Below are 107,831 nucleotides of genomic sequence, written 5' to 3'. Positions count from 1 at the left end.
TCGGCATTAAACTCTCCTACACGTACAGGTGCTGTAGGATTGGTAATATCATAAATTTCTACCGTGTCATTGCCAAAATTTGCTACATACAGCGTGGTCCCTGTAATCGCCAATCCGAAAGGGGCATTTAAATTTCCGGCATTAAACTCTCCGACTCGTACAGGTGCTATAGGATTGGTAATATCATAAATTTCTACTGTGTCATCGCCACTGTTTGCAACATAAAGAAAACGAGGTTTGCGAATTCCCATTTATATCACCCCCTTTCCATTGGGAACACTTAAGAAAGGACTTGAAATTATCCAGTCCCAATAATTTATTAGGTGATTCTTTTAAATGCTTCATTCTCATTGATTTATAATGCTCGGGTACATTGTCTCTTTATCTCCTGCAAAGATGATATGAGAATTTACAAAGAATGAATATGCTTTAGCATTATTACCCTCTATAACGCTCTCTGCTTACTTTCTAAGCTTACTTCACCCATGCTGCACCAACAATAATTAACAGAATAAACAACACAACGATTAACGCAAAGCCTTCACCATATCCGCTTCCGCCATATCCGTAGCTCATTATAATTCCTCCCTCAATAAATTAGTAATCAAGAGCTTACTTACTATTAAGTTATTCTCGCTAAATAAAAATGATTGAGACAATCATATTAAGTGTCTTGTGGAAATTTGAAACGGGATGTGTCAATAAACTCGTGCTACCCTCGTGAAGGTGGAAAGAGCCTGATTGGCTTTATTTTTACCTCTTCGCTGAGATCACTCTACCACGAGTAAAACAGGGTCAAGGATGGTGAAATTAAGCATTCACTGGTGATTGTAGTTCAGAAATGGCGTGACCAGGAAGCGTTCCAGCGCATCTTCATTTGGAAATCTCCTCCATTTTTGGAAGGTGTGTGTGCTGGCTGGAGGCACAGGGACTATCTCCCGCATAGCGTCACTAAATATAGTTAATGGGACATTCTGTAAGTGCAAAATATCGGTTAAAACAGGTGCAAAATAACTCCTAAAGTGACAACAGGGTCTTACCGAACTTATTAAACCGAGAATTTAAGCAAGAGATACCAGGGAAAGTATTACTCACGGATATCACTTATTTATACTATGGAAAAGGACAAAAAGCCTATTTATCCACCATTAAAGATGGGTCAACTAATGAGATTTTGGCCTACCATGTGCTGGACCGAATTACGTTAGATTTAGCCACTGATACATTAGTAAAACTAAGAAGAAACAAAAAAGAGGATGCTTTTATTCACTCTGATCAAGGAGGACACTACACTAGTCCTACTTTCCAGAAGCACGTCAAGAAGTTAGGATTAGGTCAATCCATGTCAAGAAGAGGAAACTGTTGGGATAACGCCCCACAAGAGTCATTCTTTGGGCATTTTAAGGATGAGGCTCACATTAAACCATGTGCAACTTTAGAAGAACTTAAAAGGGAGATAAAGAGTTATATGACCTATTACAACAACTATAGGTACCAATGGGATTTAAAAAGGATGACCCCTGCACAATACAGAGATCATCTTCATAACGTTGCCTAGTCTTTTTTTAAATGTCCTTGACAAAGGGTACAGTTTATATTCTAGGAGCTTTCTTTTTCTTTAGATGATGATTTACCTTGATAGTTGTTTTCTTGTATAGCGGCTGGAATGTTGTAATGAGTGGCCTACCTTTTCCAAAATCTGTTCAATGGAATTTTCCTGCTTGATCAAGTCATAATCAGAGATATTTATTCGTAAAATTGGACAAGCATTAAAATTATCAATCCAATTGTTGTAACGTTTGTACATTTCTTCCCAATAGCTTACGGGAGTATCTTTTTCCATTTGGCGTCCACGCACCTGAATTCTGCTTATAACTTCATCGAAAGATCCATCTAAATAAATAAGGAGATCTGGATGGGGAAAGTATGGAGTCATGACCATTGCATCAAACAGGTTTTTGTATGTTTCATAATCAGTTGGTGACATCGTTCCTTTGTCATAATGCATTTTTGCAAAAATCCCTGTATCTTCATAGATCGATCGGTCTTGTATAAATCCACCACCATATTCAAATATCCTCTTTTGTTCTTTAAATCGTTCTGCAAGGAAGTAAACCTGAAGATGAAAGCTCCAACGTTCAAAATCATCATAGAATTTTTCGAGATATGGATTTGTGTCCACTTTCTCAAAAGAGGTTTTAAAGTTTAAAGAAGTTGCCAAGGCCTTCGTCATCGTTGATTTACCAACCCCAACAGTACCAGCAATGGTTATTACACTGTCGTTTCGGATATGGTACTTTTCTCTTAAGTTCATATATGGTTCCCCTTTGTTATCTTTTAATCACTGCATCGGTTAAATCATGATTTACCATTTCAATAATCTGATCAAGGTCATCTTGGTAATGTACAAAGTCCGTTTCGTCTCCATTAATCCGAATGACCGGTATTTCCGGGTGTAACAATTCAAATTCATTCATAAAATTTTCATAATCGCTTGCAAGCTGTTCCAAATAGGAATGCTTGATGTTTTGCTCAATATCCCTGCCACGCAAACGTATTCGTTCCAAAATGGTATCTAGATTTGCATTTAGGTATATCAGCATATTAGGTAAAGGCATATCCTTTGTAAGAATCTGATATATTTGCTCATATTTTTCAAACTTATCCTCTTGCAATGTACGTTTGGCGAAAATCATATTCTTTGATATATGGTAATCAGCAATTACTGCTTTGTTAGATTTTAGGTATTTCTTCTCAATATCCTCCAATTGCTTGTATCGGTTACATAAAAAAAACATTTCCGTCTGGAAACTCCATTCATCGATATCATCATAAAATTTGCCAAGGAATGGATTTTCCTCAACAATTTCTTTTAGTAAATGAAAATCAAAATGACTGGATAGCTTCTTAGCGAGGGATGTTTTACCAATGCCAATTGGACCTTCAATTGCAATGAACGGCACTTCTGTCATCGCTATTCCTCCAATCACTGCTACATAGACAGATGTGCTTATTTTATCACATATTGCTTTCTTCTACTATAAGAATAAAGAATTTACTTTCCAATCTAGTTAATTTTTAGTATAATGGTATTTGTTCTCTAAAAATAAGGCCTCGTAGCTCAGGGGATAGAGCATTGGTTTCCTAAACCATGTGCCGCAGGTTCGAATCCTGCCGGGGCCATAGCTTTACAGCACTTCAAAATTAGGATAGGTCACGGAATGGTCACAACGGCTTTTCAAAGCGAATCCTTGTTCTTATTTTTACCCTCTTTTTCAAATGCTAATTCTAATGATTTTGCAACAGCTTCCTGCATGTTTGGATTCATATGCGAATACGTATCTAAGGTTACTTGTACGGAGGAATGTCCTAAACGCTCTTGTACTATTTTAGGATGTGTACCAAGCGTAAATAGCATAGAAGCATGTGTATGCCGTAAATCATGAAAGCGAATCTTATCTATTTTAGTTTCTTTTAAACAACGTCGATATGCTCTGCCGAGATTGGATGGTAGCAAAAATGTACCTATCGATGTAGCAATCACTAAATTACTATCCTCATATCCTTCACCAGCAAGCATCTTTTCTTCATTCTGCTTTCTCTTATGCTGCTTTAATTCCCTCACATCACTATCAGATATTGTTATGGACCGATAACTCGCATTGTTTTTCAAATCTGCAATAATATATTTCCCTTCATCCAATTTTAATGCTCGCCTTACATAGATGATCTTATTATCAAAATCCACACTATCCCATTTTAGACCAAGTATTTCTCCCTGGCGCATTCCGGTAAATCCAGCAATGTACCAAGCAATATAAAACCGTTCTTCTTTCGTAGCTTCTAAAAACTTCGATAATATTTCCATGGGCCAGTATTTCATTTCTTTTTTTCGGACTGTTGCCGGTTCAGCTGCCTTTGCTACATTCTTTTGTATATCTCCTAGCTTGGCTCCATAGTCCAGCGCGTTTGATAATATCCGGTGTACGTGATGGATAGATCGCTCGGATAATTCCCCTACATCTAATAATGAATCATAAAACCGTTGTACATGTCTGGCATTCAATTCAAATACCTTAATTTCACCCAACGCAGGTTTAATATGATTATTAATATAGCTCTTATAATGTAAATAGGTGCTATGCGCTACACGTTTTTCTTTGTGCTTAAGCCAATTATCCAAGTATGTTCCTAAAGACTCTGTAGACGGCTCTATATAGCCGCCTTTATTTAATTCTGCAATCATTTCTGTCATGGCTTTTCTGGCTTTTTTGTCACTTGTAAAACCGGATACACGTTTCTGTTTCCGTTTTTTCGTTACCGGATCTCTTCCTATATCAATTACATAGGAGTATTTATTTCCACGTTTAATTATAGATCCTCGCATCATACATCTTCCTTTCATACATTTCTAAGCGATTCATCGCAAATTCATATTCCACATTGAATAGATCCATGACTTCATAGACTGTAGGATTCTTTATTTCTTCTAACATGAAAGTCGGAACACAGAAATGATAAGCAAATGCATTCGCCTGCCATTCCTGTAGTTCTAGAAACATATAAAACATTTTCATTTGGTTTCCTTCATGTCCGAGATAATGACCAACTTCATGCCCGAATGATTGCCACTCTCTCTGCTTGCTTGAATTACGGAGAACAATAACGTTACCCATTCTTAAGCTGAAAGATGAGTAATGTATTTTCAATTGTAAATGGTTAGCAATTTGAGTTATCTCTAACTGATGTGGTTTATTGATTCGCATTGTCTTGTATAATGCATTGATGCAATCTTCCAAATGCGTGTAATTAATTGCCATCACCTCTTTAAACAGAATGTATGTTCCCTTTTAATGTACAAAATATGGTGTACAAGTTAATGCACACCTATATTGAATTTATTTTGAAACGGTTTCTTCAAGTTCAATTCTTTTCATATCACCATCAGTTACATTGTCGCCTTCGAGGTTCTCTCCCATTTCCCCATATTTTTCTATGACTTCTTTTGGTTGCTCGACAGTTGTACCAAGTATAGTTTGAAATGCTAACCAAACATTAATATCGCCTTCTGGCCAATCGCTTATATCTATTTCAGTATGATAATCTCCATCAATTACTTCAATTTCTCCAGTGGAATATTTTTCAAAGTCATCTAAATGAGATACTTCGTATGTTAATAGTGTGCCGTTTGGGAGATTTGTTTCGCCACTTACAGTTAATGTACTTTCGATTGCTTCTGTCTCCATTGTTAAATCAACTTCTGCGGAGTTATCTTCACTGCCACAAGCACTTATTACGAAAATTGTGGTGATCGTCAATAGAAAAAATATAATTCGCTTCATCTAATTCCCCTTTTTATCTTTATATAATATGTACTTAATCATGGTGAGAGCTTCCTGACGTTGCTCTTCATTCATGTTTTTCCAATCTTTAAACATGAGGTTTGTTTGTGGATCGTTGATGATTCTTTCTATTTCTTCATTATCAATATCCTTATTAGGATTGTCTGATCTACCTATTAAATAGTCAGTATCAATCTTATGATAATCCGCTAATTTTCTTATCAAATCTATATCAGGTTCAACGTGATTGTTTTCATAGTGCGAATACCTCGCTCGAGAAATGCCTAATGCGGTAGCGACATCTTCTTGACTTTCTCCTTTTTTATTACGTAATAATTTCAATCTTTTACCGAAAATTTCGTTCTTATTTTCCAATGTAATCACCTCTATCACCTCCATTATAATCTAAATGTGATAACTTTTTTATCTATGATAAAATATTTTTCAAAAAAGTGTTGACGATAAAAAACTTATCATGTATATTGTAGATAGTGATAAAAAACTTATCAAAAAGAGGTGACAAAATGAAACGTGAATTACTCTTACAACTTAGAAACAAACGCCGATTGACACAACAACAACTAGCTGAAGAATTAGATATATCAACTGTTTACGTTCGTAAGCTAGAGAAGGGCGTTGTAAACCCAGGCAGGGAAACAATGTTAAAATATGAGCGGTTTTTTGAAAAAGACATGCGCAAATTGTTCCCAGATCTTTTTTTTAGTATCAATGATAAAAAACTTATCAAAAATGCATAGGAGGTATGTAAATGTCATTCGAAGAAACCATCCGCCAAATCATCCGTGAAGAAAATGAAAAGCACCTGGAGGATATCAAGTGCTTATTAAATTCAAACGGACATCAAGAAATACCAAAGATGTTAACAGTCGAACAAGCAGCAAAAATACTAGATTTTGGCTTAAACAAGACTTATGAGCTGATTCATCAGGCAGAACATACAAGATTCCCATTCATCCGTGATGGGCGAAAAATCAGAATACCATATTCAGCATTAATGAATTGGATAGATCAGCAAGCTAAACAAGCAATTTAACCTTGAGGGAGGTCGGTAGCTCTATTATAAGTCTATCAATCTAGTAATTGGGTTCGGAAATAGAACAGGTTGATAGATTCCTTAAAATGTTCTGATTCGGAACATAAAGGAAGGGGGTGTAAGCAGTGGAATTTGGGGCAGTCTTACGACGGATGAGAAAAGGAGCTGGGAAATCACAACTTGAACTATCAGAAGAACTCCATATAGCGAGAAGCAATGTATCAAAATTGGAAAGCGACAAAATGAAATTGACTTTAGAAGATGCTATCAAGTGGGCCAAACAAACAGATTCTCAGGACATGCTAGTCGCTTTGATAATAAACGTAGATGTTGCGACTGTGGCCGACATGCTAACGCAATTGACAGACGTAGCAACGATATTTTTAGGAGGCATCTTATGAGTAAAGCAAACGATGAATATTTAGTTTTGTTAGGAGCAGTACCGTTGTTATTTATCATTATTAATCATTTATAGGAGGGATATCATGACAGATTTTTTACTAGCAGATAAAGAAAGAGCAGAAAAAGAAATAGATTGCTTTGAATGTTGCACAGAACAGGCAGACAGTAACTTTGAAATTGGTAATTACGCAGTAGCCGCAGCCTATTACGAAAATGCTACTCGCTCATTGAAAGAACTCGCCCGTATGCAGGAAGAAAAGAAATTATACGATAAAGCTTGGTTTTTGCTCAAGCAGATTGAAGGGCAACAACAGGTTAATAAGACCATTGCTGCCATGAGGTTAGGGATATGAGTAACAGATTCGTAAATTGGTTTTATCGCATTGCTTTTGCTGGGTCACTTGGATTTCTTTATACCGCAATGGTTTATGCATTAACAAACAGTTAAGGAGGATTTGGGATGAAGCGAATTAAACATTGGTTTGATTGCAGATTTAGAAATATTCATCGGTATAGCTATTATACAAACAAATGCATTGTTTGTGGTAAGGAAACTCGAAAGGAGGGATAACATGAGAGCAAAAATAAACCTTTGGGGAAATGAGTACGTTGTTAGTTCTATTGATTGGTACCAAAAAAGCAACAGAATATCTCACGTTTCTTTTGAAGATGAAAATGGAGATTTTAACACCATTCACGGGAAAATTTCTTCTAATGATCTGATGGCGGAGACAAATCGTTATTCTGAAAGTTCGTTATGCGCTGATTTTAGTAAAGTTATCATCTGGAAGGAAGATTAAAATGAACCATCCAATGAATGGAAAAAAATCCATAAAAATAGACCCTCAGGAAAGGGCCATTGTCGAAACGGATTCTTTTAAACTATCACGTACTCCCATTATAAGAGATTCCTCTATAAAACACAAGGAGGCTACTATGAATAGATTTGTTAAATATTACGTTGATGCTAGGACAGTTGATTCTAACCCATTAAACAGACAGTTACTCTTTGCATCAGTAGCTCAAACGATTGCTTCAAATGGAACAATAAATGATTTACAAGCTTTAGTGAACTACTACCAAAATGAAATGGAGGAAATGAGATATGAAACAGCTTAAATTAATAAACCTTGAACTAAATCGGTTTAAAGGTGTTGGGAAATTTGAATTAAATGCTGCGGGTGAAAATGTTCAGGTATTTGGTGATAACGCTACAGGAAAGACAACCTTGTTCGATGCATTTGTATGGCTCTTATTCGATAAAGATAGCCAGAACAAAAAGGATTTCCAGATTAAGACACTGCAAAATGGAAAGGTGCTCCACAAGTTGGACCATGAAGTGGAAGCAACACTGGAAATAGATAACACTCCATTAACACTGAAAAAAGTCTACAAGGAAAAATGGACAAAGAAGCGTGGATCCGTAACTTCAAATTTTTCAGGGCACACTACCGATTACTTTGTAGACGGTGTACCAAGTAAGAGAAAGGAATTCGAAGAAAAGGTTGCTTCCATTGTAGATGAAAACATATTCAAACTCTTAACTAATCCATCCTTTTTTAATGAACAGTTAGGGAAAAATGAACGTCGGGATCTATTGCTAGAAATTGCCGGAGATATTACAGCCGAAGATGTTATAACATCTAATCCGGATTTGAAGAAATTAATTGATGTATTGGGAAAACGTAGCATCGAGGACCACAAAAAGGTTATTGCTGCTAAGAGAAAAGAAATTAATCAGGAGCTTGATAGAATACCAATTCGGATTGATGAATTATCAAGGGGATTACCTGATATAAACGGACTTAATAAATCGCAGGTTATCAGTCACATGAAAACAGCTTCTGATGAAATGGACGCAAAGCTTGAACAAATTAACAACATTCGTAACGGCGGCGAGGTCAATAAGTTAAATGCGGTTATCAGTGATATTGATTTAAAGATTTCCAGCGTAAAAAATGAACATGCTCAACAGGGACAACAAGAGGTGTACGGCTTAAAAACGAAGCTCCAGGAAGAACAATCCAATGTAAGCATACTACAATCCAGAGTCAGTTCATTCGAACAACGTAAGGGCATGAATGATGCCAACATGAAGGATATAGAAGATAGAATGCAAACGTTGCGGAACCAATGGAAAGAGCAAAGCGCACAGGAATTTGACCATGAATCAAACTGCAGCTGTCCTTCGTGTGGACAAGATCTTCCAGAGGAACAATTGGAAGAAGTAAAAGCTAACTTTAATCGGAATAAGTCACAGCTACTTGAAACCGTTAATCAAAAGGGTGTTGAGCTAAAAAACAAACTGAAATCGATTCAAGAAGAAAATGAATCCACTGTTAATGAGATTGAAAAGTTAAACAGTCAGATAGAAGAAAAACAAAAGGCTGTAGTGAAGCTTGAAAGCAGGATAAAAGAAGCTCAATCGATTGTTAAGCCAATTACAGAGAATGCTTCTTACAACACTCTTATGCAGGACAGACAAGCGACAGTGCAACAAATCGAACAATTGCGGGCATCTGTAGAGGAATCAGTTAAACAAGTACAACAAGAGATTCAAGGATTAAAAGAAAAACATAACGGTTTATCTGCTGATCTAAGCGCTTTGAATGAATCAGAAAGAGCAAAAGGCAGAATTAGTGAACTGGAACAACAGGAGAAAGAGCTTGCATCTGAATATGAACAACTAGAGCTTGAATTACACCTGACAGAAGAATTTATCCGGGCGAAAGTAAACCTCCTGGAAGATAAGATTAATAGCAAATTTAGATATGCCCGTTTCAATCTATTCAAAGAAAACATTAACGGTGGAATCGAGGAAATATGCGAGACAACTTATGAAGGTGTTCCTTATAGTTCCGGATTAAACAATGCAGCACGTATTAATGTCGGTTTAGATATCATCGATACGCTTTCTAAGCATTACGGCGTACAGGCTCCTATATTCGTCGATAACGCAGAGAGCATTACTAGATTGATTGATATCGATTCACAGATTATAGGATTAGTTGTTTCGGAGTCAGACAAGCAATTAAGAGTTGAAACTAAAGAAAAGGTTGAGGTGGCGTAAATGAGTAAAAATCAAGTAGCAATAATTCAAAAGGATATCACGGATGATGTGAATCAAAGTTTAGGAAGGTTGCAGGAAGATGGCCTGCAACTTCCTGCTAACTATAATGCAAGCAATGCTTTAAAAAGTGCGTTTTTTAAACTGCAAGAAGTTAAAGATCGTAATGGGAAACCAGCCATTGAAGTTTGCACTAAAGCATCAATAGCCAACACTTTGCTAGATATGGTAGTTCAAGGTTTAAGTCCTGCTAAAACACAATGCTATTTCATTGTTTATGGCACTCAACTACAACTTAATCGTTCTTATTTTGGCACACAGGCAGTTCTTAAGCGATTAACAAATGTAAAGGATATATGGGCAAACGTGATCTTTGATGGAGATGTATTTGATTATGAGATTGCGGGCGGACGCGAAAAGCTGTTGAAGCATGAAACTAACTTCTTGAATAGAGATAACGATATTTTAGGAGCTTATGCAGTTGTTAAAACCAGTGAAGATGAAGAAGTATTGACTGTTATGACGAAAAAAGAAATCGACGCATCTTGGAGTCAAGGTAAAACAAAAAATGTACAAAATAAGTTCCCACAAGAAATGGCAAAACGTACAGTTATTAATCGTGCTGCTAAGGCCTTTATTAATACAAGTGACGATAGTGACCTTCTTGTAGAAGCGATTAACAATTCAACCGAAAATGAATACGACAATAATCGTGTTGATGTAACACCTGAAGAGGAAGCGAAACAACAAATTAGCGAGAATGCTAATGCAGAAGAATTGGATATCACAGAGGGTGACTATACGGAAGTTGAACCAGAACCAGAGGAATTGGATGTAGACAAAGTAACTGGCGAAATTAATAAAAAAGAAGATGAAGGACTTGCATTCTAATGATTGAGATTAAAACTCTAGCTTCTGGATCTAAAGGGAATTGCTACCACGTAACAGATGGTAGCTCCCCTTTAATCCTAGAGTGTGGGATACCGTTTAAATCAATCAGAAAAGCACTAGATTTTAAGACTAGCAATCTAGCAGGGTGTTTGGTCACACATGAACATAAAGACCATTGTTCAGGCTTAAACGATGCATTAAAGGCAGGGATTGATTGTTACATGTCGCCTGGTACGGCGGAGGCAATCGGAGTTAATCATCACAGGGTTAAAAAAGTTGAAACAAAAAAGCAATTCCAAATAGGCAGCTGGACCATATTACCTTTTGATGTTGAACACGATGTATCAGAACCATTCGGGTTTCTGCTTGTAAATAAAGAAGGTGAGAAGCTTTTATTCGCAACAGATACCTATTACATCCGTTACAAGTTTAAAGGCTTAACACACCTTCTAATTGAGTGTAATTACAGCATGGATATTCTAAATGAAAACATTGATTCTGGACGAGTTCATCGAGGAATGAAAAAACGACTTGTTAAGTCGCATTTTAGTTTAGAGAATGTAAAGGAATTTTTAAAAGCCAATGATTTATCAAAGGTCCAGGAGGTCCACTTGCTGCACTTATCGGACAGTAACAGCGATGAGGAACAATTTAAAAGGGAAATACAGGAGATTACCGGGAAAGTTGTTTATATAGCTTAGGTATGGAGGTGAATAAGGTGGCTAGTCCTCAAACGGAAAATGGATTTATTAAAATAGCAAATGAATTATGGAATGAAATTTTAAGAAGAGATTTTAGTAAGAGACAGTTAAATTTAATTCTATTCATTTGGCGGTTATCGTACGGAACAGGGCAAAAGGATTGCCTGATAGATAAGTTTAACCAATTCGAGATAGTCGGAATTTATAAAAATGATATCAAAAAAGAATTGGTTTTCCTTAGAGAATGTTCGGTTTTAAATTGGGATGAAAAAACAATGGTCTTTAGCATCAATAAGAACTATCAAATATGGCAAATTACACCTAGTAAGAATTGGGATATTGAAAAATTCGACAGCCTTATTCACCTCAATTTGAACCGTAAAAAAGTTAGTAAAACACTAACTCCCAAGAAAAAGAAAGTTAGTAAAACACTAACCTTTAAGAGTGAGTTGGTTAGTAAAACACTAACTAAGAGGTTAGTGAAATACCAACCTAGAGGTAACTCAAACATAGTTGTGGTAAGTGATTACAGCTCTCTAAAGACAGTATTAAAGACATTAAAGATTAAAGACATTAAAGATATTAGTAGTAGTAGTAGTAGTAGCGAACAGGAATTTTCCGAGGTCATGGGATTTTACCAAAGCAATTTACAACGTGGAGTTACTGACTCCCCTTTTAATACCGAATTAATTACTCAGTGGTTTGACGAATGGGGTGCGGATCTATTACTTGCTGCTATGAAAGTTTCAGCGAAAGCAGAAGCCAAGGGCGTTAACTTTACGGAAGGCGTTTTGAAGAAATGGAAAGAAGCTGGTGTTAAAACGATTGAGGATGCACGGAAATATGAAACGGAATTTAAATCAGGCAATAAGTCTTATAAAGATAACGTGGTAAAAATACCAAACTATGGTGGTGAATCAAGTGGCAATGGAACAAGTAATGAGCAACATCCTAACAAAAGCAGGCATGTCAAACTCTACAAGTAAACCAGAGCCATTCCAGTGTGAGATTTGCGGAGAGGACAAGCCACAAACGCAGATTAAGCATCCATTCAAAGATGAGATGCGTTGGGTACATTGTGCTTGTCCTTGCAAGATTAAAGAAATGGAAGATTTCAAACGAGATCAGGCATCTAAAGATAGGCAACTAAAGATTAATAAATTACTTAGACTGAGTAGCTCCATGGAAGATATCAAATCTATGACATTCGAAAACTATAAAGCTCGCAAAGGTACAGAGAATTCGTATGAGGAAGTAAGGTCAGCAGTTGAAAACTTTAAGGAACGCGGAAAGATGGGAGTATTTATCTTTGGCGAAACCGGTAATGGCAAAAGTCACCTAACAGCTGCAGGCGGTAATGAATTAATCAAAAAAGGCTATGCAGTCATCCTCATCACCGAAAAGGATTTATTCAGCAGGTTATTTGCAACAAAAAATTTCAAAAATGAAGAGTCTTTCCAGGAGATTATGGGCGCTTGTTTGGATGCAGATTTGCTTATCTGGGATGACTTTATGAGCAGTCAGCGTTTATCGGATGAAGAAAAGGACTGGATATTTCAGATTGTGAACGGAAGAGAGCGTGCTAACAAGCCAATTTGGTACACGTCGAACATTACACCTGATGAATTTTCAAGCGACAAGACAGCCTACAAACTAGATGACAAAGGGCGTACTTGGTGGAGGTTAATCGGTAACAACAACTGCATTTCCAATCGTGCTGCTAATTACCGAAAAGCAAAAGCAATGGCAAAGGCAATGGATATCAGCATTGAAGAATATGAGAAAGGGGCGGTTTAACATGTGGCAAGGAATGAAGTCAGTAATGGTATTTGATCCAAAAGACAGCCAACAGGAAACGGAGGAAAAATGGGTTGACTGGAATATGCATAACAAAAGCGCTGTCGGTGATAAGGCGGTAATGACTGCTGCAGAAACGAGAGAATATCTCAGAAAACGTGAGGTTGTATGAACACGGCGGTAAGAAGTGTTCCCATGTTACCGGAAACAGGCGGTTATGAATATGTCCTGGAGGATTTAGAACTTGCATTTCCAAGGAATCAACTAAAAGAAGTGACCAAAAGCTGGAACAAGGGAGCATCAATCGAGTACATTGCAGCGAAATATAACAGGGATCCGGACGAAGTTTTCCTGGCACTGTTCCATCAGGCGAGAAAAAGCAAAATAAGAAGACCATTCATGGGGAGGGAATCGGAATGAGTGAACAATGGAAAAAGATATGTAACGAATACAGCGCACACAACGGTTTCCTGATTGAACAGATTAGAGAGAAGAACGAAGAAATATTGAAATACAGACAGGCTTTGAAGTTCGGTATTAAGTATTTACAAGCAAGCGAAATGAGACAAATTAAGATGGTTGTTTCGGCTATGGAGCAAGCCTTGGCAGGTGAATCCAATGAAACACCACGAAGCCAAAAAGAAACTTAAATATGCACTGGCTAACCAAAAGACAATATCTATTCCTAAATTGGAAGAATTGTTGAAATCGATGAACATCAGCTTGAAAGAGGATGATAACAGGGAAGTTGAGTTTTTAAAAAGTGAGATGAAGAAGTTGAGGAAATATAACAAGAGGTTAAAGCGGGCGCAGGAAGTGAAGCGTGTTGGATCCTAACGTGGAATACATCATCTATAACACCGTCATGAAAGCATCGAAAGTAAAAGGTGAGCTACCAGACATTATCCATGAGTATATCGCTTATGACTCCATGATTATGCATCATTTCACTTTTACTAAAAACATAGAGGATGCCTATCATTTTTATGACCTGGAAGAAGCCAAGGAGATTGCTTACTTGTGGAGTATGCAGGTGGGTAGGAAGGGTTTAGTGCAGGTGTGACAGAAATTGCAACATAGGAGGGCAAACAATGAAACTACCAACACATGAAGAAACAACAGAATTTAACTCAGGACTCATGAAACGAACAAAGGTACTTAATGACATACATCGAGAACGTGAAAGGCAGTTTTATCTTCACGGCGAACAAAAAGAAACACCAATGGAAATGCTATACATCTTTCTTGCTGAAGAAATGGGAGAAGTTGCAGAAGCCATACAAACCAAGAACAAGCTGGACAACGTAAAAGAAACGGATTCGGATAACTTGTATCAGGAATTAGTAGAAGTCGCTGCAGTCGCTGTAAAAATGGCTGAGAGGTTGGTTGACAATGGCGTGGTTAAGCAGAATACGCGAAGTTGATAAGTATCAGGCTGTAATTCAATGCATCGAAAAGGAAAAGTTAGGTTATGAATGTGTAAGGAAATTGCAGAAAACAGGCCATTATTATAAGAACTTCAAGCGTGACGGTGTTTCTTTTGAATATAGCGACACGGACCAAGCGATATATTGGGAAGCCATTTATGAAAAGAAGGTGAACTGATGATTGAGTTTACGATACCAGGGCAGCCGATTCCGCAAGGTCGTCCCAGGGCAGGAAAAATACGATATGGGAAAAAGAAAGGCAGCACCGTTCTTTATGATCCAAAGGAATCAAAAGAATATAAGCAGTATGTCTCTCTTATCGCTCAACAATACGCTCCAAAGATTCCAGTAGAAGCACCACTGAGCGTTCAAATGAAAATTTATAGACAAATACCTAAGAGCACAACGAAAAAGGATAGAGAGCTTTATTTATCGGGTTTAAAACGTCCTGTAACAAAGCCAGACGGTAGCAATTACGCTAAGGGTATTGAAGACGCTCTAAACGGAATCATTTACAAGGATGATAGTCAGATAGTGGACTTACAAGTTTCAAAATATTACAGCGATAATCCTAGGGTTGAAATCAGAATACAAGATACGGATATTTTCGGAGAGGTAGGAAGCTAAATGAAATTAACTCAAGAATATTTACAAGTCCTAAATTCAAGAATGGAATATTTTAAAGATAAGAAAATCACCGATCTTAATAATGCTGAAATAAAGGAATACATGAATCTGAAATTAGAAGTTGCTACAGTCTTTCCGGAGGTTGCAAAAGCAGTCAAAGGGGTTTGGGATGCAATTAAACCATATGCGGAAGCCGGAAATCAATATAACGAGAGGGTGCTCAATCGTGATTCCTGAATTAGAAAGAGCTTATAAACTAGTGCATTCGGTTTATGCAATGGATTATAAAGACGAAATGGCATTAAACGAGGTCAAGTCTACTATTCCAAAAGTGATTAATGAGTTAAACAGATTGCGAGAAGAAAACGATAAATTACGCCAACATGTTGGGAGGAATATTTCATGAGAAATACTTGTGTAGAGTGCAAAAACTCAACAGGAGATTATAAACACATTTGTGATAAGTGCTTTAAAGAAAAATTACTAGCAAGCTAGGAGGTCATCAGGTGGAGAATAAAGCAGAGGTTAGTTTGAATGAGGATGCAGTTTATCGAGTGCTTCAAGGCAAACTTGAAAAATTGGATAAACCGCCAACAGGATTTGGGGAAGTTGTTCAGAAATGGGAAGCTGGGAAATTAGGAAGGTATGAGGTTAAGTATACGAAGTGAGGGAGATATAATGAGTAAAAATTGGATGGTTTATGACAGTGATTCGGGAGATATGATTTTTCACGACACAAAAGAAGGAGCACAAAAAGATTATAACGAAGCTATTGCTGGGATTGAAGATGCCGAGAGCAACGGTGAATACAAAGTGTATATGTTTGAGTTAAGGAAAGAAACAACGATTAGAATTACAGACGAACAATGTGAAACAACACAAGAATAATTTGCTACTGAAACAATCAGGGCAGTGATGGAATTGAGGGATTCCGTTGCTGCCTTTTTATTTTGAGGAGGGGTCGGAATGAATAACAAACAAGTCGAGGATCTCATTTATCAGTACCATTGGAGAAAGAAAGAGTTAGATAGGTTGCATAGTATTTTATGGGGAACAAGAGCGCATACCAAGTCTATAGGTGTTGCTCAATATGGAGTAGAAGCAACACTACCAAAACCGAATACAAACCTTAAGAGTTATGCTGAAATGGATGACATGGACGCAAGAGAAAAGCGCTTATATAACCGTTGGAAGGAATATAAAGAAAAGGTACAAGGCATCGAGCTTCTAGATTATTTCCTTGAGGATGAGTACCAGCTGATTATATTGGATTGCATGATGGAAGGTATGAGCTATCGATCTATTGCGGACCATCTTTCCATGAATAGAAACAAAGTCAGGGATATGAAAGAAGATATGTTATGCCAACTATGCCAAAAATGCCATTTCTTGAACGATTTGAAATTAGAGAAAAATGTAGGGTAAAATGGAAGGCAGGACAGGCGAGGTCAAACACACTGTCCGAGAGCAATAATTAATAGCGTTCTTAAATAGCACTTAAAACAGGAAAGTATCTTTGTTTGTCGAAATAGGACAAGCGGAGGTGCTACATGGATGATTTAGAGATTAAACGATCGTTGGAAATTATAGTAGAGACAGACGAATATATTTTATATCGTGTTAGCTGGGTAGTATTAGGTGAACACAATGAGCAGTGGGTAACAGAATATAAGGAAAAATGAAGGAATATCCTCCTATTTGTCGAATGTGTTCAGTAAGCGGGAGGTGATAAAATGAGTGAACTTGGCTTAGAGTATGAAGTGATAGTTGCCAGGCTAAAAGAAAAAGGAATTACCGACAACAATGTAATTGAAGCCGTTTCTCATGTGATTGTAGAAAACAATAGAGAGATAGAAAAAAAGTTATTGAAGACAGTGAACGAACAATTAGCAGTCGAAAGTAAAATGAAATTCTTTTGAAGCACCCAATGAGGTGCTTTTTCTTTTGCTCAAAAACAGAAAATTAGGGGGTAAGGTGATGTCTTAAATGGCTAAATTAACAGCAAAACAAGAGATGTTCGCAAATGAATATGTCATTGATTTGAATGCTACTCAGGCAGCTATTAGAGCAGGTTACAGTGAGAAAACGGCAAATGCTCAGGCATCGAGACTGTTAGCAAATGTTAAGGTTTCCGCGCGCATAAAGGAATTGAAGGAAAAACGTGCTGAGAAATTAGAGCTTGATGCGTATTGGGTCCTTAAAAGATTGAAAGATATATCGGATAGATCCATGCAAGCTGAGCCAGTAATGACATTTGATTATGAAGAAAAAGAAATGGTTCCGACTGGTGAGTATCAGTTCGATAGTAATGGAGCTAATAAAGCAACTGAATTAATAGGGAAGCATATAGGCATGTTTGACCCTAAACTACAAATACAGCTGAAAGCATTGGAAATGAAGAACAATAAAACAAAAGCTGAGATTGAGTTCCTTGAAGAGCGCACGAAACTCATTAAAGGTGAAGTAAAAGATACAAGCTTGTTAAATGAGTTAATTCGAGTGGTGAATGAAGATGACTAGGAATATAACATTATCACCTAAGCAAAAGAAGATAGTTAAAGCGCCTTTTGATTCGGGATTAGAAGTGCAAGAGGGAACGCCGAGAAGTGGGAAAACAACTGCTATTCATTTTAGGTTAGCTTACTACTATATCAATTCAAGAGACGCAAACCATTTAGTCAGCGCTTATAACCAGGAGCAAGCATTCAGGCTCTTTATCGATGGTGATGGTACTGGATTAAAGCATATATTCGGCAACTTAGGAAAGATAAAGCACGATGAGCACGGCGATCATTTAGAGGTCCATACGAATAATGGCGTAAAGAAAATTTATTACAAAGGTGGAGCTAAAGCAAATAGCGTTGGTGCCATTACTGGTATGTCGCTAGGGTCTGTTGCATTTGGTGAGATTAACCTATTGCACATGAGCTTTATACAAGAGTGCTTCCGGCGAACAATGGCAGCACAAGATAGATTTCATATCGCCGATTTAAATCCACCACCTCCAAACCATCCAGTCATTAAAGAAGTATTCGACGTACAGAAAACGCGTTGGACGCACTGGACGATACAAGACAATCCGATTATTACCGATGAGCGTAAGAAAGATATCTATGAAACATTGAAAAAGAATCCGTATTTATTGGAACGTGACTGGTTCGGCAAAAGGACAATACCACAAGGCGTTATCTATTCGATGTTTGATCCGGGAAGGAATTCAGAGAATGCATTGCTGGGGAAACCTTATGAAATGTATTTCGAAGCTGATGGCGGCCAATCGGATGCTACTTCATGCAGCTGCAACATCGTTACCAGGCATAACGGCAAAATGAGATTAAACCGGGTTGCTCATTATTACCATTCAGGAGCCGATACAGGTCAAACCAAAGCTATGAGTACCTATGCAAAGGAAATAAAAGAGTTCGTCAAATGGTGCACTGATAAATATCAGATGCGCTTTTCTAATTTCTTCGTGGATCCGGCCTGTAAATCATTAAGGGAAGAGTTACATCTAATCGGAATTGATACAACGGGAGCTGACAACAATGCTGTTGATGCAAAGCAAAAAGGCGGCGGTATTGAGGTAGGTATTGAGCGCTCACAGAATGCAATTACTAATGAGCAGTTTTTCCTGGTGGATAATAACGAATACGATCATTATCATTTCATAAAAGAAATTGGAATGTATACCAGGGATGATAACGGCAATCCAATTGATGACTTTAACCACGCTATGGATGAGTTCAGATACAGCATTAATTATTTTTACAGGAATTACGTCATATAAGGTGGTGATGCAATGTTCAGGAAGTTACTAGATTACTTGAAAGGAGGTCTGTATCGATTGGGATTAATTAAAGGGATTGAGAAGATAAGCGAGCACAAAGATATTTCACTTAATGAAGAAATGTACAACAACATCGACGTGTGGAAGGACTTATATAAAGGCTATCACGAACCATTCCATCAGATAAGCTACAACACTATCGAAGGTCAAAAAACACGCAAGATGGATACTCTGATGATGGCTAAAACAGTAGCATCTGAAATGGCTAGTCTAGTGTTCAATGAAAAGTGTGAGATTAGTATTGGTGATGGAAATAACGGAGCTTCTGCATTAATTGACGAAGTATTCAAGCGTAATAAGTTTAATAAAAAGTTTCAGGACTATGTTGAATACAATTTTGCACACGGAGGCATGGTTATTAAGCCGTATGTAAAAGACAACAAGATTCTTATTTCCTTTGTTACTGCTGATTGTTTCATTCCGTTATCGTGGCAGAATGACACCATTACAGAAGCCGTTTTCCCTAGTGAATATAAGAAAGGCGACAAGAAATATACCCATCTTGAATGGCACGTGTGGGAAGGTAACGTATATGTAATTAAGAATGAATTATATGAATCGAAAGGCAATGAATTAGGGGTTCCGGTTGCTCTTGATATTTTATTCCCTGATTTAGAAGAAGAAGTACGTATTAATAACTTATCTAAATCGATATTCACTTACTTCAAGCCAAACACAGCTAACAACATTGATACACAATCGCCAATAGGGATAAGCATCTATGCAAATGCGCTGGACACAATGAAAGCCATCGATACTGCATTTGATAGTTTCCATCGAGAATTCAGATTAGGGAAAAAGAGAATCTTAGTTCCTGCCCAAATGATTAAATCTGTAGTTGATCCAGAAACTCAAATGATGCATCGGTACTTTGATGCTACTGACGAAACATACGAAGCATTCAAAGGCGCCGGTATGGATTCGGATGAGATTAAAGACATTAACATTACCTTAAGGGTTGATGAGCACGTTTCTGGTATTAATGCTTTATTAAATCTATTTGCTATGCAGACAGGATTTTCAGCAGGAACATTCAGCTTTGATGGACAGAGTGTTAAAACAGCTACAGAAGTTGTTAGTGAGAACAGCAAGACATTTAAATCTAAGAAATCACATGAAATCATTATTGAATCTGGATTACAAGATGTTATTGAATCGATTATCGCGGTTGCTAAGTTATACGGATTGTATAACGGTCCAAGTGATTATGAAATAACGGTCACATTTGATGATTCCATTGTAGAGGATGAAAATGCAGAGCAGGCTAAACAGATTCAGTTAGTCAGTAGCAAGCTAACATCTAAGAAAAGAGCAATCATGAAGCTTCACGGATTAACCGAAGAAGAAGCGCTTAAGTTGATTGAGGAAATAAACGAGGAAAATAAAACGGCTACGGCTGGATCGGTTGATTTCTTTGGTGGAAGTGGTGAGTAGTGAATGGATAAAGAAACGCTACAGAAGTTTTCCAAGCCTGTTTCTGATGTTTACTTATCTATCGAGGACCAACTGTTAACCAATATTGCTAAGAAACTAGCGAAAGACAACAGCTTGCTTGTCGATATCGAGAAAGATGGAGATATTCAGAAGATACAGTCCTGGCAATTAAATCAGCTTGGACAATTGGATTCTTTAAGCGAGGAAAACATTAAGACCATTGCTAAAAAATCCGGTGTAGCTGTAGAAGAAATTGAAAAGATGGTTACGGGTGTTGGCTACAAATCAGTAAATGAAATAGAAGGCGTTATGAAAGAAGGTGCTGAAAAAGGTGTTTTATTAACTCCACCAGAAGGCGCAAAGGACAGTGGGGCATTAAAAAACATCTTATCAGCTTATGAACAACAAGCGAAGAGCAGTCTAAATCTAACCAATACAACGCTAATAGAACAATCTAAACAGAAATACCTTGATGTTATTAATCAAACGACTGGTAAGGTGTTATCTGGCGTTACATCAGCGCAACAAGCGCAAAGGGAAGCAATCAGGGAACTGGCTAATGGTGGTGTTCCTGCATTGATTGACAGGTCAGGTCGTGAATGGAATACAGAAGCATATGTGAACATGGTTATGAGGTCCACAAGTAATAATGTAGCAAAAGAGATGCAAGACGGCAGGATGGATGAATATGGAGTTGATTTAGTCGAGGTATCTAGTCATGCAGGAGCTAGACCTGGTTGCGAACCATATCAAGGTAAAATATATTCGAGAAGTGGCGAAAGTAATAAATATCCGCCTTTAAGCGAAACGAGTATGGGAGATGCTGACGGACTTTTCGGGGTCCATTGCGGACATGTACAGTATCCATACATTGAAGGAATCTCTAAGAAAACATATGAGCCTGGAAACAAGAAAGAAAACGATAAGGTATATGAGCAGAGCCAAAAACAGAGGTTGCTTGAGAGAAATGTACGAAGCTCTAAGCGTGAACTTGCAATGATGATGCAAATAGGCGATGCATACGGCATTAATGATGCAGAGGAACGATTGAAAGACAAGCAAGCTAACATGAGGGCATTTATTAATGATACCGGCAGAACAAGGAAAATCAGTCGTGAACAGATTCGATAGGAGGTTGCTGCATGTCTAAGAAAATCGATGAATTAGAAAAGAAAATCCTAGAAATGGAAAAGGAAATAATGGGATTGCATCATAATTTTTTCGCTCTAGCTGAAAAGGTGAACAAGTTGGAGCAGAATAATAAGCAAGAATACTTCGGGTAGGAAGGCGGTGATCTATCTATCTCATCTGTTTGCCAGGATGTAAAAGAAAGGCTTTTTTGCCGTGTCTTTTTAAAGGTTAGACACCATAAAGAAACGCAATCCTATGGTCAGAGGGTTATGACTAAAAACAACTAATAAGGAGAAGTGAAATAAATGGATTTAAAAGAATTGTTGGGCGAGGAATTGTACAGTCAGGTTACAGAAAAAGCAGGGGACAATAAGTTAGCTGTCGTTTCAGATGGAAGTTACATTCCAAAAGATAAGTTTGACGCAGTTAACAAAGAAAAGAATGATTACAAGAAGACGATTGGAGAACGTGATACACAGCTAGAAACGCTAAAAACGAAAGCAACAGGAAACGAAGATTTAACTACTGAGATTGAGAAGTTGAAAACAGACAACCAGAAGATTACAGATGATTACGAAGCGCAAATCAAGAAACAATCTTTTGATTTCTCTTTGAAAGATGCACTTACTTCTGCAAAGGTTAGAAATCCTAAAGCGGTTAAGGCTCTATTAGATACGGAAGCTATCAAACTAGATGGTGACAAATTGCTAGGGTTAGAGGAACAATTAAAAACGGTCAAAGAAAGCGATCCTTATTTGTTTGAGGAAGAAACTGACCCAACCGAACCACCAAAACCGACTTTTACAACAGGTACACACACAAAGCCAACGGGCGGAGAGCCTACAAGCCTAGCCGATGCGCTAGCGCAAAAATTCAACCAAAAATAATAAATGGAGAGTGATTTTAAATGCCAATTACACTAGAACAAGCAAAGGTCGGTATGGCCGACAAAGTAGATCAAATGGTAATCGATGAGTTTCGTCGTGCATCATTTTTATTAGATTCATTAACATTCGATAATGCAGTTTCACCAGGTACAGGCGGTAGCACATTAACATACGGGTACCAACGATTGAAAACACCTTCTACTGCCGGTTTCCGTGCACTTAATAACGAATTTACAGCAAATGAAGCAGACCGTGAGAAATTAGCAGTTGAACTTAAAATCTTTGGTGGATCGTTTAATATTGACCGTGTTATTCAAGATACTAGCGGTCAAATTAATGAAATGAATTTCCAGATGCAGCAAAAAATAAAAGGTGCTTCTAACCTATTCCATCACACAATCATTAATGGCGATTCTGCTGTTGATACGAATGCGTTTGATGGGCTAGATAAAGCGTTGGCAGGCTCAAGCACGGAAGTTAATACAGATGCAGTTATTGACCTTTCTACTGAATCTGGACTTGATTCTAATAAACACGCACTACTTGATTTGATTGATGACTACCTTTCAGAACTAGATGGTCGTCCATCGGCTCTTTTTGGTAACAGCAAACTAATCACGAAGATTAAGTCTGTTGCCCGTCGTGCTGGATACCTAACATCTTCAGAAGACGGATTCGGGCGTACTGTAACTGGATATGACGGTATTCCATTGGTAGACCTTGGATACTTCTATAATGGGACAGCTACTGTTCCGGTTTCTCCTATTGTAGATCGTACTGTTGCCACTGTTGCTGAAACTGGATTAACTGACCTTTATGCAGCTGGACTAGGCATGGATGGTTTTCACGGGGTTTCACCTACTGGAAACGGTGTGATTCGCACATTCCTTCCTGACTTTAATGCGCCAGGAGCCGTTAAATCTGGTGAAGTTGAAATGGTTGCAGCAGTAGCATTAAAAGCTACAAGAAAAGCTGGAGTTTTAAGAAATCTGAAGATACAATAAGGAGGTTTTACTATTGGCTAAAATTAAAGCACCTAATAAAGATTACACTGGCGTTAGTGCTGGTGTTTCTTTTGTTAAAGGTGAAGCAGAGACAGAAGATAAATGGTTAATTGGATGGTTTGAAAATAAAGGTTATGAGATTGATGATTCCGCCGAGAAGGAAGCAGAACAAAAAGCCAAGGAAGAGGAAGAACGCAAAAGGGAAGAAGACGAAGCTAAAGAAGCGAAAGAAGATCCTAAGAAAGCAACTACTACGAAAGCATCCTCTAAATAGGGGGTGCTTTTAATTGTATATAGATAAAACCTATTATGACGACACCTATTTAGGAACACCCATCGATGATGTGGCGGAATTCAATAGAACAGCACAGCGAGCAAGTGACGTTATTGATCGATTAACTCATTATCGGATTGACGAATCTACCTTATCCGCATTTCAACTGAATCAATTAAAAATGGCAACCGCCGTCCTGGTAGAACACTATGCCATGAATGGCGGTTATGATGCCGTTATGGAGTCCGAAGGTATGGCTAGTGTAAATGTCGGTTCGTTTAGTTATTCATCCAATAGCGGTGTAAAAGTGCCAACGGATGTAATCAGTCATCTATCGACAGCTGGTTTAATTTATTCGGGGATAGGTACTTATCATGGTTAGAGCTATTCCGAAAAAGTTATTAATCCACAATGTAGACTATGAAAAGAACCTAGGTGATGACGGCTGGGATAGTACCTATGATGAACCAATCGCTATTGAGAATGTTCGAGTAGAAGCTACAAGCCGACTGCAAAGAGGAAGTAATTCAGAAGGAACAGCTATCAGCCATGTTTTAATTGTGGATAGAAAACATTCCACTGTTTTCCCTGACTTTAAACCGGGTGACAGGGTGATATTCCGAGAGATTCCCCGGGAAGTAGTAGATGTTAAACCATTCTATGCATTCGGTCCGGAAATTCATCATTATGAAATCGAGTTGAATTAATATGTTTAATGTAAAGGTTAATTTCAATTATTCAACAGTAGCGAAGAAAGTAGACGGCGCTTTTGGATTTGGTCAATACGTACTGGATAATGCGGTTATCAAGGACAGTAACTACTATGTACCAACAGATGAACATCATTTAGAAAGAAGCGCTTTATTACATTCTAAGGTTGGTAAAGGTGAGCTAGTATGGGAAACGCCATACGCTAGAAAATTATATTACAATCCGCAGTATACCTTTTCGAAAGATAAAAATCCAAATGCCCAGGGATTATGGTATGAAGTTGCTAAAGCTGAAAAGCGTGATGATTGGATAGATCAAGCGAATAAAGCGACAAAGAGTAAATTGTAGGGGGTGTGACATGGATTTTCTAGACAGATTAAAAGAATACCAAGAGGGATTGCCGTTCACACCTTCCATCATACAGATTGGATTATATAAAGAAGATGGTAATTCTGTCGCTATTAGACCAGCACCAAGTAACATCAATGAGCGCTATATGGAAGAAGGAAAGATATATCCTTTCTCATTTCAAATGTTAGTACACAATCAAAGCAACGTATTTGCTTATGATTCTTTAAATCAATTAACAAGTCAATTAGATAACCTATCGAACGGAGCTATCACATCGAGTGATGGCTCTTTTAATTTGATTTCAATGCAATGCACCACAACACCAAACTTTGTTCAGAAAACATCATACGGCGTGTTATGGACTGCAATTTATAACGCTGAATTATATATCAAGGGAGGAAATTAGAAATGGCAGAAGGTCTATTAATAAATTCAAAGCACACATTTGAAATAGGTACCGGAACAGATGCAACAACGGAAGAAATATTATACTCGCGATTGGCAAAAGGTTTCTCCAACTTTGAACCTGCAACCAATGAAGAAAACGATCAGACGGCTTATTTGGATTCAGATGGTTGGTTAACTACTACTGTAATGGGCGGTCAATTAACGCTTAACTTTTCCGGTCATCGTTTTTACGGGGATGAAGCACAAGACTATATCTTTAGTAAGCAATTTGAGTTAGGAGCAGGAAGAGAAGCTCCTTTCAGGTGGACATTGCCGAGCGGAGTAATCATTGAGGGACCTGCAACATTTGCTGAAATAACCGGCGGTGGTGGAGATGCAATTGCTAAAGGAGAAATAACGGTAGCTGTTCATATTAATGGCAAACCAACAATAACACCTGCAGTATAAATTGAAATGAAAGTAGAGGGGATTCAAAATGTATAAAGTTTTGCACAGATTTGTTGATGTTCAAGATCATAACAAAAGGTATAAACCAGGGGATACTTACCCAAAAGGTGATTACAGTCCATCTCAAGAGCGCATCAAAGTATTATCTACCATTCACAAAACGCACAAAAAAGTATTCATTCAAAAGGATGACAATAAAAAATAGGGTCGCATTTGCGGCTCTTTTTGTTTATTAAGGAGGATAAATCATGAAACAGTTTACAGTCAAAAAGAGCTATGAAGAAGTTGAAATAGAAGGCGAAGTATACAAAATTGATTTAAACGATAACAAGTTAAAATCATACATGCTAGAAGGTCACAAGCTAAAAGAAGAAGCTGATAAAATCCTAGACATGTCGGAAGATGCAACTGCAGAAGAAATAGAAAAAGGTCTGGACGAGGTGAAAGAATTAACTAAACAGGCTACAGATAGCGTATTAGGCAAAGGGGCATTCGATAATATATATCCAAAAACAGGACCATCTATAAACAACATGGCAGATGTGTTGTTCCAGGTCATTGATTATTTAAATGAAAAGCAGAAAGAAGATCTCGATAAACAGAAAGCGAAATACACCAAGAAGAAAAAGAGATAACCTATGTTTTTAACCGAAGAATTAGAGGACAAATTTAAATACAGTCGATACGTATTACATGTAGATATGACATTTGATAACATCTTGGAGCTTTTCGAATTGTTCGAGAATGATTCCTTTCCGGAACATGAAAAAGTCCTTACAGGTCTTGAAATGCTCTTATTTGACTATAGCAAAATAGAAGATCTGAACTTTGAAGAGCAATACGATCTTTTTAAATATATTATGAAAGAATTTATTGATATTGATTTAGATAAAAAGCAAGAACAAGCGGTTAAACAAGCAGAAGGGCAACCAACAAAACCACCGGATGAAAAAGCCTATGACTTTAAAGTTGATGCGGAGCGTATATACGCTTCTTTTTTTATGGACTATGGAATGGATCTCATTGAACAACAAGGAAAACTTCACTGGAAAAAGTTTCTCGCACTATTAAATGGATTAAGTGAAGGTACTTCTTTCATGAAGGTTGTTCATTACAGAACGATGGAAGTTCCTAAGGCAACCAAAGGTAACGAAAAACATCGAGCAGAGATTAAACAAATGAAAGATAAGTATTCATTACTCACGGATGAAGAAAAAGTTTCTCGCATGGACAGTCAATTTGATGGTATAGGCAATGCGTTTGTAAAGGCAGGTGAGAAATTGAATGGCTGATGGGAAAATAACGATTGATTCTGCCCTTGACCAAAAAGGAATTAATAAAGGGCTCAAGGACATGAAGAAAACCCTTGACGGCACCGCAAACAAACTAAAAGGAACCGGAAAGAAGATGTCTGCTGGACTAACGGCTCCAATACTTGGACTTGGTACGGTAGCATTTGCGGCTGCCAATGAAATGGACCAAGCGTACAGCGCCATTCGAGCAGGTACAGGGGCAACAGGGGAAGACTTGGAAGCTCTGAAAGAGAACTTTAAAAATGTATTTACCAATGTACCTGAAAGCGCAGATGAAGTTAGTAACGCACTAGCTGATTTAAATACACGTACAGGACAAACAGGTAAACCGTTGGAAGATTTAACAACTCAATTCCTAGATTTGGGCAGGGTAGCCGGGGAAGAGGTTCCAGGACTAATTGCAAGTGGAACACGTGCATTTGGCGATTGGGGTATTGCAGTAGAAGACCAGGCAGGTACAATGGATTACTTCTGGAAGGTTTCCCAAACAACCGGTATCGGTGTTACGGACCTAATGAATAAGATGGTCCAGTTTGGCGCTCCTTTACGTCAAATGGGTTTCGACTTTGAAACATCTGCAGCTCTTTTAGGTAAGTTTGAAAAAGAAGGGGTAAACGCTGAACTTGTCATGGGATCTATGCGTCAAGCGCTTGGAAAAATGGCGAAAGATGGTATCGATGCAGAAGAAGGACTACAAAAGACAATCGAAGCAGTTAAAAATGCAGGCAGCACATCCGAAGCCAATGCTGCAGCTATTGAATTATTCGGCGCAAGAGCTGGACCAGACATGGCGGCGGCAATTAGAGAAGGTCGTTTTGAGGTTGAAGATTTACTAGAAACTCTAGGTTCAAGTAAAGAAACCATAGGAGCTGCCGCAGAAGATACACAGACACTTGGTGATCAGTTCGGGATATTAAAGAACCAAACAATGGAAGCCTTGGAACCGCTGGGCCAAATATTTTTAGATTTAGCGAAAGAATATCTTCCGCCATTGATAGAAGCTGTTAAATCAGTAGGCGAATGGTTTACAAATCTTTCACCAACCGTACAAAAGGTAATTTTAATTGTAATGGGATTAGTAGCTGCAATCGGACCGTTGTTAATTTTTGTTGGAATGGCCATAAGTGGCTTCATGGCATTGTTGCCTGTCTTTTCAGCGATAGGGGCTGCCATTCTATTTCTGGTTAGTCCTATTGGAATGATAATAGCTGCCGTTGTGGCTTTAGTTGCAATCGTTATATTTAATTGGGAAACCGTGAAGGAACTCACCATTACCGTATTTACGGCGATAGGTGAGTTTTTTGTTGCCACCTGGGAGTGGATAAAGGAAATATTTAACACGAGCCTAGAATGGGTTAAAGAAACATGGAGCACCTCATGGACTTGGATAAAAGAAACAGCAACAACGGTTTTTAGCGCTATAGCAGAGTTTTTCGTTACGATATGGGAAGGAATTAAAAACACCTTTAATACTGTTATAGAAGCGATTGTGAGCTTTGTAAAACAACGATGGGAAAACCTTAAAACAAATACAACGAATGCTTTTAATGCTGTTAAGGATTTAATAACTAACATCTGGAATGGAATCAAGTCATTTTTCACTACGATTGTTTCTGCCTTAGTAGATTTTGTAAAAAATAGATGGAACAATCTTAAAAACAATGTATCAACGGTATTCAACGCTATAAAAAGCGTTATAACAACCATTTGGAACACAATCAAAAGTGTTACATCAGGTGTTTGGAATGGAATTAAATCCACACTAGGTGGCATCTGGAATGGAATTAAAAGCAAGGTTTCGAGCGTATTCAATGGTATTAAAAATATCATATCAGACGTATGGAATGGAATTAAATCTACTACAGACAAAATATGGACAGGCATTACTGATTCAATCAAAGGCGCAATTAACGGTGTTATTGCTGCAATAAATGGAATGCTAAATGCACTTAGTAGTATTAGTATAACTACACCTAAGATTCCTGATTGGGTGCCAAAATTCGGCGGCAAGACTATGGACATTGGATTCCCCAGTATCCCTAATATCCCTAGCCTTGACGTAGGGACAAACTTTGTTGCTCAAGATGGACTGGCTATGATCCATAAAGGTGAGGCTGTTGTGCCAGCTGAACATAATGGACCATACAAGCCTGGCGGAAAAAGTATAAAGATAGAACCGTCTGATGTAATTATTGATGGTCATCGTGTTGGTAAAGTTATATGGAAACCAGTGAAAGAAAATATGGACAGGGATATGAGAATTAAAGAGTCTTTTAGGAGGGGATAACTTGCTTTTTAACGGAATTGATCTAGCACCATATCTTAAAATAAAATCAATAAAAGGGAGAGGTATTTCATCAAGTGAATTAACTTTAATGACTATCCCTAGTATGGACGGGGCTCACCTAACACAAAAAAAGAAACCTGTTAGACTACTAGAAATAGAAGCTGATATAAGAGAAATGGACAAAGAGGGATTGCGCATTAAAATAGACGAATTGAACGGAATATTATCCGTTGGTGAACCTGTTCCTATAGTATTTCCAGATGAACCTTATATCACTTATTTTGGAGTACCAGAAGCAACAAGTGAGAACAATGAGTATAATTTTATGCACCAAGGTCAGATAACTATCATTTGTCCTGATCCATACAAATACGGTCCTGAACTAACAGCAACATTCCCATCTGATTACACGAATGTCCGATATTATGGCGAAGTACCTACTCATCCATCATTTAGGCTAACAGCATTATCTAAGCAAACATTTGCCATGATACAAAATACGGAAACGGATAAGTATATTGCAATAGGACAACCGGCAACAGCATCTGAAATACCCGTAGATAGGCAAACATTAATATTGCATGATGACTGTAGTACGCTGACCGGATGGAATGTTGCTAATACCATTGATAATGGTGTTGTATCCGGAGACATGAAGGTCGAAAACGGTTATTTTACAATCAACACGGTAGGTACACCGATAGATCCACAAGGATGGCAAGGACCATCTATAAAACGGAATATTGGTACAGCGTTACAAAATTTCCGAATGGATGCACTTGTAACTTTATTAAACATTCCTGAAAACAGGACAGACGATATGTTAGGAATGTTAGAAATTTATCTACTAGATGCTAATAACGATACGGTTGCGAAAATAGGAATTGAGGATGTGTGGCGTGATTTAAGTCAAGTACAAGGTAAATTTCAATTGGGCACACAAACAAACAGATATGATTATTATCGAAAACCAGATTCATTAACGAAATGGAATAATTTCCAGGGAATATTACGGATACATCGTGACGGTGATAGAATACGCCCTTACTTCGCTTTAATTAATAGTGACGGCAAACATACCTGGGTAAGTGGGGATTATGTTTATACCGATAAACAAAATGAATATCAAAATCCGATTACGCAAATACAAGTAGGAATGCGTATGTATTCCGGTACAAATTACGGAGCAATGCGGTTAAAAGATATTAAATTTTGGCGCTACAACGATACAACACCGGAAGAGCCGAAGTACCTTGTTGGAGCAGGTGACGAATTGACGTTTGATAACAAAAAAGGTGAAGTTTTACTAAACGGAGAGTATTATCCAGATTTAGATTTCGGGAGTGACTTCTTCACGCTCAATCAAGGGGATAACAACTTGATTGTACATCCTTCAGGCGCATATTCCGTTGATTTGGCATATAGCAATAAGCATCATTAGGAAGGAGGTGAGAGCATGATATTTATCACTGATAAACAAACGGATAAAGTTTTAGATTTCATTACGTTCGACAAGGTTATAGAAAATAGTCACAAACGAAGTTTAATCGATTATCAAGAAACGTTTGACTTCAGAACGTTCAATAATGAAAAATTCAGTAAGTTTTTAACGGATCGGAATCATATCATCATCCCTGACGAAAATAAAGGGGAATATCGTGAGTTTATTATCAATGAGGATGCTTCGAGGCATAATAGCAATGGTGTTTACAGAGAAGTCTACGCAAATGCGCACTTTTTAACACTTAGTACCGCAGCAGTCATAAGACCGCAGTCTTTTTCGGATATGTCTGTCAGAGCGGTTGCTAAAGATTTATTGAACACAACCGAGTTTGAGGTCGGTCTTGTTGAAAGCGACATGGTAATTTCAATTGAGGCTACGGATTATACAAACCCTTATGCTATGTTGAAAGAGATTGCAAAAAAATCGAACACAGAACTAAATTTTAGGGTTGCTATTGACAATAATGGTGTAGCAAAAAGATATGTGGATTTTCTGGAAAGAGTAGGTGACTGGCAGGGTCGCACTGTTGAGTTTGGTCGGGATTTACTTGAATTGGAACGTAATGTGCGTACAGATGAAATAGTTACCGCCCTTTTAGTAGTCGGACCAAAGCAAGAGAACGGTCAGCGACTAGAAGTGCTTATTGAAGATGCAGATGCGCTGGTAAGGTGGGGAAGAGACGGACAGCATATCATTAAACCCTTTACTCCCGAGGGACTACCTTCTCAAGTTGGAGAACAGAACCTGCAATATGTCACACAGCAAATGCAGTTACTTGGAAGGGAAGAATTAGATAAGCGAATTAATGCTGTTGTGACTTATTCTGGAGGAATAGCAGACTTAGAGAACGTTTCCGGTCATGAAAATAAAGTTCAACGTTTTGGCGATACAATCCGGATTAAGGATAGTGCATTTGAACCTTCACTATACATGGAAGCACGGATATTTTATCAAGATCGTGACATTGTACAAGAAAATATTAAAGATATTGAACTGGGAGATTTTCAAGAGTTTACCGAAGATGAAATTAAAGCACAATGGTTAAAGTTACAGCCGATTATCGATGAGCGAATATCTGATGAACTATTGACCACGACATATACCAAATCGGAAATCGATACTAAGGACACAAACACATTAGATGCAGCAGCGCTTGATGCCAAAACCAAAGCAGATGCAGCGCAACTTGCAGCCGAAGAATATGCTCTTGCTGAAGCTAACCTTGCGCAAACGAAAGCGGAAGCACACGCAGACGGTATTGTAACGACTGAAGAACAAGCGAGGATTGATGCAGATACAGCGAAACTTGCTGAAGCTAAACAACATGCTGAAACGAAAGCGAGCGAAGCAGAGGCGGCTGCAACAGCCTATACAGATAGTCAGTTGACCAATTATGTGGATGCAATAACGTATGATAGTGATGTAGCTAATATCCAAGCACAGATTGACAATCAGATTCAATCCCATTTTTATGATCATGAGCCGACATTGAATAATATGCCGGCAATGGAATGGACGACAACCGACGAACAAAACAGGCACATTGGTGATTTATTCTATGATAGCAGTTCCGGTTATAGCTACAGATTCATGCTTGACGGTACTGTTTATAAATGGACACTAGTTCGCGACGAGGGAATCGCTAAAGCTCTACAAGATGCAGCAAATGCACAAGATACCGCTGATGGTAAGCGTAGAGTGTTTGTCGACACACCTACTACTCCATATGACACAGGCGATTTATGGGATAATAACGGGGCTGTTTATCGGTCATCTGTTACAAAGTCCAGTAGTGCTACGTTTAGTAGTGCAGATTGGGTTAAGATTGGTGATGTGACAAGTGAAAACACGGCTAATGATGTTGTATATGTAGATGGTCGTCCTGCAGTAGATATCGAGGATAAGGCAGGGGCACAGGATAAGGTTGATGCGATTGAGATTGGTGTAAGGAATTTAGTAAACCCTAATGAAATTATGTATAGGTACGACGGAACGGATGTCATTGTAGAAGGATATAAGATTACGGCGTTAGTTGATTCTACTGAATTGGGTGGATATGTAATTAAGGTATCTCCTAATACTGAATATATACTGTCTTATATAAGCGATTCTGATAAAGGAATAAGGTACTATGAACATCCCTATAAACCTGCGTTCTTTGCTGATGGATACACGTTTGCGAAAGTTAATCATAAGAGCGGGGAAACATTTATAACTGGTGCAGATACAGAATTTCTCTATTTGGCAGTTTATCCGAGTGATTACACCACGTTCCCACGAGTTTATAATTGGATTAAACTAGAAAAAGGCAACAAAGCAACCGACTGGACACCTGCCCCAGAGGACGTAGATCAAGCAATCAGTAACGCCCAAGCTACCGCAGACGGAAAAAATACAGTGTTTTACTCAGCTACTCAACCTTCAACAAGCGGAAAAAAGACTAATGACGTCTGGTTTGATACAGATGATGATAATCGTATATATCGATTTGATGGTTCATCATGGGTAGCAGCTCAGTTTGGCACTAATGCAATTGCTAATTTAGCAATAACTAATGCTTTAATCGCAGATGGAACAATTCAAAATGCTAAAATAGGAAACTTAGATGCTGGTAAAATAACAACTGGAGTTTTAAATGCAGCTAGAGTGACAATAGGATCAGGTACAAGTTTTGATGCTAACTATGATCCAACTACAAAAGAAACTCCTACAGGCTCTCAATCAAAAGCTGATGGTGCCGAAAGTAGTGCTAAAGCTCATGCTGATGGTGCTGCATCTACAGCAGAAACAAATGCAAAGAAATATGTAGATATAAATGATTATGGAAACGTAAAAACATTTAATAATTTAGCAGGTATAAATGGAGGTAATAGCGCAGCAGGCGCAATGGTAATACACACTCCAATAACACTAAATAATTATATGTCGAGGATTGATATAAAGGGTTATATGTATACAGGAAACACAGATATAGATGTATCTGTAGGATTTTACGCATATTCAGGTGGTTCTTTTCCTAACAAATCATTTATCTCTAAAGGAGATTATGGGGTAAACAAGGTAAGGTTAGCAATTGATGCTAGTGGTAAGGTTGTTATAATCCTAGAAGATACTACAAGTAGTTGGAACTATCCTAAGATAACTGTTGAAAAGGCGCAATTGGGACATATAAGCCCACCTGACAGTTTTAAAGATGGATGGAGTATAGCTTTTGAAACGGATATATCAACTTACACTAACGTTGCTACTGTTCCTGCTAGGCAACTTGAAACTACAGCAGGCTCACAAGCTAAAGTAAACACCCTTAAAAATTCTTTAGGTGACGTGGCTTATGAAAATTTAGTTGAAAAAGCTAAGCTTGGAACAACAGTTATTAGTGGTGGGTACTTAGTTACAGCTTTACTTGAAGCTGATTCTATTGGAGCTGACAAAATAAGTGTTACTTCATTAGATGCTCTTTCTGCTAATTTAGGTACAGTAACAGCCGGATCTATACTGTCTAATACAAGTATTGATGTTACAACTTCTTTATATGTTGGTAATAATATTACACTAGGAAAAAGCAACGACACACTTCTAAAAGAAATCACCTTTGCTAGTGGAACTGCATCGTACACGTTCGGTTCGAGTATTATAGGAGATGTAACTTTCCTAGAAGTATCCTCAGAAGAAGTTGCCTTGTCAGGAAACATACTCAACCTTAATTCCAATAAGATTGTTACGAGTAGGTCTGAGACAGGCTTTATGGGACTTGGTGGAGCAGGTAATGGTATAACTGGTAATGCTGTTTTAGCGGGTGTTAATTTCAGAACAAAGAAAACATATACACCAAGTTCAATTAGCTATACGACAACTGCTTCTAACAGAACACCAGCATTTTTTGATATATCAGTAGATGGTTTTTCGGTTGCTATTCCAGGGGAAGGTTCATCGGGATTTCTTTACTTTAGGGGGAATTATACGGCATGATTAAGGAAATAAAAGGAACTTCATTAGTTACTGTTTGTGATAATTGTGGATTAGAAAAGATCAATAATATGGTTGGAGTAATAATGAGGAAAAATGAGTTCAATGAGTATGATAACTTAGTTGTTCCGTGTGAATGTGGGTCTGGTGAAGTATTTAATATGAATATACCAGTAAACGACACAGACGAGCAATTCATGACAGATGATTTGGAAGCAAAAGAAGAAGTCAAAAGGTACTATGTAAGAGTATTGCAACGTCTAATAAGAGATGATTTTATGAGCGCCAAATAAGGCGTATTTTTTATGGGGTAAGCGAGGATAGAGTTACAGGCTACCCTCTCCCACTGTCAGGGGTTTAAACAGTGGTACCAATACTTTACGAGGAAGTTATACAATTTTAAGGGGGTCATTCAAAATGGAGGAGATGACGAAATGTTGGGAGCTGTTAATTTGGAGTATTTAGAAGCAGCCAGAATGTATTTGTTTGGAGATGTTAAATTTTTGCACTTGCTGTTGTTGTTAATGGCATTGGATATAGTCACAGGGATATTTAAGGCAATCAAAAACAAGAATCTTTGGAGCAGAAAAAGCCTTTTCGGGTATTCGCGAAAGGTATTGGTATTAATAGTAATAATTTTGGCGAACGTGGTAGATCAAATATTAGGTTTAAATGGCGCGGTGACTTATGCAACCGTGCTTTTTTATATTGCTAACGAGGGACTATCCATTATAGAAAACTTGGCAGATGTTGGCGTATTAGTACCAAATTCATTGGCTGAAAAACTTAAGGGGATAGACAGCAGTAGCGAAACATTCCCGGAAGAAATTAAAGAAGAATTTACAACCAAAGGAGACTAGATAATGGCTTATCCATTTAATGGCTATACAGTCGGGTTGGACTATGGTCATGGCAATAAAACGTTCCCTCCATCCAAAGGGGTGTACAAAGTCGGAAAAGCCTACCACGAGCATAATTTTAACTCTAGGCTAGGTTTAGCGATTAAAGAGTTATTGATTTACAATGGCTTCAAAATTGTTGAAGGGCAGAAACCTTATAGCGCGGAAACAGGATTAACTACCAGGACGAATTTATATAACAGTAAAAAGGTGGATTTAGTTTGGTCAATACATGCAAATGCAGGCACATCATCCGTAAATGGAAGGTGTGCTTTTTACTGGCATACGTCTCCTGAAGGGAAAAAGGCTGCTAATTTGTTTGTGGATGAGGTAAATAAGTCTGGTTACTCCATACATGGTAACGGATTACATGCGAGCGAAAAAGGAAGCTGGACGAATATGCACATTTGCCGAGAAACGAATATGCCATCCGTTCTAACCGAGAATGGATTCATGACAAATGACGATGACTTTGAATTGATCTTTGGTAGCAAACAGGATAAATACATCCACGATATGACCAGGGTACATACTAAGGCCATTTGTCGTTATTTTGGTGTTGCTTTTAAGGAGAATATAATTATTACTAAAACAGCGTCATACAATACCGAGGAGGATGGATTAACATTGTCACAATATAATGATTTGAAAAAAGAAATCAATGAATTAAGGGATTTAATCAAGGGCGATAAAACTGATGAACCTTCTAAATGGGCGAAACCTATATGGGACAAGAAAGTTAAAGAAGGTTACTTTGATGGTACACGACCAAAGGATAATATCACAAGACAAGAGGTCGCGGTAGTAATTGATCGTCTTGTGACTAATATTAATGAGTATCATATTGAACCGTTGAAAGAGGAAATAAATAATAAATAAGAAATAAAATAAGATGATACTATCTTTTAAATATTACTGATGAAGCCCCTGACCACGGAAATGGTTGGGGGTTTTTTAATACAATTATTTACAATTATTTAAAGGACAATTAAGAATAATGTCGTATACTAATAGATAAGGAGGGGATTAATTTGATTAATAGAATATCAAATAATAGGATAAGTTTAATATCAATTTTATTCATTGCATTTGTATTGTTATTTACAAATAGCGTAAGTGCATCAGCAAAATTCCCAGATTTAGAAAAAGTACCGTGGGCAGATAACGAAATCTTGTATTTACATGGAGAAGAAGTAGTTAATGGTCTACCTAATGGTTCATTTGGGGTATCAGACAATATTACTCGTGCTGATGCTGCTTTAATGTTGGCAAGAGCTAAAGGGCTAGATACAGAGAATGTTTCAACAACATCAAAGTTTCCGGATGTTGACCAAGGTGCTTACTATTTTGAAGCTGTACAAGCTTCGGTGGAAGCTGGTTATCTAAACGGTTATCCAGATGGAACGTTTGGTGCGATGGATACGTTAACTAGAGAGCAAATGGCTAAAATTATCGCTGTCGCTTATAATTTCGAGGCAGATAATGGTAATTACTTTAACGATATTTCAAATAGCTGGGCGAAGTCAAATATAAATTCTATTGCAACAAAAGGGATTAGTAATGGAACTGGTAATGGAGCATTCAAACCAGTAAGTAACATTTCTCGTGCTGAGTTTTCGGTTATGTTGGCTAGAGCAATGAATGATGAATTTAAGGTTGAACCCGAAAAAAATACAATGGCTAATTTCATAGATGTTGGTCAGGGTGACTCGACTTTAATTCAAACTCCAGATGGCGCAAATATTTTAATTGATGCAGGAACAAAGTCAGCAGGACAAAAGGTTGTTTCATTTTTAAAAAGTAAAGACGTTGGGAAATTAGACTTAGTTGTAGCAACACACCCACATGCAGATCACATAGGCGGATTAATACCAGTTTTAAATGAATTCCCTGTTTCAAAATTCGTGGACAGTGGAAATGCTCATACATCACAAACTTACATTGATTTACTTACAATAATTGATAATAAGAATATCCCATTTGAAATACCTTCAATCGGACAGGTATATTCATTCGACAATAACTTTAAAATGACTGTACTACACGTAAATTCAAATGTGACGAATGCTAATGATGCATCAATTGTATTAAAAGCAGATTATAATAATGTAAATTTCATGTTAACTGGAGATGCAGAAAGCAACATAGAAAATACATTAGTTAATAAGTTTGATTTAAATAGTACAATTCTTAAAGCAGGTCATCATGGTTCAAATACTAGTAGCTCATCAGCATTTATAAATGCAGTTAACCCGTCTGCAACAATACTTTCGTACGGGGAAGGGAACTCATATGGACACCCTCATGCTGAAGTTATAAATCGATTACAAGCAATCGGATCAGATATATATTCAACAGCAGAATCTGGTGACATTTCAGTATTGACAAATGGCATAACATATTCGGTGTCTGTGAAAGCTTGGAGTCCTACAATAAAGCCTGAACCTAAGCCAGAGCCAGAACCACAGCCAGAGCCGGATCCAGAACCAGGTATTAGTTATCCAATTAATATCAATAAAGCAAATACTGAACAACTTGAATACATAACAGGAGTTGGTCCAGTTATTGCACAGCGAATTATTGATTACAGAAACACATATGGACCTTTTAAAAAGAAAGAGGATATTAAAAAGGTAAGTGGTATTGGTAACGTGACTTATGAAAAGATGAAAAATCAAATTACTATCTAAGGATGATTTTCATGGCCAAGTATACAATTGATCGATTCGAAGGAAATATAGCTGTACTGCTATTACGAGCGAATGAATCAGAACAAATTGACGTTCCTCGCGATCAGTTGCCAGCTTCAGCAAAAGAAGGGGATATATTAGATGTTCAGCTCAACGTTGAAAACAAAGTAATTAACGCAAGCATACTAGAAAAAGAAACAGAAACCGCGAAAAGAAAAGCTGAAAATCTTCTTCAAAAGATATTAAATAAGAATAAACAGTAGAAAAAGCCCTCGGCCGCAGAAACGGTTGAGGGCTTGATTTATTCTGACTTGAAATCTTCATTTACTGAGTAGGATAAAATATCTTCTTCTTCATTCCAATCAATAAAAACTTCAACAGATTCTCCTTTGCTGTTCGTTACCACAAAGCTAGGGTCACCGTGTTCTCCTGCATTTTTTGCTTGCTCGTTAAATATTTCGGAAACATCTTCTTCTAGGAATTCGTTTATAATTTCAATTGCTTGGCTACGGGGTAAATTTTTCATTGGTTTTCTCCTATTTTTTGTTTATATGATATCCAAGATATACGGTTTAATTCGCGAATTTTAAAGTCCAGCTGCGGAAACAGTTGAGGGTTTTTTTTACATATTAAATGTAAAAAGAGCCCCTTCATAAGAAGAGGCAATAAGTTAAGGGGAGGACAGCCTTCGTAGCCTTGCCCACTAAGTATTATTTACTTTGTTAATTAAACTATACTATTTTTTATCACTAAGAAGCCCCCAACTCAGAAAATAGTTGGAGGCATTTTTTATTTTCTAACAATTTTATTACATAGAGTTGAACCATTACATTACGCCATGACTATTATATAATAGTTAATTGAGGTGAATAGATTTAGTGGGAATTATAGAAGAGCTAGATGAATGTTTAAATTTATTAGAAGCGAAAATTGCTACTCTTGAGGTAGAAATCAAGAGTATTATGTATGAATGCGAACAGATTATGTGTGATTAGTGTCCTACTCTTTATGTTGCCGCGAATTATTATTTATTGTATAAATAAGTCTATAAAATGTTACAGTAATGTTACAGACATTGCGTTTTAGTAACTTTTAGTGGTAATTATTTCTAATTAGTGTTAATATTAACATAAGTTGTATAATGAATTCTGAAAACATATTATATTTGGTTGTTATCCACCTAGTTATGCATAAGTTCACTCAAAGTAGGGAACAGATGTTATAAGGAGGTGTGTTTGTATATGGAGGTGAATGATATGTTAAATTCTAACATAAGAAAAAGGGCCGCTAGTGGATGGTTGAAAGAAAACTATAGACAAGGGTTCTCTTCCTCTTTAAAATTACAAAAATTTTTATTTTTCTATGAAACTCTTTCCAAAGTAGAGGGAGACCATGCGGATTTTACTTACCTAAGAGGGTATGAAAATGGACCTGTTTTTAGTGATGTTTATGGAGATTATATTTATAGGAAACCTGAATTTTTTAACGAGGTAGAGAGTGCATATAGAAATAATCCTGAAGTTATAAATGAAGAAAGAGCAAAATTCGCCAGCTTTTTAGTGAATATTTTAACTGAAAGGGAGCTCTCGGAGTTAACACATGAATTAAACATATGGAATGCAAAAGAAAAAGAGATAAACAAAGGGACAAGACATATATCTCTTTGTGAAGAGGATTTTACTAAAGAAGATGCTGAATTGCTGAAAACACTTAGGGAAACTTATACTTCCGATTACATTGATTCAGTTGAAGTAGTCGAGATATACAATAAAAGTTTTATAATAAATAAAGATGATATGCAAAATTTTACAGAAGAACAACAAAATGTTTTTATAACTCTCTCTAATGATGATAATATAGAAAATCCTGTTTACGTAAGAATATCTGAAGATGGGGTGATTTTAATTGATTGATCAAAAAGATGTTGTAAGAATGAGGGTTCCATTTCCTAACTTAGATTCTAAATTAGCAGTTCAAGCGCACATGTATGTTTGTGTGGACAGTGGAACCCAAAAAGAATTTGTTAAATGTCAAACATTTAAACCAACACATTTAATAAGAAGCAAGCCACCCTATCGATGTATAGTGGAAACACCAGATATTAAGCGAAACCCTTTTCAGGGTAAAACAACTATTGATTGTGATAAATCTTTTTACATAGAAAACGTAGTTATAGATCGATCATTACTAACTACTAAAAGAAAAGATATATGTGAAGATCTTTTTACTAGTATAACTTCTGTAATTGGGCATGTAGCTTTTGCAAAAAAAGTGATTGATTTAGCCCCCTTCTTATCCCTAAATCAAAAGATTAGTAGTGAAGTTTAAAATAATATAGGGATAAAGTAGTTAAAGGATTTCATAGATTTATGAGTCCTTTTTTATTTTAACGATAAAAAACTTTCCCAGACAACTCCGCACCTACCTTATTAACGATGGTCCTTTTTACTTAAATAATTTTGAAACTTTGAAACCACAAGATTTTTTGATATTAATTTATTCATGTTTTGCTCTATTAGGGAATGCGTTCTTACATCGTCTGATATCTCATCAATCGATATTGCTCTCGGATATCTCTGATTAAGTCGAACAAGTATGCTGACCTCTATAAGGCTAAGACTATGCTTTTTTGCTAATTTTAAGTAGTCCATGTATATGTCTCCCTTACCTGTTAGGCTTGTTGAGAGAAGTGTAACAGATTTAGGAATGATGCAAAAATGTATTTACTACTATCTTTTTGTTTTATATATAACTATTTTCCCAGACAACTCCTCACTAATACGATCACACTCATCCTTACTCGGTACGCCATTGTAACGTGGATATTGAATATCACTCATACCAGCATCCGTAAATTCTCCGTTGTAATCCTCCTCGAGCATCTCCATATCTCTTACTGATCTAAACCCTACCAAATGACCTTTAATAATTTTTTCCATAAAAAACCCCTCCTCATATATATAATCGAAATAAAATACGAGTAGGGGGTGAAGAAAATAAAAAATATTTATATACGATCTCCAATCAATTCATCCACAATCTTAACCAAATCCTCTACAGCTTGCTCTTTGCTGTATTGAGTATCACTATCTAGATTAGCAGCAACACCTAATATTTCAGCTTTTAGGACTGCCCAATCGTGACGTTGTTCTAGGTTCATGTTTAATCCTCCCATACACGGTCATTTCGTTCAAAATCTGTTGCCTTATCTCCATATAGATAATTACACATTACATCGCTAGTCATCATCTGCAATTCTCCAGGTGTGAAAGTAATTACTTCATTATTAACTCTAAACCCTACCTGGTCATCACTCTTTCCTAAGTATCTGATATTCAAATGATGGACGGTATGCATTTCTTTCTTTAATTCATTAAAATCACGCTGCAGATTATCGATAACAGAATCTAACTTAGCTTGATGTAGATTACCGAGTTTAAAGTTACTAAATGTTTCACTGTCTTGTTTGAAAACCTTTATGGCCATTGGCATTGTTATATATTTTGAAACGATATCCTTATCCATCGTTAACACCCCTAAGAACATTTGTTCTATATTAGAGTATTAAATTTAAAAAGTCAATATCACAATTGGTCACAACTTTGGTAACGAGTCGGTCACTCCTTCCAAAAGGCAGTTAACATGTAATTTATCAATACCCACTAAACACCAGTGCTTTTGTAGCTTCCCAAATCCTATTAAGCTGTGCTAAAATATATCTTATCGGTTTCCTAAACCATGTGCCGCAGGTTCGAATCCTGCCGGGGCCACCACTTAATGTATTACATATCTTCTTCCTCCAATTTTATTTTGATTTACCAACATCTATATCTTATTAGTTAAATCTACTCAGAGGGGAAAAACTACATGAGTCTAACAAAAAAAATTATGATTGCCCTCATCCTAGGTGCCATTGCTGGTATTGGTCTAACCTTTGTCTCTGACAATATATATACAGCACTAGATACCTATTTACTTGGCCCTGTTGGTCAGATATTTATTAATTTAATTATGATGCTCGTTGTACCACTTGTATTCGTCTCGATTACATTGGGGACTGCAGGTTTAGGGGAACCAGCAAAATTAGGGAAAATCGGTCTATATACAGTTAGCTTTTTTCTGATTTCAACTGCTTTTGCTATCTGCATCGGATTCGGTGTAGGTTATTTGCTGGAACCTGGTAAGGAAGGCGTATTTAATAAAGAAGATGCCGCATATGAAGCACAAGAAGCACCTCCAATTACGGATACGTTAATTAGTATTATTCCAGAAAATCCAATTGCTTCATTGGCTTCCGGAGATATGCTACAAATTATTGCTTTTGCAATTTTCATTGGAATAGCATTAGCTTTCTTAGGAGAAAAAACTGTTGGAATTTATCGCTTGTTTGAACAAGCGAATGAGATTCTCAATTGGTTAGTTAATGTTGTTATGAAAACTGCCCCTTATGGAGCTTTTGCGCTTATTGCTTCTGCTATTGGTAATGCAGGATTGGATGCGCTTGGTTCTATGGCTATGTATATGGTTGCAGTTATACTTGGGTTGATTGTACATGGCGCGTTTACTTACAGTATGGCTATTTGGGTGCTTGGAAAAGCGAATCCACTCAAATTTTATAAAGCCTTCTTTCCCGCTATGTCAGTTGGATTTAGTACATCAAGCTCCAATGCAACGTTACCTGTTTCTATGAAGGTCGCTCAGGAAAATTTAGGTGTAAAAAAGGAAATTAGTAGTTTTGTACAGCCGCTTGGTGCCACTATCAATATGGATGGAACAGCTATTATGCAGGCTGTGGCAACCATATTCATTTCTCAGGTATATGCTATACCTTTAGAGTTTACCGATCTGCTAATGGTTGTTTTAACAGCAACAATGGCAAGTATAGGTACTGCTGGAGTTCCAGGAGTTGGTATGATTATGCTTGCCATGGTACTGGGCCAAGTAGGATTGCCTGTGGAAGGCATTGCGCTAGTTATCGGTGTGGACCGTCTGCTGGATATGTTACGGACTTCCTTAAACATTACTGGTGACGCTACAGCGGCTTATGTTATTTCAGAGAATGAAAAACGTAAAGAATTAAAAGTAAAACAATCATAAATCAGGAAAAACCATCTGCTTCAATAGTAGGTGGTTTTTTATATGGGAAATAAAATGCTGCTAAATACCCTATTAGCAAGACTGATAATGAAGGCTTAGGATATTTTTGTAATATTTCTCGCTTTTGAGATAACGCAGAGTTGAGATAAAATGCGACATAAGATTAGTAGCTTCAGTGGCCGCTCTGGGAAATACACTGCGCTTTTCGCGGGCGGCTGGTGAGCCAACTTGCGCTAAGGCGCTGCGCTGTCTCACCGATGCTTCTGCTCCCGCAGAAGTCTCCGTGTATTTCCAGAGCTGGTATAGTGTCCAATAAACAGTTAATAATCACTTTATTGAGTAGTTATGAATTCGCTCTATTAAGGCAGTTGATTGGAGCGGAGGACAGTTGACTCCTGCGGGAACAGCACGTGTCCGAAGACCCCGCAGAGTGGTTTTCTCGAGGAGGCTGAGGCCGTGCCTGCGGAAAGCAACTGTCCGCAGCGGAAATCAACCAGCAGTTACTTCGTAGTTTATAGATTTTATGAAATAACACTAATTCTTTCGGTGGGACAAGTATCAATAAGCTCCGTCTTTTCGAATACAGCCAAGGTTTAAAAGAGTGTATTTAAAAAATTTACCAGTTTATCGAGCGAAACACTTTTAAATTGTCACAGAATGTTCTAAAATAAAAACAGTTACCGAATGTTTTAATAATTTAATGTAATCGAAAATGTAATCGTTTGCAAATATTGATAAGAGGTGAATAAAATGGATATGCAAGTAGTACCGGCCCGCAAAGGAAATTATAATCTGCAAGACTATGAAAAGTTACGTGAAAGTTTTTCATGGGAAGATGTTAAAAAGAATTTCACTTGGAATTCAACAGGTAATGTAAATATGGCATATGAAGCTGTTGACCGACATGCAATAGATCCAGCTAAAAAAGACAAAGTAGCTTTATTGTATTCTTCTCCTGAAAGGGAAGAAAGCATGACATTTGAACAACTAAGTCAAGAAAGCAATAAGTTTGCCAATGTACTTAAGAAATATGAAGTAAGCAAGGGAGATCGTGTATTTCTCTTTATGCCGAGAAGTCCAGAATTTTATGCTGCATTTTTTGGTATTCTAAAAGTTGGCGCTATTGCTGGTCCATTATTCGAAGCATTTATGGAACAGGCGGTGAGAGATCGCCTTCAAGATAGTGAAGCAAAAATACTTATTACGACACCTGATTTACTTTATCGTGTGCCACTGAACGAACTGCCGAAGTTGGAAAAAGTAGTTCTTGTGGGGGACAATAATGAGGACGCAAATAAGTTCATTGATTATAACAAGGAAATGAAAGAGGCATCTACTGATTTTTCAATTGAATGGGTAGATTTGGAAGATGGGATGCTATTGCATTACACTTCTGGTTCTACTGGGAAGCCAAAAGGGATTTTACATGTACACAATGCGATGATTCAGCATTATGCAACTGCTGAGTGGGTATTGGATTTAAAAGAAAACGATGTCTATTGGTGTACTGCAGACCCGGGTTGGGTCACAGGAACAAGCTATGGAATCTTTGCTCCATGGTTACACGGTGTTACAAATGTCATCCGTGGAGGCAGGTTTACACCAGATGATTGGTATACTACCTTGGAAAAAAACAAAGTTTCCGTATGGTACACTGCCCCAACGGCATTGCGAATGCTAGTAAGTTATGGAGAAGAAGCTGTTAAGAAATACGATTTAGATACACTTAGACATATTTTAAGTGTTGGTGAGCCACTTAATCCGGAGGTCATTACATGGGGGTTAAAAGCTTTTGATCTGAGAGTCCATGATACATGGTGGATGACAGAAACTGGTGCACAGCTTATAGTCAACCTCCCATCGTTAGAAATCCGCCCTGGGTCCATGGGGAAACCTATACCAGGTGTAGAAGCATCGATTGTGGATAATGAAGGAAATGAAATTCCACCAAATCAAATGGGAAATTTGGCAATTAAAGAAGGATGGCCTTCGATGATGCGGCAAGTATGGAATAACCAAGGTAAATTTGAAAGTTATTTTATTAATGGCTGGTATGTATCCGGTGATAGTGCATACCAGGATGAAGATGGCTACTTCTGGTTCCAAGGTCGATTGGATGATGTTATTAACACTTCCGGTGAACGTGTTGGGCCGTTTGAAGTAGAGAGTAAGTTACTTGAGCATCCAGCTGTTGCGGAAGCGGGTGTTATTGGTAAGCCTGATCCAGAGCGTGGAGAGATTATTAAGGCTTTTATTACTTTAAATGATGGCTATGATGATACCAAGGAGCTCTTGGAAGATATCCGTCAATTTGTTAAAACGGGATTGAGTGCGCATGCAGCACCACGTGAAATTGAAGTGAAAGATAGCATTCCAAAAACAAGAAGCGGTAAAATAATGCGCCGTCTCTTGAAGTCATGGGAACTAGGACTTCCTACGGGGGATACCTCTACATTAGAAGATTAATTATAGTAACTTTGGTTTTTGCCTTTCAAGTGGCAGGAGCCAAAGTTTTTTTATTTTTGTTATAATTAGTAGAAATACGAATCTGAGGAGAATTCCAGTATGAAAGAATCAAACGATTCTATCCCTAATTATCCGGGTACATCTATTCGAATGATTCCTGGAGATGTTCTTTATTCGCATAAGACAGCCTTGTCTTCTCTGGTCGTTGGACACTCCGGGATTGTTGGTGAGGACTTTCGTATTTACCACGTAAACAAGTGGGGGAAAAAAGGACATGCTGATCGTATGCCTATTTACTTGAGCAGACATAAGGCAGGGGAAAAATTAACCGTATTACGAGCAGTTCATCCGAACCATGCCATAAATGCAGCAAAGTGGGCCAAGCAAAATATTGAAAGTGTAGAATCATACTATTACACAAGAGACCTCAATGATCTCACAAAGAATTATTGCTCTAAATTTGTTTGGCAGGCCTTCTATTTTGGAAGTGAAGGGAAGGTCGATCTTACCGGTCATAGGTTACATCTTGCCTCGAAATATTATATTATGCCTGCGCAAATTTACCACAACCTGGAGAAAATCGGCGTCTTTGATTATGATTTCCGTGTTAAATAAGAAAACATAGAATAAAACAAAAAGGAGTTTCCTCTGAGGTAAATCTCCTTTTTGTTTTATCTTATTGTGTAATATCTTCAGAAGGTCCAAAGATTTCAAAGTGGATGTCATCATCAGCAACATTTAATTGTTTCAAATGTTGGTAAGCTGCACGCATAAAACCTTTCGGGCCACAGAAGTAAAATGCTGCGTCGATTGTAGGGAGAATCGATGATAACCACTCCTGATCGATGTGTCCCTCTCTATCATACTGATCCCCTTCAACAGGGTTATCGTATACGGTAAAACGAGTAATATTATTATTTATTGCGGCTATTTGATCCACGCGATCTTTCATAGCATGGAATTTTCCTGAGCGAGTTGCATGGATATAGATTACCTCGCGTTCAGGATGGTCCTTCACTACGGTTTCAAGCATGCTCATCAGTGGTGTTAAACCAACACCACCACTTATTAAAACTAATGGTCTCTCATCGTTTTGAGCTAGATAGAAGTCACCAGATGGGGCACTGATTGGTAAAATACTACCTTCATGCATATGGTGGTGTAAAAAACTGGAGACAATTCCTTTTGGATGATCTAGGTTAGTATCTTCGCGTTTAACACTAATGCGATAATAATCTTCACCTGGAGCACAGGATAGACTGTATTGACGTAAATGATCGTATGTTTCACCGGGGATTTCAGCTTTTACGGTAATATATTGTCCGGCTTTGTAAGTAGGAAAGGCTTTTCCATCTGCGGGTTCCAAGTAAAAGGAAGTAATGACATCACTTTCTTCTACTTTCTTAACAATCTTGAAGTCGCGGAAATCGATCCAACCACCAATATTTTTTTCTGTTTCATCATACTTTTCTTTTTCTACAGAGATGAAGACATCGGCGATTACTCCATATGCTTTCGCCCACGCATTCATGATATCATCTGTTGCTGCATCTCCTAAAACATCTTTTATCCCCATTAAAAGGTATTTCCCAACGATTGGATAATGTTCAGGTTTAATATTTAAACTTCTATGTTTTTCTGAAATTTGTTTCACTACTGGTAAAATTGCTTCGAGATTTTCAATGTGTACAGCAGCTGCATACACTGTATTTGCCAATGCTTTTGGCTGATCTCCTTTTCGCTGATTGACTTGATTAAATATATTTTTCAATTCCGGATGGTCTTTAAACATGAGCTGATAAAATCTTGTGGTTATCGCGGTTCCATGTTCTTTTAAAACTGGTACAGTAGCTTTAATTGTATCCATTGTTTTCTGATCTAAGCCGATTGCTGTTTCTGTTGCCACGTTAAGCACTCCCTGTCTTAGTTTAAACATGTATTTCAAATACATCTTTAATTGTATACTATTTATTAAAGCGGTATCAATAGTGAAAACTGCCTTTTGTGTTACAATATTGTGAAGAAGTTATCGAGGTGATTTACATTGCAATTAAAAAAATATACCGATTATGCACTGCGCATTTTAATATATACAGGGACGAAATCGAATACGGAGCTTTCCAGTATTAAAGAAATATCCGAAGTATTTAATATTTCACAACATCATTTGGGGAAAATCGTTTTTGAGTTAAATAAAATGCAATTATTGGAAACAGTGAGGGGAAGAAACGGTGGAATTCGTCTTGCCAAACCAGCAGAGGAAATCAATGTTGGCTTGCTTGTCCGCAGCTTGGAAAGTGATTTTAATTTATTGGAGTGCTTTGATAAAGAGACAGATCATTGTGTTATATCGCCGGCATGTACATTAAAACATACGTTGAATAGAGCGTTACATGCGTTTTTTAAAGTGCTAGAAGATTATACAATTAAGGATTTAATCGTCAATGAACAAGAGCTAAGGAGTTTAATGGGAATGGACAGGTAATGTTTTGTTTTTAATTTAAGGGGGTAGACTCATTATGAATCAACTCAGGGAAAAGGAGCGGATTACAAATGGGTAAAAAAATAGCAACTCTCCTTACAAATATGTTTGAGGACGTTGAGTATACAAGTCCAGCAAAAGAATTTAAAGAAGCGGGTCATGATGTTGTGACGATTGAAAAGGAAAAGGGTAATGAAGTAACTGGTAAAAACAATGAAGCTACAATAACAATTGATTATGGAATTGATGATGTGAATCCAAGTGATTTTGATGCACTCTTTATACCTGGTGGGTTTTCTCCGGATCAGTTAAGAGGAGATGATCGTTTCGTGAAGTTTGCAAAACACTTTATGGATGAGAAAAAACCAGTATTTGCAATTTGCCATGGCCCACAACTATTAATTACAGCAAAAGCATTGGAAGGCCGTGATGCTACAGGATTTAAATCGATTCAAGTAGATATGGAGTATGCAGGTGCAAAAGTTGTAGATAAAGAAGTGGTCGTATGTCAAAACCAATTGGTAACGAGCAGGCAGCCAGATGACATACCAGCATTCAATCGTGAATCGTTAAACTTGTTAAAATAACAAAGAAAAAGGGACCTTCTCATTAAAGGTCCCTTTTTGTTACTCCATTTTTGTAATCATAAATTGGTCATTTAGTAGTAGCCAGTTTTGTGGAAAGGCTAAACCAAGCTTCCAATAAGCAATACCTAATAAATTAAATTCACGTATTAAATCGAATTTGGCCTGAATGGACCTAGCATCTTCAAACCAAACTTCATGTTGGAGTCCTTCCGTGTCTGTGTAGGTGAAAAATGGTGCTTGTGCTGTCGTATCATACTGAATGGCCACATTGTTTTCGCGTGCAATCGCAATTGCCTGTTGTGGACTTACTGCACGTGCTGCTGGTCCACCTTCAACAAACGGAAGTGTCCAGTCATATCCATATAAATTTTGACCCATTAATATTTTTTCTGGAGGTATTTCGGTTATAGCGTATTCAATTACTCTTCTTACTTCATTGATTGGGGAGACGGCCAGCGGAGGACCAAAGCTGTAGCCCCATTCATACGTCATGAGAACAACAAAATCGACTATTTCCCCATGCGCAGCATAATCATGTGCTTCATACCATTGCCCCGCTTGTGTTGCGCTTGTCTTGGGAGCTAACGCTGTGGACAATAATAAACCTGCCTGGGATAGTCTTTCTTTTGCGCTAAGAAGAAAAGTATTATATGCTTCTCGATCCTCTGAAGGCAAAAATTCAAAGTCAAAATGAACATCGACAAATCCGCCTGCAGTGGCAGTATTTACAATATTATCCAATAGTGTATTCTGAACAGCTTGAACGGTAAGTATGATATTTCCAAGTTCATCACTGAAGGCGCCTTCTTCCAAATTTGATACGACCATTGTGAGTGCAGCATCATTTTCTTCTGCTATCTGCCTAAGATTGCCTAATGGTGGGGGAGTCAATGTTCCATCGCGGTTGACTCGATAGCTGAACAATGCAAGATAGGTTAAATAAGGTGAATTTTTCCTGGTGGCATTTTCAAGGGTTTCAGAAACGGTCTCCCCAAAAGGCTCTAGATATGCGTAGGAAGTAATGGGTCCTTTTTCCAAAGCTGGAATATAAATCCTTAACCCCACAGAAAGCGTTGATTCAATAGGTATATTATTAATTTGGGCCAATTCTTGATACTGTAGACCAAATCGATTTGCGATCAAATATAAACTATCACCTGGTTGAACAAAATAAAATTGGCCGATAATTGGGATGACAATCGCCTGCCCGAGGACAAGATTATCAGGTGCTTCCAATTCATTGGCATCCGTTATAGCGGCAGCAGTTGTATTGTATGTATTTGCGATCGAGAATAACGTATCTCCCTGACTAACAATATGAATTTGCAAAAAAACTTCCCCCTCTATTTAGTTCTCTATCCAAATTTATGAAGGGAAAGTATAAGATATGACTTAAATGGGTGTAATATCTGCATCCATGACAGAACGCATCAAATATAACGCATAATCATTATTTTGCTCCTGCTCTGATGCCATGCAGTTTTTTGGAATACGTAATTGATATTTATACATATAGGCATCTTGTGCTGAAAATAGAATACATATATCTCCCGCGATACCTGCCATAATTAAATAGTTTCGTTCCAATTCGATAAGCAATGATTGGAGTGGTGTCTGGAAAAACGTAGAATGTTGTGGTTTAATCAGAAAGTAGTCTTTGTCATCGGGTGCTAAAGCTTCAATAATTTCACTACTTTTACCATTTGTGCATTTATTGATGATTTTGCGGAAGTCTGCTTGCCATAAGTCGTAATGATCATTAACATAAATGATAGGAAGATCATTTTCCTTGGCATATTTTCTTAACTTGATGAGATTGGGTAAGATGGCTTTTGTATGCAGGTATAAATCTTCTCCGCCATCAAAGTCAAAATCGTTTATAATATCTACAAAGATTACGGCAGTATTTGAAAATGATTGATCCATATTTAATGCTCCTTCACTAAACGTTTAATTAGCTTATTTATTACCCTATTACAGGTGATTCAAACTACTATAGAAGTGTTGTGATTAGATGAATGATGAAATATTTATGCGAGCAGCCATAGAAGAGGCAAAGAGAGCATGGATTCTGGATGAGGTACCGATTGGTGCAGTCATTGTACATGAAGATGAAATTGTTGCCAGAGGCTTCAATCTGCGTGAATCTTTACAAACCACACTATCCCATGCAGAATTGATTGCCATCCAGCAAGCCAATACGAAAACAGGTAGTTGGAGACTGGAGGATTGTACACTTTATGTGACACTCGAACCATGCCCAATGTGTGCTGGAGCTATCGTTCAATCGCGTATGAAACGAGTTGTATATGGTGCTCCTGATCCAAAGGCGGGTTGTGCGGGAACACTGATGAACTTATTGGATGAACCGAGGTTTAATCATCAGGTTGAAGTAACAAAGGGTATTTTAAAAGATGAGTGTGCATCTTTATTAAAAGAGTTCTTTCGGGAACTCAGGAATAGGAAGAAATAGAGTACCTGTATTTTCCATTGCAATTTTCGACTAATGTAGTTATAATAATAAATACCGTGCTAAGCGGGGAGGTAGCGGTGCCCTGTACTCGCAATCCGCTATAGCGAGGCTGAATTCCCACTCAAGGTGCGACGTTTTTATGGTCTGCCTTAAGGGAGTGGTGTTGACGCCCGGGTCCTGCGCAACAGGAACCCATGAACCCTGTCAGATCCGGAAGGAAGCAGCAGTAAGTGGACATTCTTGTGTGCCGCAGGGAAGCCTAGGCCGAGCCATGAACTTAAGTAACGCATAGGGACGTCGCATCGACAGTGGGTGCACGGCTACATAAAATCAAAACCTTGTCAGTTCGTTGATAAGGTTTTTTTTGTATCTTTACCCGTTATATCTCGCTGCGTTTTGGTTTATTAAAAATATATTTATTCTTCCACGGTTCACATTAACCCCTCAAATCGGGTATAATTAGAAATAGATCATAGAGGGGAATCTGTATTATGAGCTATCAGGCATTATACCGCGTTTGGCGTCCAATAACATTTGAAGATGTTGTAGGACAAACACATATTACTAGAACACTGCAAAATGCAATTGAACAGGAAAAATTTTCGCATGCTTATTTATTTTCCGGTCCAAGAGGAACAGGGAAAACGAGTGCTGCAAAAATATTTGCTAAAACCATTAATTGTGAGCATGCACCAGTGAAAGAACCATGTAATGAATGTTCGGCATGTCGGGGCATTCAGGATGGGTCCATTTCAGATGTTATTGAAATCGATGCTGCCTCCAATACAAGTGTTGACGATATCCGCGAAATCCGTGACAAAGTAAAATATGCTTCAAGCTCCGTACCTTATAAAGTTTATATTATTGATGAGGTACATATGATTTCCATTAACGCATTTAATGCTTTATTGAAGACATTGGAGGAGCCGCCAAAGCATGTCGTATTCATTTTGGCAACTACGGAACCACATAAAATTCCATTAACAATTATTTCCAGATGTCAGCGTTTTGACTTTAAACCAATTTCCAACCAAGCGATTGTTGGCCGTATGCGAGCCATTATGGATGCAGAAAATGTAACAGTATCACCTGAGGCCCTTGAGACAATAGCGTTGGCTGCTGAAGGTGGAATGCGTGACGCATTAAGCATTCTTGATCAGGCCATTTCATACAGTGAGGACACTGTTGGACTTGATGATGTACTTGCTGTTACAGGTGGGGTATCTCAAGCTATTCTGACAGAAATTGTTAAAGCAATGCATGAAAAAGATGTGGAACATGCACTAAAGCGATTGGACGATTTAATCCAACGTGGAAAAGATCCGGGAAGATTTGTATATGATCTAATTTATTTCATGCGTGATTTACTGCTGTTTAAGAGTGCGCCAGCGTTGGAGGGGCTACTTGAACGAGCAAGAGCAGATGAGAGTTTCCTTGCTTTAGCAGAATCCGTAACAACCGGGTGGATTCAAGATGCGATTATGCAACTGAACCAGTGTCAACAGGAAATTAAATGGACAAACAGCCCGAAGGTTTTTATTGAAATTGCGGTATTGACGATTACCAATCGATATCATGCCCAAGAAGCAACTTCAAGTTCTATGGATGCTGAATTAGTTACAAGGCTTAGTAACAAAATGGCTCAACTGGAAAAGGAAATTTCAATGCTAAAAGAACATCCAGTAACAGTAGCTCAGACTCCAGCTGCCAAGGAGAAAAAAAGACAGCCTGCGAGATCCTCTAAAAATGGATATAAGATACCGTTTGAACGCATTCGTGATGTGCTTGGTCAGGCAGAAAAACCTGCGCTTAAACAGGTACAATCACAGTGGGCAAACTTTCTGAGTAAGCTAAAGACAACAAACGCACCTGCACATGCCACCATTCAGGATAGTAAACCTGCAGCTGCTTCTGTGGATACACTGATTGTTGCCTTTAAATATGAAATCCACTGTTCCTTGTTTTTAGACAACAGAGAAACAGTTGAATCCGTACTTGCAAGTGTAATGGATAAACAGTTAACCATTATTCCCATTCCGGATAAGGATTGGTCAGAGTTGCGTACAGAATATATTAGTAAACAGGAGAAGCCAAAAGACGAACAATCCCAAGCAGATCCGGTTGTGGAAGAAGCCAAAAAACTTTTTGGCGAAGAACTATTGGAAATCCATGATTAACATAGAAAGATGGAAGCGACTGTAATAGAATAAGCTGTAGTCGCTAGCATGCGAAACGGAACAAAGAAAAGTAAGACGGACTAACCCAGTGACGAAAAATCTGTAAAACACAAAATATTTACAAGGAGGTATTTTCCATGAAGGGAAATATGAATAATATGATGAAACAAATGCAAAAGATGCAAAAGAAAATGATGCAGGCACAGGATGAGTTACACGAAGAATCATTCGAAGCTTCTGCAGGTGGTGGAATGGTTACAGTTATCGCAAATGGGAAAAAGGAAATTACGGATGTGCAAATTAAAGAAGAAGTAGTTGACCCGGATGATATTGATATGCTTCAGGATCTTATTATCGCAGCAACAAATGATGTATTGAAACAAATTGATGATAAGACAAATGAAACTATGGGACAATACACAAAAGGATTAAATATGCCTGGCATGTTTTAATCTATGAAAAAAAGTGGATTATTGTAATTTTTTCTATCCACATACGCGCAGAAGTCCGAATAACTGGGTGTCTGCGCTTTTTTGATTTTCTAGGAGGCAAATTTGATGTATTATCCAGAACCGATATCGAAGTTAATTGACAGTTTTACAAAATTGCCTGGGATAGGGCCAAAAACCGCTGTTCGCTTGGCATTTTTTGTCTTGAATATGAAAGACGATGATGTGCTTAACTTTGCAAATGCGCTAGTAAATGCAAAAAGAGAACTTTCGCATTGCACGATTTGCGGTCATATTACGGATCAGGATCCCTGTGCAATCTGTCAGGATACCTCTCGTGATAATTCCATCATTTGTGTTGTCCAAGACCCGAAAGATGTAATCGCAATGGAAAAAATGAAAGAATTTCACGGGAAATACCATGTTCTTCACGGAGCAATCTCACCTATGGATGGGATTGGGCCAGAAGATATTAATGTCCCGGATTTGATTAATCGATTGAAGGATGAAGAAGTGAAGGAAATTATCATGGCAACTAACCCTAATATCGAAGGGGAAGCAACAGCAATGTATATTTCGCGTCTCGTAAAACCATCAGGAATTCGAACAACACGAATTGCCCACGGTTTGCCAGTTGGTGGAGATTTAGAATATGCGGATGAAGTGACATTATCGAAAGCGTTAGAGGGAAGAAGAGACGTATAGTGTTTTTGAACATCCTCTTATTAGGAGTTAGGTGAAGAACATGGGTAGAAAAGTTAATAAAAGAGATGTGGATAGTGATCTGTTGGATGCGATCTTTCGAATGGAGCATGAATGGAAGCAGCTCCAATCAATTGTGCGAAAAAGTATCGAACCAACACAGAGTGGTGTCCAGCAGGAGGCGCTTGCTCGGGCGAAATACCTATTTCTCCTGCGTGAAGCAAGACAACGGAAAATGAACGCAATGCGAGTTTAATATAATAAGATAGTTTTCAAAAGACAAGGATGATAGATTCCTTGTCTTTTATTTTTTCTAATATCGGTTCTATTATGCAACTTGTTTACATATTTTACTAAAAAGAGGTCCATGGAGAGGATTGATTCCAATTGAGTTCTTCAATAGTTATTACTTTAATTGTAGGTTTGATTATTATTTTGCTTTTTGTTGGTGCACCGGTAAAGCCGATGAAATTTATTGGACAGGCAACAGTTAAACTTGGTATTGGGATATTATTTTTATTCTTCTTTAACGTTTTTGGAGGCATGCTTGGCCTTCACATACCTATTAATCTTTTTACCGCAGTTGTTTCTGGTTTTCTAGGTCTGTTTGGCCTAGCTTCCCTTGCTGCAATTCACTTATTTATATTCTAATGTTTTTCAAAGTTTCCTTGTATACTTTCCGTTAGATTAGGAGATACTAATTTTAAAACGGAGGTGGGGAAATGAAACAGTCAGATTCATTTGAACACTGTGGCATTTGTGAGGAAGAGAAAGCAAAGGGGATTCATCTATACACAACGTTCATTTGTACAGAATGCGAATATAATATGATTCATACCGAACCAAGAGAAGAGAAGTATAATTATTACTTGCAAAAGTTAAAAAATATCAATCAACCGAAATTATATTCATAGGTTAATAAAAAGTGGTTGTTACGAACTGATTGAATTATCATGTATGTGGAAGTCTTTGCTTGCAAAGGCTTTTTTTGTTGAATTAGTATAGAAAGAGTACGCAAACTAAGGAGAGAATAGTAATGAAGAAAGTAGACCATAAAAGAATGCCGCTTTTTCAAATACTGAAGCAATTTTCGGCAGAACAACCACTATCCTTTCATGTGCCAGGCCATAAAAATGGAACATTATTTCCGGATGGACCGTATAAATACTTCGAACAAATTTTGAAAATAGATATGACAGAACTTCCTGGTCTTGATGATCTTCATGCCCCCACGGAAGCTATTGCTGAAGCAGAATATTATGCCTCTGACTTCTTTCAATCGGATCACACCTTTTTTCTTGTTGGAGGGAGCACTGCTGGAAATTTGGCAATGATTCTAGCTTCGTGCAGTCCGGGAGATAAAGTTATTGTGCAACGCAATAGTCATAAATCAATAATGAATGGCTTGGAATTAAGCGGTGCTAAGCCTGTTTTCATTGCACCGGAGTATGATGAGACGGTTGGTCGCTACACCAATCCAAGCATAGCTGTATTGGATGAGGCGTTAAGGCAACATTCTGATGCGAAAGCGTTGTTGTTAACTTATCCGGATTATTTTGGAAAAACCTATCCAATTAAAGAGATGATTGAAAAGGCGCATGCGTATCATATACCTGTTCTTGTGGATGAAGCACATGGGGTTCATTTTTCTTTGGGCAGTCCATTTCCTGAATCTGCATTGGATTTAGGTGCTGATGTTGTCGTTCAGTCTGCACATAAAATGGCTCCAGCCATGACAATGGCTTCCTTTCTACATATTAAATCAAAATTCATAAGGAAAGAACGTATCGCGCATTTCTTGCAAATGATTCAATCTAGTAGTCCTTCATACCCACTCATGGCTTCTTTGGATATTGCGCGATCCTTTTTAGCAATTTTAACCACTGATGAGATAAAAGCCATTATGGAGAGCGTTTCAAATGTGAGGAAGATTTTGCAAGGTACTACTTATGGCAATTTGCTCCCTGCGGATGATCCATTAAAAATAACGTTTCACGTGAAACATGGCTTTTCCGTTAAGGAAGTGGCCAAGTTATTTGAAGCTGAAAATATCTATCCAGAGTTAGTAACACATAACCAAATTTTATTCATTCATGGACTTGCACCTTTTAAACAAGGAGAGGCCTTGAAAAAAACAGTAAAAAGCGTAGAGGAACGATTAAAAAATCATACGAATCATGCTACAATAGAGATAGCAAAGCTCTTTTCCCAACCAATTCAGGAATTGGCTTTGTCGTATGAGGTAATGAGCGCACAATCATATACACGGGTACCTTTTATAGAAGGCATCGGACATATAGCAGCTGAGGCGGTTATTCCATATCCGCCGGGGATTCCCTTCATAGTTAAAGGTGAAAAAATCACAGCAGCACATATTGAAACAATTGAACAACTTCGTCAGCAGGGAATTCGAATTCAACAGCGCGAAGAAGGCATCAGGATTTATTGATATGATGAAGGAGACACATACATGAGTGGTTATTTTATAACATTTGAAGGTGGCGAGGGTGCAGGGAAAACATCTATTCTCCATGCAATTTATACAAAGCTAAAAGGAGAAGGATACGATGTACTGACTACACGCGAACCTGGTGGTATTGAAATTGCTGAGCAAATTCGCAAAATTATTCTCGATCCTGTCAATATAGAAATGGAAGAGCGAACAGAGGCACTTTTATATGCCGCAGCACGGAGACAACATCTAGTGGAAAAGGTGTCACCGGCGCTTGAACAAGGAAAAGTAATTCTTTGTGATCGCTTTATTGACAGCAGTCTTGCTTATCAAGGGCATGCACGAGGGTTGGGGATTGATGAAGTATTTGCTATTAATCAATTTGCCATCAAGGATTGTATGCCGGACCTGACCTTGTTTTTTGATATTGATCCAAAAAAGGGGTTAGACCGTATCGCGGCGAATAAAGATAGAGAGAGAAATCGTCTGGATCTTGAGAATATAAAATTTCATGAATTGGTTCATGAAGGATATGAGGTTCTTACAGGCAGATTTCCCGAACGTATTCAAACGATTAATGCAGACCAATCCATGGAGGCTGTTGAGCAGGACGCATTCGATTGTATTATCTCTCATCTAAAATAAAGGGGGCTTTTGACATGAAATTAATCATGGCTGTTGTTCAAGATAAGGATTCGAATCGACTTGTTAATGCTTTGGGAGAAGGAGACTTCAAAACAACCAAACTAGCTACTACCGGTGGATTTCTAAAAGAGGGAAATACAACCCTTATGATAGGATGTAATGATGACGAAGTAGACCTTGCACTAAAAACCATCGAAGATAACTGTTCCCATCGTGAACAAATGGTGGCTCCAATTTCACCAATGGGTGGCAATGCAGATTCGTATATCCCAAAACCGGTCAAAGTTGAAGTTGGTGGAGCAACCGTATTTATTCTGCCAATTGAATCATTTTTTCAGTTTTAATCATACACGTTTGAGAAGGGGGCTGAACCGATGAAAATCACAAATGAGATGCAAGCCAAGACAGAACCGAAATATACAAGGCAGGCATTTAATGGGAATCAAACTTTTAATAAAATGGTTCAGTCCCAGACACAAAGTTTAAAGCAGCAGGAAGTACAGCAGCTTATTCAAAATATCACTGCTCAAGGTAACAAACTTGTGCGTTTCCGATCATTTCGAGAGTTGGCAAAATTTAAGCGAATGGTAAAGGGATTTTTGCAGGAAACAGTTAATAATGGCTACAGCATGCAGAAATCACACAGTTTTGGTTTAAATGGTAACCGTAAATTGGCTATTATCAAACAAGTAGATGAAAAATTAATTGAACTCACAGAAGTAATTATGAATCAGGAAAAGAAGACGGTAGATATCTTGGGGCTTATTGGAGAAATCAAGGGATTACTGATTAATATATATACGTAGTTTTTTAAAACGCTGACAGTTTTAGTAGTGTGAATGAAAGTTAAACTCTGAGGGCGGGTACTTATGAAAACATGGTCTGAGGTTGCCGACGTGCAACCACTAGCAAGCAGGATTATAATAAACAGTATAAAAAAAGGCCGGGTTTCTCATGCGTATTTGCTTCACGGTGAACGTGGGACAGGAAAAGAAGCAATTGCGTTATTAATTGCGAAGGGGTTATTCTGCACGGATAAATTTGGTGTAGAGCCATGTAATGAATGTAATAACTGCAAACGGATTGCTTCCGGTAATCACCCAGATGTTCATTGGATTGAACCGGAAGGACAATCAATTAAAATAGAGCAAGTGAGAAATCTTCAAAAAGAGTTTTCCTATTCAGGTGTGGAATCGAATCAGAAGGTTTATATTATTAAAGATGCAGACACACTAACTGTTAATGCCGCAAACCGAATTCTTAAATTCTTGGAAGAACCAAGTAAACAGACAACAGCTATTATGTTGACAGAGAACAGTCAGTCCATTATTCCGACAATACGTTCACGTTGTCAGATTGTTGACCTGCAACCATTGAATACAGTTTCTTTTCAAAATCATTTGATGGAAAATGGGATGGCTAAGAATGATGCAGTGTTAATGAGTGCGCTGACCAATAATCTCGATGAAGCATTTAAATGGAATGAAGATGAGTGGTTTGCAGAAGCAAGAAAATTAATGGTACAATTAATAGAAATGTTTACGATAAAGCCGGAAGACGTTTATCTTTTTGTTCACAATCACTGGGTTCCTCATTTTAAGGATCGGAAGGAGCAGGAGCAGGGATTGGATTTATTGCTTTTGGCTTTTAAAGATATCCTTTATTACCATATAGGAAATGAAGGTGCATATGCTTTTTTCACCCCAGAGGATGCATTAGTTGAAAAGGCTGCAATGTCCTTTTCTCAGGAACATTTGGTGAATATTTTGAATCTCGTCCTGAAGGCAAAAAGGAAATTGAAGCAAAATGTTCAACCCACACTTGTGATTGAACAACTGGCACTTCAAATACAGAGGTGAAATAATGATAGAAGTTATTGGAGTTCGCTTTAAAAAAGCGGGTAAAATATATTATTTTGATCCAGGCATTGAAAATGTCTCCATGGATAGTTATGTTATTGTAGAGACGGTACGCGGGATTGAATTTGGAAAAGTTGTTATTACGAATAAGCACGTGGATCAAGAAGATGTTGTTCTTCCTTTGAAAAAGGTAATTCGCGTTGCTGATGAGAAAGATAAATTGACCGTTGTGGAGAATCAGGAACAGGCTGAAAAGGCTTTTCACGTATGTTCAGATAAAATTGTGCAGCATAAGCTGGATATGAATCTGGTAGAAGTAGAGTACACGTTTGACCGCAATAAAATTATTTTCTATTTTACGGCAGATGGCAGGGTTGATTTCCGAAACCTGGTAAAAGATTTAGCGTCTATGTTTAAAACAAGAATTGAACTGCGTCAAATTGGTGTTCGTGATGAAGCGAAAATGCTAGGTGGTATCGGCCCTTGTGGCAGGATGCTCTGCTGCTCAACATTTTTAGGTGACTTTGAACCAGTTTCCATTAAAATGGCAAAGGATCAAAATCTTTCCTTGAATCCGGCGAAAATATCTGGATTATGCGGCAGACTGATGTGCTGCCTGAAGTATGAGAACGATGACTATGAAACAGCGAAGCGTGATTTGCCGGATATTGGGAAAGCTATTAAAACCCCATATGGAAAAGGAAAAGTAGTTGGTTTGAACATACTCGAACGACTTGTCCAAATCGAAATTCCGGAAAAGGAAAGCGTTGTTGAATATACGTTAGATGAATTAATAGAACAAGGAATTTTAGCGCAAGCCACAGAATGATGAGGTGAGTGGGCGTGGGGAACAGAGAAATTTTTGATCAGGTTTCCGATATGGAAAAGCAAATTGGCGAGTTGTATGAGCAACTTGGTGATCTAAAAGGAAGATTAAGTGATCTTCTTGAAGAGAATCACCGGCTAGCCGTAGAAAACCACAATTTACGTAACCATCTAGATCACACCGAAGCAGTTAAAGATAATACTGCCAAAAAGGGATCTAAAAAGGGAAGTCATCCGGGTGAAGGATACGATAATCTCGCCAGGTTATATGAAGAAGGCTTTCATATTTGTAATTTGGAATTTGGGAGTCCAAGGAGAAATGAGGATTGTATTTTCTGTCTTGATTTCTTTGATAAAACAAAATAAAATGGCTTTCTGCAGTACTTGTAGAAAGTATTTCATCGCTGCCTCCTATTAGAGGCAGCTTTCTTTTCAATTACGTAAAAATCCTTAAGTTATTGATAATAAAGTGGATGATGTAAGGAGTTAATGATGGTACAGTTATTTGATGATGAACGAATTGATTATTTATTAGCTAATGAAAGCATGCAGATTATTCAGAGCCCCACTGCTTTTGCTTTTTCACTCGATGCTGTTTTACTTGCTCATTTTGCCTATGTACCGGTAAAAGGTGGAACGATTTTAGATTTATGTACGGGAAATGGTGTTATCCCTCTACTTCTATCCATTCGAACAAATGCTAAGATCACCGGAGTAGAGATTCAGGAGAGAATCTTTCAAATGGCTGAAAGAAATGTAAAATTAAATGGTTTAAATGATCAAATGCAAATGATTCACGGTGACTTGAAAGAAATGCAGCCTGTACTGGGTCAGAGTAGTTTTGATGTGGTAACCTGTAATCCACCGTATTTTAAAAACTCATCAAGCACAGAGCATAACCATAATGAATACCTGACAATTGCCAGACATGAGGTGTATTGTACATTGGAAGATGTTGTAAAGGCATGTAAATTACATGTGAGACCTGGAGGAAAGGTTGCAATGGTACACCGACCTGGAAGACTTGTTGATATCATAGAACTTTTCAGAAAATATAAGCTTGAACCGAAGCGGATGCAACTAGTCTATCCTAAAAAAGGGAAGGAAGCGAATATGCTACTGGTGGAAGGTATTCGGGACGGAAAGGCAGATTTGAAAATATTGCCTCCTTTGTATGTATATGAAGAAGACAGAACCTATACGAAGGAAGCAAGGGAAATTATCTATGGCAGGTGAACATGTCGTGTATATCCTTCGTTGCAAGGATGATAGCCTTTATACAGGATATACGAATAACTTGGAACACCGTTTAAAAATGCATGAAAGTGGTAAAGGTGCAAAATATACAAGAGGTAGAGGACCATTCGTAGTAGTTTTTGTCGAAAGATTTAAAACGAAAGAAGAAGCCATGCAAAAGGAATATCAGATAAAACAACTTTCCCGAAAGGATAAAAAGCTGCTCATAGGGGAATTGTCGAAGGAAGGTATATCAATTGAAAATACAAAAGAGCTTTGATGATGAAACACAAGGTGCACTGTATGTTGTTCCCACCCCGATAGGAAATCTTGAAGATATTACATATCGAGCATTGAATATTCTGCGCTCTGCTGACTTAATCGCTGCAGAAGATACAAGAAACACGAAAAAGTTGCTGAACCACTTTGATATTTCCATTCCTTTAATCAGCTATCATGAACATAATAAATTGGCCCGCGGGGAACAATTACTTGAACGGATTGAAAAGGGTGAATTGATTGCTCTTGTCAGTGATGCGGGAATGCCGGCTATATCTGACCCTGGTTTTGAAATCGTTCAGGGAGCAATTGAAATGAATCAAAAAGTAGTTGTCTTACCTGGGGCAAACGCAGCATTATGTGGGCTCGTTGGATCAGGCCTACCTTCAGGTGAATTTTATTTCTACGGTTTTTTGCCACGAAAAAAGAAAGCGAAAATGGAAGAATTGGATCGTTTGAAACGATTAAAGGCAACTCTTTTATTTTACGAATCGCCGTATCGGATAAAAGATACCCTAAAGGCTATTCAGGAACAGTTTGGAATACGGCGAATTGCTATTGCTCGTGAACTGACAAAACGATTTGAAGAATTTGTACGCGGAACTACGGAAGAGCTAATCACATGGGCTGAGGAAAATGAGATGAGAGGCGAATTTGTAATTGTGGTAGAAGGTGGAAGTGAATCGTCTGAGGACCTAGTTGAATCTGCTTGGTGGGACGATTTAACTATTCTTGAGCATGTAGACTATTATATAGAAGAAAAAGCTTTATCGAGCAAAGATGCAATAAAACAGACAGCTGTTGATAGAAGTATGCCCAAACGTGATGTATATCAGAACTACCATATTAACTAGAGTCTGTTATATAAAGGACTGCTCTTACTTGTCCTAACGATAAGATTTGCTGTTATTCACACAAAATGTATAAACTCCGAATTAACTGCTGGTTTTCTATCAGTATGCAGCAACTTCGGCGACCGCTCTGGGAAATACACTGCGCTTTTCGCGGGCGGCTGGTGAGCCTCTTCATGCTGACGCACTGTGGGGTCTCACCGATGCCTTTCCTCCCGCTGGAGTCCACGTGTATTTCCCAGAGCTGGTTAAAAGGTTGCTGACAATTACTATACTTGCGGGGCTAAAATAACATCATACAGCTTCACCAGTCCGGCTGAGGCCGTGCCCTAAGGATGCGCATCCGCCCAGAGCGATCCCGGACGGCGGGAAAAGCAGTTACGTCGCATTCTATCTCAACTCTGCAAGTCTTTAAAAGCAACCAAGAATAGCCTAAATAAAAGAGAGTTGACGTGCTCGGGTGCAGGCGTCAGCTCTCTTTGTAACTTTGCTATTTATTTGGCGAGTAAGATTTGTTTGTGATTATTTTAATCGTGTTTGAATCTCATCCATCAGTGCCTGTGCACCTTCTGGACTGAGGATTAGCTTGCCATTTGCTAAAGACAGGTTTTCCTCTGAAACTTCACCAGTTATTTGGCATGTCATATTGGGTTTATATTTCTTCAAGATGATTTTATCGTTATCCACATAAATTTCCATTGTATCTTTTTCATGGATATCCAGTGTACGACGAAGTTCAATTGGTATGACAACACGGCCCAGCTCATCGACCTTACGTACAATTCCAGTAGACTTCATTGTTTCCTCCCAAGGTTAGTAAAACAAGGATCGATGTTTTACTGTAAATTTTCGCTTTGTTAAAAAAATCGTCATGGTTCGACATCTTTATAAAAAATAGAATACCAATTTTAGATTAATGTGTCAACAAAATTTTACCATTAGTTGGAAAATTTTATTTACTTCATTCGTTTTTTAATTATATAAATAAGAAGAATGGGTTATACATGCAATAGAGGAGCAATTTATATGTCGTTATTACACAGTGTTTGGCAAATTACGTTATAATGGCTACAATAGTTTTATAATCATATGATGGTATAGATTAAGGAGGTACGTGTATGTCAAAAAATGAGAAAACTTTTTATATAACTACACCAATTTATTATCCAAGCGGTAAGTTACATATTGGTAATGCTTATTCAACAATAGCTTGCGATGTAATGGCTCGTTACAAGAGAATGCAGGGTTTTGATGTATTCTATCTAACAGGTAGTGATGAACATGGCCAAAAAATTGAAAACAAAGCGATCGAGTTAAATACAACGCCACAGGAATATGTGGATGGTATGGCAGAAGGAATGCAGAATTTATGGAAATTACTCGAAATAAGTAATGATAAATTCATTCGTACCACCGAAGAAGCCCATAAAAAGGCAGTAGCGGCTATTTTTGAACGATTCTTAGAGCAGGGTGACATTTACTTAGATGAATATGAGGGTTGGTATTCCGTACCCGATGAAACATTCTATACAGAAACACAACTCGTTGATGTGGAACGTGATGCAGACGGAAAAGTCATTGGAGGAAAGTCACCTGATAGTGGCCACCCGGTTGAATTGATTAAAGAGGAATCGTATTTCTTTAAAATGAGTAAATATGCAGATCGTTTGCTGGAATATTATAATGCCCATCCAGAGTTCATTCAACCTGAATCCCGTAAAAATGAAATGATTAATAATTTCATTAAACCAGGTTTAGAGGACCTCGCTGTTTCACGTACAACTTTCTCATGGGGAATTAAAGTACCAAGTAATCCAAAGCACGTTGTATATGTTTGGATTGATGCATTAGCTAACTATATTACTGCACTTGGTTACGGTTCAGATGATAAGAAGTTATATGACAAATTCTGGCCAGCAGATGTGCATATGGTAGGTAAAGAAATTGTACGTTTCCATACAATCTATTGGCCAATTATGTTAATGGCATTGGATTTACCATTACCGAAGAAAATCTTTGGTCATGGTTGGTTGTTAATGAAAGATGGTAAAATGTCAAAATCAAAAGGAAATGTTGTTTATCCTGAGATGTTGGTAGAACGCTATGGTTTAGACGCATTACGTTATTACTTAATGCGTGAAGTTGCTTTTGGAAGTGATGGCGTGTTTACACCAGAAGATTTTGTTTCACGTGTGAATTATGATTTGGCCAATGATTTAGGGAACCTGCTAAATCGTACGGTAGCAATGATTAACAAATATATTGGTGGCGATGTCCCTGCATACAATGGGAATGTAACAGCATATGACGAAGAATTGAAGTCAACTTCTGAAAGAGTAATTGACGTATATCAGGAAGAAATGGAAAACATGCAATTTAGCAGTGCACTTAACAATGTTTGGACATTAATTTCACGTGCTAATAAGTATATTGATGAAACGGAACCATGGAAACTTGCAAAAGAAGAAGGAAAAAATGCTGAATTAAGGAGCGTCATGGTGCATTTAGCTGAGAGTTTACGTGTGTCGGCTATTATGCTTCAGCCATTCTTGACACATGCGCCAAAGGAAATCTTTGCTCAACTAGGTGTTGATGGTGATGAGGCAGGAGATTGGGCAACCGTGAATTTCGGTGGATTCCCGGAAAATACAAAAGTGGTTAAAAAAGGAACACCAATTTTTCCTCGTCTGGACGTGGAGGAAGAAGTAGCATATATTCGTGAGCAAATGGCTGGTGGTACACCTAAGACGATAGAAGAAAATGAAGAAGCAATCGATTGGAATCCGACGGAAACAGAATTAATTTCGGTCAAAGAGAAACAAATTAAATATGATGATTTTGATAAAGTTGAATTAAAGGTAGCGGAGGTCATTGCCTGCGATAAAGTCGAAGGTGCAGATAAACTACTGAAATTCCGCCTGGATGCAGGAGACAAAGCACACCGTCAAATCCTGTCGGGTATTGCCGAGTGGTACACAAATCCAGAAGAATTAATCGGTAAAAAAGTAGTTATTGTGGCGAATTTGAAACCACGTAAGATGCGTGGCGAAATTAGTCAAGGCATGATACTTTCTGCCGAAAAAGATGGTAAGTTACAAGTGATTGAAGCACCATCTGAAGCACAAAATGGATCTGAAATTGCCTAACTAAAAGATGCCCTGCTAAAATTTTAGCAGGGTGTTTTCAATAGAAATATAAGAGTAAAGGATGAGCGGCATGTTATTTGATACACACGTACATTTAAATGCAAAACAATTTGCGGACGATCGTGAGGAAACCATACAGCGGGCTTTTGAAGCAGGTGTTAACTATATGGTTGTAGTAGGGTTTGACAGGGAAACAATACCGCTTGCTATTGAGATTGCCGAACAAAATGAAACGATTTACGCAGCGGTTGGTTGGCATCCGGTTGATGCGGTTGATATGACGGATGAGGATCTTCAATGGATTGAAGAGTTGTCAGACCATCCAAAAGTCGTTGCAATTGGAGAAATGGGACTGGATTATCATTGGGATAAATCTCCGAAAGATGTTCAAAAGGAAGTATTTCGTAAGCAAATCCGCTTGGCTAAAAAACTAAACATGCCAATTATTATTCATAATCGCGAGGCAACAGAGGATATTATTGAAATCCTGAAAGAAGAAGATGCCTCCAAAGTGGGTGGAATCATGCATTGTTACAATGATTCTATTGATTATGTTCAGACATGTTTGGATATGAATTTCTATATTTCTCTTGGTGGCCCGGTAACCTTTAAGAATGCTCCATTACCAAAAGAGGTTGCTAAACAGGTACCGTTGAATCGCTTATTAATTGAAACAGATGCACCCTTTTTAGCTCCTCATCCAAATCGTGGGAAGCGAAATGAGCCTGCTTATGTGAAATTGGTAGCAGAAAAAATTGCGGAATTAAGAGAGATGGACGTAAAAGAACTTAGCGAAATTACGACGAAAAATGGACTGTTTTTATTTGGAATTAATTAAGGTTCCTGTAATAAAAGTTATATTTATGGAAAAAATTAGGGGATTTGCACGATTCCAATTCTCTTTTTTTTCATATTTTGTAATAATCCACAAACCCTTATATAGCAAGAATTGAAAATATCTTTACTGATTAATTTTAGTAGTTGGATCTGCCTCTGTAATATAATTGTAAACTAATCGTAAACGGAATAGCTTTGACTTTATCTATATCTGTTTATATAATCGATTGGGAATAAGGGGGCAGGAGCATGAGATTAATTCAAAAGCTATTGCCGGCATCGAAAATGAAGCTGGTTATTTCGTGTATTGGTGTTTTAGCACTACTTGTATTTTCTGGATTTGTACTATTTGAAGCAACGAAAGCGGAAGTAGTTTTTGCAGATAACGGAAAAGAGCAAACAGTTATTACACACACAAATACTGTAGAAGACTTGCTAGAAGAGTTAGGAATAACTGTAGGAAAGCACGATGCGATATCCCATGAGATGGATACTCCCATTGAACATGGAATGTCAGTTCAATTCGACGCTGCTAAAGAAGTAACGGTGAGTATTGACGGCGAAGAAGAGAGTTACTACACAACAGCCGAGACAGTTGATGATTTTTTCACAGAAGCAAACCTTTCGTTTACAGAACAAGATGCAATATCACATAATACAACAGAAGCAACCGAAGATGGTTTACATATAGAAGTTTTAACAGCATATGAGGTTACCATCAATGATGGTGGCAAAGAAAAGCGGATTTGGACAACAGGTGGCACTGTAGAAAACTTGTTGAATAAAGCGGAAGTAAAATACGATCGAAAAGGTGAAGATAAAGTTAAACCAGCACTAGATGAACAAATTACAAAAACGGATGAAATTTCAATTGTGCGTGTTAGTGAAGAGGAAGAGGTCATTACTGAAACAGTTGCATATGACACCGAAAAACGTGAAGATCATTCTCTTTTGAAAGGGAATGAAAAAGTGATATCTGAAGGAAAAGATGGTATCGTTAAAAAAATATATAAAATTATAAAAGAGAACAATCAAGAAGTGAAACGTGAGCTAGTTAAAGAAGATATTACTGAAAGTGTTAACGAGGTCGTAGCTATTGGAACGAAGGAAGAGCAGCCGGAACCCAATCTTGTTACAGTCGCAAGTAAGAAATCAAACGCTTCAACGGAAACTTCTAGCAATCATTCAGGTAGCAAAAGCCTTACAATGACTGCTAGTGCATTTACCGCAGGCTGTAGTGGATGTTCTGGGACGACTGCTACAGGAATTAATTTAAAAGCAAACCCGAACATGAAGGTAATTGCTGTCGATCCAAATGTTATTCCTTTAGGAACGAGAGTGTGGGTAGAAGGTTATGGAGAAGCGGTTGCTGGTGATACGGGTGGTCATATTAAAGGGAATCGTATTGATCTTCATGTTCCAACTAAATCAGATGCTTATTCATGGGGTGTTAAAACGGTTCAGGTAAAAGTCTTGAATTAATTATATGTTTGTAAAATATGGGATAAAATGCTCTTATCATGCTATGATGATAAGAGCATTTTATTTATTTATATTATCGTATTTATCCATTTGTTTATTGGAGGAAATCTTTTGAAAATTAAAGAAATAATTGTTGTGGAAGGTAGAGATGATACAGCGAAAATCCGTTTAGCAGTAGATGCGGATACAATTGAAACCAATGGTTCTGCTGTCAATAAGGAAATTCTGACCCGAATCAAGCATGCAAAGGAAAAACGTGGGGTCATCATCTTTACCGATCCCGATTATCCAGGCGAACGTATTCGTCATATCGTAGATCAGGCTGTCCCAGGTTGTAAACATGCCTTTTTGACCAGGAATCAGGCCAGAGCTAAAAATCAAACGAACAAAAGCCTTGGAATTGAACATGCGACGATCGAATCGATTCGTCATGCACTAAAAGATGTTTATGAACTAGCAGAAGTAAGTGACAGTGAGATAGATAAAGCAGATTTGATAGCAATTGGGCTTATTGGTGGGCCTCAGGCAAGTATGAGAAGGGCAAAGCTTGGTGAATTGCTTCAAATCGGACATACTAACGGAAAACAATTATTAAAGCGGCTAACCCAGTTTCAGATTACGAAACAGCAATTTGAACAAGCTGTTAAAGTTTTGCAACAGGAGGATAAAAATGTCTAAAAAATATATAGCTACTCCTTTAAAAACGAAAGAAATACTAAATAAATATAAATTTACTTTTAAAAAGAGTCTTGGACAAAACTTTTTAGTGGATGTAAATGTATTGAAAAATATTATTAATAGTACAGGGATTGATCAATCTTCAGGTGCAATAGAAATCGGTCCTGGAATGGGGGCGTTGACGGAACAACTGGCTATTTATGCAAATAAGGTTGTTGCCTTTGAGATTGACCAACGTCTTTTACCAATTCTTGGAGATACGCTTGAGGACTATCCAAATGTTGAAATTATCCATCAGGATATCCTAGAGGCAAATGTAGAAGAAGTTATCCAATCGCATTTTGAACCTGGACAAGACATACATGTCGTAGCAAATTTACCATACTACATTACGACCCCTATACTAATGAAACTTGTGAGGGATAAATTACCCGTTTCAAGCTTCACAGTGATGATTCAAAAGGAAGTTGCAGAACGAATGGCTGCAAAACCCAACAACAAAAGCTATGGATCATTGACGATTGCCGTACAGTATTACACAGAAGCAAGAATTGTTATGACGGTACCTAAAAGTGTATTCATGCCACAGCCAAATGTCGATTCCAGTATTCTACAACTGATCATGCGTGAAGAACCACCTGTGCATGTAGAGAATGAGGAATTTTTCTTTAACCTCGTTCAAGCATGTTTTGCTCAGAGGAGAAAGACGTTACGTAATAACTTAACCAGTTATTTTAAAGAGAAGTATACAAAAGAGGGAATTAATGAGATTTTAGAACGCATCGATATTAACGGTACAAGACGTGGAGAATCCCTTGATATGGCGGAGTTTGCTCTGCTTGCCAATACGTTTTATAAAGAGAAAATGTAATCATACAGCTATTGCCCTATAAGGCAGTAGTTTTTTTTATTTTTATGGGGCTAACATGGCTGTAAGGAACAGGAGCACTTACATACTCATAGTCTATAGAAGAACGAAGTCAAGAGGTGGCTATATGGATATTACTACGGGTGATCTCGTTACACGAAAGTCTTATAAGCATGATTTATTATTTCGTGTAGCATTGATAAAAAAGGAAACAGCAATCATACAGGGAGCTGATTTGCGACTGGAAGCGGACGCTCCGATCAATGATCTTGAAATTGCTGCTGGAAGAGAGATTGTTAAAAGACAGGAAAAGGAAAAAGAGAAAGAGGAGTTTTCCTATCGACTCTTTCGACAGGATTATCAGCTTATGAAAGAAAAGAGAATGTATCAAACAACAGATGGGTACCTTAACGAAGGTAGTTTTTTTCAGCTGCCAGCAAAAGTACTTCATTTGGACGGGGATCAAACATATTTAAGGAAATGTATTTCTTTATATCAGCGTGTTGGTCTACAAGTTCATGGAATTCATATCAATGAAAAAGAAATGCCGGATGAGATTGGAAGTTTAGTGAAACGAATACAACCAGATATTATCGTTATTACAGGTCACGATTCTTATTCAAAGAATAAAGGAATGAAAAATGATTTACAAGCCTATAGGCATTCCAAATATTTTGCAGAAACGGTAAGGGAGGCAAGGCGAATAAACCCGAACTTGGATCAGCTTGTCATTTTCGCTGGTGCTTGTCAATCGCATTTCGAATCCCTTATACGCGCAGGAGCAAATTTTGCCAGTTCTCCTTTACGGGTCAATATACATGCACTAGACCCTGTCTATATTGCAGCAAAAATTGCCTATACCCCATTTATGGAAAGCGTGGGTGTATGGGATGCACTGAGGAACACACTGACTGGGGAAAAAGGAATGGGTGGAATTGAAACGAGGGGCTTACTTCGAACTGGCATGCCCTATCTGGAAGAGAATGGAGAATAAATTTGGGGTTTTTCCTTATCCAATAGAGATAAGGCCCCAAACTTCTGTTGGGACAAGTTTTATTCCAAAACTTTTTCGATAAAATAATACATAATTTGTTAATAATTACAGATAATATAAGAAATAGACAAATTTTATTGTTGACAGGAAAAAAGACTTACTGATATAATATAAAGTTTTATTTGACTATTGGACGGGTTTGTGTTAAACTATAAATTAGTGAGGTGGAGTATAGTGGCTAAAACATTAATCGAAATTAAGCAAGGTCTTGAATGTCATGTTGGTAAAAGGTTGAAATTAAAAGCTAACGGTGGAAGAAGGAAAACGATTATTCGATCGGGAGTTCTGGCAGAAACGTATCCTTCAGTCTTTGTCGTTGAGCTTGACCAAGACGAAAATGCATTCGAACGTGTTTCATACAGCTATGCAGACATATTAACAGAAACGGTTGAATTAAATTTTCTTGATGGAAATAAAGCAATATTGATGGAACAGTAGACATTTGTCTACTGTTTTTTTGTTGTTCAATAAAATTTCCTTTTTTACATAAATCTGCCGGGTTTTTTTAAAAGGAATCAACATAAGCTAATATTGTCGTTAGAAAGCTCAAACAGAAAGGGGTTGTTCTTTCGTGGGTAGACGCCGAGGAATCATGTCCGACCATTTGAAAGAGGAAATTGCCAAAGAGTTAGGGTTTTACGACACGGTACAGCAAGAAGGTTGGGGCGGCATTAAGTCAAGGGATGCCGGTAATATGGTTAAACGAGCTATTGAAATAGCACAACAAAATATGCAACAGAAAGGCAGATCCTAACGGGTTTGTCTTTTTTAGTCTTCCTGTTTGCAGCATGGGAAATATTCACAAATATACGTTTATTATTTGAGCCGTTAACAACACGCGAGTCGCCTATGTTTTTTAATTATGTTACAATTATTTATATTTTCAAGGACGTGAAAAAGGTGGTGATAACAATGACTATATTAGAGAAAGCCCCAGCGAAAATTAATTTATCTCTTGATGTATTAAGAAAAAGAGAGGATGGATATCATGATGTAGAAATGATTATGACTTCCATTGATTTAGCTGATCGTATCGAATTGGAACGGTTAGGGGAAAATAGGATCGAGATTTCTCTGGAAAGCAGATATGTACCTAATGATGAACGGAATTTAGCGTATAAGGCCGCTGATGTTTTTAAAGAGGCGTACGGGATTACGGAGGGGGTCCACATCCGTATTGATAAAAATATTCCAGTTTCAGCCGGACTGGGAGGTGGCAGTACAGATGCAGCAGCAGTATTGCGAGGGCTTAACAGACTATGGTCATTGGGTATCCCGCTTGATGAATTAGCGGAACTAGGGTCAACGATTGGCGCTGACGTAGCCTTTTGTGTATATGGAAATACTGCGATAGCTAGAGGGTATGGTGAAAAAATAGAATCATTACCATCCCCGCCTTCCTGTTGGATTATTTTAGCAAAACCAGATATTGGTGTTTCTACAAAGACCATTTTCGGGCAAATTGATGTAGAGAGACTTTTCCATCCCCAGACTTCGGAAATACTGAAGGCTTTAAGTGAAAGGAATTTCGATAAATTATGTAGGAACATAGGAAATTCACTTGAAGACATTACTTTTTCATTACATCCAGAAGTAATGCGGATAAAAGAGGCCATGGTTCATGCGGGCGCTGCAGGAGTACTTATGAGTGGTAGTGGGCCTACTGTATATGGATTAGTCGAACAACAAAGTAAAGCAACTCGAATTTATAATGGAATGCGCGGATTTTGTGATGAAGTATACCTTGTTCGTTTATTGGGGTAAGTATTGCCAAAATACGTATAATAATGATATATTATTAATTAAATATACGGTTTTGGGGTGTAGTAATGAAAAGAAGCAATAGATTGGTAGTATTGACTGATTTTTTCCTGGAAAATCCAAGAAAACATATACAATTGCCATATTTCGTAACACTTTGTGAGACAACAAAATCTTCTATTAGTGAAGATTTGGATATTATTAATGAAGTTTTTCAGAATCAAGGTATGGGGTATTTGCAACGATCCACGGGTGCAGGGGGCGGCGTAAAGTATATACCTGAGTTTTCTCGTGAAAAAAGTATGCAATTCATTGAAGAATTAAGAAAGAAACTAGAGGACCCAGCACGAATATTGCCAGGTGGCTATCTTTATATGAGTGATTTACTCGGTGATCCGAAAACAGTAAGGGAAATAGGTCGTGTTTTTGCATCTGCTTTTTCAAAAGTAAAGATTGATGTGATTGTCACTGTCGCCACAAAAGGTATTCCGTTGGCATATGCTGTTGCATCTTTCCTGAACGTCCCGGTTGTAATTGCCAGAAGAGATCCGAAAGTGACAGAAGGTTCATCCGTAAGTATTAACTATGTTTCTGGTTCTTCACGAAAAATACAAACAATGGTATTGCCAAAACGTAGCCTTGAAGAAGGTGCGAATGTTTGTATTATCGATGATTTCATGAAAGCTGGAGGAACCATTACCGGTATGATTAATTTGCTTGCTGAATTTGATGCGCGTGTACAGGCAATTGGAGTATTGGCTGAAGCAGATGATGAGGAAGAAGAACGTGTCATAAATAATTATACTTCCTTGGTAAAAATCACAAATGTAGATATCAGACATCATAACATTGAAATACAATCAGGTAATTATGTGGAGAACCACAAAGATTCCTAATAACCCACTAATGACGGTCCTTTTTGGATACTAAATCCAATGGGTTATTCGTATTTTTTCTTTTAAACTTACTTCTAATTTAAAATATTTAATTTCTTTTGTATTTTAAGCAGGAATTTCAATTGTTTTGTTGAAATAGTTAGAGTAAGTCCATAAGGGAAAAGGTGGTGAGACATCATGGAAGTAACTGACGTTAGATTACGCCGCGTTAATACAGAGGGCAGAATGCGAGCTATAGCATCTATCACGTTGGATCAGGAGTTCGTAGTCCATGATATACGCGTAATCGACGGTAATAATGGATTATTTGTGGCGATGCCGTCAAAAAGAACTCCTGATGGGGAATTTAGGGATATTGCACATCCAATCAATTCAGGAACACGTTCAAAGATTCAGGATGCCGTTTTAGAAGAATATCGTCGTGCGGGTGAAAGTGAAGTTAAATATGAAGAAGCAGGTGCTTCTTAATAGAGATTTAAATAGTCATGATTAGTAAAGGGGTCAAATCTGTTAAGGGTTGACCTTCTTTTTTTGTTTTGAAAAATCGCTATTTCCTCAAACATTTAGGTAGCATTCCCACGCAAACGTCACAGCATCTACATTTTTTACTTCAAATATTATCCTTCATCGTTAACCGTTGTTGAAATGATATGTTTTTTACGATATATTTTAAAGTGGATAATTAGAATTGATGGAGGTTTCCTTATGACGAATCGTTATGCTGTCATTCTTGCAGCAGGGCAAGGAACTAGAATGAAGTCTAAGCTTTATAAAGTTTTGCATCCAGTTGCTGGACGTGCAATGGTGCAACATGTTATAGATCAATTAAATACAGTGAAATTGGATAAAATGGTAACAATAGTAGGCTTTGGTGCTGATAAAGTGAAAGATCAAATTGGGCAGGCAAGTGAATTTGTAGTCCAGGAAGAACAATTAGGTACGGGACATGCTGTTTTACAGTCAGAAGCATTATTGAAAGATAAAGAAGGTACTACCATTGTAGCTTGTGGTGATACACCTTTGATTAAAGGAGAAACGTATCAAGCATTATTTAATTATCACGAAGAATCAGGTGCTGGTACAACGATTTTGACTGCAAAGACAGATAACCCGGCAGGATATGGAAGAGTCTTACGTAATGAAACGAATGAAGTGGAACGAATTGTTGAACATAAGGATGCGAGTGAGGATGAACTTCTTGTTAACGAGATTAATACTGGTACGTATTGCTTCGACAATCAGGCTCTCTTTGCTGCACTACAAGAAGTTTCCAATGATAATGTACAGGGAGAATACTATTTGCCAGACGTAATTGAAATTATGCGTCATAAAGGTAAAAAAGTTAGTGCCTTCTTAACCCCCGATTTTGAAGAGACATTGGGAGTAAATGATCGTGTTGCATTGGCTGAAGCCGAAAAAACGATGAAAAAGCGTATTAACGAGAAGCATATGCGTAATGGCGTTGCAATTATTGATCCGGATCATACGTATATTGAACCAGATGTCGTTATTGAATCCGATGTTATTATTCACCCGGGTACAATCATAAAAGGAACAACCATTATAAAAACGAATGCTGAAATTGGCCCAAACAGTGAAATCTCAAATTGTTCTATTGGGGAAGCTACGATTGTTAAACAAAGTGTGGCAAATGATAGTAAAATTGGTGACCGTGTCAAAATTGGTCCATTTGCGCATATTAGACCTGATTCAACGATAGGTCATGATGCTAAATTAGGTAATTTTGTAGAAATTAAGAAAACGAAACTTGGCGACAACAGCAAAGTTTCCCACTTGAGTTACATTGGTGATGCAGAAGTAGGAAGTAATGTAAACATTGGTTGTGGTACAATAACAGTAAATTACGATGGGACGAATAAATTCTTGACTACCATTGAAGATGATGCCTTCATAGGTTGTAATTCAAACTTAATTGCTCCTGTGAAAATCGGAAGAGGATCCTATGTTGCAGCAGGTTCAACGATTACGGAAGATGTTCCAGAAGAGGCCTTATCTGTTGCAAGGGCTAGACAAACGAATAAAGAAGGTTATGTTACAAATTTAAAAAATAGGAAAAGAGATTAACGGAGGTTATATTTCATGACATCTAGCTATAAGGATTCATCGTTGAAGGTCTTCTCATTAAATTCCAACCCTAAGTTGGCAGAGGAGATTGCAGATCATATTGGAACAACACTTGGGCAATGTACGGTATCAAGATTCAGCGATGGAGAAATACAGATTAATATCGAGGAGAGCATTCGTGGCTCTGAAGTATATGTTGTTCAATCTACATGTGCTCCAGTTAATCAGCATATTATGGAATTACTTATTATGATTGATGCACTTAAACGCGCTTCAGCAAAATCGATTAACATTGTTATGCCATATTATGGCTACGCTCGACAAGACCGGAAAGCTAGATCACGTGAGCCGATTGCCGCTAAATTGGTGGCAGACCTCATTGAAACTGCAGGAGCAAACCGAGTTATTACACTCGATTTGCATGCACCGCAAATACAAGGTTTCTTTAATATTCCAATTGACCACTTGCAAGGTGTTCCAATTTTATCAAGTTACTTTGAAGCTAAAAACCTTAAAGACCTAATCGTAGTTTCACCTGATCATGGTGGTGTGACGCGTGCGCGTAAAATGGCTGATCGCTTGAAATCACCAATTGGAATAATTGATAAGCGTCGTCCACGCCCCAATGTAGCTGAAATCATGAATATTATTGGAAATATCGAAGGAAAAACTGCTATTCTGATTGATGATATTATCGATACAGCAGGGACGATTACACTTGCGGCAAATGCATTAATTGAAAATGGCGCCAAAGAAGTATATGCTTGTTGTACACACCCTGTACTTTCAGGTCCGGCAATTGAGCGTATTAATAACTCTCAAATCAAGGAGCTTGTTATTTCAAATAGTATTCCGCTTCCGGAAGAAAAATACAGTGGCAAAATTACAGCTCTCTCCGTAGCCCCGCTTATTGGGGAAGCAATAGTCCGTGTGCATGAAATGCAATCCGTTAGTGTTCTATTCGATTAAAGGTTTAGATCGACCGAATATCGGGTATTATTTATATTGACCATTTTTTTATCCACGATAAACATATGGAAAATAGAAAGAGAAATACTTAACTATTCGATGAAATGTTTAAAAAAATTTGGAGGGTGATTAATATGGTAGTAAAGTTAAATGCAATCAAACGGGAAGATCTTACGAAATCAGCAACAAAAGAAATTAGACGAAGTGGAAAAATTCCAGCGGTTGTCTATGGAAAAGATAAGGAATCGAAAAGTGTTGCGATAGATAGCATTGCATTAGTTAAAACGGTTCGGGATGAAGGTAGAAATGCAATCATCTCATTGGAAGTCGAAAACGACGGTGCGGTGGACGTAATGCTTCATGATTATCAGATCGATCCGATTAAAGATCAATTAATTCACGCAGACTTTTATGTCGTTAATATGTCTGAGGAAATGGATGTAGCTGTCGCACTTCGTTTAGATGGAGAAGCACAAGGCTCAAAAGATGGTGGAGTCTTGCAGCAGCCATTATACGAAATTCAGGTAAGAGCAAAACCTGGCAGCATTCCTGAAGAAATTGCAGTGGATGTTTCTGCTCTGAAAGTTGGAGACAGTCTTACTGTTGCCGATATACCAACAGAAGGATCATACGAAATTTTGGATGAGCAGGAAACTACGATTGCTACGGTAGTACCGCCAACTACAGAAGAAGACTTTGAATCAGATACAGATGGAAATGCAGAACCAGAGTTGGTAGGCGCGGATAAAGAAGATAAAGAATAAAATCAATGAAAGTTTTATATAATTAACAGCAACGCACCCTCCTTTAAGAAGAAAAAACCAATTTCTTAGTGGGGGGGTTGTTGTTTTGAATCGTTTATTAATTTTTTCAAAAGGAAGAAGCAAAATGAAATGTATTGTAGGATTAGGCAATCCAGGTAAAAAGTATTCACAGACACGGCATAACATTGGTTTTAGGGTGATTGATGAGCTCTTAGAACGTAATCAATGGAGCTTGAACAAGTCTAAATTCCACGGAGATTACGCCATGGAAAATTTTGGCGATGACAAAGTGATATTTCTTAAGCCACAAACGTATATGAATCTTTCAGGAGAATCTATTCGTCCATTAATGGATTATTATAATGTGGATCTTGAAGATGTACTTGTTATTTATGATGATCTCGATTTACCAACAGGGAAGATACGACTGCGCCAAAAAGGTGGCCATGGCGGGCATAACGGAGTAAGGTCGACGATTGATCACCTTGGTACGAAGGAGTTTAAACGCATTCGCTTAGGTGTCGGCAGACCATCATCATCAATTCCAGTAGTCGACTATGTGTTGGGAACCTTCCCAAAAGCAGAAAAAGAAGATGTTCTCATCAGTATTAAAAATGCTGCAGATTCCTGTGAATCTTGGGTTAAGGGTACATCCTTTATTGAAGTGATGAATGAATATAATAATTGATACATAAGCTTATATATACAGATTGAATTAAGTGTTGATGTATAATATACCATCAAGCGGATAAACTTTTAATAGAAAGATTATTCGAGGTGGATATCTATGTCAATTATTTATAACTGCAGACATTGCGGGCACACAATCGGGAAATTGGAGCAAAAGGTGATTGATGCATCGTCACTTGGTTTCGATCAGTTGAGCAAAAGTGAAAAGGAAGAGATGATCCATTATGATAGTAATGGTGATATTCAAATAAATACCATTTGTGAGAACTGTGAACAAGCTCTAGACCAGCATCCCAATTATCACGAGTTAGATTTTTTTATACAATAACATACGCAGCAAAAGCTTTGGTTCAGTAAACCAAGGCATTTTTGCGCTTATATATGCATTTTAAGAGGGGTATAACGATGAAGGGTATTAATAACTATCTAAAAACGAAAGAAGACTTCCAATCGATTATAAGTGGCGTTAAAGATGGAATGAATGAGCAGCTAATTGCAGGGCTTTCTGGGTCTGCGAGAAGCATGCTCGTATCAGTGGTCAATCAATCTGTAAACAGACCAATTCTCTTGGTGACCCATCAATTGGTGCAAGCACAGCAGCTCTATGATGACCTATCAGAGTTCATGGGGGAAACGAACGTTTACTTATATCCAGTTAATGAATTGATAGCCACAGAAATTTCCATATCTAGTCCAGAACTAAGAGCCCAGCGGATTGAGGCGCTGACACAATGGTCCAATATGAAATCGGGAATATTAATTGCCCCAGTGGCAGCATTAAAACGAATATTACCGCCCCAAAATTATTGGAGCAACTACCAATTACGTTTTACCAACGGGGAGGAAATTGCAATTGATTCCTACCTTACTTCACTTGTCGATATGGGATATGAACGAGCATCGATGGTTACTACTCCTGGCGAGTTCAGTCGTCGTGGGGGAATTATAGATATATATCCGATTACAGAACAGCATCCTATACGTATTGAATTATTTGACGAAGAAATAGATTCGATACGTTATTTCGATGCAGAAACGCAACGATCCCTGGATAAGGTGGACAAGGTAATAATCGGGCCCGCCACCGAGTTGCTACTAACAGATGAAGACATTTTAGCCGCTTCAACAAGGTTGGAAGAGGCACTTGCTGCAAGCTTGAAAAAAATGAAAGCAACAGATGCAAAAGAGAAGTTAGTCGAAGTCATGGAGCATGATATTAGTCGCTTTAAAAATTTAGAGCGGTTTCAGGAAATGTATAAATATATCGGTTTTCTTTATTCAGAACCTGCTAGTTTATTAGATTATCTTGCCACAGATGGCCTTATTATTCTCGATGAAATGAGCAGAGTACAGGAGACGGCTACGAATCTTGATACAGAAGAGGCAGAATGGTACAGCAATTTGCTTGAATCCGGTCATATGGTAAGAAACAGCAGATTTTCATTGGATTGGAATACTGTGATAGAAACAATGAAGCACCAACGAATTTACATGTCTGTGTTTCTGAGACATATACCGAATACGCAACCGGAAAATATTATTAATCTATCTTCAAGAGTCATGCAGGAATTTCACGGACAAATGCACTTATTTAAAAATGAGTTGAAGCGTTGGGAAAAAGGGGAATTTTCTGTAGTGATCCTTGCCCCGAACAAAAAGCGGGCAGATAAAATCCATTCGATTTTAGCAGATTATGATATCGACGCAACGATTACAAAGAGTTTGGTGCTTCCGGTGGATATGCCGACCATAGCGGTTGGTAATATCACGAATGGTATTGAACTTCCCATGCACAAGCTTGCGGTCATAACGGAAAATGAATTGTTTAAAAAACGGTCCAAACGACCAAGAAAGCAACAACAGAAGATTTCCAATGCAGAACGTATAAAAAGCTATCAGGAGCTGAAAATTGGGGATTATGTGGTCCATGCCAATCACGGTGTAGGTAAATATCTTGGTATTGAGACGCTTGAATTAAATGATTTGCATAAGGATTACATGCTGATTAAGTATTCCGGAGACGACAAATTATTTGTTCCAATTGACCAGATTGACCTTGTCCAAAAATTTGTAGGTTCTGAAGGAAAAGAACCGAAATTATACAAGCTTGGTGGATCCGAGTGGACGAAAGTAAAGCGAAAGGTACAATCTTCTGTTGAAGATATAGCTGATGAACTTATAAAGCTCTATGCAGAACGAGAAGCGAAAAAGGGTTTTGCCTTCTCTGAGGATACGGAGATGCAAAGTGAATTTGAGGCTTCCTTCCCTTATCAGGAAACAGAAGATCAGCTTCGTTGTATTGAAGAAATCAAGCAGGATATGGAACGGGAGCGACCAATGGATCGGCTGCTCTGTGGAGATGTAGGTTATGGGAAAACCGAGGTTGCGATCCGAGCTGCATTTAAAGCGATAGCAGACGGTAAACAGGTGGCTATATTGGTTCCGACTACTATTTTGGCACAGCAGCATTTTGAAACCATACGGGAACGATTCCAAGATCACGCAATTAATATAGGTCTTCTTAGTCGTTTTCGGACAAAAAAGCAACAAACGGATACGCTTAATGGATTAAGGAAAGGGACTGTCGATATTGTTATAGGAACACATCGAATTTTGTCCAAGGATGTTGAATATCGTGACCTTGGTTTACTTGTTGTTGATGAAGAACAACGATTTGGAGTCAAACATAAAGAAAAAATTAAACAGCTAAAAACGAATGTGGATGTTCTGACATTGACAGCGACCCCAATACCGAGGACACTGCATATGTCCATGCTCGGAGTTCGAGATTTATCAGTTATTGAAACCCCACCTGAAAACCGCTTTCCTATTCAGACCTATGTCATGGAATACAATCCAATTTTCATACGTGAATCCATTGAAAGAGAGATGGCGCGAGGTGGGCAGGTATTTTTCCTTTATAATCGAGTGGAGAGCATCGATAAGGTTGCCCGTGATCTTGGAATGCTTGTGGATGATGCTAGAATCGCTGTTGCTCACGGACAAATGAATGAAACCGAATTGGAAAGTGTTATTTTCGGATTTTTGGAAGGGGAGTATGATGTTCTTGTCAGTACGACGATAATTGAAACAGGTGTCGATATTCCCAATGTTAATACGCTAATTGTAAACAATGCTGATCGCATGGGATTAAGTCAGCTCTATCAATTAAGAGGCCGTGTTGGACGCTCTAATCGTGTGGCCTACGCGTATTTTACCTATCAGAAGGACAAAGTGCTTACAGAAGTAGCAGAAAAGCGCCTACAAGCGATTAAAGAGTTTACGGAGCTAGGATCTGGATTTAAAATTGCGATGCGTGACCTATCCATACGTGGCGCAGGGAACCTACTGGGGGCGCAGCAGCATGGATTCATCGATTCGGTTGGGTTTGATATGTATTCTCAAATGCTGACAGAGGCAATCGATGCACGTAAAGCAGGGAAGAATCTGGAAGAAATGATGCCATTTGAGCCTGAACTCGCACTGATTCTTGATGCATATATTCCGGATGCATATATTTCGGATGAAAAGCAGAAAATTGACATCTATAAACAATTTCAAGGAATGACCCTTAAGGAAGATATTGAAGAACTTAAAGATGAATTAATGGATCGCTTTGGTGATTATCCGAAAGAAGTCGATAATTTATTTACGGTATCTTCACTAAAAATTTATGCCAAAACGGAGCGTGTGGAATCGATTACGGAGCGGAATAAGAATATTGTTCTGCTTATCGATGAAAATCGCAGCCAGCAAGTTGACGGTTCAAAGCTCTTTGAACTGGCAAATTCCTTTGGCCGAAATGTTGGATTGGGAACAGAAAACAAGAAGCTCAAAATTGTATTTAAGTGGTCTAATGAATCGGAATATAGCAGATACGAAGTAATTGAGAAGTTTATTAAGAAATTAAGTAGTGTTAATCGGGATAATTAAAATTTTCCATGGAATGTATAGTTATTTCTGGATGATTTATACTAAAACCACACCTGGTGATTTTTACACGTTAAGTAAATGAAACTTTAGGAAAAGTAATCATCATTAGAAAGTGAGGCTGCTTAGAGATGAAAGCAACAGGAATCGTACGTCGAATTGATGATTTAGGCAGAGTGGTTGTCCCAAAAGAGATTAGAAGAACACTACGTATCCGTGAAGGAGATCCACTGGAAATATTTGTTGATAGAGAAGGGGAGGTAATTCTAAAAAAGTACTCTCCAATAAGTGAATTAGGGCATTTCGCAAAAGAATATGCAGAGGCACTGTTTAACTCTTTGCAATCACCTGTAATTATTAGTGACCGGGATGAGGTTATTGCTATTGCTGGTGAATCGAAAAAAGATTATTTAAATAAAAATATTGCTGCTCAATTGACTAAAACGATAGAAAGTAGAACCCAACTATTTGAAGCGGATCCCGTGACGATGGAAATAGTTGAAGGTCAGGAACAGGAACTCCAATCTTATTGTATTAGTCCTATTATTGCGAATGGAGATCCTATCGGGTGTGTAATGATATTCTCTAAAGAGGAAAAAATCGGAAAAGTTGAACAAAAAAGTGCAGAAACAGCTGCAGGATTTTTAGCTAAACAGATGGAATAGTACTTAACGCATCGTGACTGCCTGAGGGGTTTAAATCCTTAGGCAGCTTTTTATTTGATGTATTTAGTATCAAGTGAAAAATTCAACACCTGTGTTATACTAAGGTAAAATTTACATGAAGGACGCGAATCATGAATGAAACAAACAAGCTGGTAAAAGGTGCATTGCTTCTGACATTGGCAGGAATGATCAGTAAAATATTAAGTGCAGGATACCGAATACCATTGCAGAATTTGACAGGAGATATTGGATTTTATGTGTATCAGCAAGTATACCCAATATTAGGTATTGCATTGATTCTTTCGCTATATGGGTTTCCCTCGGCCATATCCAAAATGACGGTCGAATTAAAAGCTACAGGAAAAACGCCTTCCTTTCGAAGTTTTTATCTGCCGGTTTTTTTCATTTTAATTGGAATAAATGGAATTATTTTTCTTCTTTTGTTAGTAAATGCAGAGTCAATTGCAGCTTGGGTAGGGGATACTAATTTAGCACATACCTATCAATTTGCAGCTTTTTCTTTTTTACTTGTTCCCTTTTCTGCTTTGTTAAGAGGGGTTTTTCAAGGAAATTATTTTATGAAACCAACTGCTTACTCTCAGGTGGGAGAACAGTTTGTCCGTGTGTTTATTATAATCATGGCAGCTTTGTATGTTGCTTTTGGAAATCACCAATTATATGAAATTGGACAGGCAGCAGCATTAGCGTCTATCTTTGGTGGAATTGTTGCAATTCTTATTCTTACATTTTTCTTTATCAAAACGAAGCCTGTTTCCAATGAGAAATATGAGATTCCTTGGAATTACTATATGAGAACTTTGTTGATTCTTGGTATTGTAGCTGCATTAAATCATATGGTATTGATTGTTATTCAATTTGCTGACGCATTCACATTGATTCAAAGTTTAAAGGAATATGGGTTAACACAAACGGAAGCCATGGAAGCAAAAGGTGTCTTTGATCGTGGACAACCATTAATCCAGCTAGGAACAGTATTGGGATCATCATTTGCATTAGCGCTGATTCCTTCCATTTCAAAGGAAAAGCTAGAAGTAGATCCGGTTACGTTTTACAACTATATTCGCACTGCACTGCTTTTTAGTTTTTACTTGGCTGTTGGAGCAACCATCGGATTGATTGCTATCTTTCCAGAAACGAATCTTTTATTATTCCAGGATGAAAAAGGAACAATGGAATTACAAATACTGGTACTTTCAATATTTCTGTGTTCGATTGCCATTACAGCCTCTTCCATCCTTCAGGGAATGGGTTATATTAAACGGACAGCTGGATTTATTTTAATCGCTTTTTTAGTTAAATGGATTGGAAACCAACTGTTAGTCCCAGTTTTGGGAATAATGGGCAGTGCAATTGCAACAGTCTTGAGTCTACTTGTACTGTTTATCATCGTTTTGTATGAACTGAAAAAGAAATTGCCGCGAATCGACTTTCTAGGACAAATTATTTGGTCGGCACTTATTAAATCCAGTATCGCAATGGTAGCCTATATTACGCTGATGGATTGGATTTTTTCCGAAGCTGCAGAAGCTTCCCGTGTATTGTTATTGTTCTATGTTTTATTTATAGCTATAACAGGTGCGATTATTTTTATCATGATTCTACTGCGAGGAAGTGCTTTTACAGAGAATGAATTAGCAATGCTGCCCAAGTCAGGGTTGTTTATTCGAATTTATAAAGGGAGGAAAATAAATGAGTAGGATTGAAGTCATTGGGCTTGGTGCCGGGGACGTGGATCAGCTTCCTTTAGGTATTTATAAAAAATTAACAAATTCAGATACAATGATTTATACACGCACCAATGACCACCCGGTTATTACATCATTGCAAGAGGAAAGTGTCCATTTTGAATCTTTTGACGCAATGTATGAGGAAGAAGAACAATTTGGAATGGTGTATGACCGGATTGCAGAAACGTTAATTAAATATGCAAGGAATTCGGACGAGACACTTATCTATACTGTTCCAGGTCATCCGATGCTCGCTGAAAAAACAGTTCAGCTTTTACTGGATCAGACCGAGGTGGAAGTGAAGGTAGTAGGAGGACAAAGCTATTTAGATGATTTATTTACATCCTTAAGGGTAGATCCGATTGAAGGTTTTCAATTTACTGATGGAACCTCATTCAATCGGAGTGACTTGGATTACCGTCATCACATTATTTTTTGCCAGGTGTATGACCGTTTTATTGCTTCTGATGTGAAGCTTGCTTTACTGGAAGATCTTCCACCTGATTATAAAGTTACGATTATTGAAGCAGCTGGAAGTGAGCAAGAAAGAATCATTACGGTACCTTTGGAAGAACTGGATCGCTCTATGGAAATCAGTAATTTGACAAGTGTTTATGTCCCGCCTGCACCACCGACGACATTGAATCATACATTTCGCCGCCTAAGGGAAATTATGGCGACATTAAGGGGACCAGGTGGATGTCCGTGGGATCAAAAGCAGACATATGAATCATTAAGGGAATATACCATTGAAGAGGTATATGAACTCATTGACGCCATTGATGCCGAAGATGATGAAAATATAATAGAAGAACTGGGCGATATACTGATGCATGTCATGCTTTATGGTCAAATAGGTGAGGATGACGGCTATTTTACAATAGACGATGTCATCCGTTCGATTACAGAGAAGATGATTTTCCGTCATCCTCATGTTTTTTCAGATACGAAGGTCAACTCTGTTGAAGAGGTAACAAGGAATTGGGAAGAACTCAAAAAAGAAGAAAAAGGCGATAAACGCAAATCCGTACTCGATGGGGTACCAAAGCAACTTCCTTCTCTTTCAAAGGCTTATAAGCTTCAGAAAAAGGCCGCAAAAGTTGGATTCAATTGGAAAGACGTCAAGGATATCTGGTTGAAACTAGGTGAAGAACTAAATGAAGTCCAGGAAGCTATCGAAACAAAGACCATCAATGAAATAGAAGATGAATTCGGTGATGTTCTGTTTGTGCTGGCCAACTTGACAAGGTATTATAAGATTAATCCTGAAATTGCATTAAACAGGGCTAATCAGAAGTTCATTTCACGCTTTACCTATATAGAAAAGCAGTTTGAAAAGAAGAATGCTGATATGAACAAGGCAACGCTTGAAGAGATGGATGTATACTGGAACCAAGCGAAAGAAAGAGAGTGATACAATGCGATTGGATAAATTTTTAAAGATATCACGAATTATCAAACGGAGAACATTAGCCAAAGAGGTTGCTGATCAGGGGCGGATAACTGTTAATGGGAATAAGGCTAAGGCTTCCACTACACTGTCTCCAGGGGATGAGCTTGTTATTCGATTTGGACAGAAACTTGTAACAATAAAAATTAATGATTTGAGAGAAAAAGTTAGAAAAGATGAAGCTGAAACATTATATACAATCGTCAAGGAAGAAAAGGTTGAATAGAGTTCTATACTTGTCCCTCCTATCATAAATTTGTAATGATAAGGAGGGCTTTTTTATGAACTATTATGATAACAAGGAAACGATAACTCGTGAACAAACGGATCACTCTGTAAAATTGAATAACCGCAAAAACCTAGAGATAACTGGAGTAAAGGAAGTAGACAGTTTCGATAATGAAGAGTTTTTGTTAGAGACAGTGATGGGTTACCTGATTATTCGTGGTCAAAATTTACAGTTAAAGAATCTAGATGTGACAGAAGGTGTCGTTACAATAAAAGGGAAAATCTATGAGCTTTCCTATGTCGATGAACAGCAACAGGAGAAAGCTAAAGGATTCTTTAGCAAGTTGTTCCGATGACACTCAGTGTCCAATTCCTGACTCTAATCGCTATGGTTTCAAGTGGCTTTTATTTGGGAATAATACAAGAAACGTTTCGCCGATTTACACCTTACTGGAAGAACAGTACATTCTTAACGTATTTTTTAGAAATAAGCTTTTGGCTGACACAAACAGGAATTATCTTTTATGTGCTGTTTCGCGTGAATGCCGGGGAATTAAGGCTCTATGTTTTCCTGGCCTGTTTTCTCGGATTTTCTATGTATCAGGTTTTTGCAAAATCGGTATACAAAATAGTATTGGAATGGATTATTCAAATTACGAGCGCTATTTATCGCTTCTTCAAGAGCTTGTTTCAAGGTCTAATTATTACGCCAATCTCATGGATTATTAAACTTATTTTACGTATTATTGTCTCTATTATTACTTTGTTAGGTTCGATAATCCTATTTATTCTAAAAATGGTTTTAACTCCATTTTGGTGGATTGCAATTGGTATTTATAAAGTAGCACCGAGTACATTTAAAAATTTTTTACACAAAATAGCAGGATTTTATAGTACAATGAAGAATATATGTTATAAATACTTGAAGTATCTAAAGTCTAAAAGGAGGTAGTAGCTATGTCATCCAAGAAAAAAACGATTACAAGATTAGACTCGAATTACATGCAGCAGTATGATGCATACATAGATAGACAGATGAGAAAAAAGCAGCGATTAATTCGGCGTCTTGTGTTATTTTCTATTATTATAGCTATCGCTATTGGTAGCATGGCTGCATACCACTTTAACCAGCGTGGGCTTCAAGCTGAAAAACTAGAACAATATGAGCAACTGGAAGAAGAGCTTACAACGTTGAAAAAAGAAGAAGCAAACCTTTCTGAGGAAATTGAGCTTTTAAAAGATGAAGATTATGTTTTGGATATAGCTCGAACGAACTATTTCTTCTCCAAAGAGGGCGAATTAATATTCAAGCTTCCTGACGAAGATCCGTCTTATTGACACTTTTCAATCACATTAATATACTATATAAGAACTACACTTAATCTTTTAAGGAGGAGCATTTTTTTTATGTCAATCGAAGTAGGCAGTAAGCTGCAGGGGAAGGTAACCGGGATTACTAATTTTGGAGCATTCGTGGAGTTGGAAGCAGGTAAAACGGGTCTGGTCCATATTAGTGAGGTTGCTGACAACTATGTCAAAGATATTAACGAACACTTGAGTGTTGGTGACGAGGTAACAGTAAAAGTCATTAATGTCGAAAAAGACGGTAAAATTGGTTTATCCATTAAGAAGGCAAAGGATCGACCAGTACGTCAAAAAAGCCCGAAAGAACGGACTGAAAATTTCGAATCTAAGATGAATCGTTTTCTCAAAGACTCAGAGGATCGTTTAGCCTCTTTGAAGAAGCACACGGAATCCAAGCGTGGAGGTCGGGGTGCTAAAAGAGGGTAGCAGCTGCTGTCTATGGACAATGCTCTAATATATATATAAAGCAGGCGCGGGTTGAAACCAGTACCTGCTTTTTTTAATGTAGAAATGTAATGTTTTACTTTTAATAACTATCTATATTTCAAGAAAGTTTACAAATAGAGGAAAAGAGTAAAATAAAAAGGCTCTGATACTTTTCAATTCAAGATTGCGGAGTCGAGATAAAATGCGAACTAGGATAAGTAACTTCGGCGACCGCTCTGGGAAATATACTTGCGGTCCGTGGGCGGCTGGTGAGCCTCTTCATGCTAACGCATTTCAGAGTCTCACCTATGCCTTTCCTCCCACTGGAGTCTTCGTATATTCCCCAGAGCTGGTATTAAGCCTACAAAAGATTAACAGCTTAGTGATATTAGATAGAAATCGTATCACAACTTCACCAGTCCGGGTGAGCGGCGGGCGGTGACTCCTGCGGGAACAAATGTTTTCGGTGGGGCGAGTAATCGCAGTCCCAGCACGTGTCCGAAGACCAGAAGAGCGGTTTTCTCTTCGGGGCTGAGGCCGTGCCCTAAGGATGCGCATCCGCCCAGAGCGATCCCGGACGGCGGGAAAGGCAGTTACTTCGCAGTTTATACATTTTATGAAACAACAAATCTTTTCGGTGGACGAGTATCTGTAGTTCCATCTTTTAAAAAATAGCAAATAAAAAAATCCACTCAGGCAATCTTAATATGCCGAGTGGATTTTTATTTATTGATAGCGGCGGAGGGGATCGAACCCCCGACCTCACGGGTATGAACCGTACGCTCTCGCCAGCTGAGCTACACCGCCAAAATAAGTCAACAGAATTTATAATACAACAGAGGGGAAATTGTGTCAATAGATATTTCATAATTGATGAAACATGCCATCCCGGTGAACAGCATGTTTCATTCATATTATGATTGTGACGCGTTTACCTTCTGGGTTCCTTGGTCCTTTTGAGCATTTTTGCTTGTTACTTGGTGATTGTACTCCTCATCCTCTTCCACAGGAGCTGTTCGCTTAATAAAGAAAGAAAGAACAAAACCGATTACGGCAAATACTGTTGCAACCATAAAGGAATCATTAATTCCTTGTATGTTTGCCATATTTTCAATGTTTACTAGCTGTTGATCTGTAGAAATTTCTGAGGCAGGCATCGAATTATTCATGTGTTTCACAGTCTGGGTGGTCATGACAGTTACTAAAAATGCTGTCCCAATGGATCCTGCCATTTGGCGCAATGTGTTAGCCATTGCTGTTCCGTGGGAATATAATCTCCTTGGCAATTGATTTAATCCCGCAGTCATAATAGGCATCATAATCATTGAAATTCCAATCATCCTTAAGCTATAGGCAACCATCATAAAATAATATCCAGTTTCATCTGTAAGGTTTGAAAACAAAAATGTTGTCATGGCGATAATGCCAAGGCCAATGAGGGCTAATGGCCGTGCACCTATTCGATCAAATAACTTTCCGGTAATCGGTGACATAAAAGCTGATATAAGTGCTCCCGGTAGTAGCAGTAAACCAGAATCAAGTGGTGAAAATCCACGGATATTTTGCAAATAGATTGGTATGAGAATCATAGCAGCAAACATCGCCATGGTTACAACAACACTAATGATGGTAGTTAATGTAAACATGTTATATTTAAACACCCTGAACTCAAGCATCGGAACTTTTATGCGTAGTTGTCGGGTTACAAAAAAGAACATAATGACAGCACCGATGCCAAGAGGAAGATATACCTCCGGACTGGCCCACCCCTTTTCACCTGCACTGCTAAAGCCATATAATAATCCACCAAATGCAAAGGTCGATAAGATAATTGACTTAAAATCGACTTTCGGATTAGATAACTTTGTGACATTTCGCAAAAGGAAATATGCAAGAATGATATCAATAATAACAATTGGCAATACGATAAAAAATAAAACCCTCCATGAATAGGTTTGCACAACAATTCCTGATAACGTTGGCCCAATTGCAGGTGCAAACATTATTGCAAGTCCGATATATCCCATTGCTGAACCCCGTTTTTCAATTGGAAATAAACTCAAAATCACGTTCATTAATAATGGCATCATTATTCCTGCACCAGCTGCTTGAACAACCCGACCAGCAAGTAGGGACGGATAGGTGAATGAAATTCCACAAATTAGTGTGCCAAGAGCAAAGAGTGACATGGCGGTGAGAAATAAATGCCTTGTTGAAAATTTTTCCATTAAAAATGCGGTAATCGGAATCAATATTCCATTTACTAACATGAATATTGTGGTTAGTGACTGTGCAGCATTTGCTGACATTCCCATGTCAATAATCATGACTGGTAGTGCTACGTTTAAAAGTGTCTGATTCAGAATAGCGACAAAAGCTCCCAACACCATGACAAAAATGATAGGTCCTTTAGGGACTTCCGACGCCTCTACAAAAGCTGTTCTATCTCTCAATTCTGTTCATCTCCATTTACTCTAATCTTTTCTTTAACTAATTGGTGAAGTGCCAGCAAATTTTTTACATCTTCATCACTTATATCATTTAAATTGCGTAAACGATTGTAAAAGAGTCGATGGCCTTCTTTTTCCATTTCCTTCCCTAACGCTGTTAAATTGAGGATAATTGCTCTTCTGTCAGATGTGGATTGTTCCCTTTTTATATAAGAAGCCTTTACTAAGCGGTTAACCGTACTGCTAACCGTACTTTTATTAATATTCATTTTTTGAGTAAGCTCATTTAAACTCAAATTGGGTTCTTTAGATATTAATTTGAGTACTTGCAGTTGGACAATGGTTACCCCTAATTCATTCGCATGATGCCACATCTGTTTATTAAAAAATTTATCTACCTCTCGAAAAGAAGAGATAATTTTACTGATCTTTTCATTATTTTTCTCCATATCGCAACTCCTTCGTAACTAGAAAAGTTCATGCACGGACAATCCACCTATGAACTACTATAGGCAATTGGCTTTTGTTTTGCAAGTGGTTTTTTTGTGGATATTTTTGGAAGGTAAATGGAAAATTAACAACGCATTCGCCAGAACACCTTGGAATTCGGCAAAAGATGGCAGCATCATGAAATACATCAATAGCTATAATCCTAGTACTTCTTAAAAAGTAGAATGATATCTATCGATTTCCTTTCCTGATTTTTGTTGAAACCTGCTTCTTAACTAGAAAGTCGTCGAACGATTTATTAGTTGTGCTTTGCAATTTTGACAAAAAAAAAAAGAATAATATGGTTTACTAGTTTGAAAGATAGGAGTGGGTGACAATGATGAGTTCAATTCCAAGGATAGAATCAAAAGGTTACGGTGTTGAGAAAACCGAAAAGAAGGGGAGAATAAGAAAAGGGATCTCTATGAAAATGAAGTTAATTCTATTGGAGAACGGATGGCTCTTTTATATCGCAGGTTTTTTACTTGGACGGGCTGTTATTTTATCTGCGGTTACCCCGTTTGCTGTAGCGTTTATAGCTTCTATGTGGTTTATACATAGGGAAAAGAGCTTTAAAGCGATGCTTGCCGTTTTGGCAGGAGCATTGAGTTACTCCATGACACACTCTATTTTTATCGGTCTGTCGATGGTGGTATTCATTTTGCTTGCTGCCTTATGTAAAAATTTAAAGAATCAGCAGATTATCTTACCTCTTGTTGTATTTGCCTCAACGTCACTTCCAAGAATGTTCTTGTACTCGGTCCGTGACGCTATTACTCCATATGAATGGCTGCTGCTCGTTGTTGAAGGTGTACTCGGAACTGTCCTAGTTTTAATATTTATGCAAAGCATTCCTCTTTTATCACCGAAAAGATATAAACCTGCATTAAAAAATGAGGAAATTGTTTGTATGATCATTCTCATAGCCTCTGTTTTAACAGGTATGATTGGTTGGCAATTTTATGGCGTTTCTGCAGAACAGGTTTTTTCGCGTTATTTTGTATTACTGTTTGCCTATATTGGTGGCGCTGCCATTGGTTCGACGGTTGGTGTGGTTGCTGGATTAATTTTATCGCTTGCAAATGTGGCAAATCTTTATCAAATGAGCTTACTCGCATTTTCCGGTTTACTTGGTGGTCTTTTAAAAGAAGGGAAGAAACCTGGCACGGCAGTAGGACTACTTGTCGGTACTTTTCTAATCGGTATTTATGGGAGCGCAGTCACATTAATTCCTTCACTCGTGGAGTCTTCAGTTGCAATTCTATTCTTTCTATTAACACCTGCATCCTGGTTCAGCAGAATTTCCCGATATATCCCCGGTACGGAAGAATACACCTATGAGCAGGAGCAATATCTACAGAAGATCCGAAATGTTACCGCAAGAAGAGTTGAACAGTTTTCGGGTGTTTTCCATGCGTTGTCAAAGAGCTTTGCTGTATCTGAAACATTCCCAACGGATGAGCAAGAGGCAAGACGTGAAACAGATTATTTTCTAAGTCAGGTTACCGAAAAAACCTGCCAGAATTGCTTTATGAAAGATAGATGCTGGCAAAAGGAGTTTGATCAGACCTATTCCTTAATGGAAGAAATGAAGGAGGATATTACGGAGGGACTGGAGCCAAATCGAAAAGTAATTCGGGAGTTTGAGAATCACTGCGTAAAATCGAGAAGAGTAGTAGAAGCGATGAAAGAAGAAATGACATCTTATGAAGCCAATCGTAAACTTAGGCAGCAGGTGATGGAAAGCAAACGATTGGTAGCAGATCAATTACAAGGTGTATCTGAGGTGATGGAAGATTTTGCAAAGGAAATATTAAAGGAACGCCAGCATCACGAACTACAGGAAAGTCAAATTATTGATGCATTAAAACATATGGGAATTGACTTGGAGAAGTTGGATATTTATCAATTGGAAAAAGGGAATGTCGATATTGAAATCACAGCATCGTTCTATGATTATCGCGGAGAAGGAGCTAAATTAATTGCACCAGTACTATCCGATATCCTCAATGAAATGATTGTTGTTAAACAGGAGGAAATCTCCCCGTTTCCAAATGGATACAGTCATCTGGCATTTGGTTCTGCTAAAGAATTTACAATTCAAACAGGGGCAGCCAGTGCTGCAAAAGGAGGCGGCCTTGTTTCCGGAGATAGCTTTACAACGATTGAGCTTGGGGCAGGTAAATTTGCGATGGCTATCAGTGATGGGATGGGGAATGGAAGAAGGGCAAGGGAGGAAAGTATGGAGACGCTTCGGTTACTACAGCAAATCTTGCAGACGGGCATTCCGGAGAAGGTAGCCATTAAGTCGATTAATTCCATTCTCTCCCTTCGTACTACCGATGAAATGTTTGCAACACTGGACTTGGCTGTCATTGATTTACATGATGCATCGGTTCGTTTCCTTAAAATCGGCTCCACACCAAGCTTCATCAAACGCGGAAGTGAAATGATGAAGATTGAGGCGAGTAATCTACCAATGGGTATTATTCAAGAGTTTGATGTGGATATAGTAAGTGAAAATCTGAGTTCGGATGATTTACTCATCATGATGAGTGATGGCATTTTTGAAGGTCCAAAACATGTGGAAAATATTGATCTATGGTTAAAGCGGAAAATCAGGGAAATGGCAACAGATGATCCGCAAGAAGTGGCGGACTTGCTGCTTGAGGAAGTAATTCGGACAAGATCTGGGGAAATAAAAGACGATATGACTGTTCTTGTAGCTAAAATTGCGAAGAATACACCGGAGTGGGCAGCGGTTCCTGTTTATGGCAATAAGGCACTGTAGGGAGTGTAGATGTCCTCCGCTTTCCTATGTCTAGCTACGGCAACCAGAGGCTACTTGGACTTCCTGAGCCCTCCGTGCGATAAGTCAACATCAGTTCGCTTTCGCTTACTGTGTTTCCTTTATCTCCTGCGGTTCAGTCCAGTCGGGCCTGCAGGATGCAGGTCATGCCGACGTTGGCTCAGGACGAGCCGGGTTTAGTCGGCCTTCCTTTTCCCGGTTGCCTCCGCTTTCCTATGTATAATCTCCTGTTTTTTTGGTGATGATGTTAGTGGAATAAACAGGGAGGTTGGGGCATTGAAAAATGGGACGTTGAAACAAATTTTACTTCTTACGGATGGTTGTTCGAATAAAGGCGAGGATCCTTCTGCTACTGCAGCTCTTGCGTATCAGCAGGGTATTACGGTGAATGTAATTGGTATTCTCGATGATGGTCAAACAGAAAGCCCGGATGGTTTACAAGAAGTGGAAGATATCGCTTTATCCGGTGGGGGAGTCAGTCAAATCGTATATAGTGAATCACTATCCCAAACCGTTCAGATGGTAACTAAGCAAGCAATGACACAAACGTTGCAGGGCTTTGTAAATAAAGAACTTAGACAGATTCTTGGTTCCAACCAAAGTCTTGAAGATTTAGATCCCGAGAAGCGTGGGGAAATAATGGAGGTTGTTGAGGACTTGGGAGAGACAAGTGATCTTGAAGTTCTTGTTTTAGTTGATACGAGTGCAAGTATGCATAGTAAACTACCAACCGTCAAAGAAGCTTTGATTGATCTTTCCATTAGCCTTAATTCGCGGATTGGAAGAAACCGTTTTTGTATTTACAGTTTTCCTGGAAGACGAAAGGATATTCAGAAAGTATTTGACTGGTCTCCGAAGCTTGATTCCATATCAACTGTTTTTCCGAAGTTGACGAGTGGTGGCATAACACCCACGGGACCAGCAATACGAGAAGCAATGTATCAATTTGGCAAAAAAAGCTTATTAAGGAGCTTTAGGCATGAAGATGAACCCGGCATCGAAGAAGCAGGCTATTGAACTCACACCAGGAACACGTATCAAAGGAAAGTGGCACCAACGCAGGTATACCGTACAACGGAAGCTTGGAGCGGGGGCAATCGGAACCGTTTATTTATGTGAATATGAAGGAAAGCCTGCAGCATTGAAAATTAGTGAAAAAGGAACTTCGATGACCGTGGAAGTAAATGTGTTAAAGTCATTGGAGAAGGTCCAAGGAAATCATCTTGGACCTTCTTTACTTGATGTGGATGACTGGATTACTTCAACTGGGGAAATTTACTCTTTTTATGTGATGGAATATTTAAAAGGGGAAACCTTATCACATTTTATTGGAATCAATGGGAAGGACTGGATTGGTGTTTTCATGGTCCAATTGCTGGAGGACCTTGAAAAATTACATCAAACAGGTTGGATATTTGGAGATTTAAAAGCAGAGAACTTAATTGTTGTTTCGTCTCCACCACGAATTCGTTGGGTAGATGTCGGAGGAACAACCAAGACCGGAAGAGCAATAAAGGAATATACAGAGTTTTTTGACCGTGGATATTGGGGAATGGGCACAAGACGTGCAGAACCTAGTTATGACCTTTTTGCATTTGTAATGGTATTCTTAAATATATATTATCCAAATCGATTTGTTAAAAGTGGAGAACCGTCGGAGAAACTGCTTTTCAAGAAACTTGATCAGGTCAAAGATCTGTATATGTACAGGAGTGTATTGAAAAGGGCTATTAGAGGAACCTATCAATCAAGTGCAGATATGAAGAAGGAACTTATAACAGTCATAAATACAGCGAAGAAGCGGCAAAATTACCATAGAAAGAAAACCAACACATCTTATAAGATTCATCTTGCTGAAACAGGGGGAATAGGATTACTTGCAGTACTTTATTACCTTTTCTCTCTACTTTTTTAGATGTAACAGGTATGATAGAGTTAATTAGTAAAATGATTCTTGGAGTTGGCCATTGATGAAGCAGGAAGTACTTACTTTTATAAAAAAGAACCAGTTACTAAAAAAAAATGCAACGGTTCTTGTAGGGGTTTCTGGAGGACCAGACTCCATGGCGTTACTGCATTTTCTCTCTACTTTAAAAAATGAATGGGGTTTAACGTTAATTGCTGTCTCTGTAGATCATCAATTAAGAGGAGCGGATTCTCTTGCTGATCTGCAATACGTTAAAACTATTTGTGATGAGTGGAATATTGAATTTAAAGGTGCATCATTAGATGTATTTGCATATAAGGAAAAACATGGAAAAAGTACGGAACTAGCTGCTCGAGAACTTCGATACCGTTTTTTTGAAGAACAGATGGAAATTTTTCAGGCTGATTTTCTGGCACTCGGTCATCATGGTGATGATCAGGTGGAAACGATGCTAATGAAACTTGCTCGTACTGCCTCTTCCAGCTCATTTTCAGGAATTCCTGTGAAAAGGGAATTTTCGAGCGGCTATCTTGTTCGTCCGTTTTTATGCCTAACAAAAGGAATGCTGGAGGAGTATTGTAACGCACATCAGATTAAGCCAAGAATTGATTTGACTAATTTCGATACCGCATATACACGCAATTTTTTCAGGAATAAGATACTGCCATTAATAAAAGAGAAAAATAGTAATATACATCGTACCGTTCAACATCTTAGTGAAACAATATCTGAAGATGAGGAATTTCTCAGAAAGGAAGCAGAGAAAATAGTTGAAGAACTGGTTGATTTTGACGCTGGAAATAACATGGCTTCCTTTCAGATAAATTTGTTTAAAAACCGTTACCAAACTTTACAAAGACGTGCCTTTCATCTAATATTGAACTATCTATATGAGGTCTTGCCAAAGGATTTATCCTATGTGCATGAGGAACAGTTTTTTGATTTAATACAACGTGAAGCTGGAAATGCCCGTCTGGATTTCCCATCTGCTCTGAAATTGGAAAAATCTTATGGGTTAATGAAATTTTATTTCTCCAATCACGAGGAGGCCCCTGATCTTTCTTATCATTATACGTTGGACATTCCCGGTACGCTTGAATTACCGAATGGTTCTATAATTGCTGCAAACTTCGCTCAAAAAAATACTCTACAACAAGGTCATCTCTCTTATCTTTTCTCCGCTGAACAGGTAAATCTGCCCTTACATATCAGAACGAGGAAACCTGGGGATCGAATGAGTTGGAAGGGACTAAATGGAAGCAAAAAGCTGAAAGATATTTTTATAGATGCTAAGATACCATTGAGTGACAGGGAAAAGTGGCCTCTGGTTTGTGATGACAGCGGCGAAATCCTTTGGCTTATCGGATTGAAAAAAGGACAAACCAAGTTAACACGGGAACAGGGCACGACTATTCAATTAATTATTGAAAAAGGGAAAAATTTAGGAGGACTTTAGATGCTTCAGGACAACATGCATGGTGAAATCGATCATATTTTAGTTACAGAAGAAGAAATCAAATCAAAATGTCAGGAGATAGGAAAGCAGCTTTCCAAGGAATACGATGGCAAATTCCCACTGGCAATAGGCGTGCTTAAAGGTGCAATGCCCTTCATGTCTGATGTCCTTCGTTATACGGAGATACACTTGGAAATGGACTTTATGGATGTTTCAAGTTACGACGGTGGAACTACTTCTTCCGGAGAAGTAAAAATTGTTAAAGACGTGAATACAAAGATTGAAGGACGCGATTTAATTATTGTGGAGGATATCATTGATAGCGGACTGACACTGAGCTATCTGGTTGATTTGTTTAAATACCGCAAGGCAAAGTCGATTAAGATTGTAACCTTACTAGATAAACCATCTGGAAGAACTGCAGCTATTAAAGCAGATTTGATTGGATTTGAAGTGCCAGATGCATTCGTGGTAGGTTATGGCCTCGATTATGCAGAGAAGTACCGTAATTTGCCATACATTGGAGTGTTGAAACCAGAAGTTTATGGCGGGGAATAACCCTGATAAAAGACCAGATTTTGTAAAATAACGGGAATCATACTTTTCCCATGAACCAATATGTTATCAGGAAGAAAAATAAATCCTGATTTTAAGTTATATCAGTTGTATTTCAACTTTTTCATATGATACGATATACTATAGTTTTTCCCGCTTGGGAGGAGGTTGGCAATGAGTCAAATATTTCGTAACGTCCTGTTTTGGATGCTCATTTTCTTTGTCATAATTGGCGTAATAGGAGTATTCAACGGACAAGGTGAAGAAACAGAAGAATATAATGTACAGCAATTTATGGATTCTTTAAATAACGGTGAGATTGAAGAGTTGACCTACCAACCGTCACATGGCATTATCCGTTTTAACGGAACATTGACTGATGGTGAAACAATCTTTATTGCACAGGTTCCTGATAATACAGAAATCATTGCAGAGATTACGGATACAGCAACGGAGCAAAGTATTCTAAACGTTGCCGAAGAAGAGCAGCCAAGTCCATGGCTAACCTTCCTTACTGGAATCGTTCCATTTTTACTAATCGGCCTTTTCTTCCTATTTATACTTAGTCAGGCCCAAGGTGGCGGCGGCGGTGGTGGCCGTGTCATGAACTTTGGTAAAAGTAAAGCTAAAATGTATAGTGAAGAAAAACAAAAGGTTCGCTTCACAGATGTTGCGGGAGCAGATGAAGAAAAACAAGAGCTTGTCGAAGTTGTTGATTTTCTGAAAGATCCTCGCAAATTCTCGGCGGTCGGCGCGCGTATTCCTAAAGGGGTACTACTAGTAGGACCTCCAGGTACCGGTAAGACACTACTTGCACGTGCTGTTGCAGGAGAAGCTGGAACGCCATTCTTTTCAATTAGTGGTTCAGACTTTGTTGAAATGTTTGTTGGTGTCGGTGCTTCTCGTGTACGTGATTTATTTGAAAATGCGAAGAAAAATGCACCATGTATCATTTTTATTGACGAAATTGATGCTGTTGGACGTCAACGTGGTGCGGGTCTTGGTGGCGGCCACGATGAACGTGAACAAACGTTAAACCAACTACTCGTTGAAATGGATGGTTTCGGAGCGAACGAGGGAGTTATTATTATAGCTGCTACAAACCGTGCAGATATTCTTGACCCGGCATTGTTACGTCCAGGTCGTTTTGACAGACAAATTATGGTAGACCGTCCAGATGTTAAAGGACGTGAAGCTGTACTTAACGTGCACGCTAAGAATAAACCATTTGATAGTACGGTTGACTTGAAAGTAATTGCCATGCGCACGCCAGGTTTCTCTGGTGCAGATCTTGAAAACCTGCTAAACGAAGCTGCACTTGTAGCTGCAAGAAACGATCGTACATCCATTGGTATGTTAGATATTGATGAAGCTACTGACCGTGTTATTGCAGGGGTTTCTAAGAAAAATAAAGTTATTTCGCCAAAAGAGAGAAATATTGTTGCTTATCATGAAAGTGGACACACAGTCATTGGTATGATTTTAGATGATGCTGATATGGTACATAAAGTTACAATTGTACCTCGTGGTCAAGCTGGAGGATACGCAGTGATGCTTCCTAGAGAAGATCGCTACTTTATGACGAAACCAGAACTGTTTGATAAAATTACTGGTCTTTTAGGTGGTCGTGTTGCGGAAGAAGTTATTTTTGGTGAAGTAAGTACGGGTGCTTCTAATGACTTCCAACGTGCTACATCGATTGCTAATAAAATGATTACCGAATATGGTATGAGTGATAAGATTGGACCAATTCAATTCACTAGTGGTGGTGGCGGTAATGTATTCTTGGGCCGCGATATTAACAGCGATTCAAGCTATAGTGAGGCTATTGCTGAAGAAATTGATAAAGAAATGCAAAACTTTATTAATTATTGTTATGACCGCGCCAAGAAAATCCTTACTGAAAACAAGGATAAATTGGAGTTAATTGCTCAAACACTTCTTGAGGTTGAAACATTGGATGCAAGGCAAATTAAATCATTGTTTGACGAAGGTAAACTTCCAAATCCGGTAGAACCTGCGAAAGACGATGTTAAAGTAAATATTCATTCAAAAGATGAAGAAGAAGCATTATCTTATGATGAGGCCAAAGAAAAAGCAGAAGTAGAAGCTGAGGCTGAAACTGATAACAAGAATTATATCGAAGATCCGATTATGAACGATAAAAATTCCGATGCCGATTCGGAAGATAAAAACGATAAGTAATAAAGTAAAAAGCAGCCATGTTGATGGCTGCTTTTGTCTTGCCTTTATAGCTGAAACATAGCATTTCTAATGATTTCTAAAGTATGGTATATTAAAAAACAGAGATGATAGGAAGGTATGGTGGCTAATGTTATTTGTACTTGATGTAGGGAATACAAATACTGTTCTAGGAGTATTCGAAAAAGACAAATTAAAGTATGAATGGCGGATAAAAACAGACCGCTATAAAACAGAAGATGAATTTGGAATGTTAATTAAATCTTTATTTAATTTTAAAGATGTTTCTTTTTCAGAAATTGATGGGGTTGTCATTTCTTCTGTGGTACCACCAATCATGTTCGCATTGGAGAAAATGAGTAGGGATTATTTTAATATAGATCCAATGGTTATCGGTAATGCGGATTTCCAAACCTATTTGAAAATGAATTATCCAAACCCAAAGGAAATTGGGGCCGATCGTATTGTGAATGCGGCTGGAGCTATTAAAGAACATGGTGCACCACTCATCATTATTGATTTTGGAACCGCAACAACCTATTGTTATATTAATGAAGCAGCCGAATATTCGGGAGGAATTATAACTCCAGGGATTAATATTTCAATGGAAGCATTGTACAGTAAGGCTTCCAAGTTACCAAAGATTGAGATTCAGGCGCCGGATCATGTTATTGGGACTTCGACTGTTGAAGCAATGACTTCGGGTGTCTTCTATGGATATGTTGGGCAGGTTGATGGTCTAGTCAATAAGATAAAGGAAGAGAAAAAGGGAAATCCAAAAGTGATCGCTACTGGAGGGTTGGCAAATTTGATTTCTGATGAATCGACCACGATTGATATTGTTGACCCACATTTAACGTTAAAAGGACTTTACTTAATCTACCAGAAAATAAATCAACAACGATAAAAGGAGAGAACCTTAGATGAAAGATCACCTTATAAAAGCAACAACATTTAACGGAAAAGTCCGTGCATACGCGATTACATCCACCAACACAGTAGAGGAAGCGCGAAGAAGGCAGGATACCTGGGCAACAACTTCTGCAGCACTTGGAAGAACGATTACAATAACCGCTATGATGGGTGCAATGCTCAAGGGTGAAGATTCGAATACCATTAAAGTGCTGGGAAATGGACCAATAGGAGCTATTATTGCGGATGCAAATGCGAAGGGACATGTGCGTGGCTATGTTACCAATCCGCATGTGGACTTTGAATTGAATGAAAATGGAAAATTGGATGTAGCCCGTGCAGTAGGGACAGAAGGAAGCTTAAGCGTTATAAAAGATTTGGGTCTAAAAGATTACTTTACTGGAGAGGTCCCGATTGTTTCTGGAGAAATCAGTGAAGATTTTACGTACTACTTTGCTACATCGGAACAAGTGCCTACTGCTGTAGGAGCAGGTGTTTTAGTTAATCCCGATCACACGATTTTGGCTGCCGGTGGTTTCATTGTGCAAGTAATGCCTGGTGCAGATGAAGAAGTTATTACCAGGCTGGAGGAACAGATACAATCCTTCCCATCCATATCGAGCCTCATTCGTGAAGGGAAGAATCCGGAACAAATCTTACAGCAATTGTTTGCGGGGGAAGAAGTAAAAGTCCATGAAGCAATGCCAATCGAGTTTCGTTGTAAATGTTCGAAAGAAAGACTGGCTAATGCAATCGTAGGTCTTGGAAATGAAGAAATCCAAAGTATGATTGATGAAGATTATGGTGCTGAAGCCATCTGTCATTTTTGTAATGAAAAATATCATTTTACAGAACAGGAATTAGAAGAATTGAAACGGTAGGGAAGGGAGTTTAACAATATGTCAAAAAAATTACTACTTGGTATCGTTGTTGTGCTTCTAGTAACAAATATTGCTTCTCTATTGTTTTGGAACCAAGAGGAAAAGACGGTCATAAGTGAAAATGATGAAATGGAAATAAAGCAAAATGAACCTGTTGCAACTATTGGTGAGGAAGAAATTTCTTATCAGCAATGGGTGGATAAATTAAGATCTGCTCATGGTCAAAAACAGTTAAAAACAATGGTTGATCGTGTGGTAGTTAATCAATTATCTCAAGAAGAAAATATTGAGATTGATGAGAAAATTATGCAGCGTGAGATTTCATTCTTGTATACCATGCAAGATATTATGACAGAAGAGGAATCTGAAAGGGAAGAGGAAAAGTGGCGGGAAGATATTATTTATCGCTACCAGTTACAACAATTGTTAACTGCAGATGCATCCATCCCTGAAGAGGAATTGCAAACGTATTATGATACTTACGGTGAACAATATAATTTCTCGTCATCAATCAAGCTTTCTCATATTCTTGTTGATAATTTTGAGACTGCCGAAAAGGTTTACTCTGAATTAGAGCAGGGTGCTAAATTTGAATTGCTTGCACGAGAGTATTCAATCGATGAAGAAACGAAAAACGGCGGTGGGTATTTAGGATCCATTTATACATCAAGTCAGTTTCTGCCGAGCAGTTATGAAGAAGAGGCATTAGAAATGGATGATCACACCTATAGTGAACCTTTTCAGGCTGAAAATGGTGTAGCTATTTTATATCTGCATAAAGAGCTACCGGAAATTAAATTTACATATGAAGAAATTAAACCTTATATGGAAAGTGAATTAGCGTTACAGGAGCTCGGTCAAACACTAAATGCAGATCCTTTGTGGGAAGAATTAGACATTGAATGGATATATGGACAATAACAAGTTACCTAATTACGGAGTGTTTCTGAATAATAAACCAGTATTTTCAGATAAATTATTTGACATTTTTATTAAAAAGCCGTACATTATAAATAAATCATATGAAAATACTTGGAATTAGGAGGGGTTAATATGAAAGTTGCTGAAAATATTACAGGTTTAATTGGTGGTACTCCCATTGTTAAATTAAATAACCTGACAGATGCTGAAAGTGCCGAGGTATATGTAAAACTTGAATTTATGAATCCAGGGAGTTCTGTAAAAGATCGTATTGCTGTTGCAATGATTGAAGCTGCAGAAAAAGATGGTGGCTTAAAGAAAGGCGATACCATTATTGAACCTACTAGTGGAAACACAGGAATTGGTCTAGCGATGGTAGCTGCTGCCAAAGGATATAAAGCTGTACTAGTAATGCCCGATACAATGAGTCAGGAACGTCGTAATCTTTTACGTGCCTATGGTGCTGAACTTGTATTGACACCAGGAGCAGATGGCATGAAAGGTGCGATTGCAAAAGCGGAAGAGCTGAAAAGGGATAATGGATATTTTATGCCACAACAATTCAGTAACCCTGCAAACCCAGAAATTCACGAACTGACTACCGGTAAAGAAATTGTAGAACAAATGAGCGACGGCCTCGATGCATTTGTTTCCGGTATTGGGACTGGTGGAACAATCACTGGTGCTGGTAAAGTGTTGAAAGAGAAATTTGAAGGTATTAAAATTTACGCAGTAGAGCCTTCAGCATCTCCAATTTTATCAGGTGGATCACCTGGACCGCATAAGATTCAGGGAATTGGCGCAGGTTTCACACCTGAAGTGTTAAACACGGAAGTTTATGATGAAGTATTAACAGTAGAAAATGAAGAATCATTTGAAATATCACGTAAAGTGGCTACAACGAATGGTATTCTTGGTGGGATTTCATCCGGTGCTGCAATAGCTGCAGCCTTAAAGGTTGCTAAGCAGTTAGGTAAAGGTAAGAAAGTACTTGCAATCTTACCGGATAATGGAGAGCGATATTTATCTACCCCTCTCTATCAATTTGAAGACAATGAATAGTAAATAATAAAGGCAAAAGGGTCGGCATGAAGATGCTGGTCCTTTTTTTCTTGTTATAGATAGGGTACGATAGATAAAAGCATACATATAATTACAGAAAGTAGGTTTATATAAGTGATTTTAAAAACAAAAACAAAGACATATGACCTATCTGAAAGAACACACATTATGGGGATTTTAAATGTTACACCAGATTCCTTTTCGGATGGAGGACATTATACGTCGGTTGAAAAAGCGATTGAACAGGCGGTGCTAATGGAAAGGCAAGGTGCTGACTTTATTGACATCGGCGGCGAATCAACCCGTCCCGGCCATGATCCAGTATCCGTAGAAGAAGAGATCGAACGGGTTGTCCCGGTTATTCAAGCGTTAAAGAAAAGAATTAACATTCCAATCTCAATCGATACGTACAAATCAGATACAGCAAGAGAGGCTGTTAAAGCAGGTGCTGATATCATCAATGATGTTTGGGGTGCGAAAAGAGAACCGGAAATCGCTCGGGTGGCGGCAGACGCTCAGGTTCCGATTATTTTAATGCATAATCGTTCAGATGAAGATTATACCTCTATTATAGAAGATATGAAAAAGGATTTGGAGGAAAGCATTCAAATTGCAGTCGATGTAGGAGTTCGGAAAGAGGATATTATACTGGATCCTGGAGTGGGTTTTGCCAAGTCGGCTAAGGATAATCTTGTTGTCATGAATAACCTGGAACAGTTCGTGGGAATGGGATATCCGTTTCTTTTAGCGACCTCCAGAAAGAGATTTATTGGTCGTGTGCTCGATCTCCCCGCTGTAGACCGAGACAATGGCACTGGTGCGACTACAGCTCTGGGAATCGTGAAGGGTGCCCAAATTATGCGTGTACATAATGTTAAGCTGAATGTAGAAATAGCCAAAATGACGGATGCTATCCTTAGAGAAGGAGGATCTGACATTGGATAAAATTTTACTGAATAATATGCAGTTTTATGGATTTCATGGTTTGTTCCCTGAAGAAAATAAGCTAGGTCAGCGATTTAATGTAGATTTGGAGCTTTACTTGGACTTGAGTAATGCCGGCCAGACAGATAATATGTATGACTCTGTACACTATGGCCATGTTTATAACCTAGTGAAAGAAATTGTTGAAGGGGAAGCGAAGAATTTAATTGAAGCTGTTGCAGAGGAAATCGCAGAAAAACTACTTTCTTCTTTTGAGCTATTGGAAGCATGCTTGGTAAAGGTAATTAAACCTGACCCACCAATCCCTGGACACTACCAGTCCGTAGCGGTAGAGATTTTAAGGGAGAAAACAGTATGAATCGTGCATATCTGGCTTTAGGTACGAATATTGAACCGAGATACAAACATTTAGTAAATGCTTTAGAATTGCTCAAGAAAAATGAGCGCATATCCATTAAAAGACAATCATCTATTTATGAGACAACACCGGTAGGATATATGGATCAAGCCGATTTTTTAAATATGGTTATTGAAGTAGAGACAGCTTTATCCCCGATGGAACTGCTTGCGTATTGCCAGTCGGTGGAATTACAACTTGGCCGTAAACGAGAAATTCGGTTCGGTCCACGAACAATAGACCTTGACATTTTGACATATAATCAAGAAAATAGTACAGTAGAACGATTAATAATACCACACCCAAGAATGCATGAGCGCGCCTTTGTGCTCGTTCCATTACAGGAAATCGCGCCAGATATGATTCTGCCTGTCTGGAATAAAAGTGTAGTGGATTTTATTAATGATCTTCCTGATACAGACATAAAGGATGTAAGCATATGGACACAAAACGAATTGGAAGAAGAGTAAAAGCATTTCGCAAACTGAAAGGATTCACACAAATAGATTTCGCAAAGACACTAGATGTATCCGTTGCACAGTTAGGAAATATAGAGCGGGGTACAAAAGCAGTGTCGGATGAGTTACTTGATCGGATTGCTGCCAAGCTATCCATTTCAAAGGATGAGATTACGCTGGAAAAGACTTGTAAAGACAAAGCAGAGTAAAATAATAAGGTTGTGAGATCTGCCGGCTTTTTGCTGGCAGGTTTTTCTGCTTTACATATAGTGCGTGTTCAAAAAGGAAGTTGAAAAGACCAAGAAGGTCGAGGGGTGAAAGCAAGGGAATAGACGTGAAAGAAGAAGTGTTTTGCTATATACTTAATATTATTAATGACTGGAGTGATAAAAGTGTCAGAAGAAATGAATGAACAGATGCGCGTACGTCGTGACAAACTAAGCGAATACCAGGAAAAAGGACTTGATCCTTTCGGTGGAAAGTATACAAGAACGCATTTATCAAACGAACTTATAGAAAAATATGATCAATATTCTAAAGAAGAATTGGAAGAATGGACTGATAAAGTTACCATTGCTGGCCGCCTGATGACAAAACGTGGCAAAGGAAAAGCCGGCTTTGCACATCTCCAGGATCTGAGTGGGCAAATTCAATTGTATATACGCAAGGATGCAATTGGTGATGATGCCTACGAAGTATTTAACTCTACTGATTTAGGTGATATTGTCGGTGTAACGGGAGTAATGTTCAAAACGAAAGTAGGGGAGCTTTCTGTAAAGGCTACAGAATTCCACTTGCTAACCAAATCACTTCGACCACTGCCTGAAAAATATCATGGGTTAAAAGACATTGAGCAACGTTATCGTCAGCGTTACTTGGACTTAATTACAAATATGGACAGCAGAGAAACTTTTGTATTACGTAGTAGAATCATTCAATCAATGCGTGAATATTTGAATGGACAAGGTTTCCTTGAAGTGGAAACACCAATGATGCATAGTATCCCCGGTGGAGCTTCTGCACGTCCTTTTATTACCCATCATAACGCATTGGATATTGAGTTATATATGCGTATTGCAATTGAGCTTCACTTAAAACGGTTAATTGTCGGCGGACTGGAAAAGGTATATGAAATCGGCCGTGTATTCCGTAATGAGGGTGTATCGACAAGACATAATCCGGAATTTACAATGATTGAATTATATGAGGCGTATGCAGATTACCATGATGTTATGGCATTAACTGAAAATCTGGTCGCACATATTGCAAAAGAAGTACTCGGATCGACAAAAGTGACGTACGGAGATGAAGAAGTCGATCTTGAACCACAATGGACAAGACTTCATATGGTAGATGCGGTAAAAGAGAACACAGGAGCGGACTTCTGGCAGCAAATGACAGATGAAGAGGCGCGTGCTCTGGCCAAAGAACATGGTATTGCAATTAAAGAAACGATGACTTTTGGCCATGTCGTAAATGAATTCTTTGAACAAAAAGTAGAAGAAACATTAATTCAACCTACTTTTATCTATGGACATCCAGTGGAGATTTCCCCGCTCGCTAAGAAAAATAAAGAAGATGATCGATTTACAGATCGGTTTGAGTTATTCATTGTAGGAAGAGAACATGCAAATGCATTTAGTGAATTGAATGATCCGATTGATCAACGTGAGCGCTTTGAAGCTCAAGTTAAGGAAAGAGATGCTGGTAACGACGAAGCGCATCTGATGGATGATGACTTTTTGGAAGCACTTGAATACGGTATGCCTCCAACTGGGGGACTAGGAATTGGTATTGACCGCCTTGTCATGCTATTGACAAATTCCCCGTCTATCCGTGATGTCTTACTGTTCCCGCAAATGCGTAATAAATAAATCGTTCGTTAGCCCCCATTCTAAAAAGTCATGTATCCTTAGTAAATGGGGGCTTTTATATGTCGGTTTGTTATTATTTGTTTAGAAGTTAACTGTCTAGGGAATATAGGGAAGAGATACTCGCTAATAGGTTGATAAGGATGGAATCAATTAGAAGGAAACAAGAGAATCCACTTGCTAAAAATGATGAGCACAATAGCATATAAATAAATTAAATAATACAAATACTAATTTCCGTATATTTCTTTGCATATTCCTCTTGATTTAGTTTTAAAAACATGGTAAATTAATAAACGTTGCTTTAAGGCAACACACAAACAAGTTTTGAACTGAGAAAAATAGCTTCAAAGGAATTTTAAAAAAAGTGTTGACATTAATAATACGAAATGGTATATTAATAAAGTCGCCAA

At 38.1% G+C, this 107,831-nt stretch carries 131 protein-coding genes, 2 tRNA genes, 1 other RNA gene and 2 pseudogenes; 117 read left to right on the top strand and 19 right to left on the bottom strand.

Annotated elements, in window-relative coordinates; all coding sequences use genetic code 11:
* Positions 1-227: pseudogene (locus tag ACHABU_RS18580) on the bottom strand (hypothetical protein); the annotation flags it as partial.
* Between the two features lie 247 nt (positions 228-474).
* Positions 475-576 (bottom strand): YjcZ family sporulation protein, encoded by a 102-nt coding sequence (locus ACHABU_RS18575; protein WP_435766456.1) that lies wholly within the window; start codon positions 574-576, stop codon positions 475-477.
* A gap of 448 nt (positions 577-1,024) precedes the next feature.
* Here ACHABU_RS18575 and ACHABU_RS18570 point away from each other — a divergent pair.
* Positions 1,025-1,558 (top strand): annotated as a pseudogene (locus ACHABU_RS18570) (IS3 family transposase); the annotation flags it as partial.
* Positions 1,559-1,630: 72 nt separating this feature from the next.
* Here the strand turns inward: ACHABU_RS18570 and ACHABU_RS18565 are convergent.
* Both ACHABU_RS18565 and ACHABU_RS18560 read right to left on the bottom strand, forming a co-directional pair.
* On the bottom strand, positions 1,631-2,314 hold the full coding sequence (locus ACHABU_RS18565) for a deoxynucleoside kinase (protein WP_435766455.1): 684 nt from the start codon (positions 2,312-2,314) through the stop codon (positions 1,631-1,633).
* Positions 2,315-2,330: 16 nt separating this feature from the next.
* On the bottom strand, positions 2,331-2,972 hold the full coding sequence (locus ACHABU_RS18560; RefSeq protein WP_435766454.1) for a deoxynucleoside kinase: 642 nt from the start codon (positions 2,970-2,972) through the stop codon (positions 2,331-2,333).
* A 138-nt stretch (positions 2,973-3,110) separates the two neighbouring features.
* Here ACHABU_RS18560 and ACHABU_RS18555 point away from each other — a divergent pair.
* Positions 3,111-3,183: transfer RNA gene (locus tag ACHABU_RS18555), tRNA-Arg, on the top strand.
* Between the two features lie 55 nt (positions 3,184-3,238).
* Here the strand turns inward: ACHABU_RS18555 and ACHABU_RS18550 are convergent.
* The 4 genes from ACHABU_RS18550 to ACHABU_RS18535 all read right to left on the bottom strand — a co-directional run bounded on the left by ACHABU_RS18550 (position 3,239) and on the right by ACHABU_RS18535 (position 5,726).
* A complete protein-coding gene (locus ACHABU_RS18550; protein WP_435766452.1) occupies positions 3,239-4,387 on the bottom strand; it encodes a tyrosine-type recombinase/integrase in 1,149 nt (382 codons plus the stop codon).
* Positions 4,368-4,820 (bottom strand): ImmA/IrrE family metallo-endopeptidase, encoded by a 453-nt coding sequence (locus tag ACHABU_RS18545; RefSeq protein ID WP_435766451.1) that lies wholly within the window; start codon positions 4,818-4,820, stop codon positions 4,368-4,370. The genes ACHABU_RS18550 and ACHABU_RS18545 overlap by 20 nt, the downstream gene beginning before the upstream one ends.
* A gap of 78 nt (positions 4,821-4,898) precedes the next feature.
* The gene (locus ACHABU_RS18540) at positions 4,899-5,342 is read right to left on the bottom strand and encodes a hypothetical protein (RefSeq protein WP_435766450.1); all 444 of its coding nucleotides are present in this window, start codon (positions 5,340-5,342) and stop codon (positions 4,899-4,901) included.
* Complete coding sequence (locus ACHABU_RS18535) at positions 5,343-5,726, bottom strand: helix-turn-helix domain-containing protein (RefSeq protein WP_435766449.1); 384 nt, start codon at positions 5,724-5,726, stop codon at positions 5,343-5,345. It abuts the gene before it with no gap.
* Between the two features lie 140 nt (positions 5,727-5,866).
* Here ACHABU_RS18535 and ACHABU_RS18530 point away from each other — a divergent pair, with 140 nt between their 5' ends.
* The 50 genes from ACHABU_RS18530 (at position 5,867) to ACHABU_RS18285 (ending at position 38,724) form a co-directional block, all read left to right on the top strand.
* Positions 5,867-6,100: a helix-turn-helix transcriptional regulator gene (locus ACHABU_RS18530; RefSeq protein ID WP_435766448.1), complete on the top strand. Its 234-nt coding sequence runs from the start codon at positions 5,867-5,869 to the stop codon at positions 6,098-6,100.
* An 11-nt stretch (positions 6,101-6,111) separates the two neighbouring features.
* The gene (locus tag ACHABU_RS18525; protein WP_435766447.1) at positions 6,112-6,396 is read left to right on the top strand and encodes a helix-turn-helix domain-containing protein; all 285 of its coding nucleotides are present in this window, start codon (positions 6,112-6,114) and stop codon (positions 6,394-6,396) included.
* Positions 6,397-6,521: 125 nt separating this feature from the next.
* Positions 6,522-6,797: a helix-turn-helix domain-containing protein gene (locus ACHABU_RS18520; protein ID WP_435766446.1), complete on the top strand. Its 276-nt coding sequence runs from the start codon at positions 6,522-6,524 to the stop codon at positions 6,795-6,797.
* A gap of 84 nt (positions 6,798-6,881) precedes the next feature.
* Positions 6,882-7,151, top strand: a complete 270-nt coding sequence (locus ACHABU_RS18515) for a hypothetical protein (RefSeq protein ID WP_435766445.1) — start codon at positions 6,882-6,884, stop codon at positions 7,149-7,151.
* A gap of 219 nt (positions 7,152-7,370) precedes the next feature.
* Entirely contained in the window at positions 7,371-7,598 is a 228-nt protein-coding gene (locus ACHABU_RS18510; protein ID WP_435766444.1) for a hypothetical protein, read from the top strand.
* A gap of 1 nt (position 7,599) precedes the next feature.
* Positions 7,600-7,917 carry a hypothetical protein gene (locus ACHABU_RS18505; protein ID WP_435766443.1) on the top strand — a complete coding sequence of 106 codons (318 nt, stop codon included), beginning with the start codon at positions 7,600-7,602 and terminating at the stop codon, positions 7,915-7,917.
* Positions 7,904-9,868, top strand: a complete 1,965-nt coding sequence (locus ACHABU_RS18500) for an AAA family ATPase (protein ID WP_435766442.1) — start codon at positions 7,904-7,906, stop codon at positions 9,866-9,868. Before ACHABU_RS18505 ends, ACHABU_RS18500 begins: the two co-directional genes overlap by 14 nt.
* The gene (locus ACHABU_RS18495; RefSeq protein WP_435766441.1) at positions 9,869-10,756 is read left to right on the top strand and encodes a recombinase RecT; all 888 of its coding nucleotides are present in this window, start codon (positions 9,869-9,871) and stop codon (positions 10,754-10,756) included.
* Positions 10,756-11,457: an MBL fold metallo-hydrolase gene (locus ACHABU_RS18490; protein WP_435766440.1), complete on the top strand. Its 702-nt coding sequence runs from the start codon at positions 10,756-10,758 to the stop codon at positions 11,455-11,457. Before ACHABU_RS18495 ends, ACHABU_RS18490 begins: the two co-directional genes overlap by 1 nt.
* Before the next feature lie 17 nt (positions 11,458-11,474).
* Entirely contained in the window at positions 11,475-12,443 is a 969-nt protein-coding gene (locus ACHABU_RS18485) for a replication protein (protein ID WP_435766439.1), read from the top strand.
* Entirely contained in the window at positions 12,385-13,254 is an 870-nt protein-coding gene (locus ACHABU_RS18480; RefSeq protein ID WP_435766458.1) for an ATP-binding protein, read from the top strand. The genes ACHABU_RS18485 and ACHABU_RS18480 overlap by 59 nt, the downstream gene beginning before the upstream one ends.
* Position 13,255: 1 nt before the next feature.
* The gene (locus tag ACHABU_RS18475; RefSeq protein ID WP_435766438.1) at positions 13,256-13,426 is read left to right on the top strand and encodes a hypothetical protein; all 171 of its coding nucleotides are present in this window, start codon (positions 13,256-13,258) and stop codon (positions 13,424-13,426) included.
* Positions 13,427-13,449: 23 nt separating this feature from the next.
* Positions 13,450-13,674: a hypothetical protein gene (locus ACHABU_RS18470; RefSeq protein ID WP_435766437.1), complete on the top strand. Its 225-nt coding sequence runs from the start codon at positions 13,450-13,452 to the stop codon at positions 13,672-13,674.
* The gene (locus ACHABU_RS18465) at positions 13,671-13,904 is read left to right on the top strand and encodes a hypothetical protein (RefSeq protein ID WP_435766436.1); all 234 of its coding nucleotides are present in this window, start codon (positions 13,671-13,673) and stop codon (positions 13,902-13,904) included. The genes ACHABU_RS18470 and ACHABU_RS18465 overlap by 4 nt, the downstream gene beginning before the upstream one ends.
* Entirely contained in the window at positions 13,873-14,091 is a 219-nt protein-coding gene (locus ACHABU_RS18460) for a hypothetical protein (RefSeq protein ID WP_435766435.1), read from the top strand. Before ACHABU_RS18465 ends, ACHABU_RS18460 begins: the two co-directional genes overlap by 32 nt.
* A complete protein-coding gene (locus ACHABU_RS18455) occupies positions 14,078-14,317 on the top strand; it encodes a hypothetical protein (protein ID WP_435766434.1) in 240 nt (79 codons plus the stop codon). Before ACHABU_RS18460 ends, ACHABU_RS18455 begins: the two co-directional genes overlap by 14 nt.
* 28 nt (positions 14,318-14,345) lie before the next feature.
* Complete coding sequence (locus ACHABU_RS18450; protein WP_435766433.1) at positions 14,346-14,678, top strand: MazG-like family protein; 333 nt, start codon at positions 14,346-14,348, stop codon at positions 14,676-14,678.
* Positions 14,647-14,859: a hypothetical protein gene (locus ACHABU_RS18445; RefSeq protein WP_435766432.1), complete on the top strand. Its 213-nt coding sequence runs from the start codon at positions 14,647-14,649 to the stop codon at positions 14,857-14,859. The genes ACHABU_RS18450 and ACHABU_RS18445 overlap by 32 nt, the downstream gene beginning before the upstream one ends.
* Entirely contained in the window at positions 14,859-15,308 is a 450-nt protein-coding gene (locus ACHABU_RS18440; RefSeq protein ID WP_435766431.1) for a RusA family crossover junction endodeoxyribonuclease, read from the top strand. The genes ACHABU_RS18445 and ACHABU_RS18440 overlap by 1 nt, the downstream gene beginning before the upstream one ends.
* Positions 15,309-15,545, top strand: coding sequence for a hypothetical protein (locus ACHABU_RS18435; protein WP_435766430.1), 237 nt, complete (start codon positions 15,309-15,311; stop codon positions 15,543-15,545).
* Complete coding sequence (locus ACHABU_RS18430; protein ID WP_435766429.1) at positions 15,535-15,714, top strand: hypothetical protein; 180 nt, start codon at positions 15,535-15,537, stop codon at positions 15,712-15,714. The genes ACHABU_RS18435 and ACHABU_RS18430 overlap by 11 nt, the downstream gene beginning before the upstream one ends.
* 100 nt (positions 15,715-15,814) lie before the next feature.
* Positions 15,815-15,976, top strand: coding sequence for a DUF3954 domain-containing protein (locus tag ACHABU_RS18425; protein WP_435766428.1), 162 nt, complete (start codon positions 15,815-15,817; stop codon positions 15,974-15,976).
* Positions 15,977-15,986: 10 nt separating this feature from the next.
* Positions 15,987-16,196 (top strand): hypothetical protein, encoded by a 210-nt coding sequence (locus tag ACHABU_RS18420; RefSeq protein WP_435766427.1) that lies wholly within the window; start codon positions 15,987-15,989, stop codon positions 16,194-16,196.
* A 78-nt stretch (positions 16,197-16,274) separates the two neighbouring features.
* A complete protein-coding gene (locus ACHABU_RS18415) occupies positions 16,275-16,733 on the top strand; it encodes a sigma-70 family RNA polymerase sigma factor (protein ID WP_435766426.1) in 459 nt (152 codons plus the stop codon).
* A gap of 125 nt (positions 16,734-16,858) precedes the next feature.
* A complete protein-coding gene (locus ACHABU_RS18410; protein WP_435766425.1) occupies positions 16,859-16,990 on the top strand; it encodes a hypothetical protein in 132 nt (43 codons plus the stop codon).
* 51 nt (positions 16,991-17,041) lie between these two features.
* The gene (locus ACHABU_RS18405; protein WP_435766424.1) at positions 17,042-17,227 is read left to right on the top strand and encodes a hypothetical protein; all 186 of its coding nucleotides are present in this window, start codon (positions 17,042-17,044) and stop codon (positions 17,225-17,227) included.
* 67 nt (positions 17,228-17,294) lie between these two features.
* Positions 17,295-17,828 carry a terminase small subunit gene (locus ACHABU_RS18400; RefSeq protein WP_435766423.1) on the top strand — a complete coding sequence of 178 codons (534 nt, stop codon included), beginning with the start codon at positions 17,295-17,297 and terminating at the stop codon, positions 17,826-17,828.
* Positions 17,821-19,095 (top strand): PBSX family phage terminase large subunit, encoded by a 1,275-nt coding sequence (locus ACHABU_RS18395; protein WP_435766422.1) that lies wholly within the window; start codon positions 17,821-17,823, stop codon positions 19,093-19,095. Before ACHABU_RS18400 ends, ACHABU_RS18395 begins: the two co-directional genes overlap by 8 nt.
* Positions 19,096-19,107: 12 nt before the next feature.
* A complete protein-coding gene (locus tag ACHABU_RS18390) occupies positions 19,108-20,589 on the top strand; it encodes a phage portal protein (protein WP_435766421.1) in 1,482 nt (493 codons plus the stop codon).
* 3 nt (positions 20,590-20,592) lie between these two features.
* Positions 20,593-21,720, top strand: coding sequence for a phage minor capsid protein (locus ACHABU_RS18385; protein ID WP_435766420.1), 1,128 nt, complete (start codon positions 20,593-20,595; stop codon positions 21,718-21,720).
* Positions 21,721-21,731: 11 nt separating this feature from the next.
* Positions 21,732-21,872: a hypothetical protein gene (locus ACHABU_RS18380; protein WP_435766419.1), complete on the top strand. Its 141-nt coding sequence runs from the start codon at positions 21,732-21,734 to the stop codon at positions 21,870-21,872.
* Positions 21,873-22,025: 153 nt separating this feature from the next.
* Complete coding sequence (locus tag ACHABU_RS18375) at positions 22,026-22,607, top strand: phage scaffolding protein (protein ID WP_435766418.1); 582 nt, start codon at positions 22,026-22,028, stop codon at positions 22,605-22,607.
* A 20-nt stretch (positions 22,608-22,627) separates the two neighbouring features.
* Positions 22,628-23,611 carry a major capsid protein gene (locus ACHABU_RS18370; RefSeq protein ID WP_435766417.1) on the top strand — a complete coding sequence of 328 codons (984 nt, stop codon included), beginning with the start codon at positions 22,628-22,630 and terminating at the stop codon, positions 23,609-23,611.
* 13 nt (positions 23,612-23,624) lie between these two features.
* Positions 23,625-23,885 (top strand): hypothetical protein, encoded by a 261-nt coding sequence (locus tag ACHABU_RS18365; RefSeq protein ID WP_435766416.1) that lies wholly within the window; start codon positions 23,625-23,627, stop codon positions 23,883-23,885.
* A gap of 13 nt (positions 23,886-23,898) precedes the next feature.
* Positions 23,899-24,267, top strand: a complete 369-nt coding sequence (locus ACHABU_RS18360) for a hypothetical protein (RefSeq protein WP_435766415.1) — start codon at positions 23,899-23,901, stop codon at positions 24,265-24,267.
* Entirely contained in the window at positions 24,260-24,592 is a 333-nt protein-coding gene (locus ACHABU_RS18355) for a putative minor capsid protein (RefSeq protein WP_435766414.1), read from the top strand. The genes ACHABU_RS18360 and ACHABU_RS18355 overlap by 8 nt, the downstream gene beginning before the upstream one ends.
* A 1-nt stretch (position 24,593) precedes the next feature.
* On the top strand, positions 24,594-24,944 hold the full coding sequence (locus tag ACHABU_RS18350; protein WP_435766413.1) for a minor capsid protein: 351 nt from the start codon (positions 24,594-24,596) through the stop codon (positions 24,942-24,944).
* 10 nt (positions 24,945-24,954) lie between these two features.
* Positions 24,955-25,353, top strand: a complete 399-nt coding sequence (locus ACHABU_RS18345) for a phage tail terminator protein (protein WP_435766412.1) — start codon at positions 24,955-24,957, stop codon at positions 25,351-25,353.
* A 2-nt stretch (positions 25,354-25,355) separates the two neighbouring features.
* The gene (locus ACHABU_RS18340; RefSeq protein ID WP_435766411.1) at positions 25,356-25,802 is read left to right on the top strand and encodes a phage tail tube protein; all 447 of its coding nucleotides are present in this window, start codon (positions 25,356-25,358) and stop codon (positions 25,800-25,802) included.
* Positions 25,803-25,830: 28 nt separating this feature from the next.
* Positions 25,831-26,007: a hypothetical protein gene (locus tag ACHABU_RS18335; RefSeq protein WP_435766410.1), complete on the top strand. Its 177-nt coding sequence runs from the start codon at positions 25,831-25,833 to the stop codon at positions 26,005-26,007.
* A gap of 43 nt (positions 26,008-26,050) precedes the next feature.
* On the top strand, positions 26,051-26,437 hold the full coding sequence (locus ACHABU_RS18330; protein ID WP_435766409.1) for a hypothetical protein: 387 nt from the start codon (positions 26,051-26,053) through the stop codon (positions 26,435-26,437).
* A gap of 3 nt (positions 26,438-26,440) precedes the next feature.
* On the top strand, positions 26,441-27,094 hold the full coding sequence (locus ACHABU_RS18325) for a Gp15 family bacteriophage protein (RefSeq protein ID WP_435766408.1): 654 nt from the start codon (positions 26,441-26,443) through the stop codon (positions 27,092-27,094).
* Positions 27,087-29,402: a phage tail tape measure protein gene (locus ACHABU_RS18320; RefSeq protein ID WP_435766407.1), complete on the top strand. Its 2,316-nt coding sequence runs from the start codon at positions 27,087-27,089 to the stop codon at positions 29,400-29,402. Before ACHABU_RS18325 ends, ACHABU_RS18320 begins: the two co-directional genes overlap by 8 nt.
* A 1-nt stretch (position 29,403) precedes the next feature.
* On the top strand, positions 29,404-30,843 hold the full coding sequence (locus ACHABU_RS18315; RefSeq protein ID WP_435766406.1) for a distal tail protein Dit: 1,440 nt from the start codon (positions 29,404-29,406) through the stop codon (positions 30,841-30,843).
* Positions 30,844-30,858: 15 nt separating this feature from the next.
* Positions 30,859-34,875 carry a phage tail spike protein gene (locus ACHABU_RS18310; protein ID WP_435766405.1) on the top strand — a complete coding sequence of 1,339 codons (4,017 nt, stop codon included), beginning with the start codon at positions 30,859-30,861 and terminating at the stop codon, positions 34,873-34,875.
* Positions 34,872-35,165 carry a hypothetical protein gene (locus ACHABU_RS18305; RefSeq protein ID WP_435766404.1) on the top strand — a complete coding sequence of 98 codons (294 nt, stop codon included), beginning with the start codon at positions 34,872-34,874 and terminating at the stop codon, positions 35,163-35,165. Before ACHABU_RS18310 ends, ACHABU_RS18305 begins: the two co-directional genes overlap by 4 nt.
* Positions 35,166-35,306: 141 nt before the next feature.
* Positions 35,307-35,732, top strand: coding sequence for a phage holin family protein (locus ACHABU_RS18300; RefSeq protein ID WP_435766403.1), 426 nt, complete (start codon positions 35,307-35,309; stop codon positions 35,730-35,732).
* Between the two features lie 3 nt (positions 35,733-35,735).
* Entirely contained in the window at positions 35,736-36,650 is a 915-nt protein-coding gene (locus ACHABU_RS18295) for an N-acetylmuramoyl-L-alanine amidase family protein (protein WP_435766402.1), read from the top strand.
* A gap of 152 nt (positions 36,651-36,802) precedes the next feature.
* On the top strand, positions 36,803-38,461 hold the full coding sequence (locus ACHABU_RS18290) for an S-layer homology domain-containing protein (protein ID WP_435766401.1): 1,659 nt from the start codon (positions 36,803-36,805) through the stop codon (positions 38,459-38,461).
* A gap of 11 nt (positions 38,462-38,472) precedes the next feature.
* Positions 38,473-38,724, top strand: coding sequence for a DUF3006 domain-containing protein (locus ACHABU_RS18285; protein ID WP_435766400.1), 252 nt, complete (start codon positions 38,473-38,475; stop codon positions 38,722-38,724).
* Positions 38,725-38,762: 38 nt separating this feature from the next.
* On the opposite strand, the gene ACHABU_RS18280 is transcribed toward ACHABU_RS18285, so the two are convergent.
* Positions 38,763-38,987 (bottom strand): hypothetical protein, encoded by a 225-nt coding sequence (locus tag ACHABU_RS18280; protein WP_435766399.1) that lies wholly within the window; start codon positions 38,985-38,987, stop codon positions 38,763-38,765.
* Between the two features lie 715 nt (positions 38,988-39,702).
* Between ACHABU_RS18280 and ACHABU_RS18275 the strand changes: the two genes are divergently transcribed.
* Positions 39,703-40,374, top strand: a complete 672-nt coding sequence (locus ACHABU_RS18275; RefSeq protein ID WP_435766398.1) for a hypothetical protein — start codon at positions 39,703-39,705, stop codon at positions 40,372-40,374.
* On the top strand, positions 40,367-40,789 hold the full coding sequence (locus tag ACHABU_RS18270) for a hypothetical protein (RefSeq protein WP_435766397.1): 423 nt from the start codon (positions 40,367-40,369) through the stop codon (positions 40,787-40,789). The genes ACHABU_RS18275 and ACHABU_RS18270 overlap by 8 nt, the downstream gene beginning before the upstream one ends.
* Positions 40,790-41,190: 401 nt before the next feature.
* On the opposite strand, the gene ACHABU_RS18265 is transcribed toward ACHABU_RS18270, so the two are convergent.
* The 3 genes from ACHABU_RS18265 to ACHABU_RS18255 form a co-directional block, all read right to left on the bottom strand.
* Complete coding sequence (locus ACHABU_RS18265; protein ID WP_435766396.1) at positions 41,191-41,400, bottom strand: hypothetical protein; 210 nt, start codon at positions 41,398-41,400, stop codon at positions 41,191-41,193.
* Between the two features lie 68 nt (positions 41,401-41,468).
* Positions 41,469-41,621, bottom strand: coding sequence for a hypothetical protein (locus ACHABU_RS18260; RefSeq protein WP_435766395.1), 153 nt, complete (start codon positions 41,619-41,621; stop codon positions 41,469-41,471).
* Positions 41,622-41,623: 2 nt separating this feature from the next.
* Positions 41,624-41,986: a hypothetical protein gene (locus ACHABU_RS18255; protein ID WP_435766394.1), complete on the bottom strand. Its 363-nt coding sequence runs from the start codon at positions 41,984-41,986 to the stop codon at positions 41,624-41,626.
* A gap of 342 nt (positions 41,987-42,328) precedes the next feature.
* Between ACHABU_RS18255 and ACHABU_RS18250 the strand changes: the two genes are divergently transcribed.
* From ACHABU_RS18250 to ACHABU_RS18240, 3 genes are all read left to right on the top strand, one after another.
* Positions 42,329-43,558: a dicarboxylate/amino acid:cation symporter gene (locus tag ACHABU_RS18250; RefSeq protein WP_435766393.1), complete on the top strand. Its 1,230-nt coding sequence runs from the start codon at positions 42,329-42,331 to the stop codon at positions 43,556-43,558.
* A gap of 750 nt (positions 43,559-44,308) precedes the next feature.
* Entirely contained in the window at positions 44,309-46,024 is a 1,716-nt protein-coding gene (gene acsA / locus ACHABU_RS18245) for an acetate--CoA ligase (RefSeq protein ID WP_435766392.1), read from the top strand.
* A 99-nt stretch (positions 46,025-46,123) separates the two neighbouring features.
* Positions 46,124-46,639, top strand: a complete 516-nt coding sequence (locus tag ACHABU_RS18240) for a hypothetical protein (RefSeq protein WP_435766391.1) — start codon at positions 46,124-46,126, stop codon at positions 46,637-46,639.
* Positions 46,640-46,700: 61 nt separating this feature from the next.
* On the opposite strand, the gene hmpA is transcribed toward ACHABU_RS18240, so the two are convergent.
* Positions 46,701-47,930, bottom strand: a complete 1,230-nt coding sequence (gene hmpA, locus ACHABU_RS18235) for an NO-inducible flavohemoprotein (protein WP_435766390.1) — start codon at positions 47,928-47,930, stop codon at positions 46,701-46,703.
* Positions 47,931-48,068: 138 nt separating this feature from the next.
* Here hmpA and ACHABU_RS18230 point away from each other — a divergent pair, with 138 nt between their 5' ends.
* Both ACHABU_RS18230 and ACHABU_RS18225 read left to right on the top strand, forming a co-directional pair.
* Entirely contained in the window at positions 48,069-48,509 is a 441-nt protein-coding gene (locus ACHABU_RS18230) for an Rrf2 family transcriptional regulator (protein WP_435766389.1), read from the top strand.
* 68 nt (positions 48,510-48,577) lie between these two features.
* On the top strand, positions 48,578-49,093 hold the full coding sequence (locus ACHABU_RS18225; protein ID WP_435766388.1) for a type 1 glutamine amidotransferase domain-containing protein: 516 nt from the start codon (positions 48,578-48,580) through the stop codon (positions 49,091-49,093).
* A gap of 39 nt (positions 49,094-49,132) precedes the next feature.
* Here the strand turns inward: ACHABU_RS18225 and ACHABU_RS18220 are convergent, their stop codons facing one another.
* Positions 49,133-50,422 carry a LysM peptidoglycan-binding domain-containing protein gene (locus tag ACHABU_RS18220; RefSeq protein WP_435766387.1) on the bottom strand — a complete coding sequence of 430 codons (1,290 nt, stop codon included), beginning with the start codon at positions 50,420-50,422 and terminating at the stop codon, positions 49,133-49,135.
* A 63-nt stretch (positions 50,423-50,485) separates the two neighbouring features.
* A complete protein-coding gene (locus ACHABU_RS18215; protein ID WP_435766386.1) occupies positions 50,486-51,019 on the bottom strand; it encodes an isochorismatase family cysteine hydrolase in 534 nt (177 codons plus the stop codon).
* 88 nt (positions 51,020-51,107) lie between these two features.
* On the opposite strand from ACHABU_RS18215, the gene tadA reads away from it, so the two are divergent.
* From tadA to rsmI, 18 genes are all read left to right on the top strand, one after another.
* Positions 51,108-51,566, top strand: a complete 459-nt coding sequence (tadA, locus tag ACHABU_RS18210; RefSeq protein WP_435766385.1) for a tRNA adenosine(34) deaminase TadA — start codon at positions 51,108-51,110, stop codon at positions 51,564-51,566.
* 54 nt (positions 51,567-51,620) lie between these two features.
* An RNA gene (gene ffs / locus ACHABU_RS18205) (signal recognition particle sRNA large type) lies at positions 51,621-51,886 on the top strand.
* A 171-nt stretch (positions 51,887-52,057) separates the two neighbouring features.
* Positions 52,058-53,743 carry a DNA polymerase III subunit gamma/tau gene (gene dnaX / locus ACHABU_RS18200; RefSeq protein ID WP_435766384.1) on the top strand — a complete coding sequence of 562 codons (1,686 nt, stop codon included), beginning with the start codon at positions 52,058-52,060 and terminating at the stop codon, positions 53,741-53,743.
* 137 nt (positions 53,744-53,880) lie between these two features.
* The gene (locus tag ACHABU_RS18195; protein ID WP_435766383.1) at positions 53,881-54,195 is read left to right on the top strand and encodes a YbaB/EbfC family nucleoid-associated protein; all 315 of its coding nucleotides are present in this window, start codon (positions 53,881-53,883) and stop codon (positions 54,193-54,195) included.
* 105 nt (positions 54,196-54,300) lie between these two features.
* On the top strand, positions 54,301-54,897 hold the full coding sequence (recR, locus tag ACHABU_RS18190; protein ID WP_435766382.1) for a recombination mediator RecR: 597 nt from the start codon (positions 54,301-54,303) through the stop codon (positions 54,895-54,897).
* Between the two features lie 40 nt (positions 54,898-54,937).
* Positions 54,938-55,150, top strand: coding sequence for a YaaL family protein (locus tag ACHABU_RS18185; RefSeq protein ID WP_435766381.1), 213 nt, complete (start codon positions 54,938-54,940; stop codon positions 55,148-55,150).
* 131 nt (positions 55,151-55,281) lie between these two features.
* Positions 55,282-55,545 carry a pro-sigmaK processing inhibitor BofA family protein gene (locus ACHABU_RS18180; RefSeq protein WP_435766380.1) on the top strand — a complete coding sequence of 88 codons (264 nt, stop codon included), beginning with the start codon at positions 55,282-55,284 and terminating at the stop codon, positions 55,543-55,545.
* Between the two features lie 71 nt (positions 55,546-55,616).
* On the top strand, positions 55,617-55,808 hold the full coding sequence (locus ACHABU_RS18175) for a sigma factor G inhibitor Gin (RefSeq protein WP_379496651.1): 192 nt from the start codon (positions 55,617-55,619) through the stop codon (positions 55,806-55,808).
* 122 nt (positions 55,809-55,930) lie between these two features.
* Complete coding sequence (locus ACHABU_RS18170) at positions 55,931-57,343, top strand: aminotransferase class I/II-fold pyridoxal phosphate-dependent enzyme (RefSeq protein WP_435766379.1); 1,413 nt, start codon at positions 55,931-55,933, stop codon at positions 57,341-57,343.
* Positions 57,344-57,364: 21 nt separating this feature from the next.
* Positions 57,365-57,991 carry a dTMP kinase gene (gene tmk, locus ACHABU_RS18165; protein ID WP_435766378.1) on the top strand — a complete coding sequence of 209 codons (627 nt, stop codon included), beginning with the start codon at positions 57,365-57,367 and terminating at the stop codon, positions 57,989-57,991.
* A 14-nt stretch (positions 57,992-58,005) separates the two neighbouring features.
* Complete coding sequence (locus ACHABU_RS18160) at positions 58,006-58,335, top strand: cyclic-di-AMP receptor (RefSeq protein ID WP_435766377.1); 330 nt, start codon at positions 58,006-58,008, stop codon at positions 58,333-58,335.
* A 30-nt stretch (positions 58,336-58,365) separates the two neighbouring features.
* The gene (locus ACHABU_RS18155; RefSeq protein ID WP_435766376.1) at positions 58,366-58,797 is read left to right on the top strand and encodes a YaaR family protein; all 432 of its coding nucleotides are present in this window, start codon (positions 58,366-58,368) and stop codon (positions 58,795-58,797) included.
* Positions 58,798-58,860: 63 nt separating this feature from the next.
* A complete protein-coding gene (gene holB / locus ACHABU_RS18150; RefSeq protein WP_435766375.1) occupies positions 58,861-59,850 on the top strand; it encodes a DNA polymerase III subunit delta' in 990 nt (329 codons plus the stop codon).
* Between the two features lie 4 nt (positions 59,851-59,854).
* The gene (locus ACHABU_RS18145; RefSeq protein ID WP_435766374.1) at positions 59,855-60,679 is read left to right on the top strand and encodes a PSP1 domain-containing protein; all 825 of its coding nucleotides are present in this window, start codon (positions 59,855-59,857) and stop codon (positions 60,677-60,679) included.
* 14 nt (positions 60,680-60,693) lie between these two features.
* A complete protein-coding gene (gene yabA, locus ACHABU_RS18140) occupies positions 60,694-61,041 on the top strand; it encodes a DNA replication initiation control protein YabA (protein ID WP_435766373.1) in 348 nt (115 codons plus the stop codon).
* A 126-nt stretch (positions 61,042-61,167) separates the two neighbouring features.
* Entirely contained in the window at positions 61,168-61,911 is a 744-nt protein-coding gene (locus ACHABU_RS18135) for a tRNA1(Val) (adenine(37)-N6)-methyltransferase (RefSeq protein ID WP_435766372.1), read from the top strand.
* Positions 61,901-62,191 (top strand): GIY-YIG nuclease family protein, encoded by a 291-nt coding sequence (locus ACHABU_RS18130; RefSeq protein WP_435766371.1) that lies wholly within the window; start codon positions 61,901-61,903, stop codon positions 62,189-62,191. The genes ACHABU_RS18135 and ACHABU_RS18130 overlap by 11 nt, the downstream gene beginning before the upstream one ends.
* The gene (gene rsmI / locus ACHABU_RS18125) at positions 62,169-63,044 is read left to right on the top strand and encodes a 16S rRNA (cytidine(1402)-2'-O)-methyltransferase (RefSeq protein WP_435766370.1); all 876 of its coding nucleotides are present in this window, start codon (positions 62,169-62,171) and stop codon (positions 63,042-63,044) included. The genes ACHABU_RS18130 and rsmI overlap by 23 nt, the downstream gene beginning before the upstream one ends.
* Positions 63,045-63,563: 519 nt before the next feature.
* Here the strand turns inward: rsmI and ACHABU_RS18120 are convergent.
* A complete protein-coding gene (locus ACHABU_RS18120) occupies positions 63,564-63,839 on the bottom strand; it encodes an AbrB/MazE/SpoVT family DNA-binding domain-containing protein (RefSeq protein WP_435766369.1) in 276 nt (91 codons plus the stop codon).
* Between the two features lie 320 nt (positions 63,840-64,159).
* Here ACHABU_RS18120 and metG point away from each other — a divergent pair, with 320 nt between their 5' ends.
* From metG to ACHABU_RS17995, 25 genes are all read left to right on the top strand, one after another.
* Complete coding sequence (gene metG, locus ACHABU_RS18115) at positions 64,160-66,187, top strand: methionine--tRNA ligase (RefSeq protein WP_435766368.1); 2,028 nt, start codon at positions 64,160-64,162, stop codon at positions 66,185-66,187.
* A 70-nt stretch (positions 66,188-66,257) separates the two neighbouring features.
* A complete protein-coding gene (locus ACHABU_RS18110) occupies positions 66,258-67,025 on the top strand; it encodes a TatD family hydrolase (protein WP_435766367.1) in 768 nt (255 codons plus the stop codon).
* A gap of 248 nt (positions 67,026-67,273) precedes the next feature.
* Positions 67,274-68,506 (top strand): ubiquitin-like domain-containing protein, encoded by a 1,233-nt coding sequence (locus ACHABU_RS18105; RefSeq protein WP_435766366.1) that lies wholly within the window; start codon positions 67,274-67,276, stop codon positions 68,504-68,506.
* Between the two features lie 111 nt (positions 68,507-68,617).
* Positions 68,618-69,184, top strand: a complete 567-nt coding sequence (gene rnmV / locus ACHABU_RS18100; RefSeq protein ID WP_435766365.1) for a ribonuclease M5 — start codon at positions 68,618-68,620, stop codon at positions 69,182-69,184.
* Complete coding sequence (gene rsmA / locus ACHABU_RS18095; RefSeq protein ID WP_435766364.1) at positions 69,177-70,055, top strand: 16S rRNA (adenine(1518)-N(6)/adenine(1519)-N(6))-dimethyltransferase RsmA; 879 nt, start codon at positions 69,177-69,179, stop codon at positions 70,053-70,055. The genes rnmV and rsmA overlap by 8 nt, the downstream gene beginning before the upstream one ends.
* Before the next feature lie 124 nt (positions 70,056-70,179).
* Positions 70,180-71,046 (top strand): sporulation peptidase YabG, encoded by an 867-nt coding sequence (gene yabG / locus ACHABU_RS18090; RefSeq protein ID WP_435766363.1) that lies wholly within the window; start codon positions 70,180-70,182, stop codon positions 71,044-71,046.
* A 234-nt stretch (positions 71,047-71,280) separates the two neighbouring features.
* The gene (gene veg / locus ACHABU_RS18085; RefSeq protein WP_379496634.1) at positions 71,281-71,544 is read left to right on the top strand and encodes a biofilm formation stimulator Veg; all 264 of its coding nucleotides are present in this window, start codon (positions 71,281-71,283) and stop codon (positions 71,542-71,544) included.
* Positions 71,545-71,677: 133 nt separating this feature from the next.
* Complete coding sequence (locus ACHABU_RS18080) at positions 71,678-71,860, top strand: small, acid-soluble spore protein, alpha/beta type (RefSeq protein ID WP_435766362.1); 183 nt, start codon at positions 71,678-71,680, stop codon at positions 71,858-71,860.
* Between the two features lie 158 nt (positions 71,861-72,018).
* Positions 72,019-72,870, top strand: coding sequence for a 4-(cytidine 5'-diphospho)-2-C-methyl-D-erythritol kinase (gene ispE, locus ACHABU_RS18075; RefSeq protein WP_435766361.1), 852 nt, complete (start codon positions 72,019-72,021; stop codon positions 72,868-72,870).
* A 65-nt stretch (positions 72,871-72,935) separates the two neighbouring features.
* Positions 72,936-73,763 carry a pur operon repressor gene (purR, locus tag ACHABU_RS18070; protein WP_435766360.1) on the top strand — a complete coding sequence of 276 codons (828 nt, stop codon included), beginning with the start codon at positions 72,936-72,938 and terminating at the stop codon, positions 73,761-73,763.
* Between the two features lie 177 nt (positions 73,764-73,940).
* Positions 73,941-74,231, top strand: coding sequence for a septation regulator SpoVG (gene spoVG / locus ACHABU_RS18065; RefSeq protein ID WP_010648994.1), 291 nt, complete (start codon positions 73,941-73,943; stop codon positions 74,229-74,231).
* 237 nt (positions 74,232-74,468) lie between these two features.
* Positions 74,469-75,848 (top strand): bifunctional UDP-N-acetylglucosamine diphosphorylase/glucosamine-1-phosphate N-acetyltransferase GlmU, encoded by a 1,380-nt coding sequence (gene glmU / locus ACHABU_RS18060; RefSeq protein WP_435766359.1) that lies wholly within the window; start codon positions 74,469-74,471, stop codon positions 75,846-75,848.
* Positions 75,849-75,863: 15 nt separating this feature from the next.
* A complete protein-coding gene (locus tag ACHABU_RS18055; RefSeq protein ID WP_435766358.1) occupies positions 75,864-76,817 on the top strand; it encodes a ribose-phosphate diphosphokinase in 954 nt (317 codons plus the stop codon).
* A 134-nt stretch (positions 76,818-76,951) separates the two neighbouring features.
* On the top strand, positions 76,952-77,581 hold the full coding sequence (locus tag ACHABU_RS18050) for a 50S ribosomal protein L25/general stress protein Ctc (protein ID WP_435766357.1): 630 nt from the start codon (positions 76,952-76,954) through the stop codon (positions 77,579-77,581).
* Between the two features lie 124 nt (positions 77,582-77,705).
* Positions 77,706-78,269 (top strand): aminoacyl-tRNA hydrolase, encoded by a 564-nt coding sequence (gene pth, locus ACHABU_RS18045; protein ID WP_435766457.1) that lies wholly within the window; start codon positions 77,706-77,708, stop codon positions 78,267-78,269.
* Between the two features lie 99 nt (positions 78,270-78,368).
* Entirely contained in the window at positions 78,369-78,599 is a 231-nt protein-coding gene (locus ACHABU_RS18040) for an anti-sigma-F factor Fin (protein ID WP_435766356.1), read from the top strand.
* 77 nt (positions 78,600-78,676) lie between these two features.
* Positions 78,677-82,204, top strand: a complete 3,528-nt coding sequence (gene mfd, locus ACHABU_RS18035) for a transcription-repair coupling factor (protein ID WP_435766355.1) — start codon at positions 78,677-78,679, stop codon at positions 82,202-82,204.
* Between the two features lie 128 nt (positions 82,205-82,332).
* Positions 82,333-82,866, top strand: a complete 534-nt coding sequence (gene spoVT, locus ACHABU_RS18030) for a stage V sporulation protein T (RefSeq protein ID WP_435766354.1) — start codon at positions 82,333-82,335, stop codon at positions 82,864-82,866.
* A 131-nt stretch (positions 82,867-82,997) separates the two neighbouring features.
* On the top strand, positions 82,998-84,584 hold the full coding sequence (locus tag ACHABU_RS18025) for a putative polysaccharide biosynthesis protein (RefSeq protein WP_435766353.1): 1,587 nt from the start codon (positions 82,998-83,000) through the stop codon (positions 84,582-84,584).
* Entirely contained in the window at positions 84,577-86,028 is a 1,452-nt protein-coding gene (gene mazG / locus ACHABU_RS18020; protein ID WP_435766352.1) for a nucleoside triphosphate pyrophosphohydrolase, read from the top strand. Before ACHABU_RS18025 ends, mazG begins: the two co-directional genes overlap by 8 nt.
* A gap of 4 nt (positions 86,029-86,032) precedes the next feature.
* Complete coding sequence (locus ACHABU_RS18015) at positions 86,033-86,290, top strand: RNA-binding S4 domain-containing protein (RefSeq protein WP_435766351.1); 258 nt, start codon at positions 86,033-86,035, stop codon at positions 86,288-86,290.
* A 55-nt stretch (positions 86,291-86,345) separates the two neighbouring features.
* Entirely contained in the window at positions 86,346-86,648 is a 303-nt protein-coding gene (yabP, locus tag ACHABU_RS18010) for a sporulation protein YabP (RefSeq protein WP_379496619.1), read from the top strand.
* Positions 86,645-87,244: a spore cortex biosynthesis protein YabQ gene (yabQ, locus tag ACHABU_RS18005; RefSeq protein ID WP_435766350.1), complete on the top strand. Its 600-nt coding sequence runs from the start codon at positions 86,645-86,647 to the stop codon at positions 87,242-87,244. Before yabP ends, yabQ begins: the two co-directional genes overlap by 4 nt.
* A 5-nt stretch (positions 87,245-87,249) precedes the next feature.
* On the top strand, positions 87,250-87,630 hold the full coding sequence (locus ACHABU_RS18000) for an FtsB family cell division protein (protein ID WP_435766349.1): 381 nt from the start codon (positions 87,250-87,252) through the stop codon (positions 87,628-87,630).
* A 69-nt stretch (positions 87,631-87,699) separates the two neighbouring features.
* Positions 87,700-88,083, top strand: a complete 384-nt coding sequence (locus ACHABU_RS17995) for a S1 domain-containing RNA-binding protein (protein WP_379496616.1) — start codon at positions 87,700-87,702, stop codon at positions 88,081-88,083.
* 733 nt (positions 88,084-88,816) lie between these two features.
* Here ACHABU_RS17995 and ACHABU_RS17990 read toward each other — a convergent pair.
* The 3 genes from ACHABU_RS17990 to ACHABU_RS17980 form a co-directional block, all read right to left on the bottom strand.
* Positions 88,817-88,890 (bottom strand) — tRNA-Met (locus ACHABU_RS17990).
* Positions 88,891-88,997: 107 nt separating this feature from the next.
* Positions 88,998-90,536, bottom strand: coding sequence for a DHA2 family efflux MFS transporter permease subunit (locus tag ACHABU_RS17985; RefSeq protein WP_435766348.1), 1,539 nt, complete (start codon positions 90,534-90,536; stop codon positions 88,998-89,000).
* Positions 90,533-90,982 carry a MarR family winged helix-turn-helix transcriptional regulator gene (locus ACHABU_RS17980; RefSeq protein ID WP_435766347.1) on the bottom strand — a complete coding sequence of 150 codons (450 nt, stop codon included), beginning with the start codon at positions 90,980-90,982 and terminating at the stop codon, positions 90,533-90,535. Before ACHABU_RS17980 ends, ACHABU_RS17985 begins: the two co-directional genes overlap by 4 nt.
* Positions 90,983-91,359: 377 nt before the next feature.
* On the opposite strand from ACHABU_RS17980, the gene spoIIE reads away from it, so the two are divergent.
* From spoIIE to lysS, 15 genes are all read left to right on the top strand, one after another.
* Entirely contained in the window at positions 91,360-93,813 is a 2,454-nt protein-coding gene (gene spoIIE, locus ACHABU_RS17975) for a stage II sporulation protein E (protein ID WP_435766346.1), read from the top strand.
* A 294-nt stretch (positions 93,814-94,107) separates the two neighbouring features.
* Positions 94,108-94,848: a VWA domain-containing protein gene (locus ACHABU_RS17970; RefSeq protein ID WP_435766345.1), complete on the top strand. Its 741-nt coding sequence runs from the start codon at positions 94,108-94,110 to the stop codon at positions 94,846-94,848.
* Positions 94,811-95,746 (top strand): protein kinase domain-containing protein, encoded by a 936-nt coding sequence (locus tag ACHABU_RS17965; protein WP_435766344.1) that lies wholly within the window; start codon positions 94,811-94,813, stop codon positions 95,744-95,746. Before ACHABU_RS17970 ends, ACHABU_RS17965 begins: the two co-directional genes overlap by 38 nt.
* Positions 95,747-95,801: 55 nt before the next feature.
* Positions 95,802-97,214, top strand: coding sequence for a tRNA lysidine(34) synthetase TilS (gene tilS, locus ACHABU_RS17960; RefSeq protein ID WP_435766343.1), 1,413 nt, complete (start codon positions 95,802-95,804; stop codon positions 97,212-97,214).
* A gap of 15 nt (positions 97,215-97,229) precedes the next feature.
* Positions 97,230-97,772: a hypoxanthine phosphoribosyltransferase gene (hpt, locus tag ACHABU_RS17955; RefSeq protein WP_379496743.1), complete on the top strand. Its 543-nt coding sequence runs from the start codon at positions 97,230-97,232 to the stop codon at positions 97,770-97,772.
* A 171-nt stretch (positions 97,773-97,943) separates the two neighbouring features.
* On the top strand, positions 97,944-99,974 hold the full coding sequence (gene ftsH, locus ACHABU_RS17950) for an ATP-dependent zinc metalloprotease FtsH (RefSeq protein ID WP_435766342.1): 2,031 nt from the start codon (positions 97,944-97,946) through the stop codon (positions 99,972-99,974).
* 127 nt (positions 99,975-100,101) lie between these two features.
* On the top strand, positions 100,102-100,878 hold the full coding sequence (locus ACHABU_RS17945) for a type III pantothenate kinase (RefSeq protein WP_435766341.1): 777 nt from the start codon (positions 100,102-100,104) through the stop codon (positions 100,876-100,878).
* Positions 100,879-100,894: 16 nt separating this feature from the next.
* Entirely contained in the window at positions 100,895-101,764 is an 870-nt protein-coding gene (hslO, locus tag ACHABU_RS17940; protein ID WP_435766340.1) for an Hsp33 family molecular chaperone HslO, read from the top strand.
* An 18-nt stretch (positions 101,765-101,782) separates the two neighbouring features.
* Positions 101,783-102,685 (top strand): peptidylprolyl isomerase, encoded by a 903-nt coding sequence (locus tag ACHABU_RS17935; RefSeq protein ID WP_435766339.1) that lies wholly within the window; start codon positions 101,783-101,785, stop codon positions 102,683-102,685.
* A 132-nt stretch (positions 102,686-102,817) separates the two neighbouring features.
* Entirely contained in the window at positions 102,818-103,747 is a 930-nt protein-coding gene (cysK, locus tag ACHABU_RS17930; RefSeq protein WP_435766338.1) for a cysteine synthase A, read from the top strand.
* Positions 103,748-103,861: 114 nt separating this feature from the next.
* On the top strand, positions 103,862-104,692 hold the full coding sequence (gene folP / locus ACHABU_RS17925) for a dihydropteroate synthase (RefSeq protein ID WP_435766337.1): 831 nt from the start codon (positions 103,862-103,864) through the stop codon (positions 104,690-104,692).
* A complete protein-coding gene (gene folB / locus ACHABU_RS17920) occupies positions 104,685-105,050 on the top strand; it encodes a dihydroneopterin aldolase (RefSeq protein WP_435766336.1) in 366 nt (121 codons plus the stop codon). Before folP ends, folB begins: the two co-directional genes overlap by 8 nt.
* Positions 105,047-105,559 carry a 2-amino-4-hydroxy-6-hydroxymethyldihydropteridine diphosphokinase gene (folK, locus tag ACHABU_RS17915; RefSeq protein WP_435766335.1) on the top strand — a complete coding sequence of 171 codons (513 nt, stop codon included), beginning with the start codon at positions 105,047-105,049 and terminating at the stop codon, positions 105,557-105,559. The genes folB and folK overlap by 4 nt, the downstream gene beginning before the upstream one ends.
* Entirely contained in the window at positions 105,529-105,756 is a 228-nt protein-coding gene (locus tag ACHABU_RS17910) for a helix-turn-helix domain-containing protein (RefSeq protein WP_435766334.1), read from the top strand. Before folK ends, ACHABU_RS17910 begins: the two co-directional genes overlap by 31 nt.
* A 183-nt stretch (positions 105,757-105,939) precedes the next feature.
* Complete coding sequence (lysS, locus tag ACHABU_RS17905) at positions 105,940-107,421, top strand: lysine--tRNA ligase (RefSeq protein ID WP_435766333.1); 1,482 nt, start codon at positions 105,940-105,942, stop codon at positions 107,419-107,421.
* Positions 107,422-107,831 lie beyond the last annotated feature (410 nt).

The organism is Oceanobacillus sp. CF4.6 (assembly GCF_051262635.1).
Lineage (GTDB): Bacteria > Bacillota > Bacilli > Bacillales > Amphibacillaceae > Oceanobacillus.
The sequence above is the reverse complement of the archived record's forward strand: the minus strand, read 5'-3'. Positions and strand labels throughout refer to the sequence as shown.

Coding starts and splice junctions, on each gene's coding strand:
- ACHABU_RS18575 (WP_435766456.1), bottom strand. CDS start 576: ATGAGCTACGGATATGGCGGAAGCGGATATGGTGAAGGCTTTGCGTTA.
- ACHABU_RS18565 (WP_435766455.1), bottom strand. CDS start 2,314: ATGAACTTAAGAGAAAAGTACCATATCCGAAACGACAGTGTAATAACC.
- ACHABU_RS18560 (WP_435766454.1), bottom strand. CDS start 2,972: ATGACAGAAGTGCCGTTCATTGCAATTGAAGGTCCAATTGGCATTGGT.
- ACHABU_RS18550 (WP_435766452.1), bottom strand. CDS start 4,387: ATGCGAGGATCTATAATTAAACGTGGAAATAAATACTCCTATGTAATT.
- ACHABU_RS18545 (WP_435766451.1), bottom strand. CDS start 4,820: ATGGCAATTAATTACACGCATTTGGAAGATTGCATCAATGCATTATAC.
- ACHABU_RS18540 (WP_435766450.1), bottom strand. CDS start 5,342: ATGAAGCGAATTATATTTTTTCTATTGACGATCACCACAATTTTCGTA.
- ACHABU_RS18530 (WP_435766448.1), top strand. CDS start 5,867: ATGAAACGTGAATTACTCTTACAACTTAGAAACAAACGCCGATTGACA.
- ACHABU_RS18525 (WP_435766447.1), top strand. CDS start 6,112: ATGTCATTCGAAGAAACCATCCGCCAAATCATCCGTGAAGAAAATGAA.
- ACHABU_RS18515 (WP_435766445.1), top strand. CDS start 6,882: ATGACAGATTTTTTACTAGCAGATAAAGAAAGAGCAGAAAAAGAAATA.
- ACHABU_RS18510 (WP_435766444.1), top strand. CDS start 7,371: ATGAGAGCAAAAATAAACCTTTGGGGAAATGAGTACGTTGTTAGTTCT.
- ACHABU_RS18505 (WP_435766443.1), top strand. CDS start 7,600: ATGAACCATCCAATGAATGGAAAAAAATCCATAAAAATAGACCCTCAG.
- ACHABU_RS18500 (WP_435766442.1), top strand. CDS start 7,904: ATGAAACAGCTTAAATTAATAAACCTTGAACTAAATCGGTTTAAAGGT.
- ACHABU_RS18495 (WP_435766441.1), top strand. CDS start 9,869: ATGAGTAAAAATCAAGTAGCAATAATTCAAAAGGATATCACGGATGAT.
- ACHABU_RS18490 (WP_435766440.1), top strand. CDS start 10,756: ATGATTGAGATTAAAACTCTAGCTTCTGGATCTAAAGGGAATTGCTAC.
- ACHABU_RS18480 (WP_435766458.1), top strand. CDS start 12,385: ATGGAACAAGTAATGAGCAACATCCTAACAAAAGCAGGCATGTCAAAC.
- ACHABU_RS18475 (WP_435766438.1), top strand. CDS start 13,256: ATGTGGCAAGGAATGAAGTCAGTAATGGTATTTGATCCAAAAGACAGC.
- ACHABU_RS18470 (WP_435766437.1), top strand. CDS start 13,450: ATGTTACCGGAAACAGGCGGTTATGAATATGTCCTGGAGGATTTAGAA.
- ACHABU_RS18465 (WP_435766436.1), top strand. CDS start 13,671: ATGAGTGAACAATGGAAAAAGATATGTAACGAATACAGCGCACACAAC.
- ACHABU_RS18460 (WP_435766435.1), top strand. CDS start 13,873: ATGAAACACCACGAAGCCAAAAAGAAACTTAAATATGCACTGGCTAAC.
- ACHABU_RS18450 (WP_435766433.1), top strand. CDS start 14,346: ATGAAACTACCAACACATGAAGAAACAACAGAATTTAACTCAGGACTC.
- ACHABU_RS18445 (WP_435766432.1), top strand. CDS start 14,647: ATGGCGTGGTTAAGCAGAATACGCGAAGTTGATAAGTATCAGGCTGTA.
- ACHABU_RS18440 (WP_435766431.1), top strand. CDS start 14,859: ATGATTGAGTTTACGATACCAGGGCAGCCGATTCCGCAAGGTCGTCCC.
- ACHABU_RS18435 (WP_435766430.1), top strand. CDS start 15,309: ATGAAATTAACTCAAGAATATTTACAAGTCCTAAATTCAAGAATGGAA.
- ACHABU_RS18420 (WP_435766427.1), top strand. CDS start 15,987: ATGAGTAAAAATTGGATGGTTTATGACAGTGATTCGGGAGATATGATT.
- ACHABU_RS18415 (WP_435766426.1), top strand. CDS start 16,275: ATGAATAACAAACAAGTCGAGGATCTCATTTATCAGTACCATTGGAGA.
- ACHABU_RS18410 (WP_435766425.1), top strand. CDS start 16,859: ATGGATGATTTAGAGATTAAACGATCGTTGGAAATTATAGTAGAGACA.
- ACHABU_RS18405 (WP_435766424.1), top strand. CDS start 17,042: ATGAGTGAACTTGGCTTAGAGTATGAAGTGATAGTTGCCAGGCTAAAA.
- ACHABU_RS18400 (WP_435766423.1), top strand. CDS start 17,295: ATGGCTAAATTAACAGCAAAACAAGAGATGTTCGCAAATGAATATGTC.
- ACHABU_RS18395 (WP_435766422.1), top strand. CDS start 17,821: ATGACTAGGAATATAACATTATCACCTAAGCAAAAGAAGATAGTTAAA.
- ACHABU_RS18390 (WP_435766421.1), top strand. CDS start 19,108: ATGTTCAGGAAGTTACTAGATTACTTGAAAGGAGGTCTGTATCGATTG.
- ACHABU_RS18385 (WP_435766420.1), top strand. CDS start 20,593: ATGGATAAAGAAACGCTACAGAAGTTTTCCAAGCCTGTTTCTGATGTT.
- ACHABU_RS18380 (WP_435766419.1), top strand. CDS start 21,732: ATGTCTAAGAAAATCGATGAATTAGAAAAGAAAATCCTAGAAATGGAA.
- ACHABU_RS18375 (WP_435766418.1), top strand. CDS start 22,026: ATGGATTTAAAAGAATTGTTGGGCGAGGAATTGTACAGTCAGGTTACA.
- ACHABU_RS18370 (WP_435766417.1), top strand. CDS start 22,628: ATGCCAATTACACTAGAACAAGCAAAGGTCGGTATGGCCGACAAAGTA.
- ACHABU_RS18355 (WP_435766414.1), top strand. CDS start 24,260: ATGGTTAGAGCTATTCCGAAAAAGTTATTAATCCACAATGTAGACTAT.
- ACHABU_RS18350 (WP_435766413.1), top strand. CDS start 24,594: ATGTTTAATGTAAAGGTTAATTTCAATTATTCAACAGTAGCGAAGAAA.
- ACHABU_RS18345 (WP_435766412.1), top strand. CDS start 24,955: ATGGATTTTCTAGACAGATTAAAAGAATACCAAGAGGGATTGCCGTTC.
- ACHABU_RS18340 (WP_435766411.1), top strand. CDS start 25,356: ATGGCAGAAGGTCTATTAATAAATTCAAAGCACACATTTGAAATAGGT.
- ACHABU_RS18335 (WP_435766410.1), top strand. CDS start 25,831: ATGTATAAAGTTTTGCACAGATTTGTTGATGTTCAAGATCATAACAAA.
- ACHABU_RS18330 (WP_435766409.1), top strand. CDS start 26,051: ATGAAACAGTTTACAGTCAAAAAGAGCTATGAAGAAGTTGAAATAGAA.
- ACHABU_RS18325 (WP_435766408.1), top strand. CDS start 26,441: ATGTTTTTAACCGAAGAATTAGAGGACAAATTTAAATACAGTCGATAC.
- ACHABU_RS18320 (WP_435766407.1), top strand. CDS start 27,087: ATGGCTGATGGGAAAATAACGATTGATTCTGCCCTTGACCAAAAAGGA.
- ACHABU_RS18310 (WP_435766405.1), top strand. CDS start 30,859: ATGATATTTATCACTGATAAACAAACGGATAAAGTTTTAGATTTCATT.
- ACHABU_RS18305 (WP_435766404.1), top strand. CDS start 34,872: ATGATTAAGGAAATAAAAGGAACTTCATTAGTTACTGTTTGTGATAAT.
- ACHABU_RS18300 (WP_435766403.1), top strand. CDS start 35,307: ATGTTGGGAGCTGTTAATTTGGAGTATTTAGAAGCAGCCAGAATGTAT.
- ACHABU_RS18295 (WP_435766402.1), top strand. CDS start 35,736: ATGGCTTATCCATTTAATGGCTATACAGTCGGGTTGGACTATGGTCAT.
- ACHABU_RS18285 (WP_435766400.1), top strand. CDS start 38,473: ATGGCCAAGTATACAATTGATCGATTCGAAGGAAATATAGCTGTACTG.
- ACHABU_RS18280 (WP_435766399.1), bottom strand. CDS start 38,987: ATGAAAAATTTACCCCGTAGCCAAGCAATTGAAATTATAAACGAATTC.
- ACHABU_RS18275 (WP_435766398.1), top strand. CDS start 39,703: ATGGAGGTGAATGATATGTTAAATTCTAACATAAGAAAAAGGGCCGCT.
- ACHABU_RS18265 (WP_435766396.1), bottom strand. CDS start 41,400: ATGGAAAAAATTATTAAAGGTCATTTGGTAGGGTTTAGATCAGTAAGA.
- ACHABU_RS18260 (WP_435766395.1), bottom strand. CDS start 41,621: ATGAACCTAGAACAACGTCACGATTGGGCAGTCCTAAAAGCTGAAATA.
- ACHABU_RS18255 (WP_435766394.1), bottom strand. CDS start 41,986: ATGGATAAGGATATCGTTTCAAAATATATAACAATGCCAATGGCCATA.
- ACHABU_RS18250 (WP_435766393.1), top strand. CDS start 42,329: ATGAGTCTAACAAAAAAAATTATGATTGCCCTCATCCTAGGTGCCATT.
- acsA (WP_435766392.1), top strand. CDS start 44,309: ATGGATATGCAAGTAGTACCGGCCCGCAAAGGAAATTATAATCTGCAA.
- ACHABU_RS18240 (WP_435766391.1), top strand. CDS start 46,124: ATGAAAGAATCAAACGATTCTATCCCTAATTATCCGGGTACATCTATT.
- ACHABU_RS18225 (WP_435766388.1), top strand. CDS start 48,578: ATGGGTAAAAAAATAGCAACTCTCCTTACAAATATGTTTGAGGACGTT.
- ACHABU_RS18215 (WP_435766386.1), bottom strand. CDS start 51,019: ATGGATCAATCATTTTCAAATACTGCCGTAATCTTTGTAGATATTATA.
- tadA (WP_435766385.1), top strand. CDS start 51,108: ATGAATGATGAAATATTTATGCGAGCAGCCATAGAAGAGGCAAAGAGA.
- dnaX (WP_435766384.1), top strand. CDS start 52,058: ATGAGCTATCAGGCATTATACCGCGTTTGGCGTCCAATAACATTTGAA.
- ACHABU_RS18195 (WP_435766383.1), top strand. CDS start 53,881: ATGAAGGGAAATATGAATAATATGATGAAACAAATGCAAAAGATGCAA.
- recR (WP_435766382.1), top strand. CDS start 54,301: ATGTATTATCCAGAACCGATATCGAAGTTAATTGACAGTTTTACAAAA.
- ACHABU_RS18185 (WP_435766381.1), top strand. CDS start 54,938: ATGGGTAGAAAAGTTAATAAAAGAGATGTGGATAGTGATCTGTTGGAT.
- ACHABU_RS18175 (WP_379496651.1), top strand. CDS start 55,617: ATGAAACAGTCAGATTCATTTGAACACTGTGGCATTTGTGAGGAAGAG.
- ACHABU_RS18170 (WP_435766379.1), top strand. CDS start 55,931: ATGAAGAAAGTAGACCATAAAAGAATGCCGCTTTTTCAAATACTGAAG.
- tmk (WP_435766378.1), top strand. CDS start 57,365: ATGAGTGGTTATTTTATAACATTTGAAGGTGGCGAGGGTGCAGGGAAA.
- ACHABU_RS18160 (WP_435766377.1), top strand. CDS start 58,006: ATGAAATTAATCATGGCTGTTGTTCAAGATAAGGATTCGAATCGACTT.
- ACHABU_RS18155 (WP_435766376.1), top strand. CDS start 58,366: ATGAAAATCACAAATGAGATGCAAGCCAAGACAGAACCGAAATATACA.
- holB (WP_435766375.1), top strand. CDS start 58,861: ATGAAAACATGGTCTGAGGTTGCCGACGTGCAACCACTAGCAAGCAGG.
- ACHABU_RS18145 (WP_435766374.1), top strand. CDS start 59,855: ATGATAGAAGTTATTGGAGTTCGCTTTAAAAAAGCGGGTAAAATATAT.
- ACHABU_RS18135 (WP_435766372.1), top strand. CDS start 61,168: ATGGTACAGTTATTTGATGATGAACGAATTGATTATTTATTAGCTAAT.
- ACHABU_RS18130 (WP_435766371.1), top strand. CDS start 61,901: ATGGCAGGTGAACATGTCGTGTATATCCTTCGTTGCAAGGATGATAGC.
- ACHABU_RS18120 (WP_435766369.1), bottom strand. CDS start 63,839: ATGAAGTCTACTGGAATTGTACGTAAGGTCGATGAGCTGGGCCGTGTT.
- metG (WP_435766368.1), top strand. CDS start 64,160: ATGTCAAAAAATGAGAAAACTTTTTATATAACTACACCAATTTATTAT.
- ACHABU_RS18110 (WP_435766367.1), top strand. CDS start 66,258: ATGTTATTTGATACACACGTACATTTAAATGCAAAACAATTTGCGGAC.
- ACHABU_RS18105 (WP_435766366.1), top strand. CDS start 67,274: ATGAGATTAATTCAAAAGCTATTGCCGGCATCGAAAATGAAGCTGGTT.
- rsmA (WP_435766364.1), top strand. CDS start 69,177: ATGTCTAAAAAATATATAGCTACTCCTTTAAAAACGAAAGAAATACTA.
- yabG (WP_435766363.1), top strand. CDS start 70,180: ATGGATATTACTACGGGTGATCTCGTTACACGAAAGTCTTATAAGCAT.
- ispE (WP_435766361.1), top strand. CDS start 72,019: ATGACTATATTAGAGAAAGCCCCAGCGAAAATTAATTTATCTCTTGAT.
- purR (WP_435766360.1), top strand. CDS start 72,936: ATGAAAAGAAGCAATAGATTGGTAGTATTGACTGATTTTTTCCTGGAA.
- spoVG (WP_010648994.1), top strand. CDS start 73,941: ATGGAAGTAACTGACGTTAGATTACGCCGCGTTAATACAGAGGGCAGA.
- glmU (WP_435766359.1), top strand. CDS start 74,469: ATGACGAATCGTTATGCTGTCATTCTTGCAGCAGGGCAAGGAACTAGA.
- ACHABU_RS18055 (WP_435766358.1), top strand. CDS start 75,864: ATGACATCTAGCTATAAGGATTCATCGTTGAAGGTCTTCTCATTAAAT.
- ACHABU_RS18050 (WP_435766357.1), top strand. CDS start 76,952: ATGGTAGTAAAGTTAAATGCAATCAAACGGGAAGATCTTACGAAATCA.
- pth (WP_435766457.1), top strand. CDS start 77,706: ATGAAATGTATTGTAGGATTAGGCAATCCAGGTAAAAAGTATTCACAG.
- ACHABU_RS18040 (WP_435766356.1), top strand. CDS start 78,369: ATGTCAATTATTTATAACTGCAGACATTGCGGGCACACAATCGGGAAA.
- mfd (WP_435766355.1), top strand. CDS start 78,677: ATGAAGGGTATTAATAACTATCTAAAAACGAAAGAAGACTTCCAATCG.
- spoVT (WP_435766354.1), top strand. CDS start 82,333: ATGAAAGCAACAGGAATCGTACGTCGAATTGATGATTTAGGCAGAGTG.
- ACHABU_RS18025 (WP_435766353.1), top strand. CDS start 82,998: ATGAATGAAACAAACAAGCTGGTAAAAGGTGCATTGCTTCTGACATTG.
- mazG (WP_435766352.1), top strand. CDS start 84,577: ATGAGTAGGATTGAAGTCATTGGGCTTGGTGCCGGGGACGTGGATCAG.
- ACHABU_RS18015 (WP_435766351.1), top strand. CDS start 86,033: ATGCGATTGGATAAATTTTTAAAGATATCACGAATTATCAAACGGAGA.
- yabP (WP_379496619.1), top strand. CDS start 86,346: ATGAACTATTATGATAACAAGGAAACGATAACTCGTGAACAAACGGAT.
- yabQ (WP_435766350.1), top strand. CDS start 86,645: ATGACACTCAGTGTCCAATTCCTGACTCTAATCGCTATGGTTTCAAGT.
- ACHABU_RS18000 (WP_435766349.1), top strand. CDS start 87,250: ATGTCATCCAAGAAAAAAACGATTACAAGATTAGACTCGAATTACATG.
- ACHABU_RS17995 (WP_379496616.1), top strand. CDS start 87,700: ATGTCAATCGAAGTAGGCAGTAAGCTGCAGGGGAAGGTAACCGGGATT.
- ACHABU_RS17980 (WP_435766347.1), bottom strand. CDS start 90,982: ATGGAGAAAAATAATGAAAAGATCAGTAAAATTATCTCTTCTTTTCGA.
- spoIIE (WP_435766346.1), top strand. CDS start 91,360: ATGATGAGTTCAATTCCAAGGATAGAATCAAAAGGTTACGGTGTTGAG.
- ACHABU_RS17965 (WP_435766344.1), top strand. CDS start 94,811: ATGAAGATGAACCCGGCATCGAAGAAGCAGGCTATTGAACTCACACCA.
- tilS (WP_435766343.1), top strand. CDS start 95,802: ATGAAGCAGGAAGTACTTACTTTTATAAAAAAGAACCAGTTACTAAAA.
- hpt (WP_379496743.1), top strand. CDS start 97,230: ATGCATGGTGAAATCGATCATATTTTAGTTACAGAAGAAGAAATCAAA.
- ftsH (WP_435766342.1), top strand. CDS start 97,944: ATGAGTCAAATATTTCGTAACGTCCTGTTTTGGATGCTCATTTTCTTT.
- ACHABU_RS17945 (WP_435766341.1), top strand. CDS start 100,102: ATGTTATTTGTACTTGATGTAGGGAATACAAATACTGTTCTAGGAGTA.
- hslO (WP_435766340.1), top strand. CDS start 100,895: ATGAAAGATCACCTTATAAAAGCAACAACATTTAACGGAAAAGTCCGT.
- ACHABU_RS17935 (WP_435766339.1), top strand. CDS start 101,783: ATGTCAAAAAAATTACTACTTGGTATCGTTGTTGTGCTTCTAGTAACA.
- cysK (WP_435766338.1), top strand. CDS start 102,818: ATGAAAGTTGCTGAAAATATTACAGGTTTAATTGGTGGTACTCCCATT.
- folK (WP_435766335.1), top strand. CDS start 105,047: ATGAATCGTGCATATCTGGCTTTAGGTACGAATATTGAACCGAGATAC.
- ACHABU_RS17910 (WP_435766334.1), top strand. CDS start 105,529: ATGGACACAAAACGAATTGGAAGAAGAGTAAAAGCATTTCGCAAACTG.